This is a genomic window from Streptomyces sp. NPDC005551 (genome assembly GCF_042871785.1).
Taxonomy (GTDB): Bacteria; Actinomycetota; Actinomycetes; order Streptomycetales; family Streptomycetaceae; genus Streptomyces.
This window is the reverse complement of sequence record NZ_JBIAJE010000004.1, coordinates 230687-344803: the sequence shown is the minus strand read 5'-3', so window position 1 is coordinate 344803 and position 114117 is coordinate 230687. Positions and strand designations below refer to the sequence as shown.

The following is a 114117-nucleotide window of genomic DNA, read 5'->3' as shown; positions in this document are numbered from 1 at the left end:
ATGCGGGGGAACGGGGAGGTGACGTGCCGGCCGCCGCCGAACTCCTCGAAGAGCTCGGTCATGAGCTTCTCGATGGGCTGGAAGACGTCCTCCTGCTCGACGAAGGACATCTCCACGTCGAGCTGGTAGAACTCGCCCGGCGAGCGGTCCGCGCGCGCGTCCTCGTCGCGGAAACAGGGCGCGATCTGGAAGTAGCGGTCGAAGCCGGAGATCATCAGCAGCTGCTTGAACTGCTGCGGGGCCTGCGGGAGCGCGTAGAACCGGCCCGGGTTCAGACGGGACGGGACGACGAAGTCGCGGGCGCCCTCCGGGGAGGTGGCGCTGAGGATCGGCGTCGCCATCTCGTTGAAGCCCAGCGCCGTCATCTTGTGACGGATCGCGGAGATCACGGCCGTACGCAGCAGGATGTTGCGGTGCATGCGCTCACGGCGCAGGTCCAGGAAGCGGTACTCCAGCCGCCGCTCCTCGTTGACACCGTCCTCGGCGTTGATCGTGAAGGGCAGCGGGGCGGCCGCACCGAGCAGCTCGACCTCGCTCACCTCGACCTCGACCTCGCCGGTCGGCAGGTCGGGGTTCACGTTCTCCGCGCCGCGGGAGACGACCTTGCCGTCGACACGGACCGTCGACTCCTTGGAGACCTTGTCGAGGGCCTCGTAGGCGGCCGTACCGGGGCGGGCGACGAGCTGCGTGATGCCGTAGTGGTCGCGCAGATCGATGAAGAGGATGCCGCCCAGGTCTCGGCGATTGTGCAGCCAGCCGCTCAGCCGGACGTCGCTCTCGACGTCAGAGGCGCGGAGCTCGCCGCAGGTGTGGGACCTGTACCGATGCATCGTCGTTCATCCAGTCTTCGCGGGTCGGGGGCTGTTTCACGTGAAACATCCGGGCTGGAGCCCGGATCTCCCAAGGGTACCGGCCACCCCGGGACCGCAGCCCCGAATACTCTCGGTGGCAGTCCCCGATCACCTCTCCTTAGAGTGGGTGAATGCGCACTGGTGAGCCTCTGCCCACCGTGGGAGAGGTCCTGGCATCCCTCGCGACCGGCCTTTGGCGCTGGGACAACGAGGCGGGTCTGGTGACGTTGGACGCCGAAGCCGCTCGGCTGCTCGGTCTGCCCGCCGAGCCGGCGACCCTCACCGAGGCGGCCGTACGCTCCCGTTTCCACCCGGTCGACTGGAACGAGATCGACGGCATCGTGCAGCTCGCCGTCGCCGAGGGCACCCTCGCCGAGGCCCGCCTGCGGATCATGGACGAGCAGGGGCGCGTGATCCGTACGGTGCGCAGCCGCTCCAGGCCGTCGGTCCACCCCGTGACGGGCGAGTACAAGCTGGTCGGCACCCTCCAGGAGGTCAGCGAGCAGCCGCCGGGCGCAGCCGCCCGCACCCCGGTCACCGGCGACTGGCGCCGCTCGCGCGAGGCGTTTCTGCTGGACGCGGGACGCGCGCTGGCGGAGGCGCGGTCCACGGAGGAGGTCCTGCGGGTCGCGGCCGGGCTGTCGATGCCGGGCTTCACACCGGACGGGCTGGCCGTCTTCGGGGCGGAGGCGGACCGGCTGACCATCATCGGCCACCACGGACACCAGCCGGGTGACGACGGACCGTTCTCCCACATGTCGCTGGACACGGACTATCCCGCCGCGGAGGTCGTCCGCACCGGCCGTGCCGTCTATCTCTCCTCGCCGGAGGACTACAAGGCCCGCTACCCCGCCTCCTGGCCGCTGGCCCAGCACTTCGGGCGGCAGTCCTGGGCGTTCCTGCCGCTGACCTTCGCCGGGCGCACGATGGGGGCCTGGATGGCGGCGTTCGCCTATCCGGTCTCGTTCACGCCCGACGAGCGCTCGGTGCTGGCCACGGTGGCGCGGATGCTGGCGCAGGCCCTGTCGCGGGCAGGCGTGGCCGAGTCCGAGCGGGAGCTGACCGACGGCCTCCAGCGCTCGATGCTGCCGACTCTGGGCCCCGAGATACCCGGCATGACGGTGGCCGCGCGATACGTCCCCACCGGCGGCGGACTCCAGGTCGGCGGCGACTGGTACGACATGATCCCGCTGCCCGGGGGCACCGCCCGGACCAAGTCCGGAGCCGGCAGATTCGCCCTGGTCATCGGGGATGTCCAGGGGCACGACGTACGGGCGGCGGGCCTGATGGGCCAGCTGCGGATCGCGCTGCGCGCGTACGCGTCCGAGGGGCACCGTCCGGACGCGGTGCTCTCCCGCGCCTCCCGCTTCCTGTACGGGATCACCGACTCCGTCGCCCACGGCGGCAAGAGCATGGACCCCCGCTTCGCGACCTGCCTGTACGTCGAGGTGGACCCGGCGACCGGCGTGCTGGACATCGCCCGGGCCGGCCACCCGGACCCCGCGATCCGCATGGCCGACGGGACGGTGCTGACGCGGCCGACCGCCGGCGGGCTGCCGCTCGGCGTCGATCCCGACGCGGACTACCCGACCACCCGGATGGTCCTGGAGCCCGCCGAGACCCTGCTGCTGTGCACCGACGGACTGATCGAGACCGGCGGCCACGACCTGGAGACCGGCTGGCGGCGGATCCGCCGGATCCTGGAGGAGCACGACGGCGACATGGAGATGCTGGCCGACTCCCTCGTCCAGGCCGTGCACGGGCCGTCCTCGCACCACAGTCCCGGGCCGCTGATCGACCGCCGCGAGGACGACATCGCGGTGCTGCTGCTGTGCCGGCAGGGCGAGGGGTGCGGCTGCGGCGACAACGTCGGTGTCGTACCTCCGCCCCTGCGCCGCACGATGGTCACCGTCGCGCAGGCCGAGCCCGAGCGGGTCGCGGGCGCCCGGCAGCAGCTGCGGGAGCTGCTGCACGACTGGACGTGCGACGACCAGGTCGACTCGGCGGTGCTGATGACCTCCGAGATGGTGACGAACGTCCTAGTGCACACCGACGCGGACGCGGCGCTCGTCGCCCAGCTCACCGGCGAGCCGGGGGAGCGCCGGCTGCGGGTGGAGGTCACGGACGGCAGCGACGACCTGCCGCACAAGCGCCGGCCGGGCGAGCTGGCCTCGTCGGGCCGGGGTCTGGTGCTCATGGAGCTGCTCGCCGACGCGTGGGGCGTCGACCCCCGGGGTGAGGGCAAGAGCATCTGGTTCGAGCTCTACGAGTCCTCGGGCCCGTCCGACGACCCGGTGGCGTTCGGGCTCGACGACCTGTCCGAGGGACCCGAGGACGTCACGGCGTAGCGCGTACGCAGCTCCGCGAGGACGCCGAACGCGGCAGCCGTCAGCGGTACGGCCAGCAGCATCCCGAGGATCCCGGCCACCGAGGCCCCCGCGGTGATCGCCAGCAGGACGGCCGCCGGGTGCATCTGCACCGTACGGCTCTGGATGGCCGGCTGGAGGACGTGCCCCTCCAGGACCTGGACGGCGACGACGACACCGAGCGCCCACAGCGCGATGACGAAGCCCCGGTCGGCGAGGGCGACCAGGACCGCCACCGCCCCGGAGAGGAAGGCCCCGAGGTAGGGGATGTAGGCGCCCACGAACACCAGCGCGCCCAGGCCGACGGCGCCGGGGACACCGAGGACCAGCAGGCCGACGGTGATGCAGACGGCGTCGATCAGCGCGATGAGGGTCGTACCGCGCATGAAGCCCTCGACGGCCTCGAAGGCGCGGCGGGCCATGGCCTCGACGGTGTCGGCGGTGCCGTGCGGGGAGAGGGCGCGCAGCGCGCCGGAGGCGCGGTGGGAGTCGCGCAGGAAGAAGAAGACGAGCAGCAGGGCCAGGACCGCCATGGCGAGGCTCTCGCCGACCACGCTGACGCCGCTGATCACGCCGGAGGCGGCGGTCCCGCCGAACTTGCCCAGCAGCTCCCTGGAGTTCGAGGCGACGTCGTCCAGGGAGGTGCCCGCCGCCCCGAAGTGCTCGGCGACCGAGGTCGCGGCCTGCTTGAGCGAGGCGACGATCTGGTCGCCGGTGTCGACGAGGGCGGCGACGACGATGTAGACGGCGCCGCCGACGACCACGACCACCGCGACGCAGGTGAGGCCGGCGGCGAGCGACCGGTTGACCTTCACGTGCACCAGCCGCCGGTACAGCGGCCCGAGGAGCGCCGTCCCGAGCAGCGCGAGCAGCACGGGCACGACCGCCGTCCGCAGTTCGCCGCAGAGCCGGATCCCCACCCAGACGACGCCGGCGACGAGCAGGACCACGACACACCAGGCGGCCAGCCGCCGGACGCCTTCGGGAAGTAGCTGCACGCCCCCAGCCGATCACGCGGCGGACGGCCTGTCCTCGCGAAGCGGCCCGCCCGGGTGACACGACGTCAGGGACTCCCGACGCGGCGGGAGCCCACCGGACCGACACCCGCCGCGGCGAGAACCCACCGGGCCGGCCCGGGAACGGCTCACCGGCCGCGGGCGCGGGAACCCCCGGCACGGGTGTGCGGGCCTGGGGAGCCCTTCGTGCGGCGGGAGTTGGGACACGGAGGGAGTTGCCGCGGCCGGCCCGCGGCTAATCTGCACGGGTGACCACCGACCTGACCCTGCTGCCGTGTGTCGCCCATCGCGGACGGGAGGTCACCGCGCCCCGCCTCCGCGGCCTCCTCGCCCTGCTGGCGAGCGACCTGCGCACGGGCTGCGGCACCGAGCGGCTCGTGGCGGGGCTGTGGCCGGACGAATTGCCCGAGCACCCGGGAAAGGCGCTCCAGGTCCTGGTGTCCAGGGCGCGGGCCCAGCTCGGCGCCGACCTCATCACCAGCACGCCGACCGGCTACCGGCTCGCCCTCGCCGAGGACCGGGTCGACAGCTCCGCCCTGCTGCTGCACGCCGCCGCGAGCGCCGGCCGGGCCAGGGCAGGGGACCACGCGGGATCGCTGGCCGCGGCCGAGGCCGGACTCGCGCTGTGGGAGGGCACCCCGGACGGGACCGGCGACCGGGACGACCCCGTGGCCGCGCTGCGCGCCGAACGCGCCCCCGTCCGCGACGCGCTGATCCGCGCGCGGGCGCTCGCGCTCGCCCGACTCGGACGGCACGCGGAGGCGGCCGCGCCGCTGGCCGCGGCCGCCGCGGAGCGCCCGCGCGACGAGGAGGTGCTCGCCGAGCTGCTGCGCGGCGAGGCGGCGACCACCGGCCCGTCCGCCGCGCTGAGCCGGTACGAGACGTACCGCCGTGAGCTGCGCGAGCAGCTCGGCACCGACCCGGGCCCCGCCCTGAAGGCCGTACAGCGCGAGCTGTTGCGCGGCGAGTCACCGGCCGTACGGCACGGCGTGCCGCACGAGCCGAACCCGCTGCTGGGGCGGGACGACGACATCACGGAGGTGGAACGGCTGCTGCGCGCCTCCCGCGCCGTCACCGTCGTCGGTCCCGGCGGCCTCGGCAAGACCCGGCTCGCGCACGCCGTCAGCCGCCGGGCCGAGCAGCGCGTGGTGTATTTCGTGACCCTCGCGGGCGTCACCGCCGACGAGGACGTGACCACGGAGGTGGCCTCCGCGCTCGGCGCGGGCGAGGGACGTCCCGGCGCGGTGAGCGGCCACGTCTCCGCCCCGGTGGCCGGCATCCTCGGCGTGCTGGGCTCCGGGCCCGCCCTGCTGGTCCTGGACAACTGCGAACAGGTCGTCCGGGGCGCCGCCGACCTCGTACAGGCCCTCGTCTCGTCCTCGAAGGACCTGCGGGTGCTGGCCACCAGCCGGGCCCCGCTCGGTCTGACGTCCGAGGCGGTCTTCGCGCTGCCCGAACTGGACCTCGGCACCTCGGCCGAGCTGTTCACCCAGCGGGCCCGGGCCGCCCGGCCCGGAGTGGAGCTGCCGCCGGACGCGGTGGCCGAGCTGTGCCGCCACCTCGACGGGCTGCCGCTCGCCGTGGAACTGGCCGCGGCGCGAGTACGGGTGCTGTCGGTGCCGGAGATCGCGCGCCGCCTCGGCGACCGGTTCGCGCTGCTGCGCGGCGGGGCGCGGGACGTACCGGAACGCCACCGCACCCTGCACGCGGTCGTGGACTGGAGCTGGAACCTCCTCGACGAACAGGCCAGGGCGGCCCTGCGCACGATGTCCGTCTTCCCCGGCGGCTTCGGTGGCGCGGCGGCGGAACAGGTCCTCGGCGAGGATGCGCTGCTGCTGCTGGAGCAGCTCGCCGATCAGTCACTGCTCACGGTCGCCGACACCCCGGCCGGCGTGCGGTTCCGGATGCTGGAGACCGTACGGGAGTTCAGTGCGGCCCGGCGGGCGGAGGCGGGCGAGGAAGAGGAGGCCGTCGGCCGGTTCCTCGCCTGGGCACGGGACTTCGGGGTCGCGTACCACGACTGGTTCTTCGCCTCGGAATCCTCCCCTGACTCCCGGCCCGGCCCGCGCGGGGCGGACCCCATCGCGGCCTGGGAGCGGATCAGGGCCGAGCAGGACAACCTCGTCCTGGCCCTGCGGTACGCCCTGGCCCGCACGGACGGTCCCACCACCGCCGCCCTCACCGCCGTCCTGGCCGCCCTGTGGTCCACCGACTCCAACTACCTGCGTCTCGCCGCCCTCGCCGCGGACACCGGCCCGCCGCTGTCGCACTACCACCCCGAACCCGAGTACGTCGAAGTCACCCGCGCCGCCGCGGTGTTGTGCACCGCGAGCCTGTTCATGGGCTACGGCCCGCACGTCGTACGCCAGCTCGTCACCCTCCGGCGGCTGCCCCCGGCACCGCCGGACACCCTGCTGCGCGCCATCGCGACGGTGCTGGGCGCGGTCCCCGAGATGCTGCCTCCCGACTACGACGTGCTGCGAAAACTCTGCGACAGCGAACGGCCGCTGCTCGCCGGCATCGCCGAGTGCGTCGCCACCTACGTCTGGGAGTACGAGCACGACATCGACCGCGCGCTCGCCTCGGCCCGCCGCACCGTCGCCGCGCTGGCGCCGGTCGACAACCCGTTCCTCCAGGTCATGGGCCACTCCCGGCTGAGCCAGCTGTACCTGCAGCTGGAGCGGGGCGAGGCCGCGTACGGGCACCTCAGGGCGGCGCTCGAGGCCCTGCCGCGGCTCGGCGACGAGCGGGACACCATCGGTGTCCGCTGGGGTCTCGTCCTCGCCTGCCTCCAGCGCGGCGACCCCGACGAGGCCGAGTACTGGCTGCGGCAGGCGGAGGCCGTCGGCAACCCGCAGAAGGACGACTCCGACAGCGCCGACCTCGGCGGCCGCGCCGAGATCGCCCTCGCCCGCGGACTGACGGAGGTCGGGCTGGGCCTGTGGCGCAGCGCCGTGGAGGGGGTGACCGCAGCCGGCTCGCTGTACCGCGGCGATCCCTTCCTCGACCGGTGGGCGCTGCAGATCCAGTCGGCGGCGGTGACGGCGCACGCGCACGCCGGCCGCGTCGAACTGGTCGCGGAACCGGTCGAGCGGCTGCGCCAGGGGCTGCGGATCCTGCTCGCGGCCCCGTCCCACTCGCCCATGGACCTGCCCGTGCTGGGGACGGTGCTGCACGCCCTCGGCCTGGCGCGGCTCGCCTCCGGCGACGTCTCCGCCGTACGGATGATCGCACTGGCCGGACGGCTGCGGGTGCTGCGCGACTACCAGCCGACCATGTCGGCGGACCGTGCCCGCAAGGCGGCCGAGCACGCCGACAGGGCGGCCTACGCCGACGCGGTGTCGGAGTACGCCGCCCTGGAGCGGGACGAGCTGCGCGAGGCAGCCCGTGCGCTCATTTCGGGTCGCGGTTGAACAGCGCCGTCGACCAGCGGTAGCCGAGCGCGGACAGACCGACGCACCACAGGATCGCGATCCACCAGTTGTTCCCGATCTCGCTGCCGAGCAGCAGGCCGCGCACCGTCTCGATGGCGGGGGTGAAGGGCTGGTACTCGGCGATCGGCTGGAACCAGCCCGGCATCGTGTCGGCGGGGATGAAGGCGCTGGAGATGAGCGGGAGGAGGATCAGCGGCATCGCCATGTTGCTGGCGGCCTCGGCGTTGGGGCTGGCCATGCCCATCCCGACGGCGATCCAGGTGAGCGCCAGGGTGAACAGAGCGAGCAGCCCGAACGCGGCCAGCCACTCCAGCGCCGTGGCGTCCGTGGACCGGAAGCCGATGGCCACGCCGACCGCGCCGACGAGGACCAGGCTGGCGAGCACCTGCAGCACGCTGCCGACGACGTGCCCGATGATCACGGAGCTGCGGTGGATCGCCATCGTGCGGAAGCGGGCGATGAGGCCCTCGGCCATGTCGGTGGAGACGGACACCGCGGCCCCGATCACGGTGCTGCCGATGGTCATCATCAGGATGCCCGGGACGATGTAGGCGATGTACTCGGAGCGGTCGGCGCCGCCGCCGCCGATGCCCGCGCTCATCACGTCGCCGAAGATGTAGACGAAGAGCAGCAGCATCATGATCGGCGTGAGCAGCAGGTTCAGGGTGAGGGACGGGTAGCGCCGCGCGTGCAGCAGGTTGCGGCGAAGCATGGTGTTCGAGTCGCGGACGGCGAGGGACAGGGCGCTCATCGGACGGTCTCCTTGGACGGGCTGGGGACGGTGGTGCCGCCGGTCAGGGCGAAGAACACGTCGTCGAGGTCGGGGGTGTGCACGGTCAGCTCGTCGGCCTCGATGCCGGCCGTGTCCAGCCAGTCGAGGACGGAGCGCAGTTCGCGCTGGCTGCCGTCGCTGGGGATCTGCAGGGACAGCGCCTCGTCGTCGCGGGTGACCTCGCGCAGGGCGGCGGCGGCCTGCTGGTAGGCGACCGGGTCGGTGAAGCGCAGCCGCACGTGGCCGCCCGGGACCAGCCGCTTCAGCTGGTCGGCGCTTCCCTCGGCGGCGATCCTGCCGTCGCTCAGCACCGCGATGCGGTCGGCGAGTTCGTCGGCCTCCTCCAGGTACTGGGTGGTGAGGAAGACGGTGACGCCGCCGGAGACCAGCTCGCGGATGATCCCCCACATGGTGTGGCGGGAGCGGGGGTCGAGGCCGGTGGTCGGCTCGTCGAGGAAGATGATCCGCGGCTCGCCGACCAGCGTCATGGCGATGTCCAGGCGGCGCTTCATACCCCCGGAGTAGGTGGAGACGGGCTTCTTCGCGGCCTCGGTGAGGTCGAACCGCTCCAGCAGCTCCGCGGTGACGCGGCGGCCCTCCTGCCTGGGCAGGTGGTGCAGGTCCGCCATGAGGAGCATGTTCTCCTCGCCGGTGATCAGGCCGTCGACGGCGGAGAACTGTCCGGTGACACCGATCGCGGCGCGGACGGCGTGCGGGTCGGCGGCCAGGTCGTGGCCGCCCACCCGGAGGTCGCCGGCGTCGGCGCCGATGAGGGTGGAGAGGATCTTGACGGCGGTGGTCTTGCCGGCGCCGTTCGGGCCGAGCAGGGCGAAGACGGTGCCGGCCGGCACCTCCAGGTCGATGCCGTCGAGGACCGTCTTGTCCCCGTAGGCCTTACGCAGTCCCCTGGCCGCGATGGCGAGGGAGCGCGGGGTGGTTGTCGTCATGCGGCAGAGAATGCGGCGGGGCGCATTCAGCGCGGTTTCACGCCGGTTTCACCACCGCGGAACCGGGGCTCGCCGGGGGCCGCGGGAAGCGCGGGTCCGTGCAACCGGGGCTCGCCCCGGGCCCGGGGGACGGACGCCGGCGCTCCGCGAGGCCCGGGCGGAGAAGGCACCGGCACCCCGGGAGGACCCGGCGGACGAAACCCGTCCCACAGGAACCCGGCGGGCCCGCCCCGCCCGGCCGCGAGGCCCCGGCCGTCGCGCCCGACGCGGACAGCGAAACGCAGGCGAGCCCCGCCGTGTCAGGGCGGGGCTCGTCAGCGTGGAGGGGGCTTTGCCCCTCGCGGGGCCGAAGCTCGTCCCGGGTGGGCGGCCCCGCCGGGTCGGGCGAAACGCGGCCACGCCGGGTACCGGCGGGTCCTACAGACCGCCCTCGGACATCCCGTGCACCGCCGGGATCGTGCCCAGGCGGCCCTTCTGGAAGTCCTCGAACGCCTGCTGGAGCTCGTCGCGGGTGTTCATCACGAAGGGGCCGTAGTGGGCCATTGGCTCGCGTATCGGCTGTCCGCCGAGGATCACGATCTCCAGGTCCGGCGTGTTCGCGTCCTGCCGCTCGTCCGCGCGGACGGTCAGCGAGGAACCGGCGCCGAAGACGGCGGTCTGGCCGCTGTGGACGGGACGGCGCTCCGCGCCGACGCTGCCGCGCCCGGCGAGCACGTACGCGAGGCCGTTGAAGTCCTCGCGCCACGGGAGCGTCAGCTCGGCACCGGGCGCCACGGTCGCGTGAATCATGGTGATCGGCGTGTGCGTGATGCCGGGGCCCTCGTGGCCGTCCAGCTCACCGGCGATGACCCGCAGCAGCGCGCCGCCGTCGGGGGTGGTCAGCAGCTGGACCTGACCCCCGCGGATGTCCTGGTAGCGGGGGGCCATCATCTTGTCCCTGGCCGGCAGGTTCACCCACAGCTGGAGCCCGTGGAAGAGACCGCCGGACATGACGAGCGACTCCGGCGGCGCCTCGATGTGCAGCAGGCCCGCGCCGGCCGTCATCCACTGGGTGTCGCCGTTGGTGATGGTGCCGCCGCCGTTGGAGTCCTGGTGGTCGAAGATCCCGTCGATGATGTACGTGACGGTCTCGAAGCCGCGGTGGGGGTGCCAGGGGGTGCCCTTGGGCTCTCCCGGCGCGTACTCCACCTCGCCCATCTGGTCCATCATGATGAACGGGTCGAGGTGCCGGTAGTTGATCCCGGCGAACGCCCGGCGCACCGGGAAGCCCTCTCCCTCGAAGCCACTGGGCGCGGTCGTCACCGTGAGTACGGGACGGGCCACGGCGTCGGCGGGCGCGACCACACGGGGAAGGGTCAGCGGGTTCTCGACGGTCACTGCAGGCATGTCGGGTACCTCCTCGGCTCCGAGATTAGTTGATTGTTGAACTTTCTGCCACCCACAACGACGGACGCCCGGAGGGCATTCCCTCCGGGCGTCCGTCGCGAGCGGGGCGAACAGCGGCACACCAGGGCCACCGGCCGCCGACGAGGCGTCAGCCGTACATCCGGCGCATCGCGAAGTCGACCATCTGCTCCACGGCCTTCGCGTCGAAGACCATGCGGTGCTCACCCTCCATGTCGAGGACGAAGCCGTAGCCCGTCGGCAGCAGGTCGATCACCTCGGCACCGGTGATCACGAAGTACTTGGACTCCTTGCCCGCGTACCGGCGCAGCTCCTTGAGCGAGGTGAACATCGGGATCACGGGCTGCTGGGTGTTGTGCAGCGCGAGGAAGCCGGGGTTGTCGCCGCGCGGGCAGTAGACCTTCGAGGTGGCGAAGATCTGCTGGAAGTCCTCGGCGGCCATAGACCCGGTGGTGAAGGCACGGACCGCGTCCGCGAGGGACGGCGGGGACGGCTCGGGGTACAGCGGCGGCTGCTGGCCGTAGCCGCCGGGCATCTGCTGCTGCGGCGGGGCGTACTGCTGCTGAGCGCTCGCGTTCTGGTCGTAGCCGTACATGCCGCAAAGACTACTGAGTCACAGATGACCCACCCGGGGTTGCGTCTTATTACCGACGGGTAGCATCATCGTAGGTACTTGCTGGTATGTGTAACGAGGCTGCTAGTTCTCCGGCCTCCCCTATCCCTTTATCCCTTACGGAGCCGTCGCCATGGGGCACTACAAGTCGAATCTCCGCGACATCGAGTTCAACCTCTTCGAGGTGCTCGGGCGCGACAAGCTGTACGGCACCGGCCCGTTCGAGGAGATGGACACCGACACCGCCAAGAGCATCCTCGACGAGCTGACCCGCCTCTCGGAGAACGAACTGGCGGAGTCCTTCGCCGACGCCGACCGCAACCCGCCGGTCTTCGACCCCGAGACCAACACGGCGCCCGTCCCCGCGAGTTTCAAGAAGTCCTACAAGGCCTTCATGGACTCCGAGTACTGGCGCCTCGGGCTGCCCGAGGAGATCGGCGGCACCACCGCGCCCCGCTCCCTGATCTGGGCCTACGCGGAGCTGGTGCTCGGCGCGAACCCGGCGGTCTGGATGTACTCCTCCGGCCCCGCCTTCGCGGGCATCCTCTTCGAAGAGGGCAACGAGGTCCAGAAGCACATCGCGAAGATCGCCGTCGACAAGCAGTGGGGCTCCACCATGGTGCTCACCGAGCCGGACGCCGGCTCGGACGTCGGCGCCGGCCGCACCAAGGCGGTCCAGCAGGAGGACGGCTCCTGGCACATCGAGGGCGTGAAGCGCTTCATCACGTCCGGCGAGCACGACATGTCGGAGAACATCCTCCACTACGTCCTCGCGCGCCCCGAGGGCGCGGGCCCCGGCACCAAGGGCCTGTCCCTCTTCCTCGTCCCGAAGTACGAGTTCGACTTCGAGACCGGCGAGCTGGGCGAGCGCAACGGCGTGTACGCCACGAACGTCGAGCACAAGATGGGCCTCAAGGCGTCCAACACCTGCGAGATGACGTTCGGCGACCGCCACCCCGCCAAGGGCTGGCTGATCGGCGACAAGCACGACGGCATCCGCCAGATGTTCCGCATCATCGAGTTCGCCCGCATGATGGTCGGCACGAAGGCCATCTCCACGCTCTCCACGGGCTACCTGAACGCGCTGGAGTACGCCAAGGAGCGCGTCCAGGGCCCCGACCTGGCGAACTTCATGGACAAGACCGCGCCCAAGGTCACCGTCACGCACCACCCGGACGTGCGCCGCTCGCTCATGACGCAGAAGGCGTACGCGGAGGGCATGCGCGCCCTCGTGCTGCACACCGCCGCGATCCAGGACGAGATCCAGGTCAAGGAGGCCGCCGGCGAGGACTACGCCGCCCTGGAGGCCCTCAACGACCTGCTCCTGCCGATCGTCAAGGGCTACGGCTCCGAGAAGGGCTACGAGCAGCTCGCCCAGTCCCTGCAGACCTTCGGCGGCTCCGGCTTCCTGCAGGAGTACCCGATCGAGCAGTACATCCGCGACGCCAAGATCGACACCCTGTACGAGGGCACCACCGCGATCCAGGGCCAGGACTTCTTCTTCCGGAAGATCGTCCGCAACCAGGGTGCCGCGCTGAACTCCCTCGCCGAGGACATCAAGAAGTTCCTGGCGCTCGGCACCGGCGGCGAGGAGCTGTCCACCGCCCGCGAGCAGCTCGCCAAGGCGGCCGTCGAGCTGGAGGCCATCGTCGGCCTGATGCTCACCGACCTCGCGGCCACCGAGCAGGACGTCAAGAACATCTACAAGGTCGGTCTCAACACCACCCGCCTGCTGATGGCCTCCGGTGACGTCGTCGTCGGCTATCTGCTGCTGCGCGGTGCCGCCGTGGCCGCCGAGAAGCTCGAGACCGCCTCCGTCAAGGACAAGCCCTTCTACACCGGCAAGATCGCCGCGGCGAAGTTCTTCGCCGCCAACGTCCTGCCCGGCGTGACCGGCGCGCGCAAGCTCGCCGAGGGCGTCGACCTGGACCTGATGGAGCTGGACGAGTCCGCCTTCTAGGCCCGCGGACCGGCCGGGGCACCACCCCGGCCGTCGCCGGCCGGCCCGCCAGGGCCACCTCGGCGCATCCCGGCAGGCCAGGGCGTACGGCGTCCGTGCGGCCGCCCGGTCGTCCGGAAACGGGCGGACCGTGACCGGATTCTGACCCTCCGGTCAGGTGTCCGCCCTTCACATCCCCCTCACGAGGGCCCGCTCCCACTGCCGGGAGCGGGCCCTCGTGCGTCGTTAAGGTGAACCCCATGCGCACACCCTCCCGCTTCGACCGCGGCCACACCGACGACCTGATGACCTTCCTGGCGGCGACCCCGACGCCGTACCACGCCGTGGCGAACGCCGCGGAGCGGCTGGAGAAGGCCGGATTCCGTCAGGTCGCCGAGACCGACGCGTGGGACGGGACCTTCGGCGGCAGGTTCGTGCTGCGCGGCGGCGCGATCATCGCCTGGTACGTCCCCGAGGGCGCCGCGCCGCACACCCCGTTCCGGATCGTGGGCGCCCACACCGACTCCCCCAACCTGCGGGTCAAGCCGCTGCCCGACAGCGGCGCCCACGGCTGGCGCCAGGTCGCCGTCGAGATCTACGGCGGCCCCCTCCTCAACTCCTGGCTGGACCGCGACCTCGGCCTCGCCGGCCGCGTCTCGCTGCGCGACGGTACGACCCGGCTGGTGAACCTCGACCGCCCGCTGCTCCGCGTCCCGCAGCTCGCCATCCACCTGGACCGCTCGGTGTCCTCCGAGGGCCTGAAGCTGGACAAGCAGCGCCACCTCCAGCCGATCTGGGGTCTGGGCACGTCCCGCGAGGGCGACCTGATCGCCTTCGTCGAGCAGGAGACGGGCCTGGCCGCCGGCGAGATCACCGGCTGGGACCTGATGACCCACTCCGTCGAACCCCCCGCGTACCTGGGCCGCGACGGCGAACTCCTCGCGGGCCCGCGCATGGACAACCTGCTGTCGGTGCACGCCGGCACCGCCGCCCTCGCCGCGGTGTCGACCGCCGGCGAACCGTCCCACATCCCCGTCCTCGCCGCCTTCGACCACGAGGAGAACGGCTCCCAGTCGGACACCGGCGCCGACGGCCCGCTGCTCGGCGGTGTCCTGGAGCGCTCGGTGTTCGCCCGCGGCGGTACGTACGAGGACCGGGCGCGCGCCTTCGCCGGCACGGTCTGTCTGTCCTCCGACACCGGCCACGCCGTCCACCCCAACTACGCGGAGCGGCACGACCCGACGCACCACCCCCGCGCGAACGGCGGCCCCATCCTCAAGGTGAACGTCAACAACCGCTACGCCACCGACGGTTGTGGCCGGGCCATCTTCGCGGCGGCCTGCGAGAAGGCCGGTGTGCCCTTCCAGTCCTTCGTGTCCAACAACGCGATGCCCTGCGGCACCACCATCGGGCCCATCACCGCGGCCCGGCACGGCATCACGACCGTCGACGTCGGCGTGGCCATCCTCTCCATGCACAGCGCGCGTGAACTCTGCGGTGCGGACGACCCGTTCCTGCTGGCCAACTCCCTCGCGGCGTTCCTGGAAGGGTAGTCGGCATGTCCGCGACGGTCCCGGGTATCCGGAGGTGACCCGAAGACAAGCCGAATCGGCTACAGGAGGCGACACCCCATGGGCCTGGGCGGGTGCATCATTCTGATCGCCGTTGGTGCGATCCTCACATTCGCGACCGACTGGGACATGAAAGGGGTCAACCTCGATCTGGTCGGCATCATCTTCATGATCGCCGGTCTGATCGGCGTGGCGGCGTTCAGCAGCATCGCCAAGCGCCGGCGCATGGTCGTGCCCCCCGCCGCTCCGGTGGTCGAGGAAGACCGGCGCCACGGCGGCTACAGCGACGGCTACGGCGCCTGACAGGCCCCGGATCCGGCGCCGGCCGCCACCCGAGACGGCCCGGCGGACGTCCCTTCCCCCGGGGACGGCCGTACGGGCCACACACCGCACACCGAGCGCTCCGAAGGCGGTCGTGGCACGAGGAGTGCCGGGTGTGGGAGCAGTACGCGGGGAGGACGGACCACCGTCCTCCCCGCAGTCATGTGCAGGACCCCTGCGCTCACCCTGCGTGTCCGAAACGCCACGGGATGCGCACGCGTCGTGACGGAGGCATGCTCGGATTCAGGCAGGGGGGTCACTGCAAGGGAGCAGTTCCATGGCACGAGAGTCCGGTGAATCCATGCGCGAGCCCGGTATGCGGGAGCGCGACGGGATAGGCGCCCCCGAGGGCGTTCAGGAACGCAGGCGCGACCGCGAGAACCCGCGGGACCCCGAGGGACCGCGCGACCGCCGGGTCCCGCGCGACCCGGAGGGCATGGAGGGCACGGAGGACAGGGACCGCCGGGAGCGGCGCGGTTCGGACGCCGGGATGCCCGGCTCCGGCGACCGTGAGCGCGTCCGGGGCGACCAGCGCGCCGTTGAGGACGACGACGAGATGTGGGCCGACGGCTACCGGTAACCCGTAGCCGCCGACCGCACGCGGTTCGCGTCGAGCCCCTCGCCGCCTCCGGGCGGCGAGGGGTTCGTGCGTCCGCCCCCGCTCCGGGCCCTCAGCCCAGTGCGTGCCCCGTCGTCACGTCCACGTGGTCCGGGATCTCGTCGTGACGGTCGCCGACGCTCAGGGTCCCGCTCGGTTCGAAGAGGAGGAGCGAGGCACCCGTCGGCGCGACCGGCTTGTGCTCGATGCCGCGCGGGACGGTGAAGACGGACCCCTTGGGCAGGACGACGGTCCGCTCACCTCCGGGCTCCCGCAGGCCGATGCTCAGCTCGCCGTCCAGGACCAGGAAGAACTCGTCCGTGTGGTCGTGCACGTGCCAGAGGTGCTCGCCCTCGACCTTGGCCACGCGCACGTCGTAGTCGTTGACGGCGGTGACGATCCGAGGGCTCCAGACGGCGTCGAAGGAGCCGAGGGCCTCGGTGAGGGAGACGGGCGAGGCGCCCGCACGGGCACCGCTGCGTTCGTCGCGTTCTTTGCGCTCGTTGCGTTCGCTGCTCATGGCCCCATGCTCGGGCCTGGTACGACCCGTCCGCGAGTGCTAGAAATCGCGTATGCCGCAAGGATCCTCGCAAGCGGGACCGCGGGTGCCGGGCACCGCCCCGGCGCCGCGCCCCCACCGGGTCGCCGTCCTCGTCGACGAGAACACGAACCCCTTCGAAGTCGGGGTCGCCACCGAGCTGTTCGGGCTGCCGCGCCCCGAACTCGGCCTCCCGGTGCCCCTGTACGAGCTGACGCTGTGCGGCCCCGAGCCCGTGGTCCGGATGAATCACGGCTTCTTCACGCTGTCCGACGTGCCCGGACTCGACGCCGTGGACGACGCGGACACCCTGATCGTCCCCGGCCGCCCCGACAACGTCGTGCCGCGCGGCGCCGCCGTGCGCGAGGCGATCCGGCGCACCCACGCACGCGGGGCCCGCGTCATGAGCCTCTGCACCGGCACGTTCGCGCTCGCGGAGGCGGGGCTGCTGGACGGCCGCCGGGCGACCACGCACTGGCGGTGGGCCGACTCCTTCCGCGCGCTCCACCCGGGGGTGCTCCTGGAACCGGACGTCCTGTTCGTGGACGAGGGCGACGTGCTGACCGCGGCCGGCAGTGCCGCCGCGCTCGATCTCGGGCTGTACGTCGTCCGGCGGGACCACGGCGCCGAGATCGCCAACGCCGTGTCCCGGCGGCTGGTGTTCGCCGCGCACCGCGACGGGGGGCAGCGCCAGTTCGTGGAACGGCCGCTGCCCGACGTGCCGGACGAGTCCCTGGCGCCCCTGCTGGCGTGGGCCGGGCAGCGCGTCGCCGAGCCCCTGACGGTCGCCTGTCTGGCGGCGCGGGCGGCCGTCAGCCCGGCCACCCTGCACCGGCGCTTCCGCGCCCAGCTCGGCACGACCCCGCTGGCGTGGCTGACCGGCGAGCGGGTCGCCCTCGCCTGCCGGCTCATCGAACGGGGCGAGGAACGGCTCGACGTGGTGGCCCGGCGCAGCGGTCTGGGGACCGCCGCCAACCTGCGCGAGCGGCTGCGGCGCGAGACGGGACTCAGCCCGTCGGCCTACCGGCGGCGTTTCGGAGGCGCCGCCGGGGAAGCCCTCCTGCATGAGATACCAGGTACGCGAACGACTGCTCGGCCTCGGTGACGACTACTGGATCGAGGACCAGCACGGCAACAAGACGTTCCTCGTCGACGGCAAGGCGATGCGGGTGCGGGACACCTTCGAGCTGAAGGACGCCCAGGGGCGGGTCCTCATCGACATCCACCAGAAGATGTTCGCCCTGCGGGACACGATGGTGATCGAGCGGGACGGCGACCCCCTGGCCACCATCAAGCGCAAGCGCCTGTCGCTGCTGCGCAACCACTACCGCGTGTCCCTGGTGGACGGCACCGAGCTCGACGTCAGCGGCAGGATCCTGGACCGCGAGTTCGCCATCGACTACGACAACGAACTCCTGGCCCAGATCTCCCGCCGCTGGCTCCACGTCCGCGAGACCTACGGCGTCGACGTCGTCCGTGACGACGCGGACGCGGCCCTCCTGATCGCCGTGGCGGTGTGCGTCATCCACCTGGCGGACAAGGAGGGCGAGGAGGACTGACGGGCCGCCCGGGTCGGCGGCGGGCTGCCCGGGTCAGCGGAGGGGTGCCCGCAGTCCCAGCACCCGGTCCTTCAGCGCCGGGAACTGCTCCCGGGTGACGGCCGTCTTCGCGGGATCGAATTCCACGGTGAGGATCTCCTCGCCGTCGCCGGCCTCCGCGAGCACCTCGCCCCAGGGGTCGACCACGATGGAGTGACCGGCCTGGGGAACTCCCGCGTGCGTGCCGCCCGTTCCGCAGGCGAGCACGTACGCCTGGTTCTCGACGGCCCGGGCCCGGGCGAGCAGGGTCCAGTGGGAGCGGCGCCGCTCGGGCCAGCCGGCCGCGAGGACGAGGGTGTCCGCGCCCGCGTCGACGAGCCCGCGGAAGAGCTCGGGGAAGCGGAGGTCGTAGCAGGTGGCGAGTCCGAGGGTGGTCTCCGGCAGCCGTACGGTGACCAGTTCCGTCCCGGCGCCCATCAACACGGCCTCGCCCTGGTCGAAGCCGAAGCGGTGGATCTTGCGGTAGGCGGCGGCGCGCCCGCCGTCCGGAGCGAAGACGAGGGAGGTGTTGTACAGGGTGCCGTCGGCGGCCCGTTCGGGGATCGAGCCGGCGTGCAGCCACACGCCCGCGTCGCTCGCCGCCTTCGCCATCGCCTCGTGGGTGGGCCCCTTCAGGGGCTCCGCCTCGGTATCGAACGCCTGGTAGGCGAAGGCACCCGTGGTCCACAGCTCGGGAAGGACGACGAGATCCGCCCCGGCCTGGTCGCGTACCAGCGAGGCAGCGCGCTGCCTGCGCGAATCGACCGGTTCGTCCTCGTCTACGCGGATCTGGATGAGGGAGGCGCGCACACTACCACCGTCCTGGCATTCGAGCCGTCTACACGGGCCTACGATCGTCACACGAAAGCACTGCCGGGGTGCCACACAGCAGCGTAACTTAGCGTTCCAAGACACCCACTGCCCGCGTACCGACCGCCCGAGGGGTCCCGTTCCGTGAGTCTGCATCCCAGTCTTCAGTCCTACGCCGACGCCTGGACCCATTCCGTCGACGCGATAGCGGAGCTGGTGTCCACACTCGTGGAGGGCGAGTGGAACCGGCGGACGCCGTGCCCGGGCTGGTCGGTGCGGGACCTCGTGTCGCACGTCATCGGCCTCGACTGCGAGATGCTGGGCGACCCGCGGCCGATCCACACCCTGCCCCGCGACCTCTACCACGTGACGAACGAGCACCAGCGGTACATGGAGATGCAGGTCGACGTGCGGCGCCACCACACGGCGCCCGAGATGACCTCCGAACTGGAGTACACGATCATCCGCCGCAACCGCCGGCTGCGGAACGAGTCGCGGACTCCGGACACCAGGGTGCGCGGCCCGCTGGGCACGGAGCCGACGCTCGAAGAGGCCATGCGGATCCGGGCGTTCGACGTGTGGGTGCACGAGCAGGACCTGCGGACGGCCCTGCGGCAGCCGGGCAACCTCGACTCACCGGGCGCGTACGTCACCCGCGACGTACTGCTCGGCGCCCTCCCGAAGGTGGTCGCCAAGGACGCGGGCGCGCCCGCCGGTTCGGCGGTCGTCCTCGACGTGCACGGGCCCGTCGAGTTCCTGCGTACCGTGCGGGTCGACGCGGACGGGCGCGGCTCGATAGACGGCACCCCCTCTCTCGGCCCGGCCGCCACCCTGTCCATGGACTGGGAGACGTATGTCCGGCTGGCCTGCGGGCGGGTGCGGGCCGACGCCGTCGCGGACCGCGTCAAGGCGGAGGGCGACCCGGAACTGACCGCGGCGATCCTGCGGAACTTCGCGGTCACGCCGTAGCCCCGGGCACGCCGAGGCGTACCCGGGCCCACGCGGGCCCACCCGGGCCTACGCGGGGACGTGCACCGTCTCCACCCGGCTGGCCACGAGCCGCTCCCGCTCCCGGCGGGCCGCCTGCTTGCGCAGCCGGAAGATCTGACTGAGGCCGAGCGCCTGGAGCACGAACACCGCGGAGAACGCGATGCGGTAGTTGTCGCCCGTCGCGTCCAGCAGGACGCCGATCGCCAGCAGCGTGGTCATGGAGGCGACGAAGCCGCCCATGTTGGTGATGCCGGACGCCGTCCCCTGCCGCTCGGGCGGATTCGCGGGCCGCGCGAAGTCGAAACCGATCATCGACGCGGGCCCGCAGGCCCCGAGCACGGCGCAGAGCACGACGAGCAGCCACAGGGGGGCGTGTTCGCCGGGGTAGACCAGCGTCGCCGCCCAGAGCAACGCAGTCGCGGCCACCGTGCCGAGCGCCAGGGGCAGCCGCGCCGCATGGTGCCGGGCGACGATCTGGCCGTAGACGAGGCCCACGGCCATGTTGGCCAGGACGACCAGCGTGAGCAGTTCACCGGCCAAGGCCCGGGAGAGTCCCTGTGCCTCGACGAGGAACGGCATGCCCCACAGCAGCAGGAAGACCATGGCGGGGAACTGCGTGGTGAAGTGCACCCAGAGCCCCAGCCGGGTCCCCGGTTCCTGCCAGGACCGCGCGATCTGGCGCCGCACGTAACCCATTCCCTGGTGCGGGAAGGGTTCGGGCTCGTGTCCCTCGGGATGGTCCTTCAGGAAGACGAGGAGCAGGACGAGGACGACGACCCCGGCGAGCGCGCTGCCCGCGAACGCCGCCGTCCAGCCGACCCCGTGCAGCAGCCGGGCGATGACGAGCGTCGAGACGAGGTTGCCTGCCATGCCGACGAGACCCGCCAGCTGGGCGACGAGCGGCCCGCGGCGGGCGGGGAACCAGCGGGTGCCGAGCCGCAGCACGCTGATGAAGGTCATCGCGTCGCCGCAGCCCAGCAGCGCGCGCGAGGCGAGGGCCATGCCGTACGACGGGGAGAACGCGAAGCCCAGCTGCCCGGCTGTGAACAGCAGGACGCCGATGGTCAGCACCTTCTTGGTGCCGAGCCGGTCGACGAGGAGACCGACGGGTATCTGCAGGCCCGCGTACACCAGGAGCTGGAGGATGGAGAAGCCGGACAGGGCCGAGGCGTTGACGTGGAAGCGGTCCGCCGCGTCCAGGCCGGCCACGCCCAGCGAGGTGCGGAAGATGACCGCGACGAAGTAGACCGAGACGCCGATGCCCCAGACGGCGACGGCGCGGCGCCCTCCGGGCGGGTCCCCCGGCAGCGACACGGCGCTCACCGGACCTCGCCCCGGGCCAGGTTGGAGAACCAGCTGACGTGCCGGTGCACGAGTTCGACCGCGGCCTCCGCGTCACCGGAGCGCAGCGCCTGGAGGATCTCCTCGTGCTCGGTGAGCGTCTTGGTGATCCGGTCGGGGTGGGCGTGCATCACGGCGACGCCCATCCGCAGCTGCCGGTCGCGGAGTTGGTCGTAGAGCCGGGCGAGGATCTCGTTGCCGCCGCTGCGGACGATCTCGGCGTGGAAGCAGCGGTCGGTGACGGCGGCGCCCGCCAGGTCACCGGCGGCGGCCTGCGCCTTCTGCTGGGCGAGCAGCTCCTCCAGACGGGCGATGAGCTGCGGCGGGGCCGGTACGGCTTTGCGGGCGGCGTGCTCCTCGACGAGCTGCCTGGTCTCCACGACGTCCGCGATCTCCTGGGCGGAGACGGGCAGGACGAGGGCGCCCTTCTTCGGGTAGAGCCTGATCAGCCCTTCCACCTCCAGGCGGAGGAGCGCCTCTCGCACGGGCGTGCGGGACACCCCTACGGCCTCGGCCAGTTCGCCCTCGGTGAGGAGCGTCCCGCCCTCGTAGCGCCGCTCCAGGACACCCCGCTTGACGTGCGCGTAGACGCGGTCGGCGGCCGGGGGCGGTTTCACTGCGGGCCCGCGGGACGCGGTCGTCCCGGCGGGCACGTCGGACACGGGTGCGACAGGCATGCGCACAGCATAGATACAACACGTACGCATCGTCGTGCCCCGTCCGGATCGCGGACGCCGGGCCGGATGCGGAGAAAGGTGACCCCGCCCGGCGGGGTGTGCAACCATCCGTGTTAATCAGGTGTCAGAGGAGGAGCGGTACTCCCATGTGACCGCGCTCCAGGGGCATTTAACGTATTCGGGGTATTCAACTTGATAAACGGCATTCAGGGCGTACGCGTTCGCCGCGCTGTCGCCGCGATGATGACGACCGGCGCCGTGGTCGCGGCCGGAGCCCTCGGCGCGGCACCCGCACAGGCCGTCACCAAGCCCACGATCGTGGCCCAGGGCGGCTACGTGATGAACAACGGCACCGGTACGAGCCTGTTCACCAAGGCGGCGGACACCAAGCGGTCCACCGGTTCCACCACCAAGATCATGACGGCCAAGGTCGTGCTCTCGCAGTCGAACCTGAACCTGGACTCCAAGGTCACCATCCAGAAGGCGTACAGCGACTACATCGTCGCCAACAACGCCTCCTCGGCCCGTCTGATCGTCGGGGACAAGGTCACCGTCCGCCAGCTCCTGTACGGGCTGATGCTGCCCTCCGGCTGCGACGCCGCGTACGCGCTCGCCGACAAGTTCGGCAGCGGCACGACCCGTTCCGCCCGCGTGAAGTCCTTCATCGGCAAGATGAACACCACGGCGCGCAGCCTGGGCCTGACGAACACGCACTTCGACTCGTTCGACGGCATCGGCAACGGCGCCAACTACTCGACGCCGCGCGACCTCACGAAGCTCGCGAGCAGCGCGATGAAGAGTTCGACGTTCCGTACGGTCGTCAAGACGAAGTCGACCCAGCAGAAGGTGACCACCAAGACCGGTGGCTACCGGTACATGAACTGGTCGAACACGAACAACCTGCTCAGCGAGTACAGCGGCACCATCGGCGTGAAGACGGGCTCGGGCCCGGAGGCGAAGTACTGCCTCGTCTTCGCCGCCACGCGCAACGGCAAGACGGTCATCGGCACGGTCCTCGCCTCCACGTCGGTCGCCAACCGCACGGCGGACGCGAAGAAGCTGATGACCTACGGCTTCGCCAGGTAGGCATCGCTCCGGGGAATCGCCCCCGGACAACGAAGGGGCCGGCCGCACACCGCGGCCGGCCCTTTCGCGTCAGCGCCGACGCAGCAGCGCCGCGAACGGCACCCAGGCATCCGGCGCGAGCCGGAGCACGGGCCCACCGGAGTCCTTGGAATCCCGGACGGCCACGACGCCCGGCACGCTCAGGGCGACGTCGACGCACTCCTAACCGCGTTACCGCCGCTGTGGCTGGACTTGCGGAAGTCGAAGTGCGGCACGGCTCACGACTCCCCGTGGAAGCGCTGGTGCAGGTGGGATGCGAACGACACCCACGCCCCCGGCGCGAGCCGGAGTATCGGCCCGTCCGGGTCCTTGGAGTCCCGGACGGCGACGACACCGGGACGGTTGAGGGCGACCTCGACGCACTCACCGTTACCGCTGCTGCGGCTGGACTTGCGGAAGTCGAAGTGCGGCACGGCTCACAACTCCTTGCGGATACGTTCGATCAGGTCGACGGAGTCGCGAAGGGCGAGCCCGTTTCTGGCGATCCGCTCGAACGTAACGTTGTGCCGTGCGGCGTCCGCCTCGCTCTCCAGCCACAGAGTAGAGGACGTCGTGTCCATGTAGACCACGTCCATCGCCCCGGGTTCCGCGAACGAGACGACGCTGAACGCGCTGGTCATGCCGGGGTGTGAGCCCGCCAGGAACGGCACGACCTGGAGCTTCACATTCGGCAGCTGAGCCGACTCCACGAGGCGCCCCAGCTGTACGCGCATGACCTCGCGTCCACCCACCAACTGACGCAGAGCCTGCCCGTGGGCAAGTCGGTGTGGGCGGAGCTGGACGTGGGCCGGGGGCGGCCCGCGTAGCGTGCCGCGGCTGCCGGGAACGGCCCGGGGCCGCCTCCGTGAGGAGACGGCCCCGGGGTCGGCTCACCGGCCTGGGCTACGCCCAGGTGATCAGTCGCTTCGGCTGCTCCAGGATCGCCGCCACGTCGGCGAGGACCTTGGAGCCCAGCTCGCCGTCGACCAGGCGGTGGTCGAAGGAGAGCGCCAGCGTGGTGACCTGGCGGGGCTTGACCTTGCCCTTGTGGACCCACGGCTGGAGCTTGATCGCACCGACCGCGAGGATCGCGGACTCGCCTGGGTTGAGGATCGGCGTGCCCGTGTCGACGCCGAAGACGCCGACGTTCGTGATGGTGACCGTGCCGCCCTGCATGGCACCCGGGGACGTCTTGCCCTCGCGGGCCGTGGCGACCAGCTCGCCGAGCGACTCGGCCAGTTGCGGCAGGGTCTTGGCGTGGGCGTCCTTGATGTTCGGGACGATGAGGCCACGGGGTGTGGCCGCCGCGATGCCCAGGTTGACGTAGTGCTTGCGCACGATCTCCTGGGCGGCCTCGTCCCAGGACGCGTTCACGTCCGGGTTGCGCTTGATGGCGACCAGCAGGGCCTTGGCGATGAGCAGCAGCGGGTTCACCCGCAGGCCGGTCATCTCCTTGTCCTGCTTGAGCTCCTCGACCAGTTTCAGCGTGCGCGTCACGTCGACGGTGACGAACTCCGTGACGTGCGGCGCGGTGAACGCGGAGCCCACCATGGCCTGGGCCGTGGCCTTGCGGACCCCCTTGACCGGGATCCGGGTCTCCCGGGCACCGTCGTACGTGACGGCGGGCGCCGGCGCGGCGGCCGGGGCCGGGGTCTTTGCCGGGGCGGGCGCCGTCACGGACGGGGCGGCCTGCGGCGCCACCGCCGCGTGCACGTCCTCGCGCGTGATGATCCCGTCGGGACCCGACGGAGTGATCGTCGCGAGATCGACCCCGAGGTCCTTGGCGAGCTTGCGGACGGGCGGCTTGGCCAGCGGACGCTGCCCGCCGTTGCCGTTCAGCTCGGCCTGGATCGCGGTGGCCGCGTAGTACGTGCCGGGCGGGGCCACGGGCCGGGGCTCAGCTCCCCTGCGGGGGCGGCGCCTGGTGGAGGCCTCGGCGACCCCGTATCCGACGAGGACCGGCGTGCGGCCCTCGGACTTCGGCTCCTCGGCCAGGGGTGCGGGCGGCGCGGCGGCGGCCACGGGCGCGGCCGGGGCCTGTGCGGCAGGCGCCTCGGGGGCGGGGGCGCCGGCACCGCCGGACACGTCCACGGTGATGATCACCTCGCCCACGTCCACCGTCGTGCCCTCGGGGAAGCGGAGTTCGCTCACCACCCCGTCGTACGGAATGGGCAGCTCCACGGCGGCCTTGGCCGTCTCGACCTCGCAGACGACCTGGCCGTCGGTGACCTGGTCACCGGGCTGGACGTACCACTTGAGGATCTCGGCCTCGGTGAGCCCCTCGCCCACGTCGGGCATCTTGAACTCGCGGAGGCCGGAGGCGGTCTCTGTCATCGTCGTCACGACCTTCTCCCTCAGTACGCCAGCGAGCGGTCGACGGTGTCGAGCACCCGGTCCAGGCCCGGCAGGTACTCGTCCTCCAGGCGCGCCGGCGGGTACGGGGCGTGATAGCCGCCGACCCGCAGGACGGGCGCCTCCAGGTGGTAGAAGCACCGCTCCGTGATGCGGGCGGCGATCTCCGCGCCCGTGCCGAGGAACACCGGGGCCTCGTGGACCACGACGAGCCGGCGGGTCTTCTCGACGGAGGCCTGGACCGTGTCGAAGTCGATCGGCGACATGGAGCGCAGGTCGACGACCTCCAGGGACTTGCCCTCCTCCTGGGCCGCGTCGGCGACCTCCCGGCAGACCTTCACCATCGGGCCGTACGCCACCAGCGTCAGGTCGCTGCCCTCGCGGACGACCCGCGCCCTGTGCAGCGGTCCGGGGATCGCGCTCTTGTCGACCTCGGACTTGTCCCAGTAGCGGCGCTTCGGCTCGAAGAAGATCACCGGGTCGTCGCTCTGGATGGCCTGCTGCATCATCCAGTAGGCGTCGGCGGCGTTCGAGGGGGAGACCACCTTCAGGCCCGCCACGTGCGCGAAGAGCGCCTCGGGGGACTCGGAGTGGTGCTCGACGGCACCGATGCCGCCGCCGTACGGGATGCGGATGACGACGGGGAGCTTGATCTTGCCGAGCGCACGCGCGTGCATCTTCGCGAGCTGCGTGACGATCTGGTCGTACGCCGGGAAGACGAAGCCGTCGAACTGGATCTCGACCACGGGGCGGTAGCCGCGCAGGGCCAGGCCGATGGCCGTGCCGACGATGCCGGACTCGGCGAGCGGGGTGTCGATGACCCGGTCCTCGCCGAAGTCCTTCTGGAGGCCGTCGGTGACCCGGAAGACACCGCCGAGCTTGCCGACGTCCTCGCCCATGATGAGGACCTTGGGGTCGGTGTCGAGGGCCGTGCGCAGCGATTCGTTGATCGCCTTGGCCAGCGCCATCTTCTCTGCCGCCATGGTTACTTGCCCTCCCCTTCATCGGCGAACGACGCCTGGTAGGCGGCGAACTGGGCGCGCTCCTCGTCGACGAGCGCGTGCCCGTCCGCGTACGCGTTCTCGAAGATCGCGAAGCGGTCCGGGTCCGGCATGGCACGCACCGCGTCCCGCACTCGCTTGCCCAACGCCTCGCTCTCCGCGTCGAGTTCCGCGAAGAATCCCTCGTCCGCGTGGTTTGCCGCCTCCAGGTAGGCGCGCAGACGCAGGATCGGGTCCTTCGCCTCCCACGCCTCGCGCTCCTCGTCGGCCCGGTACTTGGTCGGGTCGTCGGAGGTGGTGTGCGCGCCCATGCGGTACGTGTACGCCTCCACCAGGGTGGGGCCCTCGCCGGCGCGGGCCCGCTCCAGGGCCCACTTGGTGACGGCGAGGCAGGCGAGGACGTCGTTGCCGTCGACGCGGACGCCCGGGAAGCCGTAGCCCCGCGCGCGCTGGTAGAGCGGGACGCGGGTCTGCTTCTCGGTCGGCTCGGAGATCGCCCACTGGTTGTTCTGGCAGAAGAAGACGACGGGGGCGTTGTAGACCGCGGAGAAGGTGAACGATTCGGCGACGTCGCCCTGGCTGGAGGCGCCGTCCCCGAAGTAGGCGATCACGGCCGAGTCGGCGCCGTCCTTGGCGACGCCCATGGCGTAGCCGGTGGCGTGCAGGGTCTGCGAGCCGATGACGATCGTGTACAGGTGGAAGTTGTTGCTGTTCGGGTCCCAGCCGCCGTTGTTCACGCCGCGGAACATGCCGAGCAGGTTCGTCGGGTCGACGCCGCGGCACCAGGCGACGCCGTGCTCCCGGTAGGTCGGGAAGACGTAGTCGTCGTCCCGGGTGGCCCGGCCCGAACCGATCTGTGCGGCCTCCTGGCCGAGCATCGAGGCCCACAGGCCCAGCTCGCCCTGGCGCTGCAGCGAGGTGGCCTCCGCGTCGAAACGACGGCTCAGCACCATGTCCCGGTACAGGCCGCGCAACTCCTCGGGGGTGATGTCCGCGACGTACGCGTCGTACGTGGCGTCCTTGACCCGCTTGCCTTCCGGGGTCAGCAGCTGGACGAGTTCGGGCTCGGCGCCCGGGGCCGCCTTGGCGGCCGCGCCGGTGCGCTTGCTCGCGGCGGTCTTCGTACCGGCGCTGCGTCGCGGCTTGCGCGCGGCAGTGCTCTCCACGGTCACGTGTGCTCCTCCGTCGGTCCGGCCCCCGGGGTTGCCGGGTGGCCAGTGCGGCTCGCCTGATCCCGATCCCGTGCACGGGGTGGGTGCCACTCGGCCGGGAACAGACGTGACAGGTGCCCCGGCGAGCGCCCTGCAACAAGCACGTTACCCAGTGCTCCACATTTCTGTGAAACCCCACCTGACCTGCGATTTTGCTTGGATTTCCAAGTACTTTGCACGAGGGGTCCCAAGTGAATCGCCCGAGCCGGGGACATGCGCTGGTCACAGCCTTGCAGGGGGCCGGAACACCGGCACGTTATCCCGGTCACCCCTGGCACGGGAAGAGTTCACCTCATTCACCTCAAGCGGGTATTCCGACCCTGTGTGAAACTGGCCCCGTGCGCGAAGACGGGAAAATCACCGTATTCCTCCTCGACGACCACGAGGTGGTGCGCCGTGGCGTCCATGAGCTGCTGTCCGGGGAGCCCGACGTCGAGGTGGTCGGGGAGGCCGGGACCGCGGCCGACGCCCTGGTGCGGATTCCGGCCACCCGACCGGACGTCGCCGTGCTGGACGTACGGCTTCCGGACGGCAGCGGCGTCGAGGTGTGCCGCGAGATCCGCTCGCGCGACGAGGACATCAAATGCCTGATGCTGACGTCCTACGCCGACGACGAGGCCCTGTTCGAAGCGATCATGGCGGGCGCCTCGGGCTACGTCCTCAAGGCCATCCGCGGCACCGAGCTGCTGGCCGCCGTACGTGACGTCGCGGCCGGGAAGTCCCTGCTCGACCCGGTGGCCACGGCAAGCGTGCTGGAGCGGTTGCGCGACGGGGGCAACCCGAAGACCGACGACCGGCTCGCCCACCTCACCGACCAGGAACGCAGGATCCTCGACCTGATCGGGGAGGGCCTCACCAACCGCGCCATCGGCGAGCGGCTGCACCTGGCGGAGAAGACGATCAAGAACTACGTGTCCGGCCTGCTGTCGAAACTGGGCATGGAGCGCAGGTCCCAGGCAGCCGCCTATGTGGCGCGCCTGCAAGTGGAGAACGACCGGCGCTGACGCGTCCATTCGGGACCTATGGCCCCTCCTGCCGGGGCGGGTGGCTCTTTCCCGCCGTCCCCCGGTGCCACAGATTGGTGGGCATGCCCACCGACGAACAGCTCGCCGTGGACCTCATCGGCCGGGTCGCCCACGGCCGCGCGGCCACCAGCATGCGCGCGCTGCCCTTTGACGGCGAGCCGTTCGACCCGGTCCACCTGGCGATCGAGCCGCGCTTCGCCACCGTGCACACCACCGACGGTGCCCTGGAACGTCGGTTCCAGCACATGCTGTGACCGAAGACGACTGTGTGTGACAAGCGCGAGGTCAGCGCTCCGTTCCGTGCCCTAGCATCTGGCGCGTGCCGCGCCCATCTGTACCACCCCCTATGACTCACGCGCCCCCCTTGGGTGCCCTTCTGCGCCGTTACGCCGCCGGGTCCGTGCTGACCTGCGAGCCCGTCGACCAGGGCCTGCTCAACCGCGGATACCGGCTCCGCACCACCCGCGGCCGCTACTTCCTCAAGCACCACTTCGACCCCGAGACCGCCGACCCGGCCGCCATCGTCCGGCAGCACCGCGCCACCCAGCGCCTCGCGGACCTCGGCGTCCCGGTCGCCCCGCCGCTCGCGGGCACCGACGGCCGGACGGTCACGGTCGTCGGCGGCCACGCCTACGCCCTGCACCCCTGGATCGACGGCGGGCACCGCCACGGCGGCCAGCTGGCCACCGGCCAGTGCCGACGGCTCGGGGCGCTCCTGGGCGTCGTACACGCGTGTCTGGAGCGGGTGATGCCGCCGGACGGGCGACCGCCGGAGAAGCCCGTGGACGGCGCCGATCCGGCGGACACCTTCGCGCTCATCGACGACCTGCTCGCGCACGTGCGCCGGCACCGCCCGCCGGACGCCTTCGACGAACTGGCACGGCACCGGCTCCTGGAGCGGCGGACCCTCCTGGAGGAGCACGCCGGCCGGCGGCCGCCGCGGGGCGGCCCGGTGGGATGGGTGCACGGTGACTTCCACCCCTTCAACCTGCTCTACCGGGACGGCGAGCCCGCCGCGATCGTCGACTGGGACCGGCTGGGCGTCCAGCCCCGCGCCGAGGAGGCCGTCCGCGCCGCGGTGATCTTCTTCCTCCGCCCGGCCGGCACCCTCGACCTGGCCAAAGTGCGTGCCTACGCGCGCGCGTACCGGCGCGCGGCGGGCGCCTCCCCGGCCGAGCTCGCGGCCGCCGCGCACCGGGTGTGGTGGGAGCGCCTCAACGACTTCTGGATGCTCCGCTGGCACTACGAGCGCGGCGACACCCGCGCCGACTCCCAGTTCCCGGCGGCCTCGGCCCTGGTGGCGTGGTGGACCCGCGAGTACGACGCGGTGCGCGAGGCGTTCGCGGGGTGACCCGGGCACCGGCGGACCGGACGGCCCGCGCGCGTGAGCCGCCGTGTCAGGGGCTCACGCGCGCGTGGAGCGGGGTACGGCCGCGGGTCAGAGATCGCCCCCGGCGGCACCCTCCGTGCCGCCGCCACCGCTGTCCGCCGGGTCGGGCGACTCCGGGGGTTCGGCCGACTCCGAGGGATTCGACGAAGGCGTCGGCTTGGTCGGCGGCGTCTTCGACGGCGTCGTCTTCGGGGGCTCGTCCGAGGCCTGGTCGGAGGGGGTCGCGGAGGGGGTGTACGACGGCGTGTAGTCGCCTCCGGTGCCCGCGCCCGTGCCGGTGCCGTTGTCGGTGGAGTCTTCGGTGGACTCCTCCGTGGTGTCCTTGCTGGGCTTCTTGCTGGAGTCCTTCTCCTTGGTCGCCGACGACGTGGGCGAGTGCGTCGTGTCGGTGCCGCCCTTGCCGCCACCGGTGTTGTTCAGCGCCAGCGCCACACCCGCCGCGATGGCGATCACCGCGAAGACCGCGAGGATCCACAGCTTGCCGCGGCCACTGCCCCGGTTGCCGTGCCCCTCGAAGCCCCCGTCGTCGCCACCGGACTGCGGCAGCAGCGGCGAGGGGATCTGCGCGGTGCCCGAGTCCCCGAGGTTCGGCAGCATGCCCGCGCCCGCGAAGCCGGCCGCCGCGGCCGGCCGGCCCTCGTGCACCGTCACCGGGCCGGTGTTCCAGGTACCGGTGTGGCCGCCCTGGTCGTACAGCATCTGCAGCGCGTACTGGACCAGGCCGCGCATCTCCTCGGCGGTCTGGAACCGGTCGTCGGGCTCCTTCGCCAGGGCGCGCATCACGAGTCCGTCGAGCTCCGGCGGCACCGTGTCCGAGACGGACGACGGGGGCGCCGGGATGTCCTGCACGTGCTGGTAGACCACGGACAGCGGCGTCTCACCGGTGAACGGGGGACGCAGCGCGAGCAGTTCGTAGAGCAGGCAGCCGGTCGCGTACAGGTCGGAGCGGTGGTCGACGGCCTTGCCGAGCGCCTGCTCCGGGGAGAGGTACTGCGGGGTGCCCATGACCATGCCGGTCTGGGTCATCGTCGACTGCGCGCCGTGCAGGGCGCGCGCGATGCCGAAGTCCATCACCTTCACGGCACCCGTGTCGGTGATGATCACGTTGGCGGGCTTGATGTCGCGGTGCACGATGCCGTGCTGGTGCGAGTACGCCAGCGCCTCCAGGACACCGGAGACGATGATCAGCGCCTGCTCCGGCCCGGGGGCCTCGGCGTTGAGCAGCAGGTCGCGGATCGTGCGGCCCTCGACGATCTCCATCACGATGTACGGCACGACGCCGTGGCCGACGTTGTCCTCGCCGGAGTCGTACACGGCGACGACCGCGTGGTGGTTGAGTCCGGCCACCGACTGGGCCTCGCGCGTGAAGCGGGCCTTGGAGACCGGGTCCTCGGCCAGGTCGGACCGGAGCAGCTTGACCGCGACGGTGCGGCCGAGACGTACGTCCTCGGCGGCGAACACCTCGGCCATACCACCCCGGCCGAGTCTGCGGGTGAGCCGATACCGGCCATCGCCGACCAGCCCGCCGTTACCCCACATCTCCGGCGCATCTGACATACCGCCGCCAGTCGCCTCGGGGTCGGACGGGCCCTGAGCGCGCTGCTGCTGTGCCATCAGTCCTCGCCGTCGTTTCTGCCCGCGGTCTGCGCGGTGGTTGTTACGGTCTCCGTCGGGCCACGCTACAGGCTCCGCGCAAGGCGCCGGTCCGAGTTGGATTCGAGATGGACCGGTCATGAAACCCGCAGCGGGTCCCCGGGGGCAAATCCTGTGTACCGGCCGTACAACACCTGTAACGCTTCCGCGACGCTTCCTTCGCGTACGGTCACGGAACGGGCACCGAGCTTGACGTGTCGGTGCCCTCGGGCAGACTTGGCCGGGAATAGCACATTGGATCACTGAGGACCGATCGCGGGACGCGGGAGCACACCAGCCGCTGCCACCGCGCCGATGGGGGACGCAGAAACATGAGCCAGGACGGCGCACAGGGCCGGTACGCGGGGCGTGCGGTCGCCGGCGGGCGCTACCAGCTGCGCGACTTGCTCGGCGAAGGCGGCATGGCCTCGGTGCACCTCGCGTACGACTCGGTGCTCGACCGCCAGGTCGCGATCAAGACACTGCACACCGAGCTCGGCCGTGAGCAGGCCTTCCGCGAGCGTTTCCGCCGCGAGGCGCAGTCGGTGGCCAAGCTCACGCACACGAACATCGTCTCGGTCTTCGACACCGGCGAGGACGACCTCGACGGCATGACGACGCCGTACATCGTCATGGAGTACATCGAGGGCGACCCGCTCGGCTCGGTCCTCGACGCGGACATCCAGCAGTACGGCGCCATGCCCGCCGACAAGGCCCTGAAGATCACCGCGGACGTGCTGGCCGCCCTGGAGATCAGCCACGAGATGGGCCTGGTCCACCGGGACATCAAGCCGGGCAACGTGATGATGACGAAGCGCAACGTCGTCAAGGTGATGGACTTCGGCATCGCCCGCGCCATGCAGTCCGGGGTCACGTCGATGACCCAGACCGGCATGGTCGTCGGCACCCCGCAGTACCTCTCGCCCGAGCAGGCCCTCGGCCGGGGCGTCGACGCGCGCAGCGACCTGTACTCGGTCGGCATCATGCTCTTCCAACTGGTCACCGGGCGGCTGCCGTTCGAGGCGGACTCACCCCTGGCCATCGCGTACGCGCACGTCCAGGAGGAGCCCGTCGCGCCCTCCTCGGTCAACCGCTCGCTGCCGCCCGCCGTGGACGCCCTGGTCGCCCGCGCGCTGAAGAAGAACCCGAACGAGCGCTTCCCCAGCGCCGAGGCGATGCGCGACGAGTGCCTGCGCGTGGCCCAGTCGCTGCACGCCACCGCCCCGAGCATCGTGCCGGGCGCCCAGACGCCCAGCGGTTCCGGTGTCGGCTCCGCCGTCTTCCCGCCGGTCGACCAGTCGGCCCCGGCCCCCACGGGCCCGGTCCAGACGCCTTACCAGCCGGGCCCCTACAACCCGCGGACGCCGGCGCCCTCGCACACCCCGGCGCCGTCGTACGGCTATCCGCAGCAGGGCGGCTACCAGACGCCGCAGACCGCGGCGTACTCCCCGCAGCACGGCTCGTCGACCCCGCCGCCGTACGGCCTGACGCCCCACTCCACGGCGTCCGGCAACTCCGGTGGCCGCAAGAGCAACAAGGGAATGATCATCGGCTCCGTCGTCGTCGCGCTGGTCGCGATAGGCGGTCTGATCACGGCGCTCATGATGAACAGCGGCGGTGACGACGACAAGGGCGGCGGCGACGCCACCGGCTCGGCGTCCGCGTCCCCGGTCCCCGGCCACAAGGGTCCGGACACGACGAAGGTCATCGAGACCACCAAGTGCACGGAGCCGGACGAGTCGTACAACGACCCGGACAAGATCAAGGTCCCCGAATTCACCTTCAAGAACCTCAAGTCGGTCAAGTCGTGCTTCCAGGCCGCCGGTTGGCAGATGGATGTCAAGAAGGTGGATGAGAACACCTACGGCGAGGACACGGTCATGGACCAGTTCCCGTCCGCGGGCACGGACGTGGACCCGAAGGACATGCCCGAGATCGAGCTGAGCGTCTCGACGGGCGACCCGGCCTGACCGGCCGCTGAAACCGCCGTCGGCCGCCGGCCGACACACGAAGGGCCCGGCACGGAAAGTGCCGGGCCCTTCGCGGGTCCCACGCCGGGTCCGTCCGGCCGGCGGGGTCCCGGGGGTTACAGGTACGGACCGCCCGAGCGGCCGCCCGTGCGCGGGTCCTCCTCGTCGTCACCGCCGCCGACGCCCGGCGGCAGGGCCCTGCGCATCTGCTCCAGCTGCGCCCTGGCCGCCATCTGCTGGGCGAACAGGGTGGTCTGGATCCCGTGGAAAAGGCCCTCCAGCCATCCCACCAACTGTGCCTGCGCGATGCGCAGTTCGGCGTCGCTCGGCGTCCCCTCGTCCGTGAAGGGGAGGGAGAGCCGCTCCAGCTCGTCGACCAACTCGGGCGCCAGGCCGTCCTCCAGCTCCTTGACCGAGCTGGCGTGGATCTCCTTGAGCCGCACCCGGCTGGCCTCGTCCAGAGGTGCCGCCCGCACTTCTTCCAGCAGCTGCTTGATCATGCTGCCGATGCGCATCACCTTGGCGGGCTGTTCCACCATCTCCGTCACCGGGATCTCACGGGAGTCCTGGTTCCCGGCACCACCGGCGCCGCCGAGAGGCAGTCCGTCCTCACCTACGACCAGGATCTGGGGGTTCTCCGGCGACCGTTCGTTCCTCGGCATCTCCATTGCGCCATTGTCTCGCACCCGTCCGCCTCATCACGGCGTGCCCCCTCCGGAGGGTGATCCTCCGGTCGGCCCCCGACGAGATGCCGGGATCGTCACGTCATGTGAGGCTTGTTCCGTTGATCTTGGCGACTCTCGCACCGGGAGGGGGTCACGGACGTGACTCCAAGGCTCCGCACACCGCGACGGCGCGGCACCGCGCCGTTCATGGCGGGACTGGTACTGCTGCTGACCCTGTCGGCCGGCGGCACCGCCCGGATGTCGTACGCGGCCTCGCCCCCGGACGAGAGCGGGTCCCAGCCCTCACCGTCCGTCTCCGTGTCCCCCACGCCGACGACGACGGCGTCCCGTGTTCCGGCCGCCGACGAGTCCCGGGCCGGCAGCCGGGCGGGCGAGGGCCGCAAGCGTCCGGGGCGGGAGGAACCGGCACCGCGGGACGAGGACTCGGCACCGGCGTACCCGGACCGCGACCCCGGCAGCCGTCAGCGGCCCGAGCGCCCGGACAGGCCCGTCGGCCGGCCCGACGCGGACTCCGACACCGCGGACGGCACCGCCCACGCGGACGACACGGAGGGCTCCGACACCGCGGACAGCGACAGCGCCCCGGAGAGCGCGGTCGCCTCCGAAGCGCCACGGGACGCGGCAGGACAGACGCCCTCCCCGGCCCCGGCCGGGGAGCCCGTCACGCGGTCCGCGCCGCAGGAGCCCGTGCTGCGGATCCTGCCGCTGGGCAGCGGGCTGATCCTCATCGGCTGCGGCCTCGGACTCGCCTTCTTCGCCCTGCGGGCCCGACGCGCCTGAGCGACACCGGGTTCACAGTCGCAGGCCCGGACGGCACCCGGTTCGCGCCGGCCGGCCCGGCAGGCCCAGGGCCTGCCGTCTGGCTCGGGCCGGCATGATCCAAAGGACAGGCCCTACGGCACCACCAGCAGCACCTTGCCGATGTGGCCGCTCTCCTCCAGCACCCGGTGTCCCGTGGCCGCGTCGCTCATCGGGATCTCCCGGTCCACCACCGGCCGTACATGACCGCCGGAGATCAGCGGCCACACGTGCTCGCGCACCGCGGCCACGATGGACGCCTTCTCGGCGAGGGGGCGGGCGCGGAGCGAGGTCGCGCTGACCGCGGCCCGCTTGCCGAGGAGCGTGCCGATGTGCAGCTCGCCCTTGACGCCGCCCTGCATACCGATGATCGCGAGGCGCCCGTTGACGGCCAGCGCCCGGACGTTGCGGTCCAGGTACTTGGCACCCATGTTGTCGAGGATCACGTCGGCGCCGCCGCCGTCGGTGGCCCGCTCGATCTCCTCGACGAAATCCTGCTCGCGGTAGTTGACGAGGACGTCCGCACCGAGGTCGGCACAGAACCGCAGCTTGTCCTCGGTCCCCGCCGTGACTGCCACCTTGGCGCCGACCGCCTTCGCCAGCTGGATCGCCATGGTGCCGATGCCGCTGGAGCCGCCGTGCACGAGCAGGGTCTCGCCGGGACGGAGGTGGGAGATCATGAACACGTTGGACCAGACGGTGCAGGTCACCTCGGGCAGCGCCGCCGCCTGCCGGAGGTCCAGCCCGTCCGGCACGGGCAGCAGCTGACCGGCCGGGACGGCGACCTTCTCGGCGTAACCGCCGCCCGAGAGCAGCGCGCACACCTCGTCCCCGACGGCCCACCCGGACACCCCGGGCCCCAGGGCGGCGATCCGCCCGGAGCATTCGAGACCGGGGTACGGGGACGCGCCCGGCGGCGGGTTGTAGAAACCCTGCCGTTGCAGCAGATCGGCTCGGTTGACAGCGCTGGCCACCACCTCGACCAGAACTTCGCCCTCCCCGGGCTCAGGATCCGGGACCTCGTCCCACACCAGCGCCTCGGGTCCACCGGGTTCGACAATCGTGATCGCTCGCATGCCGCGAGGCTACTTCAGGAGACCCGCACGATCGTGATGAGACGGTCCGTCAACTCGAGGCCGCCGATGGCGGGATCGTCGTATCCGAGCACCCGGTGACCTCGTACGACGCTGACCACCAGATCACCGGTCTCGCGCACACCCTTGCCCACCTCGGCCTTTATGACCGGGCGTTCGACGATGTCGAGGCCGCTGCCCTGCTGAATGAGGTCCTCCATGACCAGGCCCGCGCTGGGGCTGAGGACGGAGAGCCCGAGCAGCCGGCCGGCCGCGCCCGCGCTGGTGATGACGGCGTCGGCGCCGGACTGGCGCAGCAGCGGCGCGTTCTCCTCCTCCCGCACCGCGGCCACGATCTTCGCGGTGCCGTTGAGCTGGCGGGCGGTCAGGGCGACCAGCACGGCCGTGTCGTCCCGCTGCGTGGCGATGACGATCTGCCGCGCCCGCTGCACCTCGGCCCGCAGCAGCACGTCGCTGCGCGTCCCGTCGCCCACCACGCCCGCGTACCCCTCGGCCACGGCCGCGTCGACCGCCTCCGGGCCGGGGTCGACCACGACGATGCGCTCCTTCTTCAGCCCCGTCGCACAGAGGGTCTGCACGGCGGACCGCCCTTTCGTCCCGAAACCGACCACCACGGTGTGGTCACGCAAGGGGGGCCTCCCGAGAATCGACGGACGTCACGCGTGCCGACGTTACCCATCCCGGGGCGAAGATCCGAGAGCATGGCCCCGTGCCGGCCGACGGCCGGACCGCGAGCCGCTGGGAGCAGGCCATGAAGGACGGGCAGCAACGACCGCCCAGGACAGCCGTACGCCGGGACGGCACGGGCAGGAGAGGCACGGGCAAAGGGGGCCCGGGCGGCACGGACACGCGGGGCAAGGCCGCCGCGGGGAAGGGGCGGAGCGGTGCCGGCAGGTACTCCATCCTCCGGTCCCTCTGGTACCGGTCGCGCACCGAGGCCCTGGACGACGCGGAGGCGGGCCGCTCGATCCGCCTGCCCGTCGAGGTCACGGTGCCGCCGCTCCAGCAGGTGCTGCGCCGGCTCGCCATGGCGCTGCTGGTCCTCGCCCTCACGACGTTCCTGGTCTGGGTGGACCGCGCCGGCTACCACGACAACTCCGACAGCACGGTCGACCTCCTCGACGCCGCGTACTACGCGACCGTCACCCTCTCCACCACCGGCTACGGCGACATCACCCCGGTGAGCGACACGGCCCGCCTCGTCAACATCCTGGTCATCACCCCGCTGCGCGTGATCTTCCTGATCATCCTGGTCGGCACCACCCTGGAGGTCCTCACCGAGCACACCCGGCAGCAGGTGCGCATCCACCGCTGGCGTTCCCGGATGCGGGACCACGTGGTGGTGGTCGGCTACGGCACCAAGGGGCGGCACGCCATCGAGACGCTGCTGGGCCAGGGCATCCCCAGGGAGCGGATCGTCGTCGTCGACCCGCAGCACAAGACGGTCGACGCGGCGGGCAGCGACGGGCTGGTGGCGGTGCTCGGGGACGCCACCCGCTCCGACACCCTCCTCAAGGCCGAGGTGCAGCACGCCGCCCAGGTGATCGTCGCCCCGCAGCGGGACGACACCGCGACGCTCGTCACGCTCACCGCCCGCCAGCTCAACCGGCGCGCCACGATCGTCGCCGCCGTCCGCGAGGACGAGAACGTGCCGCTGCTGAAGCGGAGCGGCGCCGACATGGTCGTCACCAGCTCCAGTTCGGCCGGCCGCCTGCTGGGGGTGTCGGTGGCCAGCCCGCACGCCGCCGACGTGCTGGAGGGCCTGATGACGTACGGCAGCGGCCTCGACCTGGCGGAACGGCCCGTGTCGGAAGGGGAGATCGGTGCCGCGCCGCGCGACTGCACCGACCTCGTGGTGGCCGTCGTACGCGGCGGGCAGGTACTGGACCAGGCGGCTCCCGGCACCACGCCGCTGCGGGCGGGCGACCGCCTGATCACGATCAGCCGGACCGCGAACGGCGGGCAGCGCCACCCGTAGGCCCCGCGCGTACGGCCGTAGGCCCCGCGCGTACGGCCGCAAGCCCCGCGCGCACGAGGCGCAGGCCCCGCGCGCACGAGGCGGCCGGTCGGCTCGGCTCGATCGGCGGGTGGCCCGGTCGGGGGTCCACGGTCGGCCCGGCCGGCGGGTGGCCCGCCCGGTGGGCCGGGGCCTGCCCGACGGGTGGTCCGCCCGGTCGGCGGGGCTTGCCCGGTCGGCGGGGCTCGGCCGGTCGGCTGCCGGTCAGTGAGGGGTGGACGCGCCGGTCACTCGATGCACGCCCCGAGGCCGGCCAGGGCCCAGGGCAGGTCGAGGATCTCCAGCTCCTGCCCGGCCCGGGCACCGCCGGGCGGTACGACGGCGAGGGCGTCGGACGCGGCGATGCCCCGCAGCATCGCCGGACCGTTGTAGTGCAGCGGCACGGCCCGCTCGGCGCGCAGCGCGACGGGCACGAGCCGGGTGTCGTACGGATGCCCGTGCACGGCCTCCGTGAGAGGCATCGCGTACGGCTCCGGAGCCGCCCGTCCGGCGAGGGTGCGCAGCAGGGGCTCGGCCAGCGTGAGCAGCCCGGAGACGGCGGCCAGGGGATTGCCGGGCAGACCCACGAGGTGCTGGTTCTCCCCGGTGCGGGCCAGCAGCATGGGGTGCCCGGGGCGGACCTTGACGCCGTCCACGAGGAGCTCGGCACCGAGGCGGGCCAGGACGGGGTGCACGTGGTCGACGGGGCCGGCGGCGGTGCCACCGGTGGTGACGATCAGGTCGGCGCCGGATCCGGCGATCGCCTTGTGCAGGGCCTCGGCGTCGTCGCCCAGCCGCCGCACACCGACGACCTCGGCGCCGGCGGCCCGCAGCCAGGACGGGAGCATGGGACCGAGCGCGTCCCGGATGAGCCCGTCCCGGGGAAGACCCGACGTGAGCAGCTCGTCGCCGAGGACGAGGACCTCGGCCCGCGGGCGGGGGAGAGCGGCGAGCGTGTCGTAGCCGGCTGCCGCGGCGAGGCCCAGCACGGCCGGGGTGACCAGCGCGCCGACGGGCAGGAGGTGGTCGCCGCTGCGGCACTCCTGGCCCCGCGGCCGGATGTCCTGCCCGTGCACGACGTCGCCTGTCGCGTGCAGGCGTCCCTTCTCGTCGGTCCGCCCGTGCTCACTGCGCAGGACGGCGGTCACGTCCTGCGGGATACGCGCCCCGGTGGCGATCCGCACCGCCTCACCGTCGGTGAGCCGCTCCGGCTGGGCCTGCCCGGCGAGCACGCCCTCCTCGCGCACGTCCCAGGGACCGGGGCCCGCCACCGCCCACCCGTCCATCGCGGACGTGTCGAAGGAGGGCAGGTCCGTGAGCGCGGCGAGCGGCGTGGCGAGAACCAGGCCGAGGGAGGCGTCGAGCGGTACGGAGACGGGTGCCCGGCACGCTCCGGCACGGCCGGCCCGTTCGGCGATGGTGCGTGCCTGCGGCCAGGGGGTGGCCCGGTGATGCTCGGTGGGGGCGGCGCGGTGTCCGTGCTGCCCGCCGTCGGGGGCGGGGACCGGCCGGCTCCGTGGCGTGGGCGCGGTCTCCCCCTTGACCAGGGCGAGGGCCTCTTCGACGTCGAAGTCCTCGTCGTCCTGGCTGTTCCGGGTGCCGCGGACGGCGGTCATCCGGCGTCCTTGCGACCGGCGGGACCGTCGCCGGACGGGGCCCCGTTCGTTGCCGACGGTTCCGCGGTCACGGGCGGCGGGGCGGGCGTGCCGGTGTCCGGCGGGGCGGGCGTGCCGGTGTCCGGCCGGGCTGAGGCGTCCTCGGCCGCCCAGGCGAGGGCCAGCCCCGACGCCCTGCGGGCGGCTTCGGCCACCGCTTCGGGGCCGCCCTTCGCCTGCGCGGCCGCGTACCCCACGAGGAACGTGGTCAGCGGCGCCGCGGGGCGGGCCACCGAGTGCGCGGCGTCGCGGGCGAGGTCCAGCAGGACGCCGGTGTCGACGTCCAGGTCGATGCCGAGTTCGTCCTTGACTGCGGAAATCCATTCATCCAACACGTGCCCATGCTCCCTGATGCGTGACCGAGCGGCGGCGATGTCGTCCCAGGTGTCGCAGTCGAAGGACGCGACGGGATCGGAGATACGGGTGAGGTCGAGCGCGGCGGTGACCCGCCGCAACGGCAGCCCTTCCAACCCGCCCCGGTCACCGCCGAGCGCCCCCAGCACCCGCCGCAACGCCGCCGCCCGATACACGGCGACCAACGGCTGCTCCCGCCCATCACGATCGGTGAGGAGAACGCCGTCGGGGTACGGGGGGTGACCGGACGGGACTCCGATGGAGTGCGGGGGGTGACTGGACGGGACCGGGGTGTCCAGGCCGACGCCGGCGGGGTCGAGTGCGTCCGGGTCGACCTCGGCCGGGTCGAGGGCGTCCGGAACCGCGGTGGCCGGCCGGAGCGCCGCCAGCAGCCGCCGTACCGTCCCCGCCGTCAGGAACGGCAGATCGGCGGAGAGTACGACGACGTACTCGGCGGTGGTGTGCCGCAACCCCGCGTCCAGTGCGGCGACGGGCCCCGCCCCCGGGGGATCCTCACGCGCCCACACGACGGGCCGCGCCGTCGGCCTCCGGTCGGCCACGACGACGACGGCCCCGGCACCGGCACCGGTGCACGCGGCCAGCACCCGGTCGAGCAGCGCCCGTCCGCCCACCCGCACACCGGGCTTGTCCGCGCCCCCGAGCCGCCGCGCCCCGCCCCCGGCGAGCACGACGGCGTCGAACGCGGCAGGCCCCCCGGGCACGCCGTCGACGTCACCCGCGGTCGGGGCGACGTCGACGGACGCGGCATCGGCGGCACCCGGTGACTCGTGCGCGGTCATCCCCCGAGTATGGGCGCCCGAAGGATCATTTCCACCCCGTGCACAGCATGTGGACGGAGGCACCCTCCGACGGACCACCACCGGCTGTCCGTAGGTCCACGACGGACTACTACGGCCGACGACGGACCCCGACGGACCCCGACGGGCTACAGCGTCCGCAGCAGGACCGCCGGCTGCTCCACGCAGTCCGCGACAAACCGCAGGAAACCTCCCGCCGTGCCGCCGTCGCACACCCGGTGGTCGAAGGTGAGCGAGAGCTGCACGACCTGCCGTACGGCCAGCTCGCCCTCGTGCACCCACGGCTTGGGGACGATGCGGCCGACGCCGAGCATGGCCGCCTCCGGGTGGTTGATGATCGGTGTGGAGCCGTCCACGCCGAACACGCCGTAGTTGTTCAGCGTGAACGTCCCGCCCGTGAGGTCCCCGGGTGTCAGCGTCCCCGTCCGCGCCGCCTCGGTCAGCCGGGCCAACTCCGCGCCGAGCGACTCCGTGTCCCGCGCGTGCGCGTCCCTGACGACGGGCACGACGAGCCCGCGCTCGGTCTGCGCGGCGAAGCCCAGGTGCACCCGGTCGAGCCGCACGATCTCGCGGGCGTCCATGTCGACCGTCGAGTTGAGCTCCGGGTGGCGGGCCAGCGCGGCGGTGCAGATGCGGGCGAGCAGCGCCAGCAGCGGGATCTTCGGACCGCCCGCCGCGTTCATCGCCGCGCGCGCCCGCATCAGTTCCGTCGCGTCGGCGTCGACCCAGCAGGTCGCGTCGGGTATCTCGCGACGGCTCCGGGAGAGCTTGTCGGCGACGGCACCGCGGACGCCCCGCAGAGGCACGCGGACCCCGTCCGTGACGACCGGCGTCCGGGCGGCCCCGGACGCAACGGGAACCCCGTCGGCGTCACCGCGCGCGGCGGACGGCCGCTCCGCACCGGAGGGACGCTCGCCCGGTACCCGTACCGTGCCCAACCCGGCACCGGCGGCCCGCAGCGCGGACTCGACGTCCGCCCGCAGGATCAGTCCGTCCGGCCCCGAACCCGCCAGCTCCCTCAGGTCGAGACCGTTCTCCCGGGCGAGCCTGCGCACCAGCGGGGAGATCACCGGAACCGGTCCCTCCGCACGAACGGCCCGCTCCGCACCGACTGTCCGCCCCGCACCGGCGGCGCCGTCGGATCCGAACACGCCGTCGGCCACGGCTCCCGCCGCCTCCGGTACGACGGCCGCCGGGGATCCGGCAGGCGCCGCCGGGGATCCGGCGGGCACTCCCGCAGGGCCGGTGCCCGCCGCCGAGGACGGCGCCGCGGCCGCCGCGGCTGCGAAACCGTCCGTGCGCGGCCCGGACCCGGGCGCCGCGGGCCGCACCCGCCTGCGCCGCGAGGGCGGGGCCTGCGTGCCGTATCCCACGAGGACGTTGCCCGACCCCTCGTCGGCATCGGCGTCGGCGTCCGCCGGCGCACCGACCGCGACCGTGATCAGCGGGGCGCCCACGGGCAGTTCGCTGCCCTCGTCGCCGAAACGGGCGGTGACCACGCCCCCGTAGGGGCACGGCACCTCGACCATCGCCTTGGCCGTCTCGACCTCGACGACCGGCTGGTCCACCGCGACGACGTCACCGACCTGGACGAGCCAGCGGACGATCTCCGCCTCGGTGAGGCCCTCCCCGAGGTCGGGGAGCTTGAACTCCAGCACCTGGGCCATCAGCTTCCCCCCTCCCATTGCAGCCGCGCCACCGCGTCCAGGATCCGGTCGACACCGGGCAGATGGTGGCGCTCCAGCATCGGCGGCGGATACGGGATGTCGAACCCGGCCACCCGCAGCACCGGTGCCTCCAGGTGGTGGAAACAGCGCTCGGTGATCCGCGCGGCGATCTCTCCGCCCGGCCCGCCGTACCCACCGGACTCGTGGACGACGACCGCGCGTCCGGTCCGCCGGACCGCCGCGCACACCGTCTCGTCGTCGAACGGCACCAGGGAGCGCAGGTCGACGACTTCGAGGTCCCAGCCCTCGGCCCGCGCGGCCTCGGCCGCCTCCAGGCAGACCGGCACGGACGGGCCGTACGTGACGAGCGTGGCGCTCCGGCCCGGGCGCCGCACCACCGCGCGGCCTGTCGGTTCAACGGCCGTCGGCTCCTGCGGGTTCCACGCGTCCTTCGACCAGTACAGCCGCTTGGGCTCCAGGAAGACCACGGGGTCGTCGGAGGCGATGGCCTCGCGCAGCAGCCCGTAGGCGTCGGCGACGGTGGCGGGCGTGACGACGTGGAGCCCGGGAGTCGCCATGTAGTACGCCTCGGAGGAGTCGCTGTGGTGCTCGACGCCGCCGATGCCTCCCCCGTACGGGACGCGGATGGTGATCGGCAGCGGCATCGCGCCGCGCGTGCGGTTGCGCATCTTCGCGACGTGGCTGATCAGCTGCTCGAACGCCGGGTAGGCGAAGGCGTCGAACTGCATCTCCACGACCGGCCGCAGGCCGTACATCGCCATGCCGACGGCGGTCCCGAGGATGCCGGCCTCCGCCAGGGGCGTGTCCGTGCAGCGGTCCTCGCCGAACTCCTCGGCGAGCCCGTCGGTCACCCGGAAGACACCGCCGAGCGTGCCGACGTCCTCGCCCATGACGTGGACCGTCGGGTCCTCGGCCATGGCGTCGCGCAGCGCGCGCCCGAGAGCCTGCGCCATGGTGGCCGGTTTCAGGGCAACGGTGGTCATCGCCCGGCCCCTTCCGCCCCGTGCGTCCCGTCCGCCTCGGCTTCGAGCTCCGCGCGCAACTGGGCCTCCTGTTCCCGCAGCTGTGGGGTGGGCTCGGCATACACATGGGCGAACAGGTCCATGGGGTCGAGCACCGCGTCCTGGTTCATGCGCGCGCGCAGATCGGCGGCCATGGCCTCGGCGTCCTCCCGCGCGGCCCGTATGCCGTCCTCGTCGATCAGGCCCCGCTCGGTCAGCTCGCGCTCCAGCAAAACGATCGGGTCGTGCGCGCGCCAGGTCTCGACCTCGGCGTCACCCCGGTAGCGGGTGGCGTCGTCGGCGTTCGTGTGGGCGTCGATGCGGTACGTGACGGCCTCGACGAGCGTCGGGCCGCCCCCCGCGCGCGCGTGCCGCACGGCGTCGGAGAGGACCTCGTGCACGGCCGCCGCGTCGTTGCCGTCGACCAGGCGGCCCGGCATCCCGTAGCCGACGGCCTTGTGGGCCAGCGAGGGGGCCGCGGTCTGCTTGGCGAGCGGGACGGAGATGGCGAAGCCGTTGTTCTGGACGAGGAAGACGACCGGGGCCTGCCACACGGCGGCGAAGTTCAGCGCCTCGTGGAAGTCGCCCTCGCTGGTGCCGCCGTCGCCGACCATGGCGAGCGCGACCACGTCGTCGCCCTTCAGGCGGGCGGCGTGGGCGAGGCCCACCGCGTGCGGGAGCTGGGTGGCGAGGGGAGTGCACAAGGGCGCGATGCGGTGCTCGCGCGGGTCGTAGCCCGTGTGCCAGTCGCCGCGCAGCAGGGTGAGGGCCTGGACGGGGTCGAGGCCGCGGGCGACGGCCGCGAGGGTGTCGCGGTAGCTCGGGAAGAGCCAGTCGCGCTCCTCGAGGACGAGGGCGGCGGCGACCTCGCAGGCCTCCTGGCCGGTGGTGGAGGGGTAGACCGCGAGGCGGCCCTGTTTGGTGAGGGCCGTGGCCTGCGTGTTGTAGCGGCGGCCGCGGACCAGCTGGGCGTACAGCCGGCGCAGCAGGTCGGGGTCGGCCTGCGCGGCGGCCTCGGTGCCGAGGACGCGGTGGGGCAGCGCGTCGGGCAGCAGCGGCGCGGGGTCGGTGCGTGGCTGCCAGGCGGGCGGCGGTGTGGGCCGGTAAGCGCCTCGCTGCTCCATGACCGTCATGACGGCACCTCCTCGTGGGAGCGGCTGGGAGAGGCGCACCGGGTGTGATGCGTCTCACCTACCGATTGTTCGGTCGTCGGCGCATTTTGGCTACAGGCACCGCCAGGCTGTGGACAAACGGTTCTGCACAGCCTGAGATGGACGCAGTACGTCCATGGTAGGGAGGCGGGGGGACATGGCACCTGAACAAATGGCCGAGGGACCCGAGGCCGGATCGGCGCTTCCGCCCGCCCGCCCGCTCGACGCCATCGACCAGGACATCCTGCAGATGCTCCAGGCGGACGGGCGCGCCTCGATACGTTCCGTGGCCGAGCGCGTCCACGTGTCACGGGCCAATGCCTACGCGCGGATCAACCGCCTCGTCGAGGACGGCGTCATCCGCGGTTTCGGTGCCCGCGTCAACCACGAGCGCGCCGGAGCGGGCACTTCGGCGTACATCACCCTCAAGATCGTGCAGAACTCGTGGCGGACCGTGCGCGAGCAGTTGCGGGCGCTGCCCGGGGCCGCCCACATCTCGCTGGTGGGCGGCGACTTCGACGTACTGCTGCTGGTGCACACGCCCCACAACCGGGCGCTGCGGGAGCTGGTGCTGACCCGCCTCCAGGCCATTCCCGAGGTGCTCAGCACACGGACCCTGCTGGTCTTCGAGGAGGAGGACGTGGAGCCGGAGGGGTGAAAAGCGCGGGCACACCGCGCTCCCGCCCCGGACGGATCCTGCCCGCGACAGGCCCGGGCGGGGCTCGCGCCCCGGCTCCGGCTCAGCCCTCCTTGCGCAGCCCTTCGAACACGAGCCGCACGACCGCGTCGGACACTTCCCGCTCGGCCGAACCCCGGCCGTCGGGCCGGTACCACTCCACGATCGAATTGATCATTCCGAAGACCAGCCGCGTGGCGAGCCGGAACTCCACGTCGTCGCGCACGTCGCCGTCGGCGGCCGCCGCCCTCAGCAGCTCGGCCACCCGGTGGTCGAAGTCGCGGCGCCGCTCCAGGGCCCAGCGCTCGGTGTCCGTGTTGCCGCGCACCCGCAGCAGCAGCGTCACGTACGGCAGCTCGCCCGTGAGGACCTCCACCATGCGCCGTACGACGTACTCCAGGCGCTCCACGGCACGCCCCACGCGCGCGTGCTCCTCGTCGAGGATCCCGAAGAGGCCGTCGAGGGCCCGGCGTACGGCCCGGCCCAGCAGCTCCTCCTTGCCCGCGACATGGTGGTAGATCGAGGACTTGGAGATGCCGGCGGCCTTGGACAGGTGCTCCATGGAGGTGCCGTCGTAGCCCCGCTCGATGAAGACCTGCACGGCGACGTGGAGGAGCGTCTCCGGGGTGTACGTGTCCCGCTTGGCGGTGGTCACGAGGTGCCCTCCCGCTTGTCGGGGGCGTGTCCGTGGCGGTACAGCGCGAGAGAGGGCGCGTAGCGGCCGGAGGGTTCGCGCAAATGCAGCTCCTCCAGGAGGTCGTGCGCCCAGGTCCTGCCGAGCTTGCGGCTCCATTCGAAGGGGCCCAGCGGGTAGTTGACGCCGAGCCGCATCGCGGTGTCGATGTCCTCCTCCGTGGCCACGCCCTTGGCGACCGCGTCGTGCGCCAGGTCGATGATCCGGGCCACCGTCCGGGCCACGATCATGCCGGGCGCGTCCCCGATGACACTGACGTCCTTGCCGAGCGCCTGGAAGAGGCCGGTGGCCTCGGAGAGCGTCTGCGAGGCGGTGTCCTGGGCGGCCGACAGGGCGATCCGGGTGGCCCTGCGGTAGTCGAGCGCCAGGTCGAAGTAGACGACGTCACGGAACTCGACCGAGGTCTGGCCGTCGGCGAGGGCCAGCTGACCGCCGGAGGGCAGCAGCAGGCGGGTGCCGTGGTCCTCTTCCTCCTCGCGGACCTGGATGCCCGCCTCGCGGATCAGGGCGACGAGTTCGCGGGCCGGCCCGAGGTCGCCCTCGACGGTGACGTACGCGGGCGGGCGGGCCTTCTCCGCGGTGTGCGGCTCGGGACGCTCGGCGCCGTCCGCGTAGTCGTACCAGCCGTGTCCCGCCTTGCGGCCGTGCCGACCGGACTCGACGAGCCGGCGCTGGGCGAGCGAGGGCGTGAAGCGCACGTCCTGGAAGAACGCCTGCCACACGGAGTGCGTGACGGACTCGTTGACGTCCTGGCCGATCAGGTCCGTCAGCTCGAAGGCACCCATCCGGAAGCCGCCGGACTCGCGCAGCACGGCGTCGATCGTGGCGGGATCGGCGGCCTGGGACTCGTACACCGCGAAGGCCTCGGCGTAGAAGGGCCGGGCGATGCGGTTGACGATGAAGCCCGGGGTGTCCGCGCAGGCCACCGGGGTCTTCCCCCAGGCGCGGGCCGTCTCGTACGCGCGCGTGGCCGACGTGACGTCGGTGGCGAACCCGGAGACGACCTCCACCAGGGGCAGCAGCGGGGCGGGGTTGAAGAAGTGCAGCCCGACGAAACGGCCCGGGTTGCGCAGCGCGCCGCCGATGGCCGTGACGGACAGGGAGGAGGTGTTCGTGGCGAGCAGAGCGTCGTCCCCGACCACGTCCTCCAGGTCGCGGAAGAGCTGCTGCTTCACGTCGAGCCGTTCGAGCACCGCCTCCACGACGAGCACGCAGTCGGCGAGTTCGCCGAGGCTGTGCGCGGGACGCAGCCGGGCACGGGCGGCGTCCCGGTCGGCGGCGCTGAGCCGGTCCTTCTCGACGAGCCGGTCGAGTCGGGAGCCGATCGCCCGGGCCGCCTCTTCGGCGCGTCCCGGGGCGGCGTCGTACAGCCGCACGGGCCGGCCCGCGACCAGCGCGACCTGGGCGATGCCCTGGCCCATGGTGCCGGAGCCGACGACGGCCACGGGGCTGCTGAGGTCGAGTGCTGTCATGCTCGCGATCCTCCCGCACACGGTTTTCCACAGATGCGGCGGTCCCCCTTGTCCCGACCGATCGTTCGGTTACTCTAGCCGTGTCCGTCCCTTCCTGCCCAGCTCGCGAGCTCGACGAGGAGCTCCTGAGACGAGGAGTTGGTCCTTGATGGCCGCCGAACTCACCGCGCACCAGCTCATCGCACAGCACCGGCCCACCCTCGACCAGGCGCTGGAAGCGATCCGCACGCGCGCGTACTGGTCCCCGCACCCCGAGCACCCCAAGGCCTACGGGGAGCACGGGAGCCTGGGCATGGCGGAGGGCAAGGCCGCCTTCGACGCGCTCCTGGGCACCCGTCTCGACCTCGGCCAGCCCGGCACGGACGACTGGGTCGGCGGCGAGACCTCGCCGTACGGGATCGAGCTCGGCGTCAGCTATCCGCATGTCGACGCCGACGTGCTGCTGCCGGCCATGCGCGCCGGCCTGCGGGCGTGGCGCGACGCGGGCGCGGAGCTGCGCGCGGTGGTCTGCGTGGAGATCCTCAAGCGGATCAGCGACCGGACGCACGAGTTCGCCCACGCGGTCATGCACACCAGCGGCCAGGCCTTCATGATGGCGTTCCAGGCGGGCGGGCCGCACGCGCAGGACCGCGGCCTGGAAGCAGTCGCGTACGCGTGCGTGGAGCAGGTCCGCACGCCGGACACCGCGGAGTGGAGCAAGCCCCAGGGCAAGCGCGACCCGCTCGCGCTGACCAAGCAGTTCACGCCGGTCCCGCGCGGGATCGCCCTGCTGATCGGCTGCAACACCTTCCCCACGTGGAACGGCTATCCGGGCCTGTTCGCCTCCCTGGCCACCGGGAACGCGGTTCTGGTCAAGCCCCACCCGCGCGCGGTCCTGCCTCTCGCGCTCACCGTGCGGGTGGCCCGCGAGGTGCTCGCCGAGGCCGGCTTCGACCCGAACCTGGTGGCACTGGCCGCCGAGCGCGCCGGAGAGGGCATCGCCAAGACCCTGGCCGTCCGCCCCGAGATCCGGATCATCGACTACACGGGCTCGACGGAGTTCGGCGACTGGCTGGAGGCCAACGCCCGCCAGGCGCAGGTCTACACGGAGAAGGCCGGCGTCAACACGGTCCTCGTCGAATCGACCGACGACTACAAGGGCATGCTGTCGAACCTCGCCTTCTCCCTGTCCCTGTACAGCGGCCAGATGTGCACGACCCCGCAGAACCTGCTGATCCCCCGCGACGGCATCCGCACGGACGAGGGCCCCAAGTCGTACGACGAGGTGGTCGCCGACCTCGCCAGGTCGGTCGACGGGCTCCTCGGCGACGACGCCCGCGCGAACGCGCTGCTCGGCGCCATCGTCAACCCTGACGTGAAGGCCCGCCTGGAGGCCGCGTCCGGCCTCGGCGAAGTCGCCCTGCCCTCACGGGAGGTCGCCAACCCGGAGTTCCCGGACGCCGTCGTCCGCACCCCGGTGATCGTGAAGCTCGACGGCGCCCGGAAGTACTGGGAGGGCGCCGAGACCGATGCCGCCTACCTGAGCGAATGCTTCGGACCCGTCTCGTTCGCCGTCGCGGTCGACTCGGCGACGGACGCCGTGGACCTGCTGCGGCGGAGCATCCGGGACAAGGGTGCGATGACGGTCGGCGCTTACACCACCTCCGAAGAGGTCGAGCAGGCCGTGCAGGAGGCCTGCTTCGACGAGTGCGCCCAGCTCTCGCTGAACCTGACCGGCGGGGTCTACGTCAACCAGACGGCGGCCTTCTCCGACTTCCACGGCTCCGGCGGCAACGCCGCGGCCAACTCGGCCCTGTGCGACGGCGCGTTCGTGGCGAACCGCTTCCGGGTCGTGGAGGTCCGCCGCGAGGCGTAGCCGTCACTCCGGCGCGCCCCCGGTGGCACTCCAGTGGAACAGCGTCATCGCCACGCTGGTCGCGAGGTTGTAGCTGGAGACCTGGGGGCGCATCGGCAGGGACACCAGCCGGTCGGTCCGGGCACGCAGTTCGGCGGAGAGCCCGCTGCGCTCGGAGCCGAAGGCCAGGACCGCGTCGTCCGGGATCCTCAGCCCGCGGATGTCCTCGCCCTCCGCGTCGAGGGCGAAGAGCGGCCCGGGCGGCAGCTCGGCGACCGTCAGCCGCTCCACGACGGTCGCGAAGTGCAGGCCCGCCCCGCCGCGTACGACCGTGGGGTGCCAGGGGTCGAGCGTGCCGGTGGTGACCACGCCGGTCGCCCCGAAACCCGCCGCGAGCCGGATGACGGCGCCCGCGTTGCCCAGGTTCCTGGGATTGTCGAGCACGACGACGGGCGCCGTGCGGTCCGGGCGCGCCAGGGTCTCGAGATGGGCCGCCCTGGAGGGTCGTACGGCCAGCGCCGCCACCGCGGTGGGGTGCGGACGCGGGATGAGAGCCCGCAGCGTGCCCTCCGCGACCTCGACGAGGAGCACGTCGAGCACGTCCCGTACGTCCGGGGCCAGTTCGTCGGCCAGGGCGAGCGCCGCCCGCCGGTCCGCGGTGACGGCCACGGGGATCTCGGCCCGGAAGCGCACCGCGTGCTTGAGCGCGTGGAAGCCGTCGAGCAGGACCGAGTGGTCCGCGAGGCGGTGCCAGGCCCGCACCGCGTCGTCCGCGCCGCCGGAGGCCGTTCCGGCGACGGTTTCGAAACCGGCACCCGTGTCGCCGTACCCGTCGGTGCGGGTGCCCGGGCCCGTGTCGCCGTACCCGTCGGTGCCCGTACCGATACCCGTGTCGCCGTACCTGTCTTGCCTGCCGCAGCCCGGGTCGTTCATGCCCCGAAGCCTACGTGCGTCCCCTCCGCCGGCTCAGAGCTGAGTGGCCGCTGCCCGCGCGGCCCCGGCACCGTACGGGCCCGGCCGGGAAAACCGCCTCCACGCGTGCGTGCCGCCCATCCGCCCACGCGCCGCAGGAAGGACGTCGGCAGGAACACCGCGTCGGCGGCGATCATCGCCAGCGAGAAGAACGGCAGCCCGAGGACCACGGCGATCACGGCGTGCTCGGTCATCATGACCGCCAGCAGGACGTTCTTCACCCGCCGGTTGAAGAGGGTGAACGGGAAGGCGACCTGCACGACGACCGTCCCGTACGTCACCAGCAGCACCATCGTGCCGTGCGCGGTCAGCAGGTCGGAGAGCGCGGGCCAGGGCGAGAAGTAGTCCAGGTGCAGCGGGTAGTAGACGGCGGTACCGTCCTGCCAGCGCGAACCCTGGATTTTGTACCAGCCGGCGGTCGCGTAGATCAGGCAGGCCTCCGCCATGATCACGGCCAGGGCCGCGTTGTGCGCGAGGTTGGCGACGACGTCCAGCAGGATCCGGGACTGTTCGGTGCGGGGGCGACGGCCGGCCGCCCACCACAGTCCCTGCACGGCCCACAGCCCCCAGAAGACCGTCAGCCAGCCTCCGAGCCATCCGCCGTCGATCTTCCCCGTGAGCGTGACCGCGACCAGGGCGAGGCCCAGCAGGGCCCAGAGGACGGGCCCGACGGGACCGGACTCACCGGTGTCCCCCGGTATCTCCCGACCGCTTGCCGCCCGCCCGCGCCGGGCCCGCCGTGCGTCCAGGGACCACACCTGCCCGCAGCGCGTGAAGACCAGGTAGACGGCCATCAGATGGAGGACGTTGTCGCCGCCGTCCCCCATGAAGACGCTGCGGTTCTGCAGGGAGAGCACGCCGATCATGAACAGGACGGACATGGTGCGGGTGCGCCAGCCGATCATCAGCAGGACGCTCGACAGCACGGCCAGGGCGAAGACGCACTCGAACCAGAGCTGACTGTCCGACCACATCAGGGCCGTGAAGGCACGGTTGTTCGCGATGAGCTGCCGGGCGAGGTCCCAGCTCCAGGGCCCGTCCGGCCCGTACATCTCCTGGCGGTGCGGGAACTCCCGCAGCAGGAACATCAGCCAGGTGGCGGCGAAGCCGATGCGGATCACGGCCGTCTGGTACGGGCCGAGGGCCGTCTCGGTGACGCGGGCGATCGCGTGCGCGAGGGCTAGGGAGAACCGGTTCATCAGGCGCTCGCCCCCGCCCCGCCCGTCGGCACCCGCCACCAGGGCAGCACCCGGAAGATCGGCTTGTCGGACACCTGCTCCTCGCTCCACGAGGGGGGCGGCACGTTGGCGGTCCGGGAGCGGACCTGCACCCGCTCGACGCGGCCGGCGTCGGCCTCCGCCCGCTCGCGGCCGAGGCGCAGCACGACGATGCGGCGCAGATAGTGCTCGGAGAGGGTGCCGCGCAAGCCGGCCGGACGGTTCTCGCTGTCGTGCGAGGCGACGAAGAAGTCCCAGGCCCGGCGCAGTTCGTTCTGCTGGGTGTGGCTCGGCAGCAGATTGCCGTCGATGGCCGCGCCGTCCTGCGCGGACAGGTCGTACCAGCCGGTCGTGCGGTGGCCGCCGTCCGAGGTCCTGACCTCGGCGCGGACCTGGACCGCGATGTTCTGCTGCAACGGGTTGGGCGCGAACAGCTTCCAGTTCTGCTCGAACTCGGGGTAGATCCATTCCTCGACGGCGCGGCCGTGCTGCCTGGTGGCAGTGTTCTGGGGCGCGACGTGCAGGAACACCATGCCGAGGTGCACACAGGCGGCGACCGTGACGAAGGTGAGGGCGACGGCGGCGGCGATCCGGTAAGGAAGCGAGAGCGCGGCGAGCCCGCCCCGGTCGGACGCCAGAGCCCCCGCCACCACCGGCTCCGCCCCGTCCACCGGGCGGTTCTCCGGCCCGGGGTCGAAACGAGCGGGTCCCGCCGTATGACTCCCCGGCCCGACGTCGAGACGCCCCGGGTCCGCCGGGAGGTCTTCCGACCCGGCGTCATAACGAGCCGGTCCCGCCGAACGGTATTCCGGCCCTGCGTCGAGACGAGTCGGATCCGGTGGGAGGTCTTCCGGCCCGGCGCCGTAAGGAGCCGGGCCCGCCGGGCGGCGCTCCGGTTCGGCATCGGAGCGGGGCGGTCCCGCCGGGCGGCTCCCGGGCCCGGCGTCGAGGCGAGCCGGTGCCGGATCCGCCGGGTGGCCCTCCGACCCGGTGTCGAGACGATCCGGGTCCGAGGGGCGGTTCTCCTGCCCGGCGTCGGAACGGGGCGGGTCCGCCGGGGGCTCATCATGCCCGGCGTCGAAGCGAGCCGGTGCCGGATCCGCCGGGTGGCTCTCCGGTCCTGTGTCGAGACGATCAGGGTCCGCCGGGTCGGCGGGGCGCGCGGCGCGGCCCTCCGGCCCGGACCCGGGGCCGGGGCGGGCCGGCTCGTCCGCTGGTGGGGGCGCTGCGGAGCCGACGGGTCGGCCGGGCCCGTGACGGGCGTCCGAGCCCTCGTCGTCGTGCGCGTCCATTCCGCCCCGCTTCCGATTCCGGTCCGATTGCCCGCCGTCCGGCGGTACGGCGCCGTATCGCTCGCGCATCCCGCGCCCCCGACGTCCGCACCGGAAGGGAACGGTACTCAGGCCCACGGTCCGGCACAGCCCCATGGGCCACGGCAGTCGCATCGGGGCCGCACGAGGTTATCCACAGCGGTTGACACCTTACGACGCTCGCCCGACCATGGATTCGAGCGAACCGAACGATCGGTCGGTCGTCAGGAGCGAGAGGTCGAGGGGGACCGCATGGCCACAGCAGCCGCGCAGCGTACGGCCCGTACAGAGGCGGACCCCGCCACGGACAGCGCCGCGCACGAGGCGTACGAGCGCGCTTTCGACGCCGCCGTCGCGGCCGACGAGCGCATCGAGCCCCGCGACTGGATGCCCGAGGCGTACCGCTCCACCTTGGTCCGACAGATGGCGCAGCACGCCCACTCCGAGATCATCGGCATGCAGCCGGAGGCCAACTGGATCACGCGCGCGCCCTCACTGCGCCGCAAGGCGATCCTGATGGCCAAGGTCCAGGACGAGGCCGGACACGGCCTGTATCTCTACAGCGCCGCCGAGACCCTCGGCACCAGCCGGGACGAGCTGCTGGACAAGCTGCACAGCGGCCGCCAGAAGTACTCGTCGATCTTCAACTACCCGACGCTGACCTGGGCGGACGTCGGCGCCATCGGCTGGCTGGTGGACGGCGCCGCGATCACCAACCAGGTCCCCCTGTGCCGCTGCTCCTACGGGCCGTACGCCCGCGCGATGGTCCGCGTGTGCAAGGAGGAGTCCTTCCACCAGCGCCAGGGGTACGAGCTGTTGCTGGCCCTCAGCAGCGGCACCCCGGAGCAGCACGAGATGGCCCAGGACGCGGTGAACCGCTGGTGGTGGCCGTCCCTGATGATGTTCGGCCCGCCCGACGACGAGTCCGCGCACTCCGCGCAGTCGATGACGTGGAAGATCAAACGCCACTCGAACGACGAGCTGCGCCAGCGTTTCGTCGACATCTGCGTCCCGCAGGCGGAGTCCCTCGGCCTGACCCTCCCCGACCCGGACCTGCGGTGGAACGAGGAGCGGGGCCACCACGACTTCGGTCCGATCGACTGGTCGGAGTTCCACGAGGTCCTCAAGGGCAACGGACCGTGCAACGAACAGCGGATCACCCAGCGCAGGCGTGCTCACGAGGAGGGCGCCTGGGTCCGCGAGGCGGCGGCCGCGTACGCCGGCAAGAAGGCGGCCAGGACGGACGCGGCCGGCACCGGCCGACTCGAGGACGCACACGGAAAGGCGCGCGCATGACCACCGACTGGCCCCTCTGGGAGGTCTTCGTGCGCTCGCGCCGCGGCCTCTCGCACACCCACGCGGGCAGCCTGCACGCCCCGGACGCCGAGCTGGCCCTGCGCAACGCGCGCGATCTGTACACCCGGCGCGGCGAGGGCGTCTCGATCTGGGTCGTCCCGTCCAGCGCCGTCACGGCCTCCTCGCCCGACGAGAAGGACCCCTTCTTCGAGCCGTCCGCCGACAAGCCCTACCGGCACCCGACCTTCTACGAGATCCCGGAAGGGGTGAAGCACCTGTGACGCCCACGCTGCCCGCGGCCAGCACCGCGGCCGCCGCGGCCCTCTGCCTCGGCGACGACGCCCTGGTGCTCTCGCACCGCCTGGGGGAGTGGGCCGGCCACGCCCCCGTCCTCGAAGAGGAAGTGGCCCTCGCGAACATCGCGCTGGACCTGCTCGGCCAGGCCCGGGTGCTGCTGTCCCTCGTCGGGGACGAGGACGAGCTGGCGTACCTCCGCGAGGAGCGCGCCTTCACCAACGTCCAGCTGGTGGAGCAGCCGAACGGCGACTTCGCCCACACGATCGCCCGTCAGCTGTACTTCTCCACCTACCAGCGCCTGCTGTACGGGCAGCTGGCGGCCGGTGACGGCGCGCTCGCGCCGCTCGCCGCGAAGGCCGTCAAGGAGGTCGCCTACCACCAGGACCACGCGGAGCAGTGGACCCTGCGGCTCGGCGACGGCACCGAGCTGAGCCACGAGCGGACGCAGCGGGCCTGCGACGCGCTGTGGCGCTTCACCGGCGAGCTGTTCCAGCCGGTCGAGGGGCTCGGCGTCGACCCGGAGGCGCTGCGGGCCGACTGGCTGGCATCCGTCACCGATGTCCTGCGCCGCGCCACCGTCGACGTGCCCCAGGGACCGCAGTCCGGAGCGTGGACGGCGGGTGCCGGCCGGCAGGGGCTGCACACGGAGCCGTTCGGCCGGATGATCGCCGAGATGCAGCATCTGCACCGGAGCCACCCGGGAGCGTCGTGGTGACCCCGGCTGCCACGGCCGAGGGCCGCGCGACCCCGCTGGAGGAGGAGCTGCGCCGGCTCGCCGGATCAGTGCTCGACCCGGAGCTGCCCGTCCTCACCCTGGAGGAGCTGGGTGTCCTGCGCGCGGTGCACGTCCGCGCCGGCGGCGCAGTCGAGGTCGAGCTCACCCCGACGTACACCGCCTGCCCGGCCATCGAGGCGATGTCCGTCGACATCGAGCGGGTGCTGCGTGAACACGGCGTGCGTGACGTGTCCGTCCACAAGGTGCTGAGCCCCGCCTGGTCGACGGACGACATCTCTGACGAGGGCCGCCGCAAGCTGCGGGAGTTCGGCATCGCGCCGCCACGCGGCGGACGCCCGGCCGGCCCGGTGACGGTCGGGCTCGGCCCGACCAGGACGGCCGGCACGAAGCCGGAAGCAGCCACCCCGGAAGCGCCAACCCCGGAAGCGGCCGCTGGGGACACGGCCCCGGAGCAGGAGCGCCTCCGCTGCCCGCTCTGCGGTTCCGCCGACACCGAGCTGCTCAGCCGCTTCTCGTCCACCGCCTGCAAGGCGTTGCGGCGCTGCCTGTCCTGCCGTGAACCGTTCGACCACTTCAAGGAGCTGTGATGGCCCGCTTCCACCCGCTCCCGGTGGCCGCGGTCGACCGGCTCACCGACGACTCCGTCGCCCTGACCTTCGCCGTACCGCCCGCCCTGCGCGAGGAGTTCCGGCACACCCCCGGCCAGCACCTGGCCCTGCGCCGCACCGCCGACGGCACGGAGATCCGGCGGACCTACTCGATCTGCTCCCCCGCTCCCGCCCCGGCGGACCCCGAAGGCCCGCACACCCTGCGCGTCGGCGTCCGGCTCGTCGACGGCGGCGCCTTCTCCACCTACGCGCTCAAGGAGATCGCCGTCGGCGACGAGGTGGAGGTGATGACACCCGCCGGCCGCTTCACACTGGACCCGGCGCCCGGGCTCTACGCGGCGGTGGTCGGCGGCAGCGGAATCACCCCGGTGCTGTCGATCGTCACGACCCTGCTGGCACGTGAACCGCAGGCCCGGTTCTGTCTCCTGCGCAGCGACCGGACGTCGGCGTCGACGATGTTCCTCGAGGAGGTCGCCGACCTCAAGGACCGGTATCCCGAGCGGTTCCAGCTGGTGACCGTGCTCTCCCGGGAGGAGCAGCAGGCGGGACTGCCGTCGGGACGCCTCGACCAGGAGCGCCTGTCCGCGCTGCTGCCCGCCCTGCTGCCCGTGGACCGGGTCGCGGGCTGGTTCCTGTGCGGGCCGCTCGGGCTGGTCGAGGGAGCGGAGCGGGCACTGCGCGGTCTCGGGGTGCCCCGGACGCGACTGCACGAGGAGATATTCCACGTGGACACCGTCGCCGCGCCGCCGACCACCGTGCCGGCTCCCGCCCACAGCACGGTGACCGCCCGGCTCGACGGCCGCGGCGGGACCTGGCCCGTCCAGCCCGGGGAATCCCTGCTGGAGACCGTGCTGCGCAACCGTCCCGATGCCCCGTACGCCTGCAAGGGAGGCGTGTGCGGCACCTGTCGCGCCTTCCTGGTGTCGGGCGAGGTGCGGATGGACCGCAACTTCGCGCTGGAGCCGGAGGAGACCGACGCGGGGTACGTACTGGCCTGCCAGTCCCATCCGGCCACCGAGAAGGTGGAGTTGGACTTCGACCGCTGATCCCGCGCCCCGGGTTCCCCGCGCCCGTTCCCTTCTCGTAGAACCTGTTCTATCTTGACGCGCCGTCAGATCCGGGACCAGGAGATCCGACGGGTGGACCGGGTGCGTGGAAGGGCGGGACCGTGGACTTCACCTTCACCGAGGAGCAGCAGGCGGCGGTAGAGGCGGCGAGAGCGGTGTTCGCCGGGGTCGCACCGGACGGTGTGCCCAGCCCGTCGCTCACCGCGGGGGCCGTCGCCGAGGACTTCGACCGGCCGCTGTGGCGCAGGCTCGCCGACGCCGGTCTGCTGAGCCTGCTACTGGACGCGGAGTACGGCGGCGCGGGCCTGGACCCCGTCGCGCTGTGCCTGGTGCTGCGCGAGTCCGCGAAGGTGCTGGCCCGGGTGCCGCTGCTGGAGAGCACCGCGGCCCTGGTCGCCGTACAGGCCCACGGAGGCCCGGAGTTGAAGGCGGACGTGCTGGCCCGGGCGGGCCGCGGGGAGCTCGTGCTGACCGTGGCCGCGAGTGGCCGCACCGGCCACGATTCGGCCGAACTCGCCGTGTCCGCTCGCCAGGACGGCGACGTCTGGGTGCTGGACGGGCTGCAGACCGCCGTGCCCTGGGCGCACAACGCCGACCACGTCGTCGTCCCCGCGCACACGGCCGCCGGCCGGACCGTCCTCGCCCTCGTCCCCCGCGTCCACCAGGGAGTCGTACTCGCCGAGCAACTCTCCACCACCGGTGAGCGGTTGGGTGAGCTGCGGCTGGACTCGGCACGGATCGCGGCACGCGACGTCATCGACGCGGACGGCGCCTGGGAACGGCTCCGCGAACTGCTGACCACCGGGACCTGCGCGCTGGCCCTCGGGCTCGGTGAGCGCGTGCTCAGGATGACGAGCGCCTACACGAGCACGCGGGAACAGTTCGGCTTCCCGGTCGCCACCTTCCAGGCCGTGGCCATGCAGGCCGCCGACCGCTACATCGACCTGCGCGCGATGGAGGTCACGCTGTGGCAGGCCGCGTGGCGGATCAGCACGGGCGCGGGCGGTGCGCTGCCGGCCGCGGCCGACGTGGCCGTCGCCAAGACCTGGGCGTCCGAGGGGGTACGACGCGTCGTGCAGACCGCGCAACACCTCCACGGAGGCTTCGGCGCGGACGTCGAATATCCCCTGCACCGCTATCACGCCTGGGCCAAGCAGCTCGAACTGTCCCTGGGCCCGGCGGCCGCCCACGAAGAGGCCCTCGGAGACCTGCTGGCCGCCCACCCCCTGGGCTGACGGACCCGGCCAATGCGGGCGCACGTCCCGCGCGGGCGCGAGGGCCTACAGCACGAACCCCGGTTCACCCTTGCCGTTCACGACCGGGCGCCCCGCGGCGGCCCAGACCTGCATCCCGCCGTCGACGTTCACGGCGTCGACGCCCTGCTGGACGAGGTACATGGCCACCTGCGCCGAACGGCCGCCGGAACGGCAGATCACATGAACCCTGCCGTCCTGCGGCGCCGCCTCGGTCAGCTCGCCGTAGCGGGCCACGAAGTCACTGATCGGGATGTGCAGCGCCCCTTCGGCATGGCCTGCCTGCCACTCGTCGTCCTCCCGGACGTCCAGCAGGAAGTCTCCGTCCGTGAGGTCCGCGACCTCGACGGTGGGCACACCAGCTCCAAAATGCATGCCCCGACGCTACCTGACCGCGAACGACAACCGCAGGTTCCCAGGCCTGCCGCTTGGATCATGCAGGCGTCGCGGAGCCCGGCACGCACAGGCCGGTCAGGACGAACCGCCGGTCACAGCCGGCCTGATCCAGACGACAGGCCCTGGGCCGTGTCCGCAAAGTCCCGCTTGTTCCGTCCTCCGGGCGGACGACGGGACTTTGCGGACACGACCTAGCCGGTCAGCGCGGCCAGCTGAGCCTCGCGCTCACCGACCTGCGCGAGAAGCTGCTCCGCGATCTCCTCGAGCAGCCGGTCCGGATCGTCCGGAGCCAGCTTGAGCATCGAGCCGATCGCGCTCTCCTCCAGCTCACCGGCGATGAGCGTGAGCAGTTCCTTGCGCTGGGAGAGCCATTCGAGACGGGCGTAGAGCTCCTCGCTGCGGCTCGGCTTCCACTCCTCCGGCACGGGACCGGCGGCCCACTCCTCGGACAGCTCCCGCAGCAGACCCACATCGCCCTGGGCGTAGGCGGCGTTGACCCGCGTGATGAACGCGTCGCGCCGCGCGCGCTCGTCCTCCTCCTGCGCCAGGTCGGGGTGGGCCCGACGGACGAGTTCGCGGTAGAGCTTGCGCGCCTCGTCACTGGGGCGGACCCGCTGCGGGGGCCGCACGGGCTGGTCCGTGAGCATCGCCACGGCCTCCGGAAACAGTCCTTCCGAGTCCATCCAGCCGTGGAACAGCTCCTCGACGCCCGGCATCGGCATGACCCGCGCCCGCGCCTCGTCGGCCTTCCGCGCGTCCTCCGGGTCACCGGTCCGGGCGGCCTGCGCCTCGGCGATCTGCGCTTCCAGCTCGTCGAGCCGCGCGTACATCGGCCCGAGCTTTTGATGGTGCAACCGCGAGAAGTTCTCCACTTCGACGCGGAAGGTCTCCACGGCGATCTCGTACTCGATCAGCGCCTGCTCGGCCGCGCGTACGGCCCGCTCCAGCCGCGCCTCGGGCCGTGCGTCCTCACCGACCGCTTCACCGGCGCCCTCACGCCGAGGTCCCGGCCCGTCGTCCGGCTGAGGCCCCTCAGCGCTGGGGGACCGGGCGTCCTCCGCCGCGCGGGCGGCCTCCGCCTCGGTGCGGTCGGGCTGGCTGGGCTCGGCTTCCGGGGTCGTCACCCGCCCAGCCTAGGCCACGGACCGGCACGCCTCCCGGCCCAGCCCGCCCCACCACCCTGGACGGCACACCCCCGGTCCCACCCGCCCCGCTCCGACACGTCCCGCACGTCAGACGCCCGGCTCCGCCGCGATGCGGCCCTGCTCGACCGCCGCCACCAGCTCCGTGTGGTCCGCCTCCGTACGGTCGGCATAGGCCACGGCGAAGGAGGCCAGCGCCTCGTCCAGCTCCTCGTTCTTGCCGCAGTAACCGGCGATCAGGCGCGGGTCGGCACTGTGCGCGTGAGCACGGGCGAGCAGCGCGCCGGTTATCCGGCCGTAGTCGTCGATCTGGTCGGCGGCGAGGGCCGCGGGATCGACGCTGCCCTTGCGGTTGCGGAACTGGCGTACCTGGAAGGGCCGTCCGTCGACCGTCGTCCAGCCCAGCAGGAAGTCGCTCACGACCTGTATGCGCTTCTGGCCCAGGACCACGCGGTGACCCTCGTGGTCCGCCTCGGGCACGGCGAACCCCGCCGTCTCGAGGTGCGGGACCAGCGCCGAGGCCCGCGCCTCCTTGACCTGGAGGATGAGTGGCTCCCCGCGATGGTCCAGGAGCAGGACGACGTACGAGCGGGTGCCGACACTGCCGGTGCCGACGACGCGGAAGGCGACGTCGTGCACGGCATAACGGGCGAGGAGCGGGAGGCGGTCCTCCGTCAGGGTCGTCAGGTAGTCCTCGAGCGACGCCGCGACCGCCGCCGCCTCCGCGTCGGGCACGCGGCGCAGCACCGGCGGTGCGTCCACGAACCGGCGGCCGCCGCCCTCCACCGTCTCGGTCGACTTCTCGGCGAACCGTCCGCTGGTGTTGGCCCGTGCCTTCTCGGAGACCCGCTCCAGGGTGCCGAGGAGATCGTGGGCGTCGGTGTGCGAGAGGAGTTCCTCGTCCGCGATGGCGTTCCATGCGTCGAGGACCGGCAGCTTCGCGAGCAGGCGCATGGTGCGGCGGTAGGCGCCGGCCGCGTCGTACGCCGCTTTCCGGCAGGTGTCCTCGTCCGCCCCGGTTTCCCGGCCGGCGAGCACGAGGGAGGCGGTGAGCCGCTTGAGGTCCCATTCCCAGGGGCCGGGCACCGTCTCGTCGAAGTCGTTCAGGTCGATGACCAGGCCGCCGCGGGCGTCGCCGTACAGGCCGAAGTTCGCCGCGTGGGCGTCGCCGCAGAGCTGCGCCGCGATACCGGTCATGGGGGTGCGCGCGAGGTCGTAGGCCATGAGTCCGGCCGAACCGCGCAGGAAGGCGAAGGGTGAGGCCGCCATCCTGCCGACGCGGATGGGGGTGAGCCCGGGGATTCGGCCCTGGTTGGAATGCTCGACGGCGGTCACCGCGTCCGGCCGGCCGGCGTCGAGCGTCAGCTCGGCGTGCGCGGCGCGCGGCACCTGCCGCCGCAGCGCCTTCCCCTCGGCCTTCGGCCCCTCGTACGCGCCCGCCGCCTCACCCGAGCCGTCACGAGCCTCGCCCGCGAACCCGGGCACGCGGAAAACCTTGTGCGCCCGCTGCTCCGCGCCCTCTGAACCGACCTCGGTCATCCCGACCGCCTCCCCCGTGCCCGAACATCAACTCGTGATGACCGTACCGCCGAAGGCCGAACCACGCCGGAGCCTGTGGACAACCCCGCGGCGCGGCTATTTCCCGGGGCAGGAACCCCTTTCGGGCAGATAGCGCTCCGCCCATACCCCGAGTTCCTTGAGCGCCGGTTCCAGCGCGGCGCCCGCCTCCGTCAGCCGGTACGCGACCCGCAGCGGAGGGCCCTCGTCCACCTCGCGTACGACCAGGCCCGCCGCGCCCAGTTCCGTGAGCCGGTCCGACAGCATGCGCTCGCTGATGCCGGGGATGGCCCTGCGCAGTTGGGCGAAGTGCACCGGCCGTTGCAGCAGCACGGCCACGACCAGGCCCGTCCAGCGCTTCCCGAGCAGCTGGAAGACCCGCGTCATCCCGTCGTCGACCTTCTGACACGGCCCTGCGTCGTGGCTCCCCGGCTCTGCCATGACTCCAGACTACTGCGTTCACACCAGGGGGTGAAAAAAAGTAAGTAGCTGTGTTATCTCTAGTTAGGAACGAAACAGAAGCCCGGCACCCGGGCTGCTCGTCATCCCCTGGAGACCCCATGGCCACGCTGCTGCACATCGACTCGTCCGTGTTCCCCGCCTCCGCGTCGGCCTCCCGCGCGGTGGCGGACGCCTTCCGTACGGCCTGGGAGGAGCAGCACCCGAACGGCACGGTGATCCACCACGACCTCGCCGCGCACCCCGTCGCGCACATCACCGCCGACGCCCACACCGCCGGCTTCGCCGCCCCGGACACGCACACCCCGGAGCAAACCGCAGCCTTCGCCGAGCGCGCACGACTGATCGAGGAGCTGGAGCAGGCGGACGCCGTCCTGATCGGCGCCCCGATGCACAACTTCTCGATCCCCTCGACCCTCAAGGCCTGGCTGGACAACGTGATCCTCATCGGGCGCACCGCCATGTCCGAGGACTCGAAGGTCAAGGGCACCCCGGTCACGGTCATCGCCAGCCGCGGCGGCTCCTACGCGCCGGGCACCCCCCGCGAGCCCTACGAGTACGTGCAGAACTACCTGCAGGCCGTCCTCGGCGACACGCTCGGCCTGGACGTCCACTTCATCGTCCCGGAGCTGACGATGGCACCGCACAACCCGGCGATGTCCGAACTGGTCCCGCTCTCCGAGGCCTCCCGCGTCCAGGCGCTCGAGGCGGCCACCGCAAGGGCCAAGGAACTCACGGCCCGCCTCGCCGCCTGACCGCACTCCGCGGGACGACCGGCCCCGCCGGAACCCCTGCCGCACACCCGGAACCCCGGCCGCCCGTGCGGTCCGGAACCGACGCGCCCGAAGCGCTGCGGGCAGTGATATAGCTCACCGCCCGCGGCACCCAGGACCGCCCGTCCCGCCCTGCCCCCGAGCCGGCTCCCTCCGGAGCCGACGCCCCTGGGCAACGAGAAACGGACCCCTTCTCCGACTTCCGTCGGAGAAGGGGTCCGTTCGCTGTGCGCGAGGGGGGAGTTGAACCCCCACGCCCTTTCGGGCACTGGAACCTGAATCCAGCGCGTCTGCCTATTCCGCCACCCGCGCATTGGGTGTGTCTTCCGGTCCCCCACCAAGTGGTGCGAGCCCCTGTCGACATGCAGAAGATTAGCACGCCGTCCGGGGTGGAATCACATCCCTTTCCCGGCCCCCCGCAGCTCCGCCGGCCATGCCCCGGAGGACCGCCCACCGGGGCATACGGCGACCGCGGGCACCTCGGATCCGTCCGGCGGCCACCCATGAGGACACGGAGGGGAGCCCCCGCCCCCGGCCGCCGGTCCCGCTCGGCCCCCGCCCCCTGTCGCCCCCGGCGGCCCGACCCGTCTTCTCCCGCCCGCTGCGCGTGTACAGAAAGAACCGGTTCACGTATCAACCTCGTACCGGTCCTGGCCATCTGTCCAGGAGCCGGACAAGGTGCACAGTCAGGTGCGGGACACTGGTCCCGGGCCACCTCTACGATCCTTGCCTGAAGGAGTTCGAAGAGGGGCTCCGGAGGGAACTTCGGGAGGGGACCTCGGCTCGGGACCGCGGAAGGTGTCGACACTCGTCGACCGGGCCGACAGGGGGAACCACCCGATTTCCCGGCGCGTGGATACGATCAGTAAGCAGTACCAGGACGAAGACGATCAGCAGAACGCCGTAAGTGGCACCGCGCTGGGCAGTAGACAGTGGGTGGCACGGCGGTGAGCAGCACCGGCGGTGCCGCATCCGGCGGTACGGCGGGCAGTACAGGTGTAAGCGGCACACAGGACGACGTCTAAGGAGGAGGTGCCCCATGGGAGTCCTGAAGAAGTTCGAGCAGCGTCTCGAAGGTCTGGTCAACGGCACCTTCGCCAAGGTGTTCAAGTCCGAGGTCCAGCCCGTGGAGATCGCGGGAGCGCTCCAACGCGAGTGCGACAACAACGCCACGATCTGGAACCGCGAGCGGACCGTCGTCCCCAACGACTTCATCGTGGAGCTGAGCACGCCGGACTTCGAGCGCCTCAGCCCCTACTCGGGTCAGCTCGGCGACGAGCTCGCCGGCATGGTGCGCGACTACGCCAAGCAGCAGCGTTACACCTTCATGGGCCCCATCAAGGTCCACCTGGAGAAGGCCGACGACCTCGACACCGGTCTGTACCGGGTGCGCAGCCGTACGCTCGCCTCCTCCACCGACCAGCAGTCGCCCGCGTCCGCCCCGGCGGGCCCCGCGGGCCCGGCCGCGGGACGCCCCGGGGGGTACGGCTACCCGCCGGCCGCCCAGTCCGCGTCCGCTCCCCCCATGCCGTCCGCGCCGCCGCCCGGCGGCCGTCCCGGCGCCGCCCCCCTGGGGCCGCGCGCCGCGGCCGCCCCGGCGCCGGGCGCGAGAACGCGGCACTGGATCGAGGTCAACGGCTCACGCCATCAGATCTCCCGCCCGACGCTGGTGCTGGGCCGCAGCACCGAAGCCGACGTGCGGATCGACGACCCCGGCGTCTCGCGCCGGCACTGTGAGATCCGGACCGGAACGCCCTCGACGATCCAGGATCTCGGGTCCACCAACGGCATCGTGGTGGACGGGCAGCACACCACCCGCGCTACGCTCCGCGACGGCTCGCGGATCGTCGTGGGCAGCACCACCATCATTTACCGGCAAGCCGAAGGGTGAAGCGGGGGCAATGTCAGAGCTGACCCTCACGGTCATGCGGCTGGGTTTCCTGGCCGTACTGTGGCTGTTCGTGATCGTGGCCGTGCAGGTCATCCGCAGCGACCTGTTCGGAACGCGCGTCACCCAGCGCGGCTCGCGCCGGGAAGCCGCGCGGCCGCAGCAGGCCGCGCGCCAGACGGCGCCTCCGCAGCAGCGCCAGCAAGCGGCGTCGAGCGGCGGTGGCCGCCAGCGCCGCGGCGCCCCCACCAAGCTGGTCGTCTCGGAGGGCACCCTCACGGGCACGACCGTCGCGCTCCAGGGCCAGACCATCACCCTGGGCCGCGCGCACGACTCCACGATCGTCCTCGACGACGACTACGCGTCCAGCCGGCACGCCCGGATCTATCCCGACCGGGACGGCCAGTGGATCGTCGAGGACCTCGGCTCCACGAACGGCACCTATCTCGACCGGGCCCGGCTCACGACTCCCACACCGGTCCCGCTGGGCGCGCCGATCCGCATCGGCAAGACCGTCATCGAGCTGCGGAAGTAGTACGACAATGAGCGAGCGGAGCGAGCACGCAGCGGCGGTCCACACGACGGACCCCGGCGCGCTCCCGACCGGAGGGTGGGCACCGTGCGGATGTACCCGGAGCCGACGGGCGAGGTGCGCATGAGTCTGTCACTGCGCTTCGCCGCCGGATCGCACAAAGGCATGATCCGCGAGGGCAACGAGGACTCCGGTTACGCCGGTCCGCGGCTGCTCGCGATCGCCGACGGGATGGGCGGCCAGGCCGCCGGCGAGGTCGCCTCCTCCGAGGTGATCTCCACCATCGTCGCGCTCGACGACGACGTGCCCGGCTCCGACATCCTCACCTCGCTCGGCACCGCCGTGCAGCGCGCCAACGACCAGCTCAGGATGATGGTCGAGGAGGACCCCCAGCTGGAGGGCATGGGCACCACGCTCACCGCCCTGCTGTGGACCGGACAGCGCCTCGGCCTCGTCCACGTCGGCGACTCCCGCGCGTACCTGCTCCGCGACGGGGTCCTCACCCAGATCACACAGGACCACACCTGGGTGCAGCGCCTCGTGGACGAGGGACGCATCACCGAGGAGGAGGCCACCACCCACCCGCAGCGCTCCCTGCTGATGCGCGCGCTGGGCAGTGGCGACCACGTCGAGCCGGACCTGTCCATCCGCGAGGTCCGCGCCGGCGACCGGTACCTGATCTGCTCCGACGGCCTGTCGGGCGTCGTCAGCCATCAGACGATGGAGGACACACTCGCCAGCTACCAGGGCCCCCAGGAGACCGTGCAGGAGCTCATCCAGCTCGCGCTGCGCGGCGGCGGCCCCGACAACATCACCGTGATCGTCGCCGACGTCCTCGACATCGACAGCGGTGACACCCTCGCCGGCCAGCTCTCCGACACCCCGGTCGTGGTGGGCGCGGTCGCCGAGAACCAGCTCCAGGCGCACGACAACGGCGCCATGCAGACGCCCGCGGGGCGCGCCTCGAACCTCGGCCGCCAGGTACCCGGTCAGGGCGGCGGCGGCGAGTTCGGGCCGCCCGGCAGCGGCGACACCACCGGTTACGTCCCCGCCGGCAGCTTCGACGGGTACTCGGACGAGGACTTCGTGAAGCCGCGCTCCGGGCGCAGGTGGGTGAAGAGGTCCTTCTACACCGTGCTCGCGCTCGCCGTCATCGGCGGCGGCCTGTACGGCGGCTACCGCTGGACGCAGACCCAGTACTTCGTCGGCGCCCAGGGCGAGCACGTCGCGCTGTACCGGGGCATCAGCCAGGACCTGGCCTGGGTCTCGCTCTCGAAGGTGGAGAAGGACCACCCCGAGATCGAACTCAAGTACCTGCCGCCGTACCAGCAGAAGCAGGTCAAGGCGACCATCGCCGAGGGCGGCCTCAGCGACGCGCAGTCGAAGATCGACGAGCTGGGCGTGCAGGCGTCCGCGTGCAAGAAGAACGCCGAACGCCGCTCCGCCGCCGAGAAGAACGCCAAACCCGGCGCGGGCGAGGCCGGCGGCGTCACGGGAACCACGAAGACCTCACTGACGTCCAAGGCCACATCGTCGCCGACGCCCAACCCGTCGGCGTCACAGCCCTCGTCCTCCAAGTCCAAGACCGCACCCACTCCCACACCCGGCCCCAGCCTCTCCGAGGAAGAGCAGAAGCTGGTCTCGCTGTGCGGTAAGCAGTAAGCAGCCGTGAGGGGCCCTGTCACACCATGAGCAGTAGTACGAACTCGTCGACGCACCACACGTCCACGATCGGCACGATCGGTACGCCGAGCCGTCGCAACACCGAGCTGGCACTGCTGGTGTTCGCCGTAGTCATCCCGGTGTTCGCCTACGCCAACGTGGGCCTCGCCATCAGCGACTCGGTGCCGCCCGGCCTGCTGAGCTACGGTCTCGGCCTCGGCCTGCTCGCCGCCGTCGGCCATCTCGTCGTGCGCAAGTTCGCGCCGTACGCGGATCCGCTGCTGCTGCCGCTGGCCACGCTGCTCAACGGCCTCGGGCTCGTCGTCATCTGGCGGCTCGACCAGTCGAAGCGGCTCCAGGCACTGCCGAACTTCGTCGAGGCCGCGCCCCGCCAGCTGCTGTACACCGCGCTCGGCATCGCGCTGTTCGCCGTGGTGCTGGTCTTCCTGAAGGACCACCGCGTCCTCCAGCGCTACACGTACATCTCCATGGTCCTCGCCCTCATCCTGCTGCTCCTGCCGCTGGTGCCGGGCCTCGGCCTGAACGTCTTCGGCGCGAAGATCTGGATCTCAATCGCCGGATTCACCATCCAGCCCGGTGAGTTCGCCAAGATCGTCCTCGTCGTCTTCTTCGCCGGCTACCTGATGGTCAAGCGCGACGCGCTGGCGCTCGCCAGCCGCCGCGTCATGGGTCTCTACCTGCCGCGCGGCCGCGACCTCGGCCCGATCCTGGTCGTCTGGTTCGTCTCGATCCTCATCCTCGTCTTCGAGACCGACCTCGGCACCTCGCTGCTGTTCTTCGGCATGTTCGTGATCATGCTGTACGTCGCCACCGAGCGGACCAGCTGGATCGTCTTCGGTCTGGTGATGTCCGCGGTCGGCGCGGTCAGCGTCGCCTCCTTCGAACCGCACGTCCAGCAGCGCGTCCAGGCCTGGCTCGACCCGATGCGCGAGTACACGCTCAGCCAGCAGGGAGTCGCCGGTCACTCGGAGCAGTCCATGGAAGCGCTGTGGGCCTTCGGCTCCGGCGGCACCCTGGGCACCGGACTCGGCCAGGGCAACTCCGACCTGATCAAGTTCGCCGCCAACTCCGACTTCATCCTCGCCACCTTCGGCGAGGAGCTCGGCCTCGCGGGCATCATGGCGATCCTGCTGATGTACGGGCTGATCGTCGAGCGCGGCGTCCGTACGGCCCTCGCCGCCCGCGACCCGTTCGGCAAGCTCGCCGCCATCGGCCTCTCCGGCGGTTTCGCCCTCCAGGTCTTCGTGGTCGCCGGCGGTGTCATGGGCCTCATCCCGCTGACCGGTATGACCATGCCGTTCCTGGCGTACGGAGGTTCCTCCGTGATCGCCAACTGGGCGCTGATCGGCATTCTGATCCGCATCAGCGACACCGCGCGCCGCCCCGCGCCCGCCCCCGCTCCCAACCCCGACGCCGAGATGACCCAGGTGGTCCGACCGTGAACAAGCCCCTGCGCCGGATCGCGATCTTCTGCGGGCTCCTCGTCCTCGCCCTGCTCATCCGGGACAACTGGCTCCAGTACCTCCAGGCCGACGCCCTGAAGGACGACCCCAAGAACCGCCGTGTCTCCATAGAGCGCTACGCCACCCCGCGCGGCGACATCATCGTCGACGGCAAGTCGATCACCGGTTCCAAGAAGACCGACGGCAGCGACTTCGCGTACAAGCGGACCTACAAGGACGGCGCCATGTGGGCGCCCGTCACCGGGTACGCCTCGCAGGCCTTCGGGGCCACGCAGCTGGAGTCCATCGACGACGGCATCCTCACCGGCAACGACGACCGGCTCTTCTTCCGCAACACCCTCGACATGCTGACCGGCAAGAAGAAGCAGGGCGGCAACGTCGTCACCACGCTCAACGCGGCCGCGCAGAAGGCCGCGTACCAGGGTCTGCTGAGGCAGGGCAAGGGCGCGGTCGCCGCGATCGACCCGCAGACCGGCGCCATCCTCGCCCTCGCCTCCACTCCTTCGTACGACCCGTCGACGTTCGCCGGGAACTCGACGACGACGGACAGCAAGGCCTGGCAGAAGATCCAGAAGAAGAGCAACCCGGACGAGCCGATGCTCAACCGGGCGCTGCGCGAGACCTACCCGCCGGGCTCCACCTTCAAGGTCGTCACCGCCGCCGCTGCGCTGGAGAACGGCAAGTACAGCAGCGCGGACGAGAAGACCGACTCGCCGCTGCCGTACACCCTGCCGAACACGAACACCGAGCTGAAGAACGAGGGGAACATCCCCTGCAAGAACGCCACCATGCGTGAGGCGCTCCGGGTCTCCTGCAACACCGTGTTCGGCAAGATCGGCGCCGACCTCGGCCGGGACAAGATGGTCGAGCAGGCCGAGAAGTTCGGCTTCAACGAGGAGCAGTTCACCCCGGTGCGCACCAGCGCCTCGATCTTCCCGACCAAGATGGACAAGCCGCAGACCGCGCTCAGTTCCATCGGCCAGTTCGAGACGGCCACGACCCCTCTCCAGATGGCCATGGTCGCCTCGGCCGTCGCCAACAACGGCACGCTCATGAAGCCGTACATGGTCGACAAGCTCCAGGCCCCGAACCTGGACGTCATCGAGCAGACCGAGCCCGAGAAGATGAGCGAGCCGCTCTCCGAGGAGAACGCCCAGATCCTGCAGTCGATGATGGAGACGGTCGTCAAGAAGGGCACCGGCACCCGGGCGCAGATCAACGAGGGCGGCATCACCGTCGGCGGCAAGACGGGCACCGCCCAGCACGGCGTCGACAACAGCGAGAACCCCTACGCCTGGTTCATCTCCTACGCCAAGCAGAGCGACGGCAGCTCCCCGGTCGCCGTCGCCGTCGTGGTCGAGGACGAGAGCGCCAACCGTGACGACATCTCGGGCGGCGGTCTCGCCGCGCCCATCGCGAGGGACGTGATGAAGGCAGTGATCGACAGCAAGAAGTGACCCCCGTCACGCCCGCCGCACATCGGTGCACGTTGCGAATACCGGTCCTGCATCGGGTGACGGTCTTGGCCAGGTCACACAAGGCGATCCGGGTACCGTATGCCCGGACAGCACACCGCCGGACCCACAAAGGTGCGGTCGGGACTGACGGAGAGGGCTGGTAGGTAGCTATGGAAGAGCCGCGTCGCCTCGGCGGCCGGTACGAGCTGGGCCATGTGCTCGGCCGTGGTGGCATGGCCGAGGTTCACCTCGCCCACGACACCCGGCTCGGCCGCACCGTAGCGGTGAAGACGCTTCGCGCGGACCTCGCGCGCGATCCGTCGTTCCAGGCCCGCTTCCGCCGGGAGGCCCAGTCGGCCGCCTCGCTCAACCATCCCGCGATCGTCGCCGTCTACGACACCGGCGAGGACTACATCGAGGGCATCTCCATCCCGTACATCGTGATGGAGTACGTCGACGGTTCCACCCTGCGCGAGCTGCTGCACTCCGGGCGCAAGCTGCTGCCCGAGCGCACCCTGGAGATGACCATCGGCATCCTCCAGGCCCTCGAGTACTCCCACCGCGCCGGCATCGTCCACCGTGACATCAAGCCGGCCAACGTCATGCTCACGCGCAACGGCCAGGTCAAGGTCATGGACTTCGGCATCGCCCGCGCGATGGGCGACGTCGGCATGACGATGACGCAGACCGCGGCGGTCATCGGCACCGCCCAGTACCTCTCGCCGGAGCAGGCCAAGGGCGAGCAGGTCGACGCCCGTTCCGACCTGTACTCCGCCGGCTGTCTGCTGTACGAACTGCTGACCGTGCGTCCGCCCTTCGTCGGTGACTCCCCGGTCGCGGTGGCCTACCAGCACGTGCGCGAGGAGCCCCAGCCGCCGAGCGTGTTCGACCCCGAGATCACGCCCGAGATGGACGCCATCGTCCTCAAGGCGCTGACCAAGGACCCCGACTACCGCTACCAGTCCGCCGACGAGATGCGCGTGGACATCGAGGCCTGCCTCGACGGCCAGCCCGTCGCCGCCACGGCCGCCATGGGCTCCGTCGGTTACGGCGGCTACCCCGACGACCAGCCGACCACGGCCCTGCGCTCCACGGACGGGCAGGCCACGACGATGCTGCCCCCGATGAACCCGGACGACGGCGGGCACGACGACCGCCCCGACCGCCGGCGTCAGAAGAAGACGAACACCTCGACGATCCTGCTGGTCGTGGCGGGCATTCTGGTCCTCGTCGGCGCGATCCTGATCGGCATGTGGGCCTTCGAGGGCAAGGACTCGGCCGACGAACCGTTCCCCGCGCCGAACTTCGTGGGCCAGTCCCGGGCGGACGCCACGATCTTCGCGGAGAACCGCGACCTGGTGCTCACGTTCACGAAGAAGGCCTGCGAGAAGGAGAAGACGGGCAACGTCTGCTCGCAGGACCCGAAGGCAGGCGTGGAGGTCAACAAGGGCGACACCATCAACCTGGTGGTGTCGACGGGTGCGCCGAAGGTCACCGTGCCCGACGTCCAGGGGCTGTCCTACAGCAAGGCGAAGGCCCGGCTCACCGCCAAGGGCTTCGAGGTCGAGCGGAAGAACCAGGAGTCCACACAGAGCCAGGGCGTCGTCATCGGCCAGGACCCCGGGGGCGACACGGAGCTGGAGAAGGGCACGACCATCACCCTGACCGTGGCGGTGGAGAAGAAGCGGGCCACCGTGCCGGACGTCCAGGGCAAGAGCTGTGACGAGGCCAAGCAGCAGATGCAGGCCAACAACCTCGTCGGCGAGTGCCAGGAGGTCGAGACGGACGACGCCTCGAAGGTCGGCAAGGTCATCCAGACCGCCCCGTCGGCCAATTCGCAGGCCGACCCGGGCACGAAGGTCACCATCCAGATCGGCAAGGCCGCCGAGAAGCAGAAGGTGGCCGTGCCAGCCCTGACCGGTCAGCGCCTGAAGGACGCCAAGAAGGCCCTCGAGGGCGCGGGCCTCCAGGTCGGCAACGTCAACGGTTCCAGCGATGACAACGCCATCGTCCTGGTCACCGATCCGGGGGCCGGCAGCCAGGTCGACCAGGGCACCGCGATCAACCTGAACACCACGGGCGGCGGCGGCGACAACGGCGGCGGCAACGGCAACGGCGGCCTCTTCGGCGGCATCGACGGCACGCTGTTCCGCACCGAGGACTAGCACTCCGTCCGGACCCGGTCCGGCGTACGGGAGAGCCCCGGCACCCACGAAGGGTGCCGGGGCTCTCCCGTACGTACCAGGTGCTCCGGTAGCCCTCCCTCACGTACGGGAGCCCTACCGGGCGACGGGTCGGTGCCGGACGGCCCTAGCGGATCTCCTCCGGCGGCGTGCGGTCGCTGTCGACCTTCTCCACCCGCTCCAGCTCGCCCCACACCACATAGCGGTAGCGGGACGTGTAGACGGGCGTGCACGTCGTCAGGGTGATGTACCGGCCGGCCTTCTTCACGCCCGCCTGCTTGGGGACCGGCCCGAGGACCCGCACGTTGTACTTCGAGGTCTCCGGAAGGACCGAGAAGACCCTGTAGACGTACCAGTCGTCCTTGGTCTCGAAGACGATCGGGTCGCCCTTCCTGAGCTTGTCGATGTTGTGGAACTTGGCGCCGTGGCCGTCGCGGTGGGCGGCCAGCGTGAAGTTGCCCTTCCCGTCCTGCGGCAGGGCCGACTTGACGGGGTCCGTGTAGTAACCGGCGACGCCGTTGTTCAGGACCTTGGCCGACGTGCCCTTCTTGACGAGCACCTCGCCGTTCCGCATGGCCGGCACGTGCAGGAAGCCGATGCCGTTCCTGGTGTCCAGCGCGCCGGGGCCGCCCCGGTGGTCGAGCCAGGTGTCGCGCACCTGGTCGGCCTCCTTGTGCGCCGCGCGGTCGGCGATCACGTTCGTCCACCACAGCGAGTAGACGACGAAGAGACCGAGCACCAGCCCGGCGGTGATGAGGAGTTCACCGAAGACACTGACGGCCGTCGCGATCCGGCCCGGGCCGCGGCGCCTCGGCGGGGACTCCGCGCCGGCGCCGGCGTCCGCACCGGCGCGCTCGTCGTGGTCCGTCCTCGCTGCCACTGTGCATCCGCCCCGTCTGGTCCGACTCAGATTGTCCGGCAGGCCCGACGACAGCGCTCTCGCGCGCTACTCGACGAGCGCGTCCGGCTTGCCCTCGCTGCGCGGCCGTTCCTCGACCATCTTGCCCCAGACGATCATCCGGTACTTGCTGGTGAATTCAGGCGTGCACGTGGTCAGTGTGATGTAGCGCCCGGGTGCCGTGAAACCCGACCCCTTGGGGACGGGGTCGAGCACGCCGGTGTTCGAGGGCGGCGTCACCGGGAGGATCGACGCCATCTCGTAGACGAAGTACTCGTCCTGCGTCTCGACGACGATCGGGTCCCCCGGCTTGAGACGGTTGATGTACCGGAATGGTTCACCGTGGGTGTTGCGGTGCCCCGCGATTCCGAAGTTGCCGGTCTTGGCCTCCGGCATCGCCGTCTTCACGCTGTCCTTGTCGTAGTGACCGACCATCCCGCGGTCGAGGACCTTCGACTTGCTGATGCCCTCGGCGATCGGCGCCACCACGTCCAGCCGGGGAATGTGCAGGATGGCGAAACCCTGCCCCGGCTCGAACGCCCCTGGTGTGCGCTTCCCGTTCGCCCAGTCCTCCTGGAGGTGGCTCGCGGCGCTGCCCGCCTGCTGGTGCGCCCGGATGTTCGACCACCACAGCTGGTAGGTCACGAACAGCAGCATCAGCACACCCGTGGTGATGAACACCTCGCCGATGACCCGGCTCACCACGACCGCCGCCCCGGGCCGCTGCGCGCGCGCCGCGCGCCGCGCCTCCACCCGGGAGCGGGGCGCTCCCGCGGCACGTTCCGCGGACACCGCCGTCGACGCCTCCGCGGGCGCCTGCGCGCCTCCGTGCCGTCCGCGGCGCCCGGCGGCCTTCCGGCGCGCCGCGCGGCCCCCCGGGGCGCCTGTGGCCTCGCTCCCGGCCGCGTTCGCGGCAGACCCGGCCCGGCGCGGGACCTCCGCAAGCCGCAGTGCCACCGTCTCGTCGTCCGGCGACCGCGGTGCCACCGCCGGCTGGACGACCGTGGGTTGCGCGTACGGCGCACCGGCCGGCTCCCCGTACCCTGCGGCACCGGGCGTCTCGTAGGGCGTCGCGTACGACCCCCCGTACGCCGGTCGCGACGGGTCCTGGTACTGCCCCTGCGGAGACGGGCCGGGATACTGCCGCGGCGACGGCTCGTACGATGCCGCGCCCGCTCCCCGGGTGCCCTCGGACGACCCGTACCAGTCCCGTGCGTACCCCTCGGGGTCGTACCACTCCTGCGCCGGCTGTTCCGGCGGGAGCGGGCCCGCCAAGGGCCCGCCGAAGGACTCGGCGCCCTCGAACGCGTCAGCGCCCCCGTACGCGGCCTCGCCGCCGTAGGGGGAACCGTCGCGCTCGGGGCGCAGCGCGGTCACGCCGTGGCCCTGCCCACCACCGGGGCGAGCCCCGCCGACCTCGCGACCGCGCCCTGGTCCCCGCACTCCGCCAGCCAGTTGGCGAGCATCAGGTGCCCGTGCTCGGTCAGCACCGACTCGGGGTGGAACTGCACCCCTTCGACCGGGAGTTCGCGGTGGCGCAGCCCCATCACGATCCCGTCGTGGGTGCGGGCCGTCACCTCTAGCTCGGCCGGCACCGTCCGGGGTTCGGCGGCCAGCGAGTGGTAGCGGGTCGCCGTGAAGGGGGACGGCAGTCCCGCGAAGACGCCGGTGCCCCCGTGTTCGACGAGCGAGGTCTTCCCGTGCAGCAGCTCCGGCGCACGGTCCACCACCCCGCCGTACGCCACCTGCATCGACTGCATGCCGAGACAGACACCGAAGACGGGGACACCGGTCGTCGCGCAGTGCCGGACCATGTCGATGCAGACGCCCGCCTGCTCCGGAGCGCCCGGCCCCGGCGACAGCAGCACCCCGTCGAAGCCGTCCTGGGCGTGCGCGGTCGACACCTCGTCGTTGCGCACCACCTCGCACTCCGCGCCCAGCTGGTACAGGTACTGGACGAGGTTGAAGACGAAGCTGTCGTAGTTGTCGACGACGAGAATCCGCGCGCTCACTGGTCGTCCACCGTCACATCGTTGAAGGGGAGCAGGGGTTCGGCCCACGGGAAGACGTACTGGAAGAGCACGTAGACCACCGCGAGGGCCAGGACGAGGGAGATCAACGCCCTCACCCAGGCGTTCCCCGGCAGATGCCGCCAGATCCAGCCGTACATGCCGTCCCTTCCGTAGCACCACGGCACCAGAGTCACGCCGTACACCACCCGACTCATGCCGTACCGCACCAGACTAACGGCGCAGCGCCTCCGGTTTCCCGGCCTCCACTGGCTGGGTGGAATCAAGATGCGCCCAGATGATCAGCCGGTGGCTGTGCCCCCACTCCGGGTCGCAGGTGGTGAGCGTCAGATAGCGGCCCGCCCGCGTGTACCCCGACCTCTTCGGCACCGGATCGATGACGGCGACATCTCCTGGCAGCGTCCGGTACGGCTTCGTGTCGATGCGGTACGTGAACCAGGTGGTGCCGTCCGTCAGCACCACCGCGTCCCCCGGACGAAGTCCGGGGAAGTCCTTGAAGGGATCCCCGTACGTGCGGCGGTGCCCCGCGACCGCGAAGTTTCCGCGCTGCCCGAGCCGTGCGGTGCGCGCGTAGTGCCCGAGCCCCTTCTTCAGGGTGCCGACTCCGGTGCCCTCGAGCACGGGCTTGTTCCACGTGAAACCAAGACGCGGCAGGTACATGATCGCGAAAGGCTCGCCGTCCGCGTAGCGGGCCGGCCCTGCCGGTGGTGTTCCGGAGCTTCCGCTTCCGCCTGGGGCCGGGCTGCCCGACGGGGTGGGCACCGGCCGTACGGCCCCCTGGGACCACCGGTCCTGGAGCGTGTCGATCTGGTCGTCCATCACGCTGTCGGCCTTCACGCCGGTCCAGAACAGCACGTACACCACGAAGAGCACGATCACGGTGCCGACGGTGATGCACAGTTCGCTGACCGTCCTGACGAGCACACGCACCGACACAGGCCCCCCAGTGGCAGCTGCTCCGCTCCTCCGGCCCCTTCGCCGCCCGCTGCTCCCGCTACTCCGCGGGCGTCGCGTAGTGGAGATCCACTGTGCCCGAGTAGCCGGGAAGAGTCACCCTGCCGTCCTCCTCGACTTTCCAGCCGAGCCCGTAGACGTTGACGTACACCATGTAGTTCTGGATCGCCGCGGAGGCCGCCAGGGCCTTCTGGAGCTTCCCCGGGTCACCGACCGCGGTGATCTTGTACGGCGGCGAGTAGACCCGGCCCTGGAGGATCAGGGTGTTGCCGACGCAGCGCACCGCGCTGGTGGAGATCAGCCGCTGGTCCATCACCTTGATGCCTTCGGCGCCGCCCTGCCACAGGGCGTTCACCACGGCCTGGAGATCCTGCTGGTGGATGACCAGGTAGTCGGGCTGCGGCTCCGGGTAGCCCGGCAGCTTGGCGGTCGCGTTCGGCGGGGCGTCGTTCAGCGTGACCGTGACGGCCTTGCCCCTGAGCTTCCGGGTGCCCGCCTTCTTCTCCAGCGCGGCCAGCTTCGCGTCCTCGGCGTCCGAGCGGCCGTCGCCGCGCTCGGCGAGCGCCTCGACGTCGTCACGCAGGGCGCCGTTGGACTCGTCGAGCTGCCCGTTCTTGTGGCTCCGTTCCTGAATGAGGTCGGAGAGCTTCAACATGGACGCATCCGTACGGATATTGGTGCCCTTGGCCGTGTTGAAGCTGGTGAAGAAGATGAGTCCCGCCAGGGCGAACACCGCTACGGTAAGCACCCGCACGGGCCGGAAACGGCGCGTACGGGCCGTGGAGGGACCCGTCCCCGGGGAGTCGGCAGAATTGCTCAACGTACCCTTATCTCCTTAGGCGCCGCGGAAGCACTACGCTAACGGACGCCCGGGGGAGCACTCAGTGTCCCCTTGTACGCTGCCCCGAGCCCGCCCCAGTTCCCTGCGCGGCCACGCAGCGCATCGACAGGAGAGACCCTCGTGCCGAAGTCACGTATCCGCAAGAAGGCCGACTACACGCCGCCGCCGTCCAAGCAGGCGACGGCCATCAAACTGAACACCCGCGGCTGGGTCGCACCGGTCATGCTGGCCATGTTCCTCATCGGCCTCGCCTGGATCGTGGTCTTCTACGTGACCAACGGTTCGCTGCCGATCGACAGCCTGGACAACTGGAACATCGTGGTCGGTTTCGGGTTCATCGCGGCGGGATTCGGCGTCTCCACGCAGTGGAAGTGACGGCTTCTCCGGTGGGGTAACGGGGGTCCACGGCGAGGTGGCCTGAGCTCTGCCCCAAGCTGTCCACCGAGTTATCCACAGAAGTTTTCCACAGTGGGGAAAAAGAACGACGATCTGTGGATAACCCACTCCGTGTTGACGCCGGTGTGACTGGCCTACCGGGAAGCGGAAGCTTGTTCGCCCCCTGCCCTACCTGGGAAAACTCAGGTCGGGGACAGGGGGCACCGTTGTTCCCGCACAGCGTGCACAAGATCCGCCACAGTCTGTGGACAAACTCGGTCACTCACGTGAGCTGAGCGGTCCTGACCAGCGTCATGACGACCACAGCCGCCAGTACCAGTGCGCACGTCCCGTACTGGACGAGACCCCGCCGCCTCCGCGGCGCGTGGATCATGGCGTACCCGACGACGACGCCCCCGGCCAGGCCACCGACGTGGGCCTGCCAGGCGATGTTGGCCCCGAAGAAGGTGAAGACCAGGTTGATCGCGAGCAGGGCGAGGACCGGGCGCATGTCGTAGTTGAGCCGGCGCATGAGGACGGCGGTCGCGCCGAAGAGACCGAAGATCGCGCCGGACGCTCCGACCGAGGGCTGATTCTGTGCGGCGATCAGATACGTCAGGGCGCTGCCGGCGAGACCGGAGACGAAGTAGAGCGCGAGGTAGCGGGCGCGGCCGAGAGCGGCTTCCAGCGGTCCGCCGATCCACCAGAGGCTGAGCATGTTGAAGGCGATGTGCGTGACGCTGCCGTGCAGGAACATCGAGGTCAGCAGCCGGTACCACTGGCCTTCCGCGACTCCTTCGACCGAGCCGAGCAGAGGATCGTACGCACTGCCGAGGAGCTGGAGGTGGTTGGTGAAGCGATCACCGACCGACAACTGCACCAGGAACGCGGCCAGGTTCATGCCGATCAGGATCTTGGTGACGAGTCGGGGATCCGCGGCGACCGCGCCACCCGCGAGGGTGCGGGGCTGCGTGGCGGTGGGTGCGTGCCCGGTGCCCGAACCGTTACGCACGCAGTCGGGGCACTGGAAGCCGACCGAGGCGCTGACCATGCAGTCCGGGCAGATGGGGCGCTCGCATCGGGTGCAGCGGATACCCGTCTCGCGGTCGGGGTGCCGGTAGCAGGTGGGCGGGCTCTGCGCGTCCTGCTGCCCCTGGTCGCTCGGGCCCTGCGGGCTGCCTGGCGCGTTGTCCATGACGGGTCGTCCCCTCACCTCTGCCTACGTCGCTGCGCGGCCGGCGCACAGCGGTCCGCCCGTTTTCCGTGCGGGACCGGTCGCCGGCGCACCGCCCCGTCCATCCTTACGGACGAACGGGGCGTTTGGTTCCCCGGGGAACCCGGGGCCTCAGCCCTCGCGGGTCTCCACGACGACGGACTCGATGACCACGTCGTTGACCGGACGGTCGGTACGCGGGTTGGTCGGGGTGCTCACGATGGCGTCCACGACCTTCTGGCTGGCCACGTCGATGACCTCGCCGAAGATGGTGTGCTTGCGGGTCAGCCAGGCCGTCGGGGAGACGGTGATGAAGAACTGCGAGCCGTTGGTGCCCGGGCCGGCGTTCGCCATGGCCAGCAGGTACGGCTTGTCGAAGGCGAGGTCGGGGTGGAACTCGTCCTCGAACTGGTAGCCCGGACCGCCGGTGCCGTTGCCGAGCGGGTCGCCGCCCTGGATCATGAATCCGCTGATCACCCGGTGGAAGACCGTGCCGTCGTAGAGCCTGTCCGTGGTCCTCTGGCCGGACTCCGGGTTGACCCACTCGCGCTCGCCCTTGGCGAGTTCGACGAAGTTGCGGACCGTCTTCGGCGCGTGGTTCGGCAGGAGCCGGACTTCGATGTCGCCTTGGTTGGTCTTCAGGGTGGCGTAAAGCTGCTCAGCCACGATCTGCCTTCCGTTGCCTTCTCTGACTCCCCGATCCTCGCACGGCCCGGACGCCCGTCGCCCGTCACCACTCGTCCCGGCGCTTAGTACCGCTTCTACCGGGCACCCGGATCTTTGTCCCCGGACGGATGCCCGGGGACAGCGTCTGCAGAAAACCGGTCGAGTCCTCCCAGACGGGGGCGCGTCGCGACGATCCGTGGCATTGTCGTCGGCAAGCTCCTGCCGCCCTGTATTACATCCATGGGACCTGATCGTCGCCTGTCAGTCGTTTGATCGTCCCCTGATCGGCGTCTGCTCCAGGCTCGCCCGGGAGGGGGGTGTCCGTGACCCGGATGCCTGTCCTCACATGCTCCGGAGGCCATGGACGGGCATGATCCCGATAAGGGCGGAAAGGTGAAATACCGTACGCCACCGAGGAGGAGGAAACCCGTGACCCGCATTGACAGCGTGCGCGCCGCGACCGGCTCGGCAAAGGACAGCGTGCTGCACGCCGCGGAAGTGGTGGCGCCCTACGCCGACACGGCCAAGGACAGGGCCGCACACTACGCAAACGAGGCACGCGTACGGCTTGCGCCGAAGGTGTCGCTGGCCGCCGACCAGGCCCGCGTCCAGTACGACGCCCATCTCGCGCCGCGCCTGGAACAGGCCCTTTCGCACGTCCCGCCGAAGGTCGACCAGGCCGCGCATGACGCCGCGGTCCGCACGCGCAGGGCCGCTCGCCAGGCCGCCGAGTACTCGAAGCCGAGGATCGACCAGGCCGTAGCGGCGGCTCAGCCCGCGAGCAAGGAGGCCGCGGCACGCGGAGCTGCCGCACTGGCCGCACTGCGCGGCCAGGTCTCGCCCCAGCAGATCCAGAAGCTGGTCCGCAAGCAGCAGCGGCGGGCCCGAGCCGGCCGTCTCGCCAAGGGACTTGCCGTGCTGGGTCTCGTCACGGGCGGCGCCTACGCCGCCTGGAAGTGGTGGGACAAGCAGGCCAACCCGGACTGGCTGGTCGAGCCCCCCGCCGCCACCGAAGTGCCCGACAGCGGTGGCCTGTCGGCCGTCGACGGCAGCCAGGCCGCCCTGGACCCCGAGGTTCAGGCCAAGCAGGCCGAGGAGGAATCGGCGGACCGCGACGATCTCCGCTGATCCCGGTCACCGCGCCGGCCTCAACAACGCCGTGGGGCAGAAGACTTGAGAGTCTTCTGCCCCACGGCGTTGTTTCACGTGGAACATGACGCCCGCGGCCGGAGAGCCGCCGTCGGAACACCGGGACGCACCTGAGATTTCCGGCGGCACACCAGCGCGCACCCGTACCGCCCCGAACATTGCCGTTTACGGCTCCGGTCGCGATGACGTTTGCAATGTCCCGCACACATGACGTCCACACAAACCCCTTAACGGAGCGCATCGCGCCGGTTACCGGGTTCGGCTCACCCCCACCCCCACATGGCCCCCTCTTCAACCACCGCAGGGCCCCCACCACCTCGCACACCGACTCGACGGCCTCGCGGACCACGACTTTCCAGCAGCGTTTGCACAAATAAATGCAACGACAGCAAAGCGTGCATTTGTGACGCACGTCACCGCAAACCGGAACAGCCGCTCCGGACTCCTCGCCGCACGCCCCTCGGCGGACGGTGAACCCGGGCATACGAAAAACCGGCCAGCCGCCCGCGAAGGGCGACTGACCGGTCCGAGATGTGGAGCCTAGGGGAGTCGAACCCCTGACATCTGCCATGCAAAGACAGCGCTCTACCAACTGAGCTAAGGCCCCGGAAGAGGAACGTCCGACCGGAGAAATCTCGCACCGGCGGGCGCCGCAGACCAGAGTACCGGGTCACCCCCGGGATCTCGCAAAAAGATTGGGGGTCCCCGTGCACGACCACTCTCCGTAAGATGCTCGGCGTGGTTCGCGGCAGCGAACCGCCGTACTTGGGGAAGCGATGGGGAGACGCAATGGACGCCGCACAGCAGGAAGCGACCGCAAGAGCCCGGGAGCTGCAGCGGAACTGGTACGGGGAGCCGCTGGGGGCGCTCTTCCGTAGGCTCATCGACGATCTGGGTCTCAACCAGGCGCGTCTCGCCGGGGTGCTGGGGCTGTCCGCCCCCATGCTGTCGCAGCTGATGAGCGGCCAGCGGGCCAAGATCGGCAACCCCGCGGTGGTTCAGCGCGTGCAGTTGCTCCAGGATCTCGCCGGGCAGGTCGCGGACGGCAGTGTCAGCGCGGCCGAGGCGACCGACCGGATGGACGAGATCAAGAAGTCCCAGGGGGGCTCGGTGCTCAGCAACACCACGCAGACGACCAGCAGTTCGGGAGCCCCCACGGTCAAGCGGGTGGTGCGCGAGATCCAGTCGCTGCTGCGCTCGGTGGCGGCGGCCGGGGACATCATCGAAGCAGCGGACACCCTCGCCCCGACCCACCCGGAACTGGCAGAGTTCCTCCGGGTGTACGGCGCGGGCCGTACCTCGGACGCGGTGACGCACTACCAGTCCCACCAGAACTGAGCCGGCCGCCCGGCCGCCGACGACCCGCGGCCGAAGGTCCGCCGGACTTTCTGCCATGGAGAGGCGGGCAGCCGGGCACCTCACGGGAACGCGCACCAAGGGCATCGCCGGACGGCCCGGGGACCCGGCACCGGGGACGGGGCCGCCGGCCTGCAAGGACAGCGGAGGCGGGGCGCCGCGAAGTGCCCCGGGGCCCGTGCAGTCCGACGAGCTCCAGCGAGCCGGGCTCGCACGAGGCCGTCCGGCCGAACGCCGAAGGGGGAGCGAGGCACGACCATGGGTGAGGTCTTCGCCGGCCGGTACGAACTGGCCGACCCGATCGGGCGCGGGGGAGTCGGTGCCGTCTGGCGCGCCTGGGACCACCGGCGGCGCCGGTACGTGGCCGCCAAGGTCCTGCAGCAGAGCGACGCGCACTCGCTGCTGCGTTTCGTGCGTGAGCAGGCGCTGCGGATCGATCACCCCCATGTGCTCGCGCCGGCCAGTTGGGCCGCCGACGACGACAAGGTCCTGTTCACGATGGACCTGGTGGCCGGAGGTTCGCTGGTCCATCTCATCGGCGACTACGGCCCGTTGCCGCCGCTCTTCGTCTGCACTCTGCTCGACCAGCTCCTCGCGGGGCTCGCCGCCGTGCACGCGGAAGGGGTGGTGCACCGTGACATCAAGCCCGCCAACGTGCTCCTGGAAGCCACCGGCACGGCCCGGCCGCGGCTGCGTCTCTCCGACTTCGGCATCGCCATGCGTCTCGGCGAGCCACGGCTGACAGAGACCAACTACGTGGTGGGCACGCCCGGTTACCTCGCGCCCGAGCAGATGACGGGGGCCGATCCCGACTTCCCGGCAGATCTGTTCGCCGTGGGACTGGTCGCCCTCTATCTGCTGGAAGGTGCCAGGCCCGACGCCAAGGCGCTGATCGAGCACTTCGCGGCGCACGGCACACCCCGGGCGCCGCAGAGCATCCCCGACCCGCTGTGGCAGGTCGTGGCGACTCTGCTGCAACCCGATCCGGACGCGCGGTTCCGTACCGCGACGGGGGCACGCAAGGCCCTCGCCTCGGCCGTCGAGCTGCTGCCCGAACCCGGCCCCGACGACGAACTCGTCGAGGTCTTCGACCAAGTGGGGCCGCTGCCCACGGGATTCGGACCCGAGGGACCCCTCCGGAGAGCGCCGGGGGTGACGGGCCTCGCCACCCACCCGGGTGCAGTGTCTCCCGATGCCATGAACACGACACCACCACGGACGGGCCCCGGTGCGCACTATGCGCCCCCTTCGTTCCCCGGCTCCGCACCCCCGTACCCGGGCCCGGGCGCGACACCGCACCCCACCGGCGGCACGCTCCCGCCGCACGCCGGCGGCGCAGCGACGCCCCCGCCGCCCGACAGCGGCACGTTCCCCCCGTATCCGGGCGGTGGCGCGACGCCCCCGTATCCGGGCACCGGCGGCGTGCCTCACCGTCCCACCCCCGGCGCAGCGCCCCGCTTTCCCGCGACGGCCGCGCCCTCGCTCCCCGGCGCCTGGGACGTGCCTCCACTCCCGGGCGCGGGAAACGTTCCTTCACACCCCGGTGCAGGCACCGCGCGTCCGCGAGCCGGCACCGGGGCGCCTGTGCCGCAGTCCGGCCCCCACACCGGAACCCCGGCGTCCGGCCCCGGCTCGGCGCCGCCGGACGCCGGGACCGACACCGGGTACGCGCACTCCTACAGGGACTCCGACAAGGGCGCGATACCTCCCCGCCCGGCCACGGAACCCGTACCCCCACAGCTGCCCCGCGCGCACCCCGACCCGACGCCGCACTCCGGCACCTGGCGGCCCCCGGACCGGACGCCGCCCCTCCCCCACCCCGACACCACACCCCCGCAGCCGCAGCCGCAGCCGCAGCCGCCCAGCATGTCGGACACCGGAAGCTTCCACCTGCCGCCGCCCCGGACGCAGGCGGCGGCCTCTCAGCCCCGGTCAGCCTCTCCCACGCCCCCGCACACTCCGCCGGCACCGGTGGAGCTGCCGACGCCGGTCCCCGTCCACGCTCTCCCCTTCGCACCCACGCATGTCGCCACCCGTCACCAGCCGACGGCCCCCATGACCGCGATGCCGCAGCACACGTTCGCCCCGGCCGGCGCGTCCACCGACCGGCCACCGCGGCTCGCACGGCCGTCGCAGTCGGCCCCGCGGCACCGCACCAGGCGTCCGGGACCGCCCGCGAAGGTGGCCGTCCCCATGCTGCTGCTCGCGCTCATCTGCTTCGCCGTGGGCTTCTGGGCACTGGCGCGGATCTGAGCGGACGGTCCCGGCTCAGCCGCCTGGGGTACGAGCGGTCCCCGCACGCGCCGCACTCCCGCGCCGTCGTGCCACCGCCGTCCACCCGGCGAGCGTCAGTGTCAGCGCGCAGCCGGAGCCGATTCCCGTGGCGGCGACCCACTTCATCACGGGGTCACCGCTGCCGGCACTCCCACCGCCGCTGCCGTCGGCGCCACCGCCCGCCGAGGCGCCCGCCACGGCACCCGCCGCCTCCGCACGGTCCTCCGACGTGACCTCGAAGGCGTCACGCGGCACGGAGCGCCCCGCGTAGGCCGGACCGCCCCGCGCCTCGCCGCTCACCCGCACGCGCAGCGTCAGGTCGAGCGGTGCGCCGCCGGACTTCTCGGCGACCCGCGCCCCCAGGTGCAGCACGAGGTAGTACGAACCGGCGAACCGCATCCCGCTCGTCCGGGCGCTGATCGCGTAGCGGTTCTCGTACGCGACCGGTGCCGGCGCGGGCAGGACGGCCTGCCGCCGACTGCCTCCGTACCCGGTACCCACGTCCTCGACGAAGCCCCGCACGGGGTTGTAGAGCGCCACGCTCAGCGCGGTGCCGACGTAGCGGCCGCCGCTGTCCGTGCTGCCGAGCTCGGCGGTCGCGTACAGCTGCTGTCCCCAGTCGAGGGGCACCTTGTAGAAGAGCGTCCGGCCGGCTTCGAGGCCGGTCCGCCAGACGCCCTCTCCGAGCGGCACGGCCGTACTGAAGCCCGTACCGCCCGGGCGGCGCCGGGGCTCACCCTGGAGGGCCTGCGGCGGAACGGAGTTCCAGGTGCGGGGAGCGTTCGTCGCACCGGCCTGCCGCAGCCGCGGCTCCGTCGTATAACCCAGCTCCAGGTCCCAGTCGTCCGAGGCGGAAACGGGCGGGCCGCTGCGCTCGACGACCGCGTAGTACGTCCCCGCCTCCTGGCACACGTACTCGGTGCGGCCGATCTCGCGGAACGCCGAGGCGGCGACGGGGTGCGGGCTCTGGGTGGCGCCGATGTGGGCGGCCTTGGCGGAGCAGGTCGAGCCGTCGGCCTCCTGGACGGACACCTTGATGCCGTCGGCCGCGGAGACCTCGCTTCCCGGCGCGGGAACGGCCGTGACGGAGACGTACGCGTTCGACACGGCGTCGAGTTCCAGGCGGTAGTAGAGCTTTCCGTCCTTCGCGATGGAACTCCGGTACGTCCCGCCGGGCTCCAGGCGGACCGCCCCGGTGGTGCCGTCGACGCCCTCGACCGTCCTGGCGTCCTCGGCGAAGCCGTACGGATCCGGGTCGCCGGCCGACGACAGCAACGGCGCCCCCAGCGCGGGGGACCCGGACACGGTCTCCGTACGGGCGCCCTCACCAAGGCCGTGGCCCGCGCCGACCGTGAACGGTGTCGCCGCCGCCTGCCCCGGCACCGCCGCCGTGACGCCCAACGCCCCGGCCGTGCACAGCACCGCCACCACCGCCACCGGTGTCCGGCCGCGCCGTGGCCCCGCGCGCCGCCCCGCCGTGCGCCGCCCCATCACGCGCCACCCCTCGTCGTAGCCCCGGACCGTGGCGCCCATCCTGCCCCGCGCACTGCCGGGGCGCCCGCGCTCTGCGCAGGAGCGGCCGAAACGAAACTCCCCACGCCCGCCACCGCACTGGCCCCGGACCGGAGGACGTCGCGACAACACAAAACCCCGGCCGTAGGAACGGCCGGGGTCTGTCTGAGACTGGTACTCCTCAGGAACCCGTGGGCACGGAGTCAGTCGCCTCCGTCCACAGATCCTGCTCGGCGCGATCCGCCTGGATCTGGCGGTACACGAGGAGACCGCCGATGGCGGCCAGTGCGACCAGGAGAAGCTTCTTCACCGCGCGACCTCGTCTTTCCTTGACGTAGGGGACCTCTGGCGCCCGACTATACACACCGGCCGATACCGATCGGTGACCTGCGTCGGCCCCCAACTCCCGCCCCGTACGCCCCAGTAGGAGCCACGGCGAGGCACCTCATTCACAGGGTGACAACTCATCACACACTGTGACTTTTCATGGCTCTTTCTGCGTTTCCGGGCTTCCTGCACCCATCCGGGTGGTGTTCATCTGAACATCGACGCGCCACGGGCGTCGGTCCACCACTTCGCGGCGCTCATACACATCATGAGGAAAGTACGCAAATCGCCCAACCCGAAAGTGAGGGGCCGTGGCCCAGAACAAGGTCATGAAGCTGTGGAACGTCATCGTCACCGCCTTCCTGGCGCTGTGCACGACGCTCGGACTCATCACCACCGTCGCCGCCGCGGCGGTACCCCAGGCCGAGACGCCGCGCAACACGAGCGCCGACGTGAGTCTGCCGACGGCGTCCCCCTGGGCCTGGTCCTCCAGCAGGTCACTGCCCCCCACCATGAAGCAGCGCATCCACGCCGAGGCTCACGGTTCCTCACCGAGCTGCCGCCACCGCGCGACTGACGACGATGCCGACGCCGACCCGGACGCCCTCTGCGACACCGAGTCGTCCGCTGATGCCGATACGGAGCCCGCCACACCTCTTCAGCGCTGAGCACGCGGCACCACCACCAGGCACGCCCCTGACGTAGCGGCGAACTTGCGTACAAAGCCACACAGGGCAAAAGGCCCGGCGACTCGGATGAGTCGCCGGGCCTTCGCCATGCCGGCACAGCGACGGTCCGGACAGCAGCTACCGGACAGCAGCTGCCGGACAGCAGCTGCCGGACAGACAGCAGCGCTTGGACGGCGACGGGCCGGACAGCAACAGTCCAGCCGGCAGGGCCCGACAGCAGCGGCCCGGCCGGAACACGGTGTGCCGGGTGGTCGGCGCCGCGCCGACAAGTCCCGACGGACGGTTCATCCCCCGGACGCAGGTCCCGATCAGCGTCGTGCGACGGGGCCCTGCCCCAACGACGAGGAAGCCCATCCGGCGGAGAACCGCCAGTCAACGGCCGGTGTTTCATCCACCGGGGCCACCCCGGACATGCCGAAGGCCCGCAGGCGATTCGCCTGCGGGCCTTCGTGCTGGTGGGGCTAACAGGATTTGAACCTGTGGCCTCATCCTTATCAGGGATGCGCTCTAACCAACTGAGCTATAGCCCCGCCGCGCTCTGCGGTGTATGTCCCGCGCGCTGACCTCTGAAGATTAGCGCACGACGCGGCCAGTCCCAAAATCGGTGTCCCGGCCCCCGGGGACGGCCCCGAGGAGGCGCTGCTACTCGTCCTCGGCCAGGGTCAGCTCGACGCCTCCGACAAAGCCCGCGGAGAGGTTGTAGATGAACGCGCCGAGGGTCGCCAGCGCCGTGGCGAGGACGACGTCGATGACCGCGATGATCGTCGTGAACATCAGGACGTGCGGCAGCGAGAGGAACGACTGGAGGTCGAAGCCGTTGGACTCGTTCGAACCGGTGGCCTCGGAGATCGTGCCGCCGACGGTCGAGAAGACGCCCATCGCGTCCATGACCATCCACAGCACCGCGGCGGCGACGATCGTGCAGATGCCGAGCGCGATGGAGAGCAGGAAGCTGACCTTCATCACCGACCAGGGGTCGGCCTTGGCCACGCGAAGCCGCGCCTTACGGGTACGCGGCGTCGTGCGCGCACCGGTCCGCGGGCGGCGCACCGCGCCGGCCGGAGCCGGCTGGTAGGCCTGCGGCGGGTGGTAGGGCCCCGCCGCCTGCTGCGGCTGCCGTTCACCCGGCAGCGCGGTGGCAGCGGCCGGCGAGGGTGTCCCCGACGCCGGTGTGTCCGGAGCCGCCGGGCCCGCTCCGGCCGCGTACTGCTGAGCCTGCGGGCCTCGGGTGTCCGTCACAGTTCCCCCCTGGGATCCATGAGAGTCATGGGAGTCGGCGCCATCAGTGGCGGAGCCACGGCCGCCGTCCGTTTCCTTACCGGTCGTTCCGGCGCCCGTGGCTCCGCTCACGATGACTCACTCCTCGCGCTACTCGGCCGGGGACTGCTCGCCCTCGTCCGTTCCCGCGGCCGCGACGACCTCGGCGGACTCGTCGTCGGCGTCCACGCCGTCGACTTCCTCCGCCTCGCGACCGGCCTCGGCGTTCCGAGCGATACCGACCACGGCATCGCGCTTGCCCAGGTTGATCAGTTGGACGCCCATGGTGTCACGGCCCGTCTCCCTGACCTCGTTGACTCGCGTGCGAATCACACCGCCGGACAGAGTGATGGCGAGGATCTCGTCGGTTTCCTCGACCACCAGCGCGCCGACGAGGGAGCCGCGGTCCTCGACGATCTTGGCGGCCTTGATGCCCAGGCCGCCGCGACCCTGAACGCGGTACTCGTCGACAGCGGTCCGCTTCGCGTACCCGCCGTCCGTAGCAGTGAACACGAACGTACCGGGTCGAACAACATTCATCGAGAGCAGCTCGTCCCCCGCACGGAAACTCATGCCCTTCACACCCGAGGTGGCGCGGCCCATCGGGCGCAACGCGTCATCCGTAGCGGTGAACCGGATCGACTGCGCCTTCTTGCTGATCAGCAGCAGATCGTCCTCGGCCGAGACCAGCTCCGCACCGATCAGTTCATCATCGGAACCGCTCTCCGTCTCGCGGAGATTGATCGCGATGACACCACCCGAACGCGGCGAGTCGTAATCCTTCAGAGACGTCTTCTTGACCAGACCGCCCTTGGTCGCGAGGACCAGGTAGGGCGCCGCCTCGTAGTCGCGGATCGCCAGGATCTCGGCGATCGCCTCGTCGGGCTGGAAGGCGAGCAGGTTCGCGACGTGCTGGCCGCGTGCCTCACGGCCGGCGTCCGGCAGTTCGTAGGCCTTCGCGCGGTAGACGCGGCCCTTGTTCGTGAAGAACAGCAGCCAGTGGTGCGTCGTCGACACGAAGAAGTGGTCGACGATGTCGTCCTGCTTCAGCTTCGTGCCGCGCACGCCCTTGCCGCCGCGCTTCTGCGAGCGGTAGTCCTCGGTCTTGGTCCGCTTGATGTAACCACCGCGCGTGATGGTGACGACGATGTCCTCTTCGGCGATCAGGTCCTCCATGGACATGTCGCCGTCGAAGGGGACCAGCTTGGAGCGGCGGTCGTCACCGAACTTCTCGACGATCGCGTTGAGTTCCTCGCTGATGATGCCGCGCTGACGCACCGGCGAGGCGAGGATCTCGTTGTACTCGCGGATCTTGGCCTGGAGCTCGTCATGCTCCTGGATGATCTTCTGGCGCTCCAGGGCGGCCAGTCGGCGCAGCTGCATTTCGAGGATGGCGTTGGCCTGGATCTCGTCGATCTCCAGGAGCCCCATCAGGCCCTCGCGCGCGATGTCGACGGTGTCGCTGCGCCGGATCAGCGCGATGACCTCGTCGATGGCGTCCAGGGCCTTCAGGAGGCCGCGCAGGATGTGCGCGCGCTCCTCGGCCTTGCGCAGCCGGAACTTCGTACGGCGGACGATGACCTCGATCTGGTGCGCCACCCAGTGCCGGATGAACGCGTCCAGGGAGAGGGTGCGCGGCACGCCGTCGACGAGCGCCAGCATGTTGGCGCCGAAGTTCGTCTGCAGGTCGGTGTGCTTGTACAGGTTGTTCAGCACGACCTTGGCGACCGCGTCGCGCTTCAGGACGATGACGAGGCGCTGGCCGGTGCGGGACGAGGTCTCGTCGCGGACGTCGGCGATGCCGCCGATCTTGCCGTCCTTGACCAGGTCGGCGATCTTCTGCGCGAGGTTGTCCGGGTTCACCTGGTAGGGGAGTTCCGTGACCACCAGGCACTGGCGGTTCTGGATCTCCTCGACCTCGACGACCGCGCGCATCGTGATGGAGCCGCGGCCGGTGCGGTACGCCTCCTCGATGCCCTTGCGGCCCACTACGAGGGCGCCGCTCGGGAAGTCGGGGCCCTTGATGCGCTCGATCAGGGCGTCCAGGAGCTCCTCGTGCGAGGCCTCCGGGTTCTCCAGGTACCACTGGGCGCCGGCCGCGACCTCGCGCAGGTTGTGCGGCGGGATGTTGGTGGCCATGCCGACCGCGATACCGGCGGAGCCGTTGATCAGCAGGTTCGGGAAGCGGGCCGGCAGGACGGTCGGTTCCTGGGAGCGCCCGTCGTAGTTGTCCGTGAAGTCGACGGTGTCCTCGTCGATGTCGCGGACCATCTCCATGGACAGCGGCATCATCTTGCACTCGGTGTACCGCATGGCGGCCGCCGGGTCGTTGCCGGGAGATCCGAAGTTGCCGTTGGAGTCCACCAGCGGCATCCGCATCGACCACGGCTGCGCGAGGCGGACCAGCGCGTCGTAGATCGAGGAGTCGCCGTGCGGGTGGTAGTTGCCCATGACGTCGCCGACGACGCGGGCGCACTTGTAGAAGCCCTTCTCGGGCCGGTAGCCGCCGTCGTACATCGCGTACAGGACGCGGCGGTGGACGGGCTTGAGGCCGTCCCGTACGTCGGGCAGCGCACGCGACACGATGACGGACATCGCGTAGTCGAGGTAGGAGCGCTGCATCTCGGTCTCGAGCCCGACGGGCTCGACGCGCAGGGCGATCTCGCCCTCTTCGTCGGGGATGCTCGGAGTGTTGTCGTCGGCCATTGCTGGTGAAGATCCTTTCTGCGGCGGTCAGCTGAGACCGACTCAGATGTCGAGGAAGCGGACGTCCTTGGCGTTGCGCTGGATGAACGCGCGGCGTGCTTCGACGTCCTCGCCCATCAGGACCGAGAACAGGTCGTCGGCCTGGGCGGCGTCGTCCAGCGTGACCTGGCCGAGGACGCGGTGCTCCTGGTCCATCGTGGTGATGCGCAGTTCCTCGGCGTTCATCTCACCGAGACCCTTGAACCGCTGGACGGAGTCGTCGCGGGTGCGCTTGCCGTTCTGGCGGCCCAGCTCGATCAGCGCGTCGCGCTCGCGGTCCGAGTAGGCGTACTCGAAGTCGTCGCGGCCCCACTTGATCTTGTACAGCGGCGGACGGGACAGGAACACGTGCCCGGCCTCGACCAGCGGCCGCATGAAGCGGAACAGGAATGTCAGCAGCAGGGTGTTGATGTGCTGGCCGTCGACGTCGGCGTCCGCCATCAGGATGATCTTGTGATAGCGGAGCTTCTCGATGTCGAAGTCCTCGTGGACCCCGGTGCCGAAGGCGGAGATCAGCGCCTGGATCTCCTGGTTCTGCAGGATCTTGTCGATCCGCGCCTTCTCGACGTTGAGGATCTTTCCGCGGATCGGGAGGATCGCCTGGTACTGCGGGTTGCGGCCGGACTTGGCCGAGCCGCCGGCGGAGTCACCCTCGACGATGAAGATCTCGCACTTGACGGGGTCGTTCGACTGGCAGTCGGAGAGCTTGCCCGGCAGGGACGCCGACTCCAGGAGACCCTTGCGGCGGGTGAGGTCACGCGCCTTGCGGGCCGCCACGCGCGCGGTGGCCGCCTGGATCGACTTGCGGATGATGTCCGCGGCCTCGTTCGGGTTGCGGTCCAGCCAGTCGCTGATGTGCTCGTGGACGACCTTCTGGACGAAGGTCTTCGCCTCGGTGTTGCCGAGCTTGGTCTTGGTCTGGCCCTCGAACTGGGGCTCGCCCAGCTTGATCGAGATGATCGCCGTGAGACCCTCGCGGATGTCGTCGCCCGTGAGGTTGTCGTCCTTCTCGCGCAGCAGCTTCTTGTCGCGCGCGTACCGGTTGATCAGACCCGTCAGAGCGGCCCGGAAGCCCTCTTCGTGCGTACCGCCCTCGTGCGTGTGGATGGTGTTGGCGAAGGAGTACACGCCCTCGCTGTAACCGCTGTTCCACTGCATCGCGACCTCGAGGGAGAGCATGCGCTCCTTGTCCTCGGCCTCGATGTCGATCACGGTGGGGTGGATGACGTCGCCCTTGCGGGAGTTCAGGTACTTCACGAAGTCGACGATGCCGCCCTCGTAGTGGTACGTGACCGTCTTGACCTCGTCGTTCTCGTCCGCACCGGCCTCGTCCGCGCCCGTCACGGCCTTCGCGGAGTCGCGCTCGTCGGTGAGTTTGATGGTCAAACCCTTGTTGAGGAACGCCATCTCCTGGAAGCGCCGCGTCAGCGTCTCGAAGGAGTAGTCGGTGGTCTCGAAGATGTCGCCGTCGGCCCAGAAGGTGACCGACGTACCCGTCACGTCGGTGGCCTCGTGCTTGGCGAGCGGAGCCGTCGGGACACCCAGCTTGTACTCCTGCGTCCAGCGGTAGCCGTCGGTCCTGACCTCGACGGCGACCCTCGTGGACAGCGCGTTCACGACGGAGACACCCACGCCGTGCAGACCACCGGAGACCGCGTAACCGCCGCCACCGAACTTGCCGCCCGCGTGCAGGACCGTCAGCACGACCTCGACGGCCGGCTTGCCCTCGGACGGGACGATGCCCACCGGGATGCCGCGGCCGTTGTCGACGACGCGCACGCCGCCGTCGGCGAGGATCGTGACCTCGATCGTGTCCGCGTGGCCGGCGAGGGCCTCGTCGACGGAGTTGTCGACGACCTCGTACACGAGGTGGTGGAGGCCGCGCTCGCCGGTCGAACCGATGTACATACCGGGCCGCTTGCGGACCGCGTCCAGACCTTCGAGGACGGTGATGGCGTTGGCGTCGTACGCCACGCCCGGGGCCTCAGCTGTGCCAGCGTGCGCTTCTACGCGGGGCGCCTTGCCCTCCTCATCCGTTTCAGTAGCGGCGATGTTCTCGTTGGGGTTGCCGGAATCGGCCACGAAGCGCCCTTTCTGGCACAGCACGAACCTAGCTTCCGGCGGTGGCCGGAGCGGCTGCGGCGTGTTGCGTTGGTAAGCCTGCCTTGCACACCATTTCCCGACGGTCCCCGCAAGCGGGGCGGGATTCGCTCCCAGTCTACCGGTAGCGCCGACAGTGATGGGGGTTTGCCGGTACCTGAGTCCGCATGTGCCGCCCTCAACCGGTCTCTCGCGACTCCCCATATACGGAGCGGGGCTCCAAGAGGCTCACAGAGGCACTCAGCGCTTCCGGGTGTCAACCCCTAGCTACTGCCGAGTCAGGTCACCCGTAGGTGTCGCCGGGACCCGTGCTCCCCGGGGCGCGCAAGGGGCCGTAACGACGGGCGGGACCACCGGGGCCGAGCACCTTGATCACCCTGACCGCACCGTGCCCGAGGTCCTGGTTCAGCCGTGCCACCAGCTGCGGGGCGAGCAGCCGCAGCTGGGTCGCCCAGGCAGTGGAGTCGCACTGCACGATCAGCTCGCGCTCGTCCTCGTCGTACTTCTGCGGCTCGCAGTGCTTGGCCAGGTCGGCGCCGACGATCTGCGGCCAGCGGCCCATGACCCCGCCCACCGCCGCCGGGGCCTCCCAGCCGCGCTCGGTGAGCAGCCGGTTGATGGCGGCGCCGAGCGCCATCGGATCCCGCCCGTCGGCGCGTGCGCCGGAGCGCAGCCCGGCGCCGCGCCGCACCTGCTTCTTCTGCTGGGCCGCGTCCCCACGCGCGCGTGCCTGTTCCTTCGCGGCGCGCAGGGCCACGCGCGCGAGGTCGACGCCCGACGGCTCGGGGATCTTCCCGGCCACGTCGTCTGATGCCCCGGCGGGAACGCCTCCCGGCCCGCCCGGTGTGTTTTCCGTCATACGCGCTCCACCGTGCCCTCGGACACCGCGAAACGCGTCCCGGCGAGGACGCCCGGGACGTCGTCGTCCACCGCCGCCGTCACGAGTACCTGCTCACCGGGCGCGACCAGCTCGGCGAGACGCTCGCGACGCCGGGTGTCCAGCTCGGCGAACACGTCGTCCAGGACGAGTACCGGCTCGTTGCCCTCGGCCCTCAGGAGGTCGTACGAGGCAAGGCGCAGCGCCAGTGCGAACGACCAGGACTCCCCGTGGGAGGCGTATCCCTTGGCGGGCAGCTGCCCGAGCTTCAGCAGCAGCTCGTCCCGGTGGGGGCCCACCAGGGTCACGCCCCGCTCGATCTCCTGCTTGCGGGCTTCCAGCAGGGCCGCCATCAGCTGCTCGTACAGCTCCTCACGCGCGTGGCCGGCGATCCCCGGGGAGGACGGCTTGTACTCCAGTACGACGGGGCCACCGCCCGGTGCCAGCTGTTCGTACGCCTTCTCGGCGAGGGGCTGCACCGCGGCGACCAGGTCGAGGCGCTGGGCGAGCAGCTCGGCGCCCACGCGCGCGAGGTGCTGGTCCCAGACGTCGAGGGTGGAGAGGTCCATGGTGCGGCCGCCGTGGCGCCGGGCGAGCGCCGCCGACTTCAGGAGGGTGTTGCGCTGCCGCAGGACCCGGTCGTAGTCCGAGCGGACGCCCGCCATGCGCGGGGAGCGGGCGGTGATCATCTCGTCCAGGAACCGCCGCCGCTCGCCGGGGTCGCCCTTGACCAGGGCGAGGTCCTCGGGCGCGAACAGCACCGTCCGGACGATTCCCAGCACGTCACGGGGCTTGACCTGGGAGGACCTGTTGATGCGGGCGCGGTTGGCCTTGCCGGGGTTCAGTTCGAGTTCGACGAGCTGCTGGCGGTCCCCCTGCCGCACGTTGGCCCGGACGATCGCGCGGTCGGCGCCCATCCGCACCAGGGGCGCGTCCGAGGAGACGCGGTGGCTGCCGAGGGTGGCGAGGTAGCCGACCGCCTCGACGAGGTTCGTCTTGCCCTGGCCGTTGGGGCCGACGAAGGCGGTGACGCCCGGGTCGAGCGGGACCTCGACGTGGGCGTACGAGCGGAAGTCGGCCAGCGACAGATGCGTGACGTGCATGGTCGTTCGCCGACCTCCCCCAACGTGGTGCTTCGGGTGTTTCCCCGAGGGCCGGGTCGCCCCGGCCTTCGGTCGTCCCCGGCTGTGGACAGCCGGGCCGTTCCCCGGGAGGCGGTGCCCCCAGGGTGTGGATCAGTTCTTCTTCTCCACGGCGTGGCCGCCGAACTGGTTGCGCAGCGCCGCGATCATCTTCATCTGCGGGGAGTCGTCCTGCCGGGACGCGAAGCGGGCGAAGAGCGACGCGGTGATCGCCGGCAGCGGCACCGCGTTGTCGATGGCCGCCTCGACGGTCCAGCGGCCCTCGCCGGAGTCCTCCGCGTACCCCTTGAGCTTGTCCAGGTGCTCGTCGTCGTCCAGGGCGTTGACGGCGAGGTCGAGCAGCCAGGAACGGATGACCGTGCCCTCCTGCCAGGACCGGAAGACCTCACGCACGTCGGTGACGGAGTCGACCTTCTCCAGCAGTTCCCAGCCCTCGGCGTAGGCCTGCATCATCGCGTACTCGATGCCGTTGTGGACCATCTTCGCGAAGTGGCCCGCGCCGACCTTGCCCGCGTGCACCGACCCGAAGTCGCCCTCGGGCTTGAGGGCGTCGAAGACCGGCTGCACCTTCGCCACGTTCTCCGCGGAGCCGCCGTACATCAGCGCGTAGCCGTTCTCCAGGCCCCACACCCCGCCGGAGACTCCGCAGTCGACGAAGCCGATGCCCTTGATGCCCAGCTCGACGGCGTGCTTCTCGTCGTCGGTCCAGCGGGAGTTGCCGCCGTCCACGACGACGTCTCCCGGCTCCAGGAGGGCGGCCAGCTCGTCGATGGTGGACTGGGTCGCGGCACCGGCCGGGACCATCACCCACACCACACGCGGGCCCTTGAGCCTGCCCACAAGCTCTTCCAGGCTGTGGACATCGGCGACGTCCGGGTTGCGGTCGTATCCGATGACGGTGTGGCCTGCGCGGCGAATCCGCTCGCGCATGTTGCCGCCCATCTTGCCGAGGCCGACGAGACCGAGCTCCATCAGTTGTTCCTTAGGTTTGCGACGTGGCGTGAGGGCACTGCCGTGCCTCGTCCGAGCCTAAACCCGGACGCTCACGCACACCTGTGGGCATAGCCGCTCAGACGTACGCCCTCACCTGCGGACTTCGTCGGGCCGCGTCAGCCGCTGAGGCGCACCGGCATGATCAGGTACTTGTAGGCCTCGTCCGCCTCGGCGTCGACGGCGGGCCTGCCGCTGAGGAGGGCGGGCTTGGTCGACGTCGTGAAGGAGAGCTGCGCGACGGGCGAGTCGATGGCGCTCAGACCGTCGAGCAGGAACGTCGGGTTGAAGGCGATCGAGATGTCGTCGCCCTCCAGCTGGGCGTCGACCCTTTCCACAGCCTGTGCGTCGTCGCTGGAGCCGGCCTCCAGGATGAGCACTCCCTGCTCGAAGCTGAGCCGCACCGGCGTGTTCCGCTCGGCGACCAGGGCCACGCGCTTGACGGCCTCCACGAAGGGGGCGGTCTCGATGACGGCGATGGAGTTGAACTCCGTCGGGAACAGCGTGCGGTACTTCGGCAGGTCGCCCTCGAGCAGCCGGGTGGTCGTACGGCGGCCGGCGCCCTCGAAGCCGATGAGGCCCTCACCCGCGCCGGATCCGGACAGGGCCAGGATCACGTTGTCGCCGCTCGTGAGGGCCTTGGCGGTGTCCAGGAGCGTCTTGGCGGGCACCAGGGCGACCGCGGAGGCCTCCGGGTTCTCCGGCTTCCACAGGAACTCGCGGACCGCGAAGCGGTAGCGGTCGGTGGACGCGAGGGTGACCGTGTCGCCCTCGATCTCGATGCGCACACCGGTCAGCACCGGCAGGGTGTCGTCACGCCCGGCGGCGATGGCCACCTGGGCGGCCGCCGAGGCGAACACCTCGCCGGGGACGGTGCCGGTCGCCGACGGCATCTGGGGCAGCGCCGGGTATTCCTCCACAGGGAGGGTGTGGAGGGTGAACCGCGAGGATCCGCAGACCACCGTCGCCCGTACACCGTCTGTGGAAATCTCCACCGGCCGGTTGGGGAGGGCGCGGCAGATGTCGGCGAGGAGACGGCCGGAGACGAGGACCGTGCCCTCCTCGTCGATCTCGGCGTCCACCGAGACCCGCGCGGAGACCTCGTAGTCGAAGCTGGACAGGCTCAGGGAGCCGCCCTCGGCCTTCAGCAGGAGGCCGGCGAGGACAGGCGCCGGTGGACGGGCCGGGAGGCTGCGTGCCGCCCAGGCCACTGCCTCCGCGAGTACGTCGCGTTCCACCCGGATCTTCACCGTTGCCGCCTCCGTCTGTTGCCGGCGCTCTCGCCCTGCTGGCCTTCGCTGTCTGACTCGGTGTCGTCGGTCCCTGTGACGGGAAGGACACCGGGGACCAGTCTGACGCACCGCACTGACAGTCGGTGCCCCCCTCGGTCAAGTCGCGTCGAGCGGCACCGGAGCTCCGAACCCCGAGTTGTGCACAGCCCCCTCTTCTGAACGGATTCCCAGCTCTCTCTAGTTGGGAGTAGTAGTAGGGGCTGTGGAAACCGTGGATAACCCCGTTTTCGCAGCTCAGACGGCAAATTTTGTCCACCGGCCCTGTGGGTGACGGCGGTGGACAACCGGGGCTCGCTGTGGACGGGGAAAAGTTCTGCACACCCGATGCACAGGCTCGGGGCACTTCTCCCCAACGCCGTCCCCAGTTTTACCCACGTTCCCCACAGGCCAACCAGACACCTTGGTGTGACGCCTTTCACTCGACACGGTGAGAAGGCGCGGCGCGTTGCCGAACAGTGGACAGGGGTGTGGAGAAGGTACGAGACGCTGGGGACAACCCGTCCGGTCCTGTGGGCCGCCGGTGGACAACTTCGTGCACACCCTGTGGATCATTCCTTCGTCCACAGACTGTGGAGAACTTTCGTCCACCGATCCACAGCCACCTGACCTGGTCCGATGATCTTTCACCAGGGCGACCTGTGGACACCGTCTGGACAACTTTCCGGTCCCCAGGGTGTGGACGCAAGAAAGTCCCCGGATCTGTGGAGGGAGGCCGTAACCAGGACCGTATTCGAACAGTGGATGTCGGTTGTGCGTCGGCCTCTCGGCTCGGAAAGGGTGCCGAAAGCCGCCGGGAGGGCCCGCCGGGTGCCCTCCAGGGGCGTTCCGGGGGCTCCCGGGAGGTCCGGGAGGACGTTTCTGCGCGCCTCGGGGAGACGCGACTCCGCCCGGGGAGAGCACCGGGAGACCGAGCCGAGGGCGCCGGCCGGCGCACGAGGACGGCGAAAGGCGCCCCCGGGGACTCGTCCCGGGGGCGCCTTCGAAGCCGTACGGCTCTGGGTCAGCCGTTCTTGATGCGGTTGGTCAGCTCGGTGACCTGGTTGTAGATCGAGCGCCGCTCGGCCATCAGCGCGCGGATCTTGCGGTCGGCGTGCATGACCGTCGTGTGGTCGCGGCCGCCGAACTGCGCGCCGATCTTCGGCAGCGACAGGTCCGTGAGCTCGCGGCACAGATACATGGCGATCTGGCGTGCGGTCACCAGCACGCGACTGCGGGAGGACCCGCACAGGTCCTCCACCGTCAGGCCGAAGTAGTCGGCGGTGGCCGCCATGATGGCCGGCGCCGTGATCTCGGGGGCGGAGTCCTCGCCGCCCGGGATGAGGTCCTTGAGGACGATCTCCGTGAGCCCGAGGTCCACCGGCTGCCGGTTGAGCGACGCGAACGCCGTCACCCGGATCAGCGCGCCCTCCAGCTCACGGATGTTCCGCGAGATCCGGGACGCGATGAACTCGAGGACCTCCGGCGGAGCGTTGAGCTGCTCCTGCACCGCCTTCTTGCGCAGGATCGCGATACGCGTCTCCAGCTCGGGCGGCTGGACGTCCGTGATCAGCCCCCACTCGAAGCGGTTCCGCAGCCGGTCCTCCAGCGTCACCAGCTGCTTGGGCGGCCGGTCCGAGGACAGCACGATCTGCTTGTTCGCGTTGTGGAGCGTGTTGAACGTGTGGAAGAACTCCTCCTGCGTCGACTCCTTGTCCGCGAGGAACTGGATGTCGTCGACGAGCAGGATGTCCATCTCGCGGTACCGCTTGCGGAAGCTGTCGCCCTTGCCGTCGCGGATGGAGTTGATGAACTCGTTGGTGAACTCCTCGGAACTCACGTACCGCACGCGCGTGCCGGGGTAGAGGCTGCGGGCGTAGTGCCCGATCGCGTGCAGCAGGTGCGTCTTGCCCAGACCCGACTCCCCGTAGATGAAAAGGGGGTTGTACGCCTTCGCGGGCGCCTCGGCGACGGCGACCGCCGCGGCGTGCGCGAAGCGGTTCGAGGCGCCGATGACGAACGTGTCGAAGAGGTATTTCGGGTTCAGGCGTGCGGTGGGCTCGCCGGGACCCGATGCCGGCGCGGGCTGCGCGGCCAGCGGCCCAGGAGCTCCGCTCGCCGCGGGCAGGGCGGAGCCGACGGGTCCGCCGCGGTGCACATGTCCGGTGCCTGCGGGCGACGAGTCCGAGAGGTCGCGGCGGTCCATCTCGCGTCGGCCGTCACGCTGGTCGTAGTCGGGCCGCTGCTGCTCGTAGTCGGAGCGTGCCTGCTCGTAGTCCTGGCGCTGCTGGTCGTAGGACGGCCGCTCAATCGACTGCGGGCGGTAGTCCTGCGGGGGCGACGCGTACGGGTCGCGGTCGGGGAAGCCGAGGCGCTGCTGCTGCCAGCCGTAGTCGTCCTGCGACGGACGCGGCCAGGACCCGGGCTCGGGCCGCTGGTAGTCGGGATAGGCGGGGCGGGCGGTCGGCAGATGATCGCCGGGGCCGCCGGGCAGCTGCTCGGGGCGGTGCTGTGGACGGTGGTCGTCCGCGCGGTGCCGGCCGTAGCGCTCGTATCCGTCGCGTCCCTGGCTGTCGTAGGGGTTCCGCTCGTCGCGTCCCTGGCCCTCGTATCCGTCGCGGCTGTCGCGGGCGTCGCGTGAGTGGCGCCCGCCTCCCTGGCCGCCGTGGCCGTCGCGCCCGTCGCGCGGGTCACGGCTGTCGCGTCCCTGACCGTCGTATCCGTCGCGTCCGTCACGTCCGTCGCGGTTCGGGGCGTCGTACGCGTCACGGCCCTGGTCCGCTCCGGCCGGGAGTTCCGTCTCCTCGTAGCGGGGCGGAGCGGGCTCGCCCACGGAGTCGTCGACGGTGATCGCGATGCGGATCGGCCGACCGCACTCGCGGCTCAGCGTCTCGCTGACCACGGGGGCCAGCCGCCCTTCGAGTACGCCCTTCGCGAACTCGTTCGGAACCGCGAGCAGCGCCGTGTCCGCGACGAGTGCCAGCGGCTGGCAGCGCTTGATCCAGTGCTCGTCCTTCGCCTCGACGCCCTGCACGCGGCCCTCACCGAGGAGCTGTTCCAGTACTCGTGGCCACACTGCGGCAAGATCGGCAGGTACGTCAGCCACAGGGCACGCTCTCTCACGGGTCCCACGAACGTGTGGTTCTGGGAACAGGTCGGGATGTTCTCGGGTGGGGCGGCGGGAACGAATCAGATGGCGCGGGGGGAAGGGAACGAATCGGAGTCCAGCCACGGTAGTCAGGGCGACCCATGCGGTTCAAGTTGTTGTCCCCAGCCTGTGGACAGTGTCCCCCGGCGACACTGGTTTGACCGAATGGCGTAGCCGCGCGTACCGTAACCAGGTCGAGTTGTCGATGGCTGCTGCCGCCTGCCTCCGATGGGCACAGGTCACGTTCAGTGATCGGGAAGCGGTGCACTCGGGCGTAATGCGAGCTACTCGTGGGCGCACGGTGACAGCCAGGACGGCACCCCGCCACCACCGATTCTTTCTGGAGCCCCCGAGTGAGCAAGCGCACCTTCCAGCCGAACAACCGTCGTCGCGCCAAGACCCACGGCTTCCGCCTGCGGATGCGCACCCGTGCGGGCCGCGCGATTCTCGCGAACCGTCGTGGCAAGGGTCGCGCGAGCCTGTCCGCCTGATCACTTAAACAGGTCATGACGTGCTGCCTACCGAGCATCGGCTGAGGCGGCGCGAGGACTTCGCGACCGCGGTACGTCGAGGACGCCGGGCCGGACGCCCGCTCCTCGTCGTCCATCTACGCAGCGGTGCAACCGACCCGCACGCGCCTGGGGAGAGCGCTCCCCCGACGCGTGCGGGTTTCGTTGTCAGCAAAGCCGTGGGCGGAGCCGTCGTACGCAACAAGGTGAAGCGCAGACTTCGTCACCTGATGCGGGACCGGGTGGCCCTGTTGCCCCCCGGTAGCCTGGTAGTAGTACGAGCGCTGCCCGGTGCGGGCGACGCCGACCATGCACAGCTGGCCCGAGACCTGGATGCCGCCCTGGGGCGGCTGCTGGGAGGGGGCGCGCGATGAAGTACCCGCTGCTGGCGCTGATCAAGCTGTACCAGTGGATCATCAGCCCGTTGCTCGGGCCGGTGTGCAAGTACTACCCGTCGTGCTCCCACTACGGCTACCAGGCCATCGACCGGCACGGCGCGCTCAAGGGAACGGCACTCACCGCCTGGCGCATCCTCCGGTGCAATCCGTGGTCGTCCGGCGGTGTGGACCATGTGCCACAGCGCAGCCGTCCGCGGTGGCACGAGATGCTGCGCAACGCCTGGCGCGCACGCAAGGGCGGGACCTCCGCCGCCGAACCGGCCATCGAGGGGCATGGAATGTCCGACCATCCCCCGAGCCCGGCCGCCGAGACCCCGTCCCATGCTCAAGGAGCCTGATTAGTGGACACGATTGCCAGTCTTTTCAGCTTCATCACGACACCCGTCTCCTGGGTCATCGTCCAGTTCCACTCCGTGTACGGAAAGCTCTTCGGGGCCGACACGGGCTGGGCCTGGGGCCTGTCCATCGTGTCCTTGGTGATCCTGATCCGTATCTGCCTGATCCCGCTCTTCGTGAAGCAGATCAAGGCCACCCGGGCGATGCAGACGCTGCAGCCCGAGATGAAGAAGATCCAGGAGCGCTACAAGAACGACAAGCAGCGCCAGTCCGAAGAGATGATGAAGCTGTACAAGGAGTCGGGTACCAACCCGCTCTCCTCGTGCCTTCCCATCCTGGCGCAGTCACCGTTCTTCTTCGCGCTGTACCACGTGCTCAACGGCATCGCGACCGGCAAGACGATCGGCGTCATCGACGACCAGCTGCTCGAGAGCGCGCGTAAGGCGCACATCTTCGGTGCCCCGCTGGCCGCGAAGTTCACCGACGGCGCGGAGAAGGTCACGTCCCTCGGTGCCACCCTGACCGACGTCCGCGTAGTGACCGCGGTCATGATCGTGATGATGTCGGCGTCGCAGTTCTACACGCAGCGCCAGCTGATGACGAAGAACGTCGACACCACCGTGAAGACGCCGTTCATGCAGCAGCAGAAGATGCTGATGTACGTCTTCCCCGTCATGTTCGCCGTCTTCGGCATCAACTTCCCCGTCGGTGTCCTCGTCTACTGGCTGACCACCAACGTGTGGACCATGGGCCAGCAGATGTTCGTCATCCGCAACAACCCGACTCCGGGCAGCAAGGCGCAGGCCGCCTACCTGGAGCGTCTGCAGAAGCACGTGCTGAGCCACGGCAAGGTCCGCAGGCGGGGCGAGAAGGCCATCGTCAAGGCGATCGTCGCCAAGGGCCGTGACCGCAACGAGTTCGAGCGCAAGTTCATCAACAGCCTGACGAAGGCGGGTCTCGCGGCCCAGTCCGACGGCACGGTGGTCAAGAGCGAGACGGCGACCGTCACGGAGCTCGAGAACGGCACCACGACGACCGTCACGGGCGCCCCGAAGAGGCAGCAGCCGAAGCGGCAGTCGAAGTCGCAGCGCCAGGCGGCCGTGGCCAGGCCGGCGGGAGAGGCCGAGCCGAAGACCTCGCTGATCAAGTCGGACGATCCGCAGGACGCCAAGCCCGGCACCGCCAAGCCGGCGGGCGGCGGCACCAAGCCAGGCGCCGGTACCCGCAGCAAAGCCCAGTCCGGGCGCAAGGGCCCGCAGCGGCCCAAGTCCCCGTCCAAGAAGTAAGAAGGAGTCCATCCCGTGACGGAAGGCACCATCTCCGCCGCCGCCGAGGGCGACACCCTGAGCCACCTGGAGCAGGAGGGCGAGATCGCGGCGGACTACCTCGAGGGTCTGCTCGACATCGCCGATCTTGACGGTGACATCGACATGGACGTCGAGGCCGATCGCGCCGCTGTCTCGATCATCAGTGATGCCGGCGGCCGCGACCTGCAGAAGCTGGTCGGCCGGGACGGCGAGGTGCTGGAAGCCCTCCAGGAGCTCACGCGCCTGGCCGTGCACCGGGAGACCGGCGAGCGCAGCCGCCTGATGCTGGACATCGCGGGCTACCGCGCACAGAAGCGTGAGGAACTCTCCGAGCTCGGCGCCAAGGCCGCGGCGGAGGCCAGGAGCTCCGGCGAAGCCGTGAAGCTGCCGCCGATGACGCCCTTCGAGCGCAAGGTGGTCCACGACGCGGTCAAGACCGCGGGCCTGCGCAGCGAGTCCGAGGGCGAGGAGCCTGAGCGCTTCGTCGTCGTGCTTCCTGCCTGATCGGTACGTACGTTCCTCCGGCCCCGTCTGTTGCGCAGACGGGGCCGAGCTTTGTCAGCCTGGTAGGCGCCGGCAGCTGCGGTCCCGACAGCTGTGGTCCCTGATAGTCCTGGAAGTCAGCGCTCAGTGCGCCTATGCGGTACGGAAGGACGGTCCCCGTGACGGAGGCAGCGGAACTCCCCCCTACGCCCGAGGAGGCCCGCGCGGTATTCGGCGATCGCTACGCGGACGCGGTGCGCTACGCGCAGTTGCTGGCCGAGGCGGGAGTGCAGCGTGGCCTGATCGGTCCTCGCGAAGTGCCCCGTCTGTGGGAGCGGCATCTGCTGAACTGTGCGGTGCTCTCGGAGGTCGTTCCCGAGGGCGTGACCGTGTGCGACGTCGGCTCCGGCGCCGGCCTGCCCGGCATCCCCCTGGCCCTGGTCCGCAGTGACCTCAAGATCACGCTGCTGGAACCGCTTCTGCGTCGCACCACCTTCCTCACCGAGGTGGTCGAGCTGCTGGGCCTCGACCACGTGACCGTCGTGCGTGGTCGGGCCGAGGAAGTCATGGGGAAGTTGCCGCCGGTGCACGTCGTCACCGCTCGGGCGGTGGCACCGCTGGACCGGCTGGCGACATGGGGCATCCCCCTGTTGCGTCCCTACGGAGAGATGCTGGCGCTCAAGGGGGACACTGCCGAAGAGGAGCTGAAGAGCGCAGCCACGGCGCTGAGCAAGCTCGGCGCCGTGGCGACGTCCGTCCTGCACGTGGGTGAGGGAGTCGTGGATCCCCTCTCCACCGTGGTGCGGGTCGAGGTCGGAGAGAGTCCGGGCGGGGTGCGCTTCGCGGCGAAGCGGGCCAAGGCGGCCAGGACTACTCGAACCCGGCGCCGTCGCTGATCCCAAGAACGCCACGACGCCTTGAACTCTCGGCTCCACCGCGGTGGAGCCGAGAGTTTTTTGTCACTCCACTACTCGCACGGTGATTCGTCCTGACGGTGAGCCGTACTCCACACAAGCTGCCAAACCTACGCATACCGGAGTGTCGCGCCGATATGGCGACGGCTGCTAGGCATCTTGTTTCACGTGAAACGTCGCTCACTGCTGCACGGCATCATCAGTCGCGGCCGCGCCGCGGCCGAACCTCGGGACCGGAGGCCTCTCGGTTCACTCGAAGAGGGTGCGGAGTTGTCCACAGAGGTGGATATCTCCACAGAAGAACGGGCCTCGCTGGTTCACGACCCCGAAGACATGGGAGGCTCTGTTCATTGCGAGCCTGAAGTCGAGGAGAGTGAATCCTTGCGGTCCAACGCCAACATCGCGGGACCGATGACCGATCCGGTCCCCGGTCCCCGTACCGAGTCGATGGGGGAGGATGTTTCACGTGAAACACCGCCCCCGATGGACGACACTCCCATCGGTCGTGCTGCCCAACTGGCAGTAGAGGCTCTGGGGCGTGCCGGCGAAGGCCTGCCACGGCCGGAGCAGACACGCATTATGGTGGTCGCCAACCAGAAGGGCGGGGTGGGCAAGACCACCACCACGGTGAACCTGGCCGCGTCTCTCGCTCTGCACGGTGGCCGTGTCCTGGTGATCGACCTCGACCCTCAGGGCAATGCCTCCACCGCGCTGGGCATCGACCATCACGCCGAAGTGCCTTCCATCTACGACGTGCTGATCGACAGCAGGCCGCTCTCCGAGGTCGTCCAGCCGGTCCCGGACGTCGAGGGTCTCTTCTGTGCGCCCGCCACGATCGATCTCGCCGGTGCGGAGATCGAGCTGGTGTCCCTGGTGGCACGGGAGAGTCGCCTGGAGAAGGCGATCCAGGCGTATGAGCAGCCGCTGGACTACATCCTCATCGACTGCCCGCCCTCGCTCGGTCTTCTCACGGTCAACGCCCTCGTCGCCGGCGCGGAAGTCCTGATCCCGATTCAGTGCGAGTACTACGCACTGGAGGGGCTGGGTCAGCTTCTGCGTAACGTCGATCTTGTTCGGGGTCACCTCAACCCGAACCTGCATGTGTCGACCATCCTGCTCACCATGTACGACGGCCGGACCCGACTGGCGTCCCAGGTCGCGGACGAGGTGCGCAGCCACTTCGGCAAGGAGGTCCTGCGGACGAGCATCCCGCGCTCCGTCCGTATCTCGGAGGCCCCGAGCTACGGGCAGACGGTGCTGACTTACGATCCAGGATCGAGCGGTGCCCTCTCCTATCTCGAGGCGGCACGAGAAATCGCTTTGCGTGGCGTAGGAGTGGCCTACGACGCGCAGCATGCCCATGTGGGCGCACAGAATGATCAGAGCATGGTGGAGGGGATCCAGTGAGCGAGCGACGGAGGGGGTTGGGCCGTGGTCTCGGCGCACTGATCCCGGCTGCCCCGACAGGGGACAAAGTGGCGGGGTCGGTTTCGGGTGGCTCCGCAGGTGGCGCATCCATCTCGCCGACAGCCGTACCTGTACTCACCGCCGAGCGAGGAGTGGCGGCGGCGAGGGTGGCCACGCTTCCCCCTGTTCCACGTGAAACAGAGGAGCACGCGTCCTACGCGGCAGTGGAGAAGCCTGCGGAACCGGTCGGCGCCCACTTCGCCGAGTTGCCGCTGGACTCCATCACGCCGAACCCGCGGCAGCCCCGTGAGGTGTTCGACGAGGACGCGCTTGCCGAGCTGGTCACCTCCATCAAAGAGGTCGGACTGCTTCAGCCGGTCGTCGTACGTCAGGTCGGCCCCGGGCGCTACGAACTCATCATGGGCGAGCGGCGCTGGCGAGCCTGCCGGGAGGCCGGGCTCGATGCGATTCCCACAATCGTGCGCGCCACGGACGACGAGAAGCTCCTCCTGGACGCTCTCCTCGAGAACCTGCACCGGGCTCAGCTGAACCCGCTGGAAGAGGCGGCCGCCTACGACCAGCTCCTCAAGGACTTCAACTGCACCCACGACCAGCTGGCGGACCGCATCGGTCGTTCGCGGCCGCAGGTGTCCAACACCCTGCGTCTGCTGAGGCTTTCGCCCTCGGTCCAGAAGCGGGTGGCGGCCGGGGTGCTGTCCGCGGGGCATGCGCGGGCTCTGCTCTCCGTCGACGACTCGGAGGAGCAGGACCGGCTTGCTCACCGGATCGTGGCCGAGGGGCTCTCGGTGCGGGCCGTCGAAGAGATCGTCACGCTCATGGGGTCCCGGCCACAGAGTGCGCCGCGATCCAAGGGCCCACGGGCCGGGGCGGTCCTTTCTCCCGCCCTGAGTGATCTCGCGACGCGTCTCTCGGACCGTTTCGAGACACGGGTGAAGGTCGACCTGGGACAGAAGAAGGGCAAGATCACCGTCGAGTTCGCCTCCGTGGAAGACCTGGAGCGGATCCTCGGCAGTCTTGCCCCAGGGATGGGTCCAGTCCTGCAAAAAAGCCTTCAGAACGACGACTCCGACGAGACGGACGCCTAAGGCGTAACGATCCCGTCTGCCACGAAAGCGGGCCGTGTCCGGTGTGTGCCGGAAACGGCCCGCTCTTTGCTTTCTGGCGGTATCTATGGAATCGCATCGTGGATACGATGCGATGGGGTATGGCTTTGCACCTGGCGATACTTTCATCGGGGAGGCGGACGGGAGCCATGCAGACCGTGAGCCGTTCCGGACTGATCACCACCGGCCCTACGCCGAGTAGTGGTCGGCGGCTTCGTCGGCAGCCTCCTCAGAGAGCGAAGCACTCTGACAGCCGCCCGCGGCGCAGCGGGTGAGGAAAGCGAGGAACTGCCTTCATGGGGCGCCGGCTCGTACCGCTTACGCTGGACAACCTTCAGGACCTTCCCCAGCGCTGCCACTCGTGTGTCTTCTGGGAACTCGACCCCGTCAGCGGTGAAGCAGCGATAAAGGCGGGCACGCCTGCGTTGGAGAAGGAAGCCTGGATCTCGGCCGTCCTGCTCGACTGGGGATCGTGTGGCCGCGTCGTCTACGTCGACGACGAGCCGGTCGGATTCGTGATGTACGCGCCCCCGGCCTACGTTCCCCGCTCCATGGCCTTCCCCACCAGCCCGGTCTCGCCGGACGCGGTCCAGCTGATGACCGCCTTCATCCTGCCGGGGTATCAGGAGCAAGGACTTGGCCGTGTGATGGTTCAGACGGTGGCCAAGGATCTGCTGCGCCGGGGATTCAAGGCGATCGAGGCGTTCGGGGACGCTCAGTGGAAAGAGCCGGCGTGCCTGCTGCCCGCCGACCATCTGCTGGCCGTTGGCTTCAAGACGGTGCGGCCTCACCCCAGATATCCGCGACTCCGCCTGGAGCTGCGTACGACGCTCTCCTGGAAGGAAGACGTGGAGCTGGCACTGGACCGGCTGTTGGGGGCGGTCCAGAAGGAGCCCGCGCTGCGCCCCCTGTGATCACGGTGGAGTGCTGAGGCTTCTCGTGCGAATGGGCCAACCCCAGGGGGTTGGCCCATTCGTGTTTCACGTGAAACATCGCCGTCGGCGTGACGGCTCCACGACTACTCGGCGATGAAGTCCTCGAGGTCACGCACGATGGCCGCCTTCGGCTTCGCACCGACGATGGTCTTGGCGACCTCCCCGCCCTGGTACACGTTCAGGGTCGGGATGGACATGACGCCGTACTTGGCGGCCGTGCCCGGGTTCTCGTCGATGTTGAGCTTCACGATCTCGATCTTGTCCCCGTACTCGGCGGCGATGGCCTCGAGCGACGGAGCGATCTGGCGGCACGGACCGCACCAGGCGGCCCAGAAGTCCACCAGGACGGGCTTGTCGCTCTTCAGGACGTCCTGCTCGAAGGAGTCGTCGGTCACGTTCTTGAGGGTGCCGGCCACGGCGGGCTCCTTAACTCGGTGATGCGGTGAGGCGTACGGGGGGTCAGACAGTGGTCTTCTCGGGCTCGGCGGTTGCCTCGCCGTCAGCCAGGGCGGCAAGGAAACGCTCCGCGTCGAGAGCGGCGGAACAGCCGGTGCCGGCCGCGGTGATCGCCTGCCGGTACGTGTGGTCGACGACATCGCCGGCACCGAAGACGCCAGTGAGATTCGTCCGGGTCGAGGGAGCGGCGACCTTGAGGTATCCCTCGTCGTCCAGCTCGAGCTGACCCTTGAAGAGCTCGGTACGCGGGTCATGGCCGATCGCGATGAACAGGCCGGTCACCGCCAGGTCGGAGATCTCGCCGGTCTTAAGGTTCCGCAGCTTGAGGCCGGAGAGCTTGGGGTCGCCCTCGATCTCGGCGACCTCGCTGTCCCAGATGAACTTGATCTTCGGGTCGGCGAAGGCGCGCTCCTGCATGGCCTTCGAGGCGCGCAGGGTGTCCCGGCGATGGACGATCGTCACCGACTTGGCGAAGCGGGAGAGGAACGTGGCCTCTTCCATCGCGGTGTCGCCGCCACCGATCACAGCGATGTCCTGGTCCTTGAAGAAGAAGCCGTCGCAGGTGGCGCACCAGGAGACGCCGCGTCCGGAGAGGGCGTCCTCATTCGGCAGGCCGAGCTTGCGGTGCTGCGAGCCGGTGGTGACGATCACGGCCTTGGCGCGGTGCACTGTGCCGGCGGTGTCCGTGACGGTCTTGATCTCGCCGGTCAGGTCGACGGAGACGACGTCGTCCGGGACGAGCTCGGCACCGAAGCGCTCGGCTTGGGCACGCATGTTGTCCATGAGCTCGGGGCCCATGACCCCGTCCTGGAAGCCGGGGAAGTTCTCCACCTCGGTGGTGTTCATCAGCGCGCCGCCTGCGGTGACGGCGCCCTCGAACACCAGCGGCTTCAGCGACGCGCGCGCGGTGTAGAGCGCCGCCGTGTAGCCGGCGGGCCCGGAGCCGATGATGATCACGTTACGGACGTCGCTCACGGCTTGATTCCTCGTCTCTGGAGACTGCTGCGTACTGCCGGTGGGAGCCTCGCTCTGAACTCTCACCCGACCCAACGGATCCTAAGGGGCTTGCATTCCCAGTGTGTCCGGGCACACGAAGTCGGCACAGGGTACGCGGGTGCGGCGGATGGCGCAGATCGAGTCCGCCCGACGTCCACGACGGCACCGACAGCGCCTGTCCGGTGGGGACCGGACCGCTCGGCAGTCCGGTCCACACGTGATGATCAGCGCCGTTCGTAGGAGCGCTTCACCAGAACCTTGCCCGCGGACGTCGACTCCTGGTCCACGCACGTCGCGTCGACGACATAGACCGTGACCTGCGCGGGGTCCGATGTGTGCGGCAGGACGACCAGGTAAGCGCTCGTGCCCTTGTACACACCCTCGGAGGCGGCGAGGACGGTGTCGCTGCGGTTGATGGCCCGTTCAATGCACACCGGCACCTGTACGCCGGTCTCCTGGAGCGTCTTCGGCTCGCTGCTGCCGGACCCCGAGGTACCCGACTCGACGCCCCAGGGCTTCTTGCTGCCGGTGCCGGAGCCGGATTGCGCCAGCAGATCCGCTACTTGGTTCCCCAGCTTGCCGTCGACGAAGGTGTGCGCCTCGTCGGTGTGCTTCTGCGGCGCTGTGGCGGGAGTGTCCCCGGGATTCTCATCGGTCAGCGACTGGACGAGGAGAGTTCCGAGCCCGAGTGCGGCGGCAGCGAAAGCGGTACCCAGAGCAAGGGTGCCCCGGCGACCGCGCCGCAGGCGAGGGGCGCGGCCCGGGCCGGTGGTGGCGCGGGCATGACCGGGGGGCCGGTTTCCTACGGGCGTGGTGGATGTTTCACGTGAAACACGGTCGCCCTCGGCGTCGACTTCGGCCGACGCGTCGGACCCGGCGCCAGCACCCGCCGCATCCGGGCCGACAGTCGTGGCGCTCAGCAGGGCCTCCGCTGCCAGCGCGGCATCGATCCGTTCCGCCACATCGGCGGGCATCCGGGCGGGACCGGGCAACGTACCCAGCAGTCCTCGGACTTCCTCCAGGGAGGCGTAGACGTCGGCGCAGAGCGGGCAACCGTCCAGGTGCTGCCGGACATCCGTGCTGCGGGCAGGGGGGAGCAGGCCTTCGGTGAGGTCGGAGAGCTCCGATACGTCCGGGTGGCCGGCCGTGCCGGTCATGGATGTCACGCTCGCCCACCTCCGCCCTTCACCGCGGCCGAGTCGCTCGGCCCTGACGCCTGTGCTCCCGCGTCCTGCGGTCCCGTGTCCTGTGACGCTGCTGCGGGTGGGACGGATGTCCCCTGGGTCCGGTTCCTTCCACCGCCCGGCTTCTCCCCGTCCTGGTCGCTTCCGCTTCCCGCACGGAGATGGGCGAGCAACGGCAGCAGTCTGGCTCTGCCCCGGGCGCAGCGGCTCTTCACCGTGCCCGTGGGTACGTCGAGGACGCGAGCGGCTTCGGCAACGGGGTACCCCTGCATGTCCACCAGAACGAGGGCCGCTCGCTGGTCGGGCGGGAGCGTGCCCAGAGCCTCGACGAGTTCGCGGTGGAGGTCGTTGCGCTCGGCGGGCGCGGATGCCGACTCGTGCGGCCCGAGGAGCTGTTCGAAACGCTCGGCGTCGTCGACCGGCGACGTCTTTCTGGACGCGGTCTTCCTGGCTCGGTCCAGGCAGGCGTTGACCGTGATGCGGTGCAGCCAGGTGGTGACGGCGGACTGGCCACGGAAGGTGTGGGCGGCCCGGTAGGCGGACACCAGTGCGTCCTGAACCGCGTCAGCGGCCTCCTCGCGGTCTCCCAGGGTTCGCAGGGCCACCGCCCACAAGCGGTCGCGGTGCCGCCGCACGAGCTCGCCGAAGGCCTCGGAATCCCCCTCGACGTGGCGGGTCAGAAGATCCTGATCGCTCACGTCGCCGTACGCGCCGTCATCGGCCATAGGACCCCTCCCCTCCGTCGACGAGTCGTCAGCCGGTGAACTTCACATCCGTCACGGCCTGCTTGAAGCCGGCACTGCTGAACTCGTCCTTGCCCGCGTACGGCGCCGCGGTGATCCACACCAGGACGTACCGCGTCTTCACGGCCTTGTCCGCGGAGATCTTCAGCTGCCGGCCGGAGGTCGTCGCCGAGGCGATCTTCTTCATGGAACCGAGCGAGGCGGACGAGGAGAACGAGTCCGCCGCATACAGCGAGACCGTGGTGTGGTCGCCGATGTAGTTCAGCCCTATCGATGCCGAAGCGAGGCTACGGTCGGATCCGAGGTCGTAGATGATGCCCACACCCTGCTTGAACGGTGCGAGCACCGGCCCGTCGTTGTAGGAGTAGGTCCGCCAGTACGTCGAGCTGTCACCGTCGTAGGTCAGGCCGACATCGCCGGCGTGCTGCGGCTTTCCGTCCGGGAAGTACTCCTGGGCGCCCCGGATCGGGATCGGCCTGACCGGCCTGTGCTTGTTGCTGTTCTTGTCGTTGCCGTCGGTGGTCTGCGTCTTGTTGGTCTCGTCGTTCTCGCTGCGGTCCATCAGGGCGTCCGCCAACTGCCAGCTGCCGAGGCCCAGCGCGGCGATGAGCAGTGCGGAAACCGCCCACTTCAGTACCTTGCCGGTGCGACTCTGCAAGGGTGGCGGCGGGGGTGCGAGGGACTGGGTGACACCCGGATGGAGCGTCTGGCGCCCGTACGTGCCCTGCTGATAGGTGGTGCGCTGATAGTCGGGCGGGGCGGTGAACGCGGGCTCCGGCGGGCGGATGCGGGGCATCTCGCCGATCGCCTTCACCAGCTCCTCCGGCGTCGTGCACGCCGGCTCCTGGCGCGAGGCGGTCGCGCCGTCGTTGGCGAGCGCGCGCATGGCCAGTTCCGACAGGCCGCGGTGGACGCCCGCCCGGACCTGGTCGGGAGCGATCAGTCCGACGTCCTTGGGCAGCCCGGACAGGCCGTACGCGTCGTCCTCGTAGGGCCAGCGCTGAGTGAGTGCCGCGTACAGCAGTGCGCCGATCGCCTCGGTGTCCGTGCGCTGCGGCGTGTCGGAGCTGATGCCCCGCAGGGCGGCGTTGACGGCGAGGCCGCGGATGCGCCACTGGCCCGACGAGGAGCGCAGGACGGCCCCCGGTGTCAGCCGGAGATGCGCGAGCCCTTCGCGGTGGGCGGCGGCCATGGCCTGGGTGACCTGGGTGACCATCTGGTAGGCCTCGTGCACCTCCAGCGGACCCGCGGCGAGGAGCGAGGTCAGCTCCGTGGCGTCAGGGAGCCACTCATGCACGACATAGACGAGGTCGTTCTCCTCGACCGCGTCCAGCACCTGGACGAAGCGGGGGTCACCGAGCAGCGCGGAGGACCGGGCAGCGGCCAGCACCGAGCGGGCCCGGCTGTGGTCGGCGGGGAGGAGATGCACGCCGACGGCGCGGCGGAGCTTCTCGTCCACCGCGCGCCAACTGCTGAAACCGTCCAGACGAGTGACGCACTCCTCGAGACGGTAGCGTCTGGCGAGCTTGTGGCCGCTGTGCAGTTCGGGCGGTGAGACCCTTCCGGGACTCTCGGTCCCCCCGCTCACTTGTGCCTCGTCGCTCTCCGTGTCCCGCTCCAGGTTCTGGGCCACCCCGTCGGCCGTGGACTGGTCCGCCTTCGCGGTCAGCGGCTCGTCATCACCGCTGTTGTCTGCCACGTCGACGGCAGCCGTGCTCCGTTCTGCCACCGTCGCTCCTGCCTCCCCATCCGTTGCGCGCTGTCCGACGCAGAAACCAATTGTGCCCACAGTCCGGTGCTATGCACGACACACAGCGGCGAACGATGGTTGTGCGCTTACCCGCGCGTCAACGCCCCAGCCGCCCGCGGACCATGCCGACCATGGAGTTGAGCTCCTCGATGCGCATCTTCCGCGCGGCGACGTAGAAGACGCCGAGCAGGAGGGCGCCGCCGCCGACGAGCGCGAGGAAGGAGCCGCCGACGCCCTGTCCGAGGGACTGGCTCATGCCGTAGCAGGCCGCACCGCTGATGAGCGCTGCCGGGACCGCCGCGATGGCCAGCCGGGCGTACGTGCGCAGGACGCGGGCTCCGTCCAGGTCGCCGCCGAGGCGCTTGCGCAGCCTGCTCCAGGCGATGCCGACACCGATCGCGTAGGCGAGGCCGTACGAGGCGGCCATACCGACCACCGCCCACCGGGAGGGCAGTAGGAAGAAGCAGAGGGCTGAGGCACCGGCGTTGACGGCGGCGACGATGACCGTGTTGTAGAAGGGCGTCCGCGTGTCCTCGTACGCGTAGAAGGCGCGGAGGACCACGTACTGGACGGAGTACGGGATCAGGCCGAGGCCGAACGCCATCAGCATGAAGCCCATGTTGGTGGCCTCGCTGGTCCCGGAGGAACCGAAGATCAGCGTGCACATGGGGATGCCGAGCGCCACGAAACCGAACGAGATGGGCACGATCGCGACGGCCGTGGTGCGAAGGCCCTGGGAGATGTCGTCGCGTACGGCGCCGGTGTCGCCCTCGTTGGCCGAGCGGGAGAGCCGCGGCAGCAGAGCGGCCATCAGCGACACCGTGATGATGGCCTGGGGCAGGCCCCAGATGAGCTGGGCGTTGGCGTAGGCGGCGAAACCGGTGCCGTCTACGGGAGAGGCCTTGCCCGCCGCGGTGGAGAGCTGGGAGACCACGATCGCGCCCGCCTGGTTGGCGAGGACGAAGAGCACGGTCCACTTCGCGAGCATCGCGGCCTTGCCGAGGCCGTGGCCCTTCCAGTCGAACCGCGGACGCAGCCGGAAGCCGGTCTCCCGCAGGTACGGGATCATCGCGAGGGCCTGCACGACGAGACCGAGCAGAACGCCGACGCCCAGGAGCTTCTCGCCCTCCGGCGGGATGGTCGTGACCTTCATGCCGGAGTTCGCCGCGGAGCCGTACACCCAGATGAACAGGCCGAGGGTGACGATGATGACGATGTTGTTGAGGACCGGGGTCCACATCATGGCGCCGAACTTGCCGCGCGCGTTGAGGATCTGTCCCATCACCACGTGGACGCCCATGAAGAAGATCGTGGGCAGGAAGTAGCGGGTGAAGGTGACGGCGACGTCGTTGGCGGCCGGGTTGCCGGCGATCCCGGCCGAGAGCATGCGGACCAGCAGCGGAGCACCTGCGACCGCCAGCACGGTGAGCGCGCCGAGGGCGACCATGACGAGTGTCAGCAGCCGGTTGGCGTAGGCCTCGCCGCCGTCCTCGTCGTCTTTCATGGCGCGGACGAGCTGCGGTACGAAGACGGAGTTGAGGCCGCCGCCGACGGTCAGGATGTAGATCATGGTCGGCAGCTGGTAGGCGATCTGGAAGGTGTCACCCAGCAGGCCGACGCCCAGCGCCGAGACGATCAGCGCGGAGCGGATGAAGCCGGTGAGCCGGGACACCATCGTGCCGGCGGCCATCACCGCGCTCGACTTCAGAAGTCCCGAGGCCCGGCCGGCTTTCTTGGGTGCGGCAGCGGCTGCGGCAGCGGCGGGGGAGGGCGAGGGGGCCGGGGCGGGGCCGTTCGGCCCCGGGTGCGCGGACGGTGCGGGGGACGGGCTCGGCACGGCCGTGGCGTCCATGGCAGGGCGGACTCTGTCCTGCTGCTGGTCCCGGAAGAGGTGGGCGAAGGCGTCGGGCTCGTGACGTTCCTCGCCGGCCTGGGTGACCAGGTCGTCCACGCCCACGAACTGGGTCGTGCGGGGGTCCTCACCGTAGGGGAGGTGCCGGGTCGGGCCGGCGGGCTCGGGCGGGGGTGTCTGGGCCCACACACGCGGGTCGGGTGCGTACTGCTGCGGCTGCGGCTGGGCGTAGAGCGGCGGCTGGGGCGGGTACGTG

Annotated in this window: 101 protein-coding genes, 3 tRNA genes and 2 pseudogenes (2 of these 106 only partly in view); 45 read left to right on the top strand and 61 right to left on the bottom strand. The window is 70.9% G+C overall.

The genetic code is table 11. The features are described from left to right. Positions 1-830: the beginning of an aspartate--tRNA ligase gene (aspS, locus tag ACFYP4_RS13900; protein WP_358850851.1), read on the bottom strand. The gene continues 934 nt to the left of window position 1, outside the view; the window shows 830 of its 1764 coding nt (coding positions 1-830); the start codon lies at positions 828-830; its stop codon lies beyond the left edge, outside the window. 152 nt (positions 831-982) lie between these two features. On the opposite strand from aspS, the gene ACFYP4_RS13895 reads away from it, so the two are divergent. Further along, the gene (locus ACFYP4_RS13895) at positions 983-3199 is read left to right on the top strand and encodes a SpoIIE family protein phosphatase (protein WP_358850852.1); all 2217 of its coding nucleotides are present in this window, start codon (positions 983-985) and stop codon (positions 3197-3199) included. Here the strand turns inward: ACFYP4_RS13895 and ACFYP4_RS13890 are convergent. Then, positions 3115-4215, bottom strand: a complete 1101-nt coding sequence (locus ACFYP4_RS13890; protein WP_358850853.1) for an AI-2E family transporter — start codon at positions 4213-4215, stop codon at positions 3115-3117. The two genes, ACFYP4_RS13895 and ACFYP4_RS13890, sit on opposite strands and share 85 nt — an antisense overlap. Positions 4216-4481: 266 nt before the next feature. On the opposite strand from ACFYP4_RS13890, the gene ACFYP4_RS13885 reads away from it, so the two are divergent. Next, positions 4482-7646 (top strand): ATP-binding protein, encoded by a 3165-nt coding sequence (locus ACFYP4_RS13885; protein WP_388785366.1) that lies wholly within the window; start codon positions 4482-4484, stop codon positions 7644-7646. On the opposite strand, the gene ACFYP4_RS13880 is transcribed toward ACFYP4_RS13885, so the two are convergent. The 4 genes from ACFYP4_RS13880 to ACFYP4_RS13865 all read right to left on the bottom strand — a co-directional run bounded on the left by ACFYP4_RS13880 (position 7627) and on the right by ACFYP4_RS13865 (position 11385). Continuing rightward, complete coding sequence (locus ACFYP4_RS13880; protein WP_358850855.1) at positions 7627-8418, bottom strand: ABC transporter permease; 792 nt, start codon at positions 8416-8418, stop codon at positions 7627-7629. The two genes, ACFYP4_RS13885 and ACFYP4_RS13880, sit on opposite strands and share 20 nt — an antisense overlap. Continuing rightward, positions 8415-9386, bottom strand: a complete 972-nt coding sequence (locus ACFYP4_RS13875; RefSeq protein ID WP_388785364.1) for an ATP-binding cassette domain-containing protein — start codon at positions 9384-9386, stop codon at positions 8415-8417. The genes ACFYP4_RS13880 and ACFYP4_RS13875 overlap by 4 nt, the downstream gene beginning before the upstream one ends. Before the next feature lie 417 nt (positions 9387-9803). Then, positions 9804-10772, bottom strand: coding sequence for a pirin family protein (locus tag ACFYP4_RS13870; protein ID WP_388785362.1), 969 nt, complete (start codon positions 10770-10772; stop codon positions 9804-9806). A gap of 148 nt (positions 10773-10920) precedes the next feature. Continuing rightward, positions 10921-11385 carry an SseB family protein gene (locus ACFYP4_RS13865; protein ID WP_121405079.1) on the bottom strand — a complete coding sequence of 155 codons (465 nt, stop codon included), beginning with the start codon at positions 11383-11385 and terminating at the stop codon, positions 10921-10923. Positions 11386-11536: 151 nt separating this feature from the next. On the opposite strand from ACFYP4_RS13865, the gene ACFYP4_RS13860 reads away from it, so the two are divergent. From ACFYP4_RS13860 to ACFYP4_RS13845, 4 genes are all read left to right on the top strand, one after another. After that, complete coding sequence (locus tag ACFYP4_RS13860) at positions 11537-13363, top strand: acyl-CoA dehydrogenase (RefSeq protein ID WP_388785360.1); 1827 nt, start codon at positions 11537-11539, stop codon at positions 13361-13363. A 239-nt stretch (positions 13364-13602) separates the two neighbouring features. Next, positions 13603-14895: a M18 family aminopeptidase gene (locus tag ACFYP4_RS13855; RefSeq protein ID WP_388785358.1), complete on the top strand. Its 1293-nt coding sequence runs from the start codon at positions 13603-13605 to the stop codon at positions 14893-14895. A 78-nt stretch (positions 14896-14973) separates the two neighbouring features. Beyond that, on the top strand, positions 14974-15216 hold the full coding sequence (locus ACFYP4_RS13850) for a hypothetical protein (RefSeq protein ID WP_358850860.1): 243 nt from the start codon (positions 14974-14976) through the stop codon (positions 15214-15216). A gap of 295 nt (positions 15217-15511) precedes the next feature. Beyond that, entirely contained in the window at positions 15512-15814 is a 303-nt protein-coding gene (locus ACFYP4_RS13845) for a hypothetical protein (RefSeq protein WP_388785356.1), read from the top strand. Between the two features lie 91 nt (positions 15815-15905). Here ACFYP4_RS13845 and ACFYP4_RS13840 read toward each other — a convergent pair whose 3' ends face one another. Further along, the gene (locus tag ACFYP4_RS13840; protein ID WP_388785354.1) at positions 15906-16352 is read right to left on the bottom strand and encodes a cupin domain-containing protein; all 447 of its coding nucleotides are present in this window, start codon (positions 16350-16352) and stop codon (positions 15906-15908) included. Between the two features lie 52 nt (positions 16353-16404). Between ACFYP4_RS13840 and ACFYP4_RS13835 the strand changes: the two genes are divergently transcribed. Together ACFYP4_RS13835 and ACFYP4_RS13830 are read left to right on the top strand one after the other, a co-directional pair. Beyond that, on the top strand, positions 16405-17475 hold the full coding sequence (locus ACFYP4_RS13835) for a helix-turn-helix domain-containing protein (protein WP_358850862.1): 1071 nt from the start codon (positions 16405-16407) through the stop codon (positions 17473-17475). Further along, a complete protein-coding gene (locus ACFYP4_RS13830; protein ID WP_358850863.1) occupies positions 17435-17929 on the top strand; it encodes an LURP-one-related family protein in 495 nt (164 codons plus the stop codon). The genes ACFYP4_RS13835 and ACFYP4_RS13830 overlap by 41 nt, the downstream gene beginning before the upstream one ends. Positions 17930-17962: 33 nt before the next feature. Here the strand turns inward: ACFYP4_RS13830 and ACFYP4_RS13825 are convergent, their stop codons facing one another. Continuing rightward, entirely contained in the window at positions 17963-18757 is a 795-nt protein-coding gene (locus tag ACFYP4_RS13825) for a carbon-nitrogen family hydrolase (protein WP_388785352.1), read from the bottom strand. A 144-nt stretch (positions 18758-18901) separates the two neighbouring features. Here ACFYP4_RS13825 and ACFYP4_RS13820 point away from each other — a divergent pair, with 144 nt between their 5' ends. Next, positions 18902-19726, top strand: coding sequence for a maleylpyruvate isomerase family mycothiol-dependent enzyme (locus ACFYP4_RS13820; RefSeq protein WP_358850865.1), 825 nt, complete (start codon positions 18902-18904; stop codon positions 19724-19726). Between the two features lie 48 nt (positions 19727-19774). Here ACFYP4_RS13820 and ACFYP4_RS13815 read toward each other — a convergent pair whose 3' ends face one another. Together ACFYP4_RS13815 and ACFYP4_RS13810 are read right to left on the bottom strand one after the other, a co-directional pair. After that, complete coding sequence (locus tag ACFYP4_RS13815; protein WP_358850866.1) at positions 19775-21070, bottom strand: MFS transporter; 1296 nt, start codon at positions 21068-21070, stop codon at positions 19775-19777. Further along, entirely contained in the window at positions 21067-21765 is a 699-nt protein-coding gene (locus tag ACFYP4_RS13810; RefSeq protein ID WP_388785349.1) for a GntR family transcriptional regulator, read from the bottom strand. The genes ACFYP4_RS13815 and ACFYP4_RS13810 overlap by 4 nt, the downstream gene beginning before the upstream one ends. Positions 21766-22005: 240 nt before the next feature. Here ACFYP4_RS13810 and ACFYP4_RS13805 point away from each other — a divergent pair, with 240 nt between their 5' ends. Further along, positions 22006-22851 carry a D-alanyl-D-alanine carboxypeptidase family protein gene (locus ACFYP4_RS13805; RefSeq protein ID WP_388785347.1) on the top strand — a complete coding sequence of 282 codons (846 nt, stop codon included), beginning with the start codon at positions 22006-22008 and terminating at the stop codon, positions 22849-22851. A 69-nt stretch (positions 22852-22920) separates the two neighbouring features. Here ACFYP4_RS13805 and ACFYP4_RS13800 read toward each other — a convergent pair whose 3' ends face one another. The 6 genes and pseudogenes from ACFYP4_RS13800 to pdhA (ACFYP4_RS13775) all read right to left on the bottom strand — a co-directional run bounded on the left by ACFYP4_RS13800 (position 22921) and on the right by pdhA (ACFYP4_RS13775) (position 27394). Further along, positions 22921-23016 carry a DUF397 domain-containing protein gene (locus ACFYP4_RS13800; RefSeq protein WP_388785345.1) on the bottom strand — a complete coding sequence of 32 codons (96 nt, stop codon included), beginning with the start codon at positions 23014-23016 and terminating at the stop codon, positions 22921-22923. A gap of 92 nt (positions 23017-23108) precedes the next feature. After that, positions 23109-23303, bottom strand: coding sequence for a DUF397 domain-containing protein (locus ACFYP4_RS13795; RefSeq protein ID WP_358850870.1), 195 nt, complete (start codon positions 23301-23303; stop codon positions 23109-23111). 3 nt (positions 23304-23306) lie between these two features. Continuing rightward, positions 23307-23645 (bottom strand): annotated as a pseudogene (locus ACFYP4_RS13790) (Scr1 family TA system antitoxin-like transcriptional regulator); the annotation flags it as partial. A gap of 127 nt (positions 23646-23772) precedes the next feature. Beyond that, positions 23773-25212: a dihydrolipoamide acetyltransferase family protein gene (locus ACFYP4_RS13785; protein WP_388785342.1), complete on the bottom strand. Its 1440-nt coding sequence runs from the start codon at positions 25210-25212 to the stop codon at positions 23773-23775. Between the two features lie 11 nt (positions 25213-25223). Then, a complete protein-coding gene (locus ACFYP4_RS13780) occupies positions 25224-26204 on the bottom strand; it encodes an alpha-ketoacid dehydrogenase subunit beta (protein ID WP_388785340.1) in 981 nt (326 codons plus the stop codon). Between the two features lie 2 nt (positions 26205-26206). Then, entirely contained in the window at positions 26207-27394 is a 1188-nt protein-coding gene (gene pdhA / locus ACFYP4_RS13775; RefSeq protein ID WP_358850873.1) for a pyruvate dehydrogenase (acetyl-transferring) E1 component subunit alpha, read from the bottom strand. Between the two features lie 377 nt (positions 27395-27771). Between pdhA (ACFYP4_RS13775) and ACFYP4_RS13770 the strand changes: the two genes are divergently transcribed. The 3 genes from ACFYP4_RS13770 (at position 27772) to ACFYP4_RS13760 (ending at position 29809) form a co-directional block, all read left to right on the top strand. Then, positions 27772-28437, top strand: coding sequence for a response regulator transcription factor (locus ACFYP4_RS13770; RefSeq protein WP_358850874.1), 666 nt, complete (start codon positions 27772-27774; stop codon positions 28435-28437). Between the two features lie 83 nt (positions 28438-28520). Continuing rightward, positions 28521-28712, top strand: coding sequence for a hypothetical protein (locus ACFYP4_RS13765; RefSeq protein ID WP_388785337.1), 192 nt, complete (start codon positions 28521-28523; stop codon positions 28710-28712). Between the two features lie 92 nt (positions 28713-28804). Further along, on the top strand, positions 28805-29809 hold the full coding sequence (locus ACFYP4_RS13760; protein WP_358850876.1) for a phosphotransferase: 1005 nt from the start codon (positions 28805-28807) through the stop codon (positions 29807-29809). Positions 29810-29896: 87 nt separating this feature from the next. Here the strand turns inward: ACFYP4_RS13760 and ACFYP4_RS13755 are convergent, their stop codons facing one another. Next, positions 29897-31462, bottom strand: coding sequence for a protein kinase (locus tag ACFYP4_RS13755; protein ID WP_358850877.1), 1566 nt, complete (start codon positions 31460-31462; stop codon positions 29897-29899). A 350-nt stretch (positions 31463-31812) separates the two neighbouring features. Here ACFYP4_RS13755 and ACFYP4_RS13750 point away from each other — a divergent pair, with 350 nt between their 5' ends. Then, entirely contained in the window at positions 31813-33450 is a 1638-nt protein-coding gene (locus ACFYP4_RS13750; protein ID WP_358850878.1) for a protein kinase, read from the top strand. Between the two features lie 116 nt (positions 33451-33566). Here ACFYP4_RS13750 and ACFYP4_RS13745 read toward each other — a convergent pair whose 3' ends face one another. Continuing rightward, positions 33567-34118 carry a bacterial proteasome activator family protein gene (locus tag ACFYP4_RS13745; protein WP_358850879.1) on the bottom strand — a complete coding sequence of 184 codons (552 nt, stop codon included), beginning with the start codon at positions 34116-34118 and terminating at the stop codon, positions 33567-33569. 204 nt (positions 34119-34322) lie between these two features. Between ACFYP4_RS13745 and ACFYP4_RS13740 the strand changes: the two genes are divergently transcribed. Next, on the top strand, positions 34323-34916 hold the full coding sequence (locus ACFYP4_RS13740; protein ID WP_388785334.1) for a hypothetical protein: 594 nt from the start codon (positions 34323-34325) through the stop codon (positions 34914-34916). Between the two features lie 113 nt (positions 34917-35029). On the opposite strand, the gene ACFYP4_RS13735 is transcribed toward ACFYP4_RS13740, so the two are convergent. Then, positions 35030-36010: an NAD(P)H-quinone oxidoreductase gene (locus ACFYP4_RS13735; protein ID WP_358850881.1), complete on the bottom strand. Its 981-nt coding sequence runs from the start codon at positions 36008-36010 to the stop codon at positions 35030-35032. A gap of 14 nt (positions 36011-36024) precedes the next feature. After that, positions 36025-36666 (bottom strand): annotated as a pseudogene (locus ACFYP4_RS13730) (potassium channel family protein); the annotation flags it as partial. A gap of 71 nt (positions 36667-36737) precedes the next feature. On the opposite strand from ACFYP4_RS13730, the gene ACFYP4_RS13725 reads away from it, so the two are divergent. Beyond that, a complete protein-coding gene (locus tag ACFYP4_RS13725; RefSeq protein ID WP_388785332.1) occupies positions 36738-38006 on the top strand; it encodes a potassium channel family protein in 1269 nt (422 codons plus the stop codon). A gap of 266 nt (positions 38007-38272) precedes the next feature. On the opposite strand, the gene ACFYP4_RS13720 is transcribed toward ACFYP4_RS13725, so the two are convergent. From ACFYP4_RS13720 to pdhA (ACFYP4_RS13700), 5 genes are all read right to left on the bottom strand, one after another. Next, a complete protein-coding gene (locus ACFYP4_RS13720; RefSeq protein ID WP_388785330.1) occupies positions 38273-39640 on the bottom strand; it encodes a molybdopterin molybdotransferase MoeA in 1368 nt (455 codons plus the stop codon). Beyond that, positions 39637-40833 carry an NTP transferase domain-containing protein gene (locus ACFYP4_RS13715; protein ID WP_388785328.1) on the bottom strand — a complete coding sequence of 399 codons (1197 nt, stop codon included), beginning with the start codon at positions 40831-40833 and terminating at the stop codon, positions 39637-39639. Before ACFYP4_RS13715 ends, ACFYP4_RS13720 begins: the two co-directional genes overlap by 4 nt. A 146-nt stretch (positions 40834-40979) precedes the next feature. Then, positions 40980-42518: a dihydrolipoamide acetyltransferase family protein gene (locus ACFYP4_RS13710; protein ID WP_388785326.1), complete on the bottom strand. Its 1539-nt coding sequence runs from the start codon at positions 42516-42518 to the stop codon at positions 40980-40982. Further along, entirely contained in the window at positions 42518-43522 is a 1005-nt protein-coding gene (locus ACFYP4_RS13705) for an alpha-ketoacid dehydrogenase subunit beta (RefSeq protein WP_388785324.1), read from the bottom strand. Before ACFYP4_RS13705 ends, ACFYP4_RS13710 begins: the two co-directional genes overlap by 1 nt. Continuing rightward, complete coding sequence (pdhA, locus tag ACFYP4_RS13700; protein WP_358850887.1) at positions 43519-44673, bottom strand: pyruvate dehydrogenase (acetyl-transferring) E1 component subunit alpha; 1155 nt, start codon at positions 44671-44673, stop codon at positions 43519-43521. The genes ACFYP4_RS13705 and pdhA (ACFYP4_RS13700) overlap by 4 nt, the downstream gene beginning before the upstream one ends. A gap of 190 nt (positions 44674-44863) precedes the next feature. Here pdhA (ACFYP4_RS13700) and ACFYP4_RS13695 point away from each other — a divergent pair, with 190 nt between their 5' ends. Then, positions 44864-45349 carry an Lrp/AsnC family transcriptional regulator gene (locus ACFYP4_RS13695; protein ID WP_358850913.1) on the top strand — a complete coding sequence of 162 codons (486 nt, stop codon included), beginning with the start codon at positions 44864-44866 and terminating at the stop codon, positions 45347-45349. An 82-nt stretch (positions 45350-45431) separates the two neighbouring features. Here the strand turns inward: ACFYP4_RS13695 and ACFYP4_RS13690 are convergent, their stop codons facing one another. Both ACFYP4_RS13690 and ACFYP4_RS13685 read right to left on the bottom strand, forming a co-directional pair. Continuing rightward, positions 45432-46022 (bottom strand): TetR/AcrR family transcriptional regulator, encoded by a 591-nt coding sequence (locus ACFYP4_RS13690; RefSeq protein ID WP_358850888.1) that lies wholly within the window; start codon positions 46020-46022, stop codon positions 45432-45434. After that, positions 46019-47533, bottom strand: a complete 1515-nt coding sequence (locus tag ACFYP4_RS13685) for a 3-hydroxyacyl-CoA dehydrogenase (protein ID WP_388785322.1) — start codon at positions 47531-47533, stop codon at positions 46019-46021. The genes ACFYP4_RS13690 and ACFYP4_RS13685 overlap by 4 nt, the downstream gene beginning before the upstream one ends. Before the next feature lie 148 nt (positions 47534-47681). Between ACFYP4_RS13685 and paaN the strand changes: the two genes are divergently transcribed. Beyond that, positions 47682-49388, top strand: a complete 1707-nt coding sequence (paaN, locus tag ACFYP4_RS13680) for a phenylacetic acid degradation protein PaaN (protein WP_388785320.1) — start codon at positions 47682-47684, stop codon at positions 49386-49388. Between the two features lie 3 nt (positions 49389-49391). On the opposite strand, the gene ACFYP4_RS13675 is transcribed toward paaN, so the two are convergent. Genes ACFYP4_RS13675 through ACFYP4_RS13665 form a run of 3 tightly spaced genes read right to left on the bottom strand, consistent with a single transcriptional unit; the run spans position 49392 to position 52227 of the window. Further along, a complete protein-coding gene (locus ACFYP4_RS13675) occupies positions 49392-50300 on the bottom strand; it encodes a TrmH family RNA methyltransferase (RefSeq protein WP_388785318.1) in 909 nt (302 codons plus the stop codon). Continuing rightward, a complete protein-coding gene (locus tag ACFYP4_RS13670; protein WP_388785316.1) occupies positions 50297-51538 on the bottom strand; it encodes an HTTM domain-containing protein in 1242 nt (413 codons plus the stop codon). The genes ACFYP4_RS13675 and ACFYP4_RS13670 overlap by 4 nt, the downstream gene beginning before the upstream one ends. Next, entirely contained in the window at positions 51538-52227 is a 690-nt protein-coding gene (locus ACFYP4_RS13665; RefSeq protein ID WP_388785314.1) for a DUF5819 family protein, read from the bottom strand. The genes ACFYP4_RS13670 and ACFYP4_RS13665 overlap by 1 nt, the downstream gene beginning before the upstream one ends. A gap of 891 nt (positions 52228-53118) precedes the next feature. Between ACFYP4_RS13665 and paaA the strand changes: the two genes are divergently transcribed. The 6 genes from paaA to ACFYP4_RS13635 all read left to right on the top strand — a co-directional run bounded on the left by paaA (position 53119) and on the right by ACFYP4_RS13635 (position 58105). After that, positions 53119-54162, top strand: a complete 1044-nt coding sequence (paaA, locus tag ACFYP4_RS13660; protein WP_388785312.1) for a 1,2-phenylacetyl-CoA epoxidase subunit PaaA — start codon at positions 53119-53121, stop codon at positions 54160-54162. After that, the gene (paaB, locus tag ACFYP4_RS13655; RefSeq protein ID WP_358850895.1) at positions 54159-54443 is read left to right on the top strand and encodes a 1,2-phenylacetyl-CoA epoxidase subunit PaaB; all 285 of its coding nucleotides are present in this window, start codon (positions 54159-54161) and stop codon (positions 54441-54443) included. The genes paaA and paaB overlap by 4 nt, the downstream gene beginning before the upstream one ends. After that, positions 54440-55174 (top strand): 1,2-phenylacetyl-CoA epoxidase subunit PaaC, encoded by a 735-nt coding sequence (gene paaC / locus ACFYP4_RS13650; protein ID WP_388785309.1) that lies wholly within the window; start codon positions 54440-54442, stop codon positions 55172-55174. Before paaB ends, paaC begins: the two co-directional genes overlap by 4 nt. After that, complete coding sequence (locus tag ACFYP4_RS13645; protein WP_358850897.1) at positions 55171-55782, top strand: iron-sulfur cluster assembly protein; 612 nt, start codon at positions 55171-55173, stop codon at positions 55780-55782. Before paaC ends, ACFYP4_RS13645 begins: the two co-directional genes overlap by 4 nt. Next, positions 55782-56849 (top strand): 2Fe-2S iron-sulfur cluster-binding protein, encoded by a 1068-nt coding sequence (locus ACFYP4_RS13640; RefSeq protein WP_358850898.1) that lies wholly within the window; start codon positions 55782-55784, stop codon positions 56847-56849. The genes ACFYP4_RS13645 and ACFYP4_RS13640 overlap by 1 nt, the downstream gene beginning before the upstream one ends. Before the next feature lie 122 nt (positions 56850-56971). After that, positions 56972-58105 (top strand): acyl-CoA dehydrogenase family protein, encoded by a 1134-nt coding sequence (locus ACFYP4_RS13635; protein WP_388785307.1) that lies wholly within the window; start codon positions 56972-56974, stop codon positions 58103-58105. A gap of 45 nt (positions 58106-58150) precedes the next feature. Here the strand turns inward: ACFYP4_RS13635 and ACFYP4_RS13630 are convergent, their stop codons facing one another. The 4 genes from ACFYP4_RS13630 to ACFYP4_RS13615 form a co-directional block, all read right to left on the bottom strand. Then, a complete protein-coding gene (locus ACFYP4_RS13630; protein WP_358850914.1) occupies positions 58151-58480 on the bottom strand; it encodes a rhodanese-like domain-containing protein in 330 nt (109 codons plus the stop codon). 230 nt (positions 58481-58710) lie between these two features. After that, a complete protein-coding gene (locus ACFYP4_RS13625) occupies positions 58711-59643 on the bottom strand; it encodes a hypothetical protein (RefSeq protein ID WP_388785305.1) in 933 nt (310 codons plus the stop codon). A gap of 108 nt (positions 59644-59751) precedes the next feature. Further along, positions 59752-61200 carry a DUF2252 domain-containing protein gene (locus tag ACFYP4_RS13620; RefSeq protein WP_358850900.1) on the bottom strand — a complete coding sequence of 483 codons (1449 nt, stop codon included), beginning with the start codon at positions 61198-61200 and terminating at the stop codon, positions 59752-59754. Positions 61201-61296: 96 nt separating this feature from the next. Continuing rightward, the gene (locus ACFYP4_RS13615) at positions 61297-61659 is read right to left on the bottom strand and encodes a helix-turn-helix domain-containing protein (RefSeq protein ID WP_358850901.1); all 363 of its coding nucleotides are present in this window, start codon (positions 61657-61659) and stop codon (positions 61297-61299) included. 119 nt (positions 61660-61778) lie between these two features. On the opposite strand from ACFYP4_RS13615, the gene ACFYP4_RS13610 reads away from it, so the two are divergent. Next, positions 61779-62432 (top strand): FMN-dependent NADH-azoreductase, encoded by a 654-nt coding sequence (locus ACFYP4_RS13610; RefSeq protein ID WP_388785303.1) that lies wholly within the window; start codon positions 61779-61781, stop codon positions 62430-62432. Positions 62433-62678: 246 nt separating this feature from the next. On the opposite strand, the gene ACFYP4_RS13605 is transcribed toward ACFYP4_RS13610, so the two are convergent. Continuing rightward, positions 62679-62762 (bottom strand) — tRNA-Leu (locus tag ACFYP4_RS13605). Between the two features lie 727 nt (positions 62763-63489). Here ACFYP4_RS13605 and ACFYP4_RS13600 point away from each other — a divergent pair. The 6 genes from ACFYP4_RS13600 (at position 63490) to pknB (ending at position 71638) form a co-directional block, all read left to right on the top strand. Then, positions 63490-64341, top strand: a complete 852-nt coding sequence (locus ACFYP4_RS13600) for a DUF3662 and FHA domain-containing protein (protein ID WP_358850903.1) — start codon at positions 63490-63492, stop codon at positions 64339-64341. 10 nt (positions 64342-64351) lie between these two features. After that, complete coding sequence (locus tag ACFYP4_RS13595; RefSeq protein WP_358850904.1) at positions 64352-64873, top strand: FHA domain-containing protein; 522 nt, start codon at positions 64352-64354, stop codon at positions 64871-64873. 120 nt (positions 64874-64993) lie between these two features. After that, positions 64994-66532, top strand: coding sequence for a Stp1/IreP family PP2C-type Ser/Thr phosphatase (locus ACFYP4_RS13590; protein ID WP_358850905.1), 1539 nt, complete (start codon positions 64994-64996; stop codon positions 66530-66532). Between the two features lie 26 nt (positions 66533-66558). Then, positions 66559-67995, top strand: coding sequence for an FtsW/RodA/SpoVE family cell cycle protein (locus tag ACFYP4_RS13585; RefSeq protein WP_388785300.1), 1437 nt, complete (start codon positions 66559-66561; stop codon positions 67993-67995). Further along, the gene (locus ACFYP4_RS13580; RefSeq protein WP_358850907.1) at positions 67992-69473 is read left to right on the top strand and encodes a penicillin-binding transpeptidase domain-containing protein; all 1482 of its coding nucleotides are present in this window, start codon (positions 67992-67994) and stop codon (positions 69471-69473) included. The genes ACFYP4_RS13585 and ACFYP4_RS13580 overlap by 4 nt, the downstream gene beginning before the upstream one ends. A 170-nt stretch (positions 69474-69643) precedes the next feature. Further along, on the top strand, positions 69644-71638 hold the full coding sequence (gene pknB / locus ACFYP4_RS13575) for a Stk1 family PASTA domain-containing Ser/Thr kinase (protein ID WP_358850908.1): 1995 nt from the start codon (positions 69644-69646) through the stop codon (positions 71636-71638). 145 nt (positions 71639-71783) lie between these two features. Here pknB and ACFYP4_RS13570 read toward each other — a convergent pair whose 3' ends face one another. The 6 genes from ACFYP4_RS13570 to ACFYP4_RS13545 form a co-directional block, all read right to left on the bottom strand. After that, positions 71784-72536, bottom strand: coding sequence for a class E sortase (locus ACFYP4_RS13570; protein ID WP_388785298.1), 753 nt, complete (start codon positions 72534-72536; stop codon positions 71784-71786). A 66-nt stretch (positions 72537-72602) separates the two neighbouring features. After that, positions 72603-73931 carry a class E sortase gene (locus ACFYP4_RS13565; protein WP_388785297.1) on the bottom strand — a complete coding sequence of 443 codons (1329 nt, stop codon included), beginning with the start codon at positions 73929-73931 and terminating at the stop codon, positions 72603-72605. After that, entirely contained in the window at positions 73928-74566 is a 639-nt protein-coding gene (locus ACFYP4_RS13560) for an aminodeoxychorismate/anthranilate synthase component II (protein ID WP_358855128.1), read from the bottom strand. The genes ACFYP4_RS13565 and ACFYP4_RS13560 overlap by 4 nt, the downstream gene beginning before the upstream one ends. Beyond that, positions 74563-74781, bottom strand: a complete 219-nt coding sequence (locus ACFYP4_RS13555; protein ID WP_388785296.1) for a hypothetical protein — start codon at positions 74779-74781, stop codon at positions 74563-74565. The genes ACFYP4_RS13560 and ACFYP4_RS13555 overlap by 4 nt, the downstream gene beginning before the upstream one ends. A 16-nt stretch (positions 74782-74797) precedes the next feature. After that, positions 74798-75514 carry a class E sortase gene (locus ACFYP4_RS13550; RefSeq protein ID WP_388785295.1) on the bottom strand — a complete coding sequence of 239 codons (717 nt, stop codon included), beginning with the start codon at positions 75512-75514 and terminating at the stop codon, positions 74798-74800. A 64-nt stretch (positions 75515-75578) separates the two neighbouring features. After that, on the bottom strand, positions 75579-76358 hold the full coding sequence (locus tag ACFYP4_RS13545) for a DUF881 domain-containing protein (protein ID WP_358855130.1): 780 nt from the start codon (positions 76356-76358) through the stop codon (positions 75579-75581). Positions 76359-76499: 141 nt separating this feature from the next. Between ACFYP4_RS13545 and crgA the strand changes: the two genes are divergently transcribed. Continuing rightward, entirely contained in the window at positions 76500-76754 is a 255-nt protein-coding gene (crgA, locus tag ACFYP4_RS13540) for a cell division protein CrgA (protein ID WP_358855131.1), read from the top strand. Between the two features lie 283 nt (positions 76755-77037). Here the strand turns inward: crgA and ACFYP4_RS13535 are convergent, their stop codons facing one another. Beyond that, the gene (locus ACFYP4_RS13535) at positions 77038-77949 is read right to left on the bottom strand and encodes a rhomboid family intramembrane serine protease (protein ID WP_358855132.1); all 912 of its coding nucleotides are present in this window, start codon (positions 77947-77949) and stop codon (positions 77038-77040) included. A 150-nt stretch (positions 77950-78099) separates the two neighbouring features. Continuing rightward, the gene (locus tag ACFYP4_RS13530) at positions 78100-78633 is read right to left on the bottom strand and encodes a peptidylprolyl isomerase (RefSeq protein ID WP_358855133.1); all 534 of its coding nucleotides are present in this window, start codon (positions 78631-78633) and stop codon (positions 78100-78102) included. A 429-nt stretch (positions 78634-79062) separates the two neighbouring features. On the opposite strand from ACFYP4_RS13530, the gene ACFYP4_RS13525 reads away from it, so the two are divergent. Further along, positions 79063-79761, top strand: coding sequence for a DUF5324 family protein (locus ACFYP4_RS13525; protein ID WP_358855134.1), 699 nt, complete (start codon positions 79063-79065; stop codon positions 79759-79761). Between the two features lie 555 nt (positions 79762-80316). Here the strand turns inward: ACFYP4_RS13525 and ACFYP4_RS13520 are convergent. Next, positions 80317-80389, bottom strand: a tRNA-Ala gene (locus tag ACFYP4_RS13520). Positions 80390-80571: 182 nt separating this feature from the next. Between ACFYP4_RS13520 and ACFYP4_RS13515 the strand changes: the two genes are divergently transcribed. Both ACFYP4_RS13515 and ACFYP4_RS13510 read left to right on the top strand, forming a co-directional pair. Then, the gene (locus ACFYP4_RS13515) at positions 80572-81120 is read left to right on the top strand and encodes a DNA-binding protein (protein WP_358855135.1); all 549 of its coding nucleotides are present in this window, start codon (positions 80572-80574) and stop codon (positions 81118-81120) included. A 276-nt stretch (positions 81121-81396) separates the two neighbouring features. Continuing rightward, on the top strand, positions 81397-83391 hold the full coding sequence (locus ACFYP4_RS13510) for a protein kinase (RefSeq protein WP_388785292.1): 1995 nt from the start codon (positions 81397-81399) through the stop codon (positions 83389-83391). 15 nt (positions 83392-83406) lie between these two features. On the opposite strand, the gene ACFYP4_RS13505 is transcribed toward ACFYP4_RS13510, so the two are convergent. Then, positions 83407-84945 (bottom strand): hypothetical protein, encoded by a 1539-nt coding sequence (locus ACFYP4_RS13505; RefSeq protein ID WP_388785290.1) that lies wholly within the window; start codon positions 84943-84945, stop codon positions 83407-83409. Positions 84946-85105: 160 nt separating this feature from the next. Then, on the bottom strand, positions 85106-85234 hold the full coding sequence (locus ACFYP4_RS13500; protein ID WP_003999697.1) for a DLW-39 family protein: 129 nt from the start codon (positions 85232-85234) through the stop codon (positions 85106-85108). Between the two features lie 328 nt (positions 85235-85562). Here ACFYP4_RS13500 and ACFYP4_RS13495 point away from each other — a divergent pair, with 328 nt between their 5' ends. After that, positions 85563-85919, top strand: a complete 357-nt coding sequence (locus ACFYP4_RS13495; RefSeq protein ID WP_388785288.1) for a DUF6344 domain-containing protein — start codon at positions 85563-85565, stop codon at positions 85917-85919. Positions 85920-86393: 474 nt separating this feature from the next. Here the strand turns inward: ACFYP4_RS13495 and ACFYP4_RS13490 are convergent. From ACFYP4_RS13490 to dnaA, 9 genes are all read right to left on the bottom strand, one after another. Beyond that, positions 86394-86470, bottom strand: a tRNA-Ile gene (locus ACFYP4_RS13490). Positions 86471-86582: 112 nt separating this feature from the next. Beyond that, positions 86583-87290 carry a DUF3566 domain-containing protein gene (locus ACFYP4_RS13485; RefSeq protein ID WP_388785286.1) on the bottom strand — a complete coding sequence of 236 codons (708 nt, stop codon included), beginning with the start codon at positions 87288-87290 and terminating at the stop codon, positions 86583-86585. An 18-nt stretch (positions 87291-87308) separates the two neighbouring features. Next, the gene (gene gyrA, locus ACFYP4_RS13480; RefSeq protein ID WP_358855142.1) at positions 87309-89903 is read right to left on the bottom strand and encodes a DNA gyrase subunit A; all 2595 of its coding nucleotides are present in this window, start codon (positions 89901-89903) and stop codon (positions 87309-87311) included. Positions 89904-89945: 42 nt separating this feature from the next. Next, on the bottom strand, positions 89946-92048 hold the full coding sequence (gene gyrB, locus ACFYP4_RS13475) for a DNA topoisomerase (ATP-hydrolyzing) subunit B (RefSeq protein ID WP_358855143.1): 2103 nt from the start codon (positions 92046-92048) through the stop codon (positions 89946-89948). 277 nt (positions 92049-92325) lie between these two features. Continuing rightward, on the bottom strand, positions 92326-92901 hold the full coding sequence (locus tag ACFYP4_RS13470) for a DciA family protein (protein WP_358855144.1): 576 nt from the start codon (positions 92899-92901) through the stop codon (positions 92326-92328). Then, positions 92898-94022 carry a DNA replication/repair protein RecF gene (recF, locus tag ACFYP4_RS13465; protein WP_358855145.1) on the bottom strand — a complete coding sequence of 375 codons (1125 nt, stop codon included), beginning with the start codon at positions 94020-94022 and terminating at the stop codon, positions 92898-92900. The genes ACFYP4_RS13470 and recF overlap by 4 nt, the downstream gene beginning before the upstream one ends. Positions 94023-94154: 132 nt before the next feature. Beyond that, positions 94155-95033 (bottom strand): phosphogluconate dehydrogenase (NAD(+)-dependent, decarboxylating), encoded by an 879-nt coding sequence (gene gnd, locus ACFYP4_RS13460; protein WP_358855146.1) that lies wholly within the window; start codon positions 95031-95033, stop codon positions 94155-94157. Positions 95034-95170: 137 nt separating this feature from the next. Further along, the gene (gene dnaN, locus ACFYP4_RS13455) at positions 95171-96301 is read right to left on the bottom strand and encodes a DNA polymerase III subunit beta (protein ID WP_121405006.1); all 1131 of its coding nucleotides are present in this window, start codon (positions 96299-96301) and stop codon (positions 95171-95173) included. 1042 nt (positions 96302-97343) lie between these two features. Beyond that, the gene (gene dnaA, locus ACFYP4_RS13450; RefSeq protein ID WP_388785282.1) at positions 97344-99425 is read right to left on the bottom strand and encodes a chromosomal replication initiator protein DnaA; all 2082 of its coding nucleotides are present in this window, start codon (positions 99423-99425) and stop codon (positions 97344-97346) included. A gap of 395 nt (positions 99426-99820) precedes the next feature. Between dnaA and rpmH the strand changes: the two genes are divergently transcribed. The 9 genes from rpmH to ACFYP4_RS13405 all read left to right on the top strand — a co-directional run bounded on the left by rpmH (position 99821) and on the right by ACFYP4_RS13405 (position 106859). Then, the gene (gene rpmH / locus ACFYP4_RS13445; protein WP_006381191.1) at positions 99821-99958 is read left to right on the top strand and encodes a 50S ribosomal protein L34; all 138 of its coding nucleotides are present in this window, start codon (positions 99821-99823) and stop codon (positions 99956-99958) included. Positions 99959-99978: 20 nt separating this feature from the next. Continuing rightward, complete coding sequence (gene rnpA, locus ACFYP4_RS13440) at positions 99979-100350, top strand: ribonuclease P protein component (RefSeq protein ID WP_358854537.1); 372 nt, start codon at positions 99979-99981, stop codon at positions 100348-100350. Further along, positions 100347-100712 (top strand): membrane protein insertion efficiency factor YidD, encoded by a 366-nt coding sequence (gene yidD / locus ACFYP4_RS13435; protein WP_358854536.1) that lies wholly within the window; start codon positions 100347-100349, stop codon positions 100710-100712. The genes rnpA and yidD overlap by 4 nt, the downstream gene beginning before the upstream one ends. A gap of 3 nt (positions 100713-100715) precedes the next feature. After that, positions 100716-101996, top strand: coding sequence for a membrane protein insertase YidC (yidC, locus tag ACFYP4_RS13430; RefSeq protein ID WP_358854535.1), 1281 nt, complete (start codon positions 100716-100718; stop codon positions 101994-101996). A gap of 15 nt (positions 101997-102011) precedes the next feature. Continuing rightward, on the top strand, positions 102012-102521 hold the full coding sequence (locus tag ACFYP4_RS13425) for a R3H domain-containing nucleic acid-binding protein (protein WP_358854534.1): 510 nt from the start codon (positions 102012-102014) through the stop codon (positions 102519-102521). A 158-nt stretch (positions 102522-102679) separates the two neighbouring features. Next, on the top strand, positions 102680-103396 hold the full coding sequence (gene rsmG, locus ACFYP4_RS13420) for a 16S rRNA (guanine(527)-N(7))-methyltransferase RsmG (protein ID WP_358854533.1): 717 nt from the start codon (positions 102680-102682) through the stop codon (positions 103394-103396). Positions 103397-103747: 351 nt separating this feature from the next. Then, positions 103748-104821 (top strand): ParA family protein, encoded by a 1074-nt coding sequence (locus ACFYP4_RS13415; RefSeq protein WP_388785687.1) that lies wholly within the window; start codon positions 103748-103750, stop codon positions 104819-104821. After that, positions 104818-105927: a ParB/RepB/Spo0J family partition protein gene (locus ACFYP4_RS13410; protein WP_388785278.1), complete on the top strand. Its 1110-nt coding sequence runs from the start codon at positions 104818-104820 to the stop codon at positions 105925-105927. Before ACFYP4_RS13415 ends, ACFYP4_RS13410 begins: the two co-directional genes overlap by 4 nt. Positions 105928-106241: 314 nt before the next feature. After that, entirely contained in the window at positions 106242-106859 is a 618-nt protein-coding gene (locus tag ACFYP4_RS13405; RefSeq protein WP_388785276.1) for a GNAT family N-acetyltransferase, read from the top strand. 104 nt (positions 106860-106963) lie between these two features. On the opposite strand, the gene trxA is transcribed toward ACFYP4_RS13405, so the two are convergent. The 6 genes from trxA to murJ form a co-directional block, all read right to left on the bottom strand. Further along, positions 106964-107296, bottom strand: coding sequence for a thioredoxin (trxA, locus tag ACFYP4_RS13400; RefSeq protein ID WP_007383275.1), 333 nt, complete (start codon positions 107294-107296; stop codon positions 106964-106966). Between the two features lie 43 nt (positions 107297-107339). Then, positions 107340-108311, bottom strand: a complete 972-nt coding sequence (gene trxB / locus ACFYP4_RS13395) for a thioredoxin-disulfide reductase (RefSeq protein ID WP_388785274.1) — start codon at positions 108309-108311, stop codon at positions 107340-107342. 245 nt (positions 108312-108556) lie between these two features. Further along, entirely contained in the window at positions 108557-109489 is a 933-nt protein-coding gene (locus tag ACFYP4_RS13390; protein ID WP_388785685.1) for an anti-sigma factor family protein, read from the bottom strand. 5 nt (positions 109490-109494) lie between these two features. Further along, a complete protein-coding gene (sigM, locus tag ACFYP4_RS13385; protein WP_358854529.1) occupies positions 109495-110241 on the bottom strand; it encodes an RNA polymerase sigma factor SigM in 747 nt (248 codons plus the stop codon). A gap of 28 nt (positions 110242-110269) precedes the next feature. Beyond that, positions 110270-111988, bottom strand: a complete 1719-nt coding sequence (locus ACFYP4_RS13380; RefSeq protein WP_388785272.1) for a protein kinase family protein — start codon at positions 111986-111988, stop codon at positions 110270-110272. Between the two features lie 118 nt (positions 111989-112106). Further along, on the bottom strand, positions 112107-114117 hold the 3' portion of the coding sequence (murJ, locus tag ACFYP4_RS13375) for a murein biosynthesis integral membrane protein MurJ (RefSeq protein WP_358854527.1). It continues 224 nt past the right edge of the window; the window shows 2011 of its 2235 coding nt (coding positions 225-2235); the start codon falls outside the window, past its right edge — the gene reads right to left on this strand; the stop codon is at positions 112107-112109.

Excerpts from the sequence above, each read along its gene's own strand:
- ACFYP4_RS13895 (WP_358850852.1), top strand. The coding sequence starts at position 983 with ATGCGCACTGGTGAGCCTCTGCCCACCGTGGGAGAGGTCCTGGCATCC.
- ACFYP4_RS13880 (WP_358850855.1), bottom strand. The coding sequence starts at position 8,418 with ATGAGCGCCCTGTCCCTCGCCGTCCGCGACTCGAACACCATGCTTCGC.
- ACFYP4_RS13875 (WP_388785364.1), bottom strand. The coding sequence starts at position 9,386 with ATGACGACAACCACCCCGCGCTCCCTCGCCATCGCGGCCAGGGGACTG.
- ACFYP4_RS13870 (WP_388785362.1), bottom strand. The coding sequence starts at position 10,772 with ATGCCTGCAGTGACCGTCGAGAACCCGCTGACCCTTCCCCGTGTGGTC.
- ACFYP4_RS13865 (WP_121405079.1), bottom strand. The coding sequence starts at position 11,385 with ATGTACGGCTACGACCAGAACGCGAGCGCTCAGCAGCAGTACGCCCCG.
- ACFYP4_RS13860 (WP_388785360.1), top strand. The coding sequence starts at position 11,537 with ATGGGGCACTACAAGTCGAATCTCCGCGACATCGAGTTCAACCTCTTC.
- ACFYP4_RS13855 (WP_388785358.1), top strand. The coding sequence starts at position 13,603 with ATGCGCACACCCTCCCGCTTCGACCGCGGCCACACCGACGACCTGATG.
- ACFYP4_RS13850 (WP_358850860.1), top strand. The coding sequence starts at position 14,974 with ATGGGCCTGGGCGGGTGCATCATTCTGATCGCCGTTGGTGCGATCCTC.
- ACFYP4_RS13845 (WP_388785356.1), top strand. The coding sequence starts at position 15,512 with ATGGCACGAGAGTCCGGTGAATCCATGCGCGAGCCCGGTATGCGGGAG.
- ACFYP4_RS13840 (WP_388785354.1), bottom strand. The coding sequence starts at position 16,352 with ATGAGCAGCGAACGCAACGAGCGCAAAGAACGCGACGAACGCAGCGGT.
- ACFYP4_RS13835 (WP_358850862.1), top strand. The coding sequence starts at position 16,405 with ATGCCGCAAGGATCCTCGCAAGCGGGACCGCGGGTGCCGGGCACCGCC.
- ACFYP4_RS13830 (WP_358850863.1), top strand. The coding sequence starts at position 17,435 with ATGAGATACCAGGTACGCGAACGACTGCTCGGCCTCGGTGACGACTAC.
- ACFYP4_RS13810 (WP_388785349.1), bottom strand. The coding sequence starts at position 21,765 with ATGCCTGTCGCACCCGTGTCCGACGTGCCCGCCGGGACGACCGCGTCC.
- ACFYP4_RS13805 (WP_388785347.1), top strand. The coding sequence starts at position 22,006 with ATGATGACGACCGGCGCCGTGGTCGCGGCCGGAGCCCTCGGCGCGGCA.
- ACFYP4_RS13780 (WP_388785340.1), bottom strand. The coding sequence starts at position 26,204 with ATGGCGGCAGAGAAGATGGCGCTGGCCAAGGCGATCAACGAATCGCTG.
- ACFYP4_RS13765 (WP_388785337.1), top strand. The coding sequence starts at position 28,521 with ATGCCCACCGACGAACAGCTCGCCGTGGACCTCATCGGCCGGGTCGCC.
- ACFYP4_RS13760 (WP_358850876.1), top strand. The coding sequence starts at position 28,805 with ATGACTCACGCGCCCCCCTTGGGTGCCCTTCTGCGCCGTTACGCCGCC.
- ACFYP4_RS13755 (WP_358850877.1), bottom strand. The coding sequence starts at position 31,462 with ATGGCACAGCAGCAGCGCGCTCAGGGCCCGTCCGACCCCGAGGCGACT.
- ACFYP4_RS13750 (WP_358850878.1), top strand. The coding sequence starts at position 31,813 with ATGAGCCAGGACGGCGCACAGGGCCGGTACGCGGGGCGTGCGGTCGCC.
- ACFYP4_RS13745 (WP_358850879.1), bottom strand. The coding sequence starts at position 34,118 with ATGGAGATGCCGAGGAACGAACGGTCGCCGGAGAACCCCCAGATCCTG.
- ACFYP4_RS13740 (WP_388785334.1), top strand. The coding sequence starts at position 34,323 with ATGGCGGGACTGGTACTGCTGCTGACCCTGTCGGCCGGCGGCACCGCC.
- ACFYP4_RS13735 (WP_358850881.1), bottom strand. The coding sequence starts at position 36,010 with ATGCGAGCGATCACGATTGTCGAACCCGGTGGACCCGAGGCGCTGGTG.
- ACFYP4_RS13720 (WP_388785330.1), bottom strand. The coding sequence starts at position 39,640 with ATGACCGCCGTCCGCGGCACCCGGAACAGCCAGGACGACGAGGACTTC.
- ACFYP4_RS13715 (WP_388785328.1), bottom strand. The coding sequence starts at position 40,833 with ATGACCGCGCACGAGTCACCGGGTGCCGCCGATGCCGCGTCCGTCGAC.
- ACFYP4_RS13710 (WP_388785326.1), bottom strand. The coding sequence starts at position 42,518 with ATGGCCCAGGTGCTGGAGTTCAAGCTCCCCGACCTCGGGGAGGGCCTC.
- ACFYP4_RS13705 (WP_388785324.1), bottom strand. The coding sequence starts at position 43,522 with ATGACCACCGTTGCCCTGAAACCGGCCACCATGGCGCAGGCTCTCGGG.
- pdhA (WP_358850887.1), bottom strand. The coding sequence starts at position 44,673 with ATGACGGTCATGGAGCAGCGAGGCGCTTACCGGCCCACACCGCCGCCC.
- ACFYP4_RS13695 (WP_358850913.1), top strand. The coding sequence starts at position 44,864 with ATGGCCGAGGGACCCGAGGCCGGATCGGCGCTTCCGCCCGCCCGCCCG.
- ACFYP4_RS13685 (WP_388785322.1), bottom strand. The coding sequence starts at position 47,533 with ATGACAGCACTCGACCTCAGCAGCCCCGTGGCCGTCGTCGGCTCCGGC.
- paaN (WP_388785320.1), top strand. The coding sequence starts at position 47,682 with ATGGCCGCCGAACTCACCGCGCACCAGCTCATCGCACAGCACCGGCCC.
- ACFYP4_RS13675 (WP_388785318.1), bottom strand. The coding sequence starts at position 50,300 with ATGAACGACCCGGGCTGCGGCAGGCAAGACAGGTACGGCGACACGGGT.
- ACFYP4_RS13670 (WP_388785316.1), bottom strand. The coding sequence starts at position 51,538 with ATGAACCGGTTCTCCCTAGCCCTCGCGCACGCGATCGCCCGCGTCACC.
- paaA (WP_388785312.1), top strand. The coding sequence starts at position 53,119 with ATGGCCACAGCAGCCGCGCAGCGTACGGCCCGTACAGAGGCGGACCCC.
- paaB (WP_358850895.1), top strand. The coding sequence starts at position 54,159 with ATGACCACCGACTGGCCCCTCTGGGAGGTCTTCGTGCGCTCGCGCCGC.
- ACFYP4_RS13640 (WP_358850898.1), top strand. The coding sequence starts at position 55,782 with ATGGCCCGCTTCCACCCGCTCCCGGTGGCCGCGGTCGACCGGCTCACC.
- ACFYP4_RS13620 (WP_358850900.1), bottom strand. The coding sequence starts at position 61,200 with ATGACCGAGGTCGGTTCAGAGGGCGCGGAGCAGCGGGCGCACAAGGTT.
- ACFYP4_RS13615 (WP_358850901.1), bottom strand. The coding sequence starts at position 61,659 with ATGGCAGAGCCGGGGAGCCACGACGCAGGGCCGTGTCAGAAGGTCGAC.
- ACFYP4_RS13610 (WP_388785303.1), top strand. The coding sequence starts at position 61,779 with ATGGCCACGCTGCTGCACATCGACTCGTCCGTGTTCCCCGCCTCCGCG.
- ACFYP4_RS13600 (WP_358850903.1), top strand. The coding sequence starts at position 63,490 with ATGGGAGTCCTGAAGAAGTTCGAGCAGCGTCTCGAAGGTCTGGTCAAC.
- ACFYP4_RS13595 (WP_358850904.1), top strand. The coding sequence starts at position 64,352 with ATGTCAGAGCTGACCCTCACGGTCATGCGGCTGGGTTTCCTGGCCGTA.
- ACFYP4_RS13590 (WP_358850905.1), top strand. The coding sequence starts at position 64,994 with ATGAGTCTGTCACTGCGCTTCGCCGCCGGATCGCACAAAGGCATGATC.
- ACFYP4_RS13585 (WP_388785300.1), top strand. The coding sequence starts at position 66,559 with ATGAGCAGTAGTACGAACTCGTCGACGCACCACACGTCCACGATCGGC.
- pknB (WP_358850908.1), top strand. The coding sequence starts at position 69,644 with ATGGAAGAGCCGCGTCGCCTCGGCGGCCGGTACGAGCTGGGCCATGTG.
- ACFYP4_RS13555 (WP_388785296.1), bottom strand. The coding sequence starts at position 74,781 with ATGAGTCGGGTGGTGTACGGCGTGACTCTGGTGCCGTGGTGCTACGGA.
- ACFYP4_RS13535 (WP_358855132.1), bottom strand. The coding sequence starts at position 77,949 with ATGGACAACGCGCCAGGCAGCCCGCAGGGCCCGAGCGACCAGGGGCAG.
- ACFYP4_RS13515 (WP_358855135.1), top strand. The coding sequence starts at position 80,572 with ATGGACGCCGCACAGCAGGAAGCGACCGCAAGAGCCCGGGAGCTGCAG.
- ACFYP4_RS13510 (WP_388785292.1), top strand. The coding sequence starts at position 81,397 with ATGGGTGAGGTCTTCGCCGGCCGGTACGAACTGGCCGACCCGATCGGG.
- ACFYP4_RS13505 (WP_388785290.1), bottom strand. The coding sequence starts at position 84,945 with ATGGGCGCCACGGTCCGGGGCTACGACGAGGGGTGGCGCGTGATGGGG.
- gyrA (WP_358855142.1), bottom strand. The coding sequence starts at position 89,903 with ATGGCCGACGACAACACTCCGAGCATCCCCGACGAAGAGGGCGAGATC.
- ACFYP4_RS13470 (WP_358855144.1), bottom strand. The coding sequence starts at position 92,901 with ATGACGGAAAACACACCGGGCGGGCCGGGAGGCGTTCCCGCCGGGGCA.
- recF (WP_358855145.1), bottom strand. The coding sequence starts at position 94,022 with ATGCACGTCACGCATCTGTCGCTGGCCGACTTCCGCTCGTACGCCCAC.
- gnd (WP_358855146.1), bottom strand. The coding sequence starts at position 95,033 with ATGGAGCTCGGTCTCGTCGGCCTCGGCAAGATGGGCGGCAACATGCGC.
- yidD (WP_358854536.1), top strand. The coding sequence starts at position 100,347 with ATGAAGTACCCGCTGCTGGCGCTGATCAAGCTGTACCAGTGGATCATC.
- ACFYP4_RS13415 (WP_388785687.1), top strand. The coding sequence starts at position 103,748 with ATGGGAGGCTCTGTTCATTGCGAGCCTGAAGTCGAGGAGAGTGAATCC.
- ACFYP4_RS13405 (WP_388785276.1), top strand. The coding sequence starts at position 106,242 with ATGGGGCGCCGGCTCGTACCGCTTACGCTGGACAACCTTCAGGACCTT.
- ACFYP4_RS13390 (WP_388785685.1), bottom strand. The coding sequence starts at position 109,489 with ATGACCGGCACGGCCGGCCACCCGGACGTATCGGAGCTCTCCGACCTC.
- sigM (WP_358854529.1), bottom strand. The coding sequence starts at position 110,241 with ATGGCCGATGACGGCGCGTACGGCGACGTGAGCGATCAGGATCTTCTG.